The following is a 114,174-nucleotide window of genomic DNA, read 5'->3' on the forward strand; positions in this document are numbered from 1 at the left end:
ATAGTAATGGCAAACTAACAAAGCCAGAATATGCTGAAATTTATGATGAAGTAAATGCCCACAAAGGTACATTAAAATCAGAACTATTTGCAGCAGAGTGGAATATATGTGCTGGAATACTAGGAGACGTTACTGGATTTGTAGGAGGTGTTGGATTAGGTTATGCAGGATTTAAAGCAAGAGCATATCAATCAATGTTTCTATCAGCCCAGCTTGGTCAAGACGGAGCCTTGGAGGCATTAGCTGATTTATTTAAACACTCTACATATTTAGTAGGTCTAAACAAAAATTTACAAATGGCTGAAGAATTTAGAAGATTATCTAAAAATCCTCCACTAGATGAATATGGAATGATGCCTTATCTTGATGAGATAGTAGGAAGCTATTTCGTGATGGATTTTAATAGAAATGGGATAGTGATTAACCCTACTGGTTCAATGCATAGAGTTTTAAGAGAGCTTGTTGAAGATAAAGGCAAACTACTAGACCCTAGAGACCTTGACGCAAACGAGACTACAAGGGAGGAATTTATCTCTTATGTTAAAAAAGAACTGCCAGAATATGCAGAGATTTTTTCTGAAAAAGGCTATCCTGCTAATTACGAAGATAGAGATATAGATCTCTACATCGACTCCACCCTCCTAGAAGCTAAAATAATGTCCCTAACCCCACCAGAGGGATATCCAAATGCACCATACTACAACACACCAGAAGAGCTAACAAGACTATATGAGGCTGGTAAATTAGATAAAAAGCTAAATCCTCTAACACCAGTGATGTATAGAGATAGCTTCCCAGAAGATCTTAGGCAAAAGATATTAAGCTATGCCAAAGAGCATAATATAAAGGATTAAGTATAAAATCAAATAAAAAGACTCTTAATAAAAAAGAGCCTTATAAAAACTACAACGAAATAATGCACACAAGATATACATATAAATTTAATGAAGCATATGCACTAAATAATATCTCATATAAACCTATGTCTATAAAAGAAGCCTATGATAAAAATAGTACAAATAGCTATTGCTACTATCCAGTAATGATCTATCAAAACTATATAAGCCTAAATTTAAATAGACTATTTCTAGGAGCTAATATAAGTAGTGGAGGACTAGACTATAACTCATTTATATACTATGACATAGACCATAAGAAAAACAAACTATCTTTTAACCTAGCCTCTAAACTAGCACTAAATAACCTTAGTGCCTATCTATGCTTAGATGAGCTAAGAGGAGCTGGCAATGAGATAGATGCAAGGTATTTTAACTATGCTAGAAGTAGATACACTGAATCTGATGTAGAGATAAGGGAGCTAAATTTGGATGTTAGAGAGGAAGATGAGATATATAATAATTATAAGGATAATGCATTGCCAAATAAAGCAGCAGGCAAACCAAAATATCCAATAGATGCCTATCAAGAAGCTGCAAAGATTATATATATGCTTAGACTAGGAATTTTTAATACAAACTATGGCAATACTCATCACAACCTCTCAAGAGAGCTTGTAGAGGCTCTTGATATTATAGGAAACAATAACATCAAGGGTATATATGTGGGGTGTAAGATAGAACACGGAAAAAGAACTAAAGAAACGATACCCCCAAGACTTGTCGGTCGTCTAGCTACCACCATAGTAATGGAAGATGGTCTTTATATAGGATAAGATATGAAGAAGATAATATTTATAACTTTAGCTATCTTAATGGTAATAGCCTTGGCGCTGTTTATCAATAAAGAAAAAACAATGAATAAAGGAAATTTAATGAGTAATAGTAATACATATACGGTTATAGCTCCGAATGGAGAAGAGGTTTGGTTTGACAAAAATACAAATTTAATTGTGTCTAAAACTAAAGATGACAATACTACAAAGTATTTTGAAGAAAAATCTAAAATGCTCCTTGAAGCCCGCTCCATCCTAGACTCATCTCCATATAAAAACTATAAACCACTATACTATAACCCTAAACCAAACTCTCTAGGTCAAACAGATTATCTATCATTTAAACCATGGCTAGATATTAGTTATAAAGCAAGCTCAAACAAACTATCACCTTGGACTAAAACAGAAAAAGCCTACTATGAAAGTTTAAAAGATAAGAGAGATAGATATATCTATCTAGTAAAAAGAAGCAATCTAAAATGCACTATGATAGATATACCAGATGATGCCATAGGTAGAGTGGATAGCAATGGCAAACTAACAAAGCCAGAATACACTGAAATTTATGATGAAGTAAATGCCCATAAAGGGACATTAAAATCAATGCTCTTTTCAGCAGAGTGGGGAATGTGTGCTGGCATACTTGGAAATCCTATGGGGTTTTCATATGGAAATGAAGCAGGTTTTAAAGCAAGAGGATTTCAAAGAATTTTTTTAGCAGCCCAGTTAGGAGTAGTAAAAGCTTTAAAATTTTTAGGTGATTTATTTGAACGCTCTCCTTATAATGTAGGCTTAAACAAAAATTTACAAATGGCAGAAGAGTTTAGAAAACTAGCTAAAAATCCCCCACTAGATGAATATGGAATGATACCTTATCTGGATGAGATAGTAGGAAGCTATTTCGTGATGGATTTTAATAGAAACGGTGTAGTGATTAACCCTACAGGTTCAATGCATAGAGTTTTAAGAGAGCTTGTAGAAGACAAAGGCAAACTACTAGACCCTAGAGATCTTGACGCAAACGAGACTACAAGGGAGGAATTTATCTCTTATGTTAAAAAAGAACTGCCAGAATATGCAGAGATTTTTTCTGAAAAAGGCTATCCTGCTAATTACGAAGATAGAGATATAGATCTCTACATCGACTCCACCCTCCTAGAAGCTAAAATAATGTCCCTAACCCCACCAGAGGGATATCCAAATGCACCATACTACAACACACCAGAAGAGCTAACAAGACTATATGAGGCTGGTAAATTAGATAAAAAGCTAAATCCTCTAACACCAGTGATGTATAGAGATAGCTTCCCAGAAGATCTTAGGCAAAAGATATTAAGCTATGCCAAAGAGCATAATATAAAGGATTGATTAACGCTCATTAAAGTTTTATTTAAGAACATTGATTTTAAAATAAGTTTCTTCTAAAATAATTTTAGATAGAATTACATAAAAATAATATTATTAACGTGAGGTAAAGGAAACCATGAAGAAAACGTTTAAATTTCTTTGTTCTTTAATTTTTATGCTATTTATCGCAGGATGTGCAAAAGATCTTATCATAAGCAACACTCCAAATTCAAACTTAAACTACCACGGTGACAACGTGCCAGTGACTATCATTGCTTACAAGCTGAAAGATGTGGCAAAATTTCAGCAAGCTAGCATAGTTGATCTAGCTGAGAAAAATGGCGACATACTTGGTCAAGATAAGATAGACTCGATAAAAACGCAAATTCAGCCAAACACAAACAGATACGCTTTTACAAATGTCGATCCAGACGAAGTGCCATACGTAGGCATTTTGGTGCTTTATGCTGATCAAAGCAAGACAAATATCAAAGCTTACAAATCAACAAAAGAAGCAAAAGAGAAAAATATAGTTTTTGAGATAACTAAAAATGGCGTAAATACCATAGACGCTAGCAGCTCTAAGATCCAAGCAAGCAAATAAAATGTCTGATAAACTAAAAGTTGTCTGGTACAACGGGATGAACGTTGATAAGGTTCATTTCGAGCAGCAAGAGAGGTATTTTGAGAGAAATTTAAACCTAAAAACCGTCTCGTCTTTTTCAAATTTGTATGGAGTTTTGGAGCTTGAGATCTCAAGCGAGCTTTTGCTTCAAGGCAAGATAGGGCTAAATAAAATTTCTTGTATCTCGCAAGATGGTACGATATTTAACGCCCCAGATCAAGACGACCTACCAGAGCCTCTTGAGATAAGCCCTAGCGAGCTAAATTCTGCCGTCATTGTACTAAAGCTACCAGTTAGCTCAGGGCTTGTTGATGTTAGCTTGCAAAACAACCTGCCAAACCTAAAATTTACAGCTAAACAAGCGCTCATTAGCTCAAGAGTGCATGATGAAGCTAACAACGATATTTTGAACGAGCTAGATGACAAAGACGACTTTGAGCTTTCGTCTGCTTTTACGCAGGATAAAGAAAATTTGATCCTAGCAAGCCAAAGATCGGCCCTAGGAGTGCTTGGCTCAAAGACGCCTTATGAGCTTAGCGTGCCTATTTGTAGGATAAAAAACATAGATCTAAACAAGCAAATAACGCTTGATGAGAAATTTATCCCAACTTGCATCGATATCAGTAAAAATTTTTTCATCACTAGCTTTATAGATGAGTTTAGCTTTGCTACAAAGCAGCACCAAGAGAGCTATACTGGGCTTTTAGGCGGTATAGATCAGGCGAAAAATAGGCTTGATATTTCAACATATTTGACGCTAAATATGTTGAAAAAATGGCACTTGATATTCTCATATCTTTTCAAAAGAGACAAAATTCATCCAGAGTATCTATATGAAAAGCTAGTTGATTTTCAAGCTGATCTGCTAGCCCTAAGTCACGATGATAGTTTTAGCGAATTTATAGCTTATGATCACAACAACTTAAGTCAAACTTTCGTACCGTTAATAAACAATCTTAGGCTTTTGTTCTCGCATATCTTGTCGCCAAAATACGTCATGGCGCAGATTGTTAAAAACAATCACGGCTTTTTTGACTGCGTCTTTGATAACCCAAGCATCATAGAAAACTCAGAAATTTACTTTGCTATCCATAGCGATACAAAAAATGAGTACCTGCTTAAAAATTTCAAAGAGCAGTGCAAAATCCACACCCAATCAAACATCAAAAGTATCGTATCATCGCAGCTTCGCGGCATAAACGTAGAGCAAATTTCAGCTATACCTAGTACATTGCCAAAGCTAAATGACTATATCTACTACAAGATCGATAAAAAAGATGAAATTTTCAAAAGCTTCGCAAATCAAAGCGTTATTAGCGTCTATATAACAGCAAATTTATCAAACGCTGACATTAAGATGTGGGCTTTATTATAAGGATAAAAAATGAGTGAAAATCAAAATGACATTTCAGTTTTAAGCCAGACAAAGCTTCTAGGACTTGGCGCAAATCCTGCCCTAGATCATGTGCTACCACTACTTCTTTTGGCAAACAGAGTATCAAAACTGCAAAATTTTTCACAAAGTGAGATGCAAAATTTACGTGAAAAGCTGATAAATGATATATTAAGCACCACTTCAAAGATCTCAAATTTGGGCATTTATGAAGAGGATGACATCATTAGGCTTAGATATTGCCTTTGCGTTTTCATCGATGAGAGCTTGCTTAAAAATGAAATTTTTATGAACAGTTTTTGGGCGAACAACACCTTAACAACAAGATTTTTCAACGAAAATTTAGGTGGCAACAAATTCTTTGGCATCATGGATAAATGGTTTGAAAACGTTGGCAAAAACAAGGACTTTTTAGAGTTTATCTACGCTTGTTTGGTGCTTGGCTACAAGGGCAAGTACGAAGCGCAGGAAGATTGCAATGAGAAAATTTCATACCTTTGTGAAAATATAGCCTCAGCCGTTTCGCCACTTATAAAGGCTGATGAAAATGTATTTGAAAAGAGCTATTTAAAAACTAAAAAGAGAAGCTTTTTTGAGATATTTTCACTAAGACATTTGAAATTTTATTTTATCCTTATAGCGCTTATAGCGATTGCAGCTGCGTTTTTATATAGCACCTACTCGATGGATCAAAACAACGTTAAAAACGACAGTGTCTTAAATAATAAGATAGAAAATTTTATGGACAAAAAGTAAGTGCAAGATAAGTTTTTCAACAAATTTAACGAAAACTTTTCAGAAAAAGAACTCTACATCAGCCTTATAGACGAGATGTCAAAGTATAAGACTTTGACTCATGATACGATAAAATGGGACTTTGTTTATAGCTCGTCTTTAAAGGCATTAAGCGAATTTAGCCTCGATGTAAAGCTTTTGAATTTCTTAGCGATCTCTGCTATAAATTTAAACGACAAAGACGCTTTTAAAAGATTAATCAGTGCTTTTTCATTTTTCCTAACTACTATAAAACAAGAGCCAAATTTATTAGCAAAAAATGAAAAGCAAGTGCCTGCTAAAAAAAAGATATTTGCCCAAACGATAGAGCTTTTTACGCAAGCTCATAGGGACGGTATAAATTTAGACGAAGCGGACGCAAGAGCTTTTAATGAGCTTGTGCCTGAGCTCTCACGTGAGCTTAGCACGCACTTTGACACGCTTTATATAGAAGAGAAAAATGAGCAAGCTCAAAGAGTAGAGGAGCCAAAGCAGCAGCCGCAAAAGGCAGAACCAAGCTACTCACAAAGTGTCTCTTTTGGCAGTAGTGATATTAGCACATTTAGCGATAGAGAGTTTAGGGAGTATTTTGTAAATTTATCCATCTCGCTTTTAAAAAATGATATAAAAAATTTGACCGCTTACTCGCTTATTTTTGAGGCGATGTGGGGCAGGATCAAGGCTTTGCCAGTTAGCAGCGAGCAAGTGACGCAGATACGCTATCCTGATGAAAATTTGATCTTACTTTTTAAAAATATGAAAGAAGCAAACCTTGGTAATTTAGAGAAATTTATAAGAAATTTAGCTCTTAATCCATTTTGGATAGATGGCGTTAGGATATTTTGTGAGTTTTTAAGATCATCTGGACTAAGCGAGCAAAGCGAACTAGTTTCTAATATGACTTTAAATTTCATAGAAAAATTTTCAGATATGAAAAAGCTTAAATTTCAAAGTGAAGAGGCATTTTTCAGCGAAGAGAGTGCTAAATTTTTTAGTAAAAAAGAGAGTACAAATTTTATCTCTAGTGATGAAATGAAAAAAGATATGAGCTTTGAAGAGCTGATAAAAGCCCTTGATAGAAGCAAATATACAACAAATTCGCAAAGTGAGCTTAGCTTTTTGTTAGAGCTTTCCAAAATTTTTACAAGCCAAGGCATGGACAACAACGCAAAAGTTGTATATTCGCAAATAGTTAAATTTATAGAAAACACCGAGCTTAAGGATTATTTGTCAGATATTTATATAAAGGCAAAAACATTTTTGTGATAAAATATGTTTTTTTAAAACTTCTTTAATTTTATTTAATTATAATTCTTAAATCATTTACTCAAAAAAAGGATGTTATTATGGCAGAGAATTCAATCCCACCAAAAGAACGTATAAACATTGTTTATAGAACCAAAACAAACAACCAAGAAGCAGACGTTGAGCTTCCATTAAAGCTGATGGTAGTTTCAAATTTAACTGGTGAAAACCAAACTCCACTTGAAGATCGCGAAGTTGTCTCTATAAATAAGATAAATTTCGATCAAGTTATGAAAAGTTTAGACATTCATACTGAATTTTCAGTGAAAAATAGACTAAATTCTGGTAGCGAAGATCTAAATATCGATCTAAATTTTGAAAGCATTCAAGACTTCAATCCAGACAATATCATCAACCAAGTCCCTGAGCTAAAAAAGCTATTGCAGCTTAGAAAAGCTTTAGTTGCGTTAAAAGGACCTATGGGCAATATGCCTGATTTTAGAAAAGCGGTTTTAGAGGCTATTAAGGATGAAGATAGTAGAAAACAGCTTCTTTTAGAGCTTAAAGACGAAAAAGATAAGGAATAAAAATGTCTGAAACTAAAGTAAAAACTCCTATCATTGAAAGCATAATGCAAAGGAGCAAATATACAAAAGATGATGAAAGTTATAGCGTAGTAAAGCAAGGAGTTGCCGAGTTTATCTCAAATATCATCACAACAAACAATGCTGAAGAGAAGATAAACAAGCTTGCACTTGATGAGATGATAGCTCATATAGACACGCTTTTATCAGCTCAGATGGATGAAATTTTACACAACAAATCTTTCCAAGAGCTAGAGTCTACTTGGCGTGGCATTAGATTTTTGGTTGAGAGAACAAATTTCAACGAAAACGTAAAGATCGACCTTTTAGACGCTACAAAAGAAGAAATTTTAGATGACTTTGAAAACAATCTAGATATAACTCAAAGCACACTTTATAAGCAAATTTACTCAGCTGAATATGGTCAATTTGGTGGTGAGCCAGTTGGCGCGATAGTTGCTGACTACGAGCTAGATAAGTCAAATCAAGACATGACTTTCTTAAACAAAATGTCATCAATTGCAGCGATGAGCCACTCTCCGCTTCTAACTTCGCTATCTTCTAAATTCTTTGGACTTGATAACTTTGGCGAACTTGAAAACATAAAAGATCTAAAGAGCCTACTTGAAGGTCCTCAATACACAAGATGGAGAACTTTTAGAGAGAACGAAGATGCAAAATATACAGGTTGTATGGTAAATAGATTTCTTACTAGATCTCCATATATCCCAGAAGATAACCCTATAAAAAGCTTTAACTACCGCGAAAGCGTTGATAAGCACGATGATATGCTATGGGGCAACGGCGCTTATGCGTTTGCTACAAGACTTACAGAGAGTTTTGCGGACTATAGATGGTGCGGAAATATCATCGGGCCAAAAGGTGGTGGTGCTGTAAAAGACCTACCAACTTACACTTATGAAAACTACGGAAGCGTTCAGACAAAAATTCCAACCGAAGTTTTGATCACAGATAGAAGAGAATTTGAGCTTGCAGAAAATGGCTTTATCACACTTACGCTAAGACGTGATAGCAACAACGCAGCATTTTTCTCTGCAAACTCAGTGCTAAAACCTAAAGTTTTCCCAAATACTCCAGAAGGCAAAGCTGCCGAGACAAATTTCAGACTTGGCACACAGCTTCCATATGTATTTTTGATCTCTCGTTTGGCTCACTATCTAAAAGTACTTCAAAGAGAAGAGATCGGTACTTGGAAAGAGCGCAGTGACGTTGAACGTGGCTTAAATGAGTGGCTAAGACAGTACATCTCAGACCAAGAAAATCCACCAGCTGATGTAAGAAGCAGAAGGCCATTTAGAAGCGCAAAAGTTATCGTTAGCGATATAGCTGGCGAGCCAGGCTGGTACAAGATAGAGCTTCTAGCTAGACCTCACTTTAAATTTATGGGGGCAAATTTCGAGCTTTCTTTGGTTGGTAAGCTGGATAAAGAGTAAATTTAAGTATGTCGCTGATAGATAAAATTTTATATGAATTTAGTGATGAGTCAAAATTTCGTCCCTACTTCAAAGATCTAGACAGCGACATCAAAGATCACATCGATACTATCTTAAACTCAAGGCTTGGAAACTACGGCCGTTTAAATGATAGTATCATCGATCTTTGGTCGGTCGGGGTCGAGATAAACGAGCTTGGCCATAGACTTGGCATGGCGATATATGAACTAATCACCTCAAACGAAAATAGAATAGAGATAACTTCTATCGGCTATGATGACTCGCTAAAGCCTTGGCGTATCATCTTTAACATAAACTATAAGCATAAAAACGACAATTTCAAAGAGTATTTGCTAAAGGTTATTTTTAAAAACAATAGATATTGTGAGATTTTATAATGGATTATAATGAAAATAATTTAGCTTATTTTCAAAAAGAGATGGCGTATCTTGATGAAACAAGAGCACTTTTTATAAAGAATTTCCCAAAGGTTGCACCATTTTTAGATACTAAGAGCAAAGATCCTGATGTTGAGAGTATCATAGAAAATATGGCTATTTTGACATCAAGGATTAGACAAGAGCTAGATGAAAATATCCCATTAATAGCCGAGTCTTTGATAAATATCTTAATGCCAAGCTACACAAATCCTTTTCCCTCGGTTTGCATGCAAGAATTTGCTCTAAGAGATGACTTTTCAGAAAAAAAAGAATTTATACCAAAAGGCAGCATCATAGAGTCAAAGCCAATAAACGGTGTAGCTTGTAAATTCCAGACGATATATGATGTAAATTTGCTTCCATTAAAGATATCAAAAGCTTTCATGTTAAACAACAAAAGTGACTATCTTTTAAATTTAAACATATCTATCACCAAAGATGAACTTAGCGCCAAAGAGCTTGATATAGACTTTTTAAATTTATATCTTGGCGATAACATATACTTCTCTTCAACTCTTTTGATGTGGCTAAAAAACTACTTGAAATTTATAGTAATAAGCTTTGAAGATAGCGATGAGGAGATAAAACTTGGAGCTGATAAGCTTAGCTTAGACGAATTTGATGAAGCTTTGATAAATAGCGATGAGTTTGGTTTTGAGGCATTTGAGCTTATAAAAGAGCTTTCGTATTTTTCATCTAAACTAAATTTCATCCGTATAAACGGACTTGGTTTTTTAAAAAGATTTGACGCAAAAAGCTTTAACATCAAATTTGTCTTTTCAAAAGATATGCCAAATGGTTATGTGCCAAGGCTAGAGTACTTCTCTCTCTTTGCCACACCAGCGATAAATTTGTTTGCCAAAGGCGCTGAGCCTATACAAAATAACAACAAACGAAGCGAGTATAGAATTTTCATAGACCGCTCAAACATAAACGCTTACGAGATAGTCTCTATCACAAAGGTCGTCGCTCACAGCAGCAATAATGAAAAAAGGATACTTAAAAACTACAAAAGCTTTGAGAGGTTTGAGTTTCTAAATAGCCAAAGATCAAAGGATTATTACTTTGTAAGTAACAAAATAGATATGAAGCTAAACTCTTACAAAGAAATTTCATTTTTTAAAAATGACGCTAAAGAGCAGACCGTGAGCATCGAGACGCTTTGTTGCAACGGCGACCTGCCAACTAGTCTAAAACTTGGCGAGATAAACAAAATCCAAAATCACCAAGGCGTAGTGACCAAAAATTTAACTATCCCAACTAGCGTAAAACGTGTAAATGTAGATGGAAATTTACTCTGGAGGCTAGTTAGTATCTTGTCATTTAGCTATCAAAGCATACTAAACAAGGGCTCTTTTTTGGCACTGCTTAATGCCTTTATGCTACCTGATGATGAGTTTTTGAAGAAATTTTCTAGCTCGCTTCATGAGATAAAAACAAAACAGATCCACAGGGTCGATGGCGGCTTTGCAAAAAGAGGAGTGCTATGTATATTTTATATAGATGAGAGCGAATTTGAAAGTCTTGGAAATGTCTATGTTTTAGGTATAAATTTGGCTAAGTTTTTATCAAAATTTGCTTCTATTAACTCATTTTGCGAGCTTAAGATAAAGTGCGTAAAGAGTAAAATTTTATTTGATTATGGGTTTTTAAGCGGCACGAAAGAGCTAGTATGAGCGAAGAGATAAGCCAAGCTTCTTTTTTTAAGCTTATAAAAAACATCCTAAAAGATAGGGATAGGAGCGAGATATTTTTAAAAAACAGCTCGAGTTTTGCCTACCCGATCAAAGAGCTCGAGAGCTTAGATGAGCAGGAGCTTACAAAGATAATTGTAAATTTTATGGGTCTTTTAGGAAGCGGCTCGCACCTAACAAGCTACATTTTAGAGAAAATTTCAAAGACTAATGACAATAGCTATGAACTATTTTTTGATTTTTTTGACAACTACTTGCTTTGGCTATTTTTTGACAGCATTAGTCTGAAAAATTACGCAAGATCTTTTGAAGATGAGCTTGATGATAAAATTTCAAAGATCTTGCTTGATATGCTTAATATAAAAGAAAAGCAGCTGGCAAAGAAATTTCTGCCATTTTCGCCACTCGCAGTTAGCCAAAGAAGGCCAAAAAAAGAGGTTGAATTTGCGCTTCAGAGCCACTTTGGACTAAAAGATAAGCTTTTTATACTTGAAAATTTACCAAACCAAATTTTCATAGCACCATCAAATTTAAACTCTTTAGGCCATAAAAATAGGACACTTGGTAAAAATTTCATCCTTGGCAAAAAGCTTTTTGAAAAACAAACCAAGATCGCAGTATTTATAAACGGCATAGAGTACGAAGAGGCTGTGAATTTCTTCCCAAAAAAAGATAAATTTAAAGAGCTTCAAGAGACTCTTTCTTATTTTACTAATGATGAATTTGTTTCTGATTTATATTTGAAGATAAATTACTCTCACAAAATGCAGTTTAAGCTCGGGTCAAAATATACAAGTAGTCAAATTGGCTTTGGTTCAAGGCTTAAAAATGATAAAAAAATGTCAAATTTTATAAAATTTAGACTTTGTTCATAAAATTTAACTCCAAAATCAAAAAAATCTGATATAATTACATAAAAGAAATATATTTATTTGTAAAAGGATTTGCAGCTATGGCATTTATCGACTACTTACGCAGATTTTTCACATTTTTTAGGTTTAAACACAGTGTTGTTTTAGTAACTTCTATCGCACTTAGTGTTTTGTTTTGGCTCTATGCCCCGCTTGTAGCATTTAACGATATATACAGCTTTGCTAGTGTTAGCTCACGAGTTAGCGTGCTAGTTGCTTTTTGGGCAGTTATATTGTTTTTTGTTTTGCTCAGACCGCTGATGAACTATTTTGCATCGCGCAAAGATGAGAAAAACGACAAACTAAAAGAGATAAAAAAAGAGTCAATGGATAGCTTTGGCAAGGCAAAGAGAAATTTCTTACTTTCGCTAAAAGACGCCAAAACGACTTGGAAAAAAGATATAAATTTCAAAAAATTGCCATTAATAATGATAATAGGCAACGAGGGCGCTGGCAAAAGTGCTTTTATAAACTATTCAAATATCGAATTTCCTCTATCTGATAGCCTGGATACTTATAAAAAGATACACCAAAGTACGACAAATTTTAACCTTTATGTATCAAAATTTGGAGCACTATTAGATACTGAGGGCATTCACTTTGCGCAAGAGAGCCTCTATCAGCCAACTGCAACAGAGGAGCTTCCTGAAGATGATGTAGAGAAAAACAGAGACTATCTACTTAAAAAAGGCGTTTGGAACGAGTTTTTACACTTTTTAAAGAGAAATGACTTTAACTCAAGACTAAGTGGCGCCGTACTTATCATAGATACTAAAAAATTCTTAGAAGGCACTCAAGAGTATTTTGATGAGCTTATAAGATATATGGTAAAGAGGATAAATGACTGCGAGAAGCACCTTGGCATTAAATTTCCTATCTACGTGGTCTTTAGCAAGCTTGACCTTATAGATGGTATGGGTGATTATTTTAAATTATTTAATGAGGACGTGGCAAATAAAGCTCTTGGTATAAATTTAGACTCAAATTTCACTGCTCAAACACTTGAGACAGAGCTTAAGGGCTTAAGCGACTCACTATTTAAACACCTAATGAGCAAAAACTCGATCTCGCACATGCTAGAAGATAAAAAACGCTCATATTTGTTCTTAAAACAGCTTGAAAATTTCTTCGTGCTTGTAAAAGACTTTGTTACAAAGCTAAGCTCTCAAAATGATCTTAAAAACACATCTGTTATAAATGGAGTTTATTTTGTAAGTGCATATCAAGAAAACATCCCTATAAATTACCTTACAAATACAATTTGTGATAAATATAGCATCAAAAAACCACTTCTTAGAGCGGTAAATAATTACAGCAAACAAAGCTATTTTGTAAAATCATTTTTAAAAGAGATCGCTTTTAAAGCAAATGTAACGAAATTTGGCGCTCAAAATAGATTTATTAAATTTGTAAATTTCGCTCTAGTGGCTGCACTTTGTGTTGGGGTTTATTTTGGCTCTAGTTATATTTTAAATATCAAAAATACAAAAGAGCAAATTGCGGCTAACAATGTAGATAAAATTTCTAACTATCTTGATAGTAAAAAGTATAAAGATCTTACCGCTACACAAAAGATCGAGCTTTTAAATCTGCTAAAACAAAGTCTAAACGACTATCCAAGGATCTTTAGCGGTGATACTAAATTTGAGTACATCACTCTTGATACCTCTTATAAAGGTTTTGCGCCTGTTAAAGCGCTTTATTACGATCTTAGCGCTGATTTTTTCAAAAATACAGTTTTAACTGAGATGGAAAATATCCTAAAAACAGAGAGTGACCCAGATAAGCTTATAAAAGCCTTTTATATGTATGATTCACTTTTTGATAAAAACTATACAAACGTAGATCTATTTAAAATTTGGATAGCTGCAAACTGGGATAAATTTGAAAAATATGGTGTTGCTAAAAATGAGTTTTTAGCGCACATCGAAGCCATTTTAAATGCTAAAAATTTAAGCATTTCAGCAGATCAGAGCGCCCAAAGTGCTGCAAATACTAAACTAACACCTGTTCAAAGAGCAAAAAGGCTCTACTCGATACTTGAGTTTATCTCATTTAAAGATGAAAAATCATTCTATGACATCAAAAAAGAGGTTGAAAATTTAAACCAAGTAGTTCAAGAAAAAGAGGCGTTTAATCCATTTAATAAAATTTATACAAAAGAAAATTTAAGAGACTTCTTGGCAAAACTTAGCTCAAACATCGATGAGACTGCAGGCATCGAGTCATGGCTGATGGATACCAACTCATCTTTAAAAGATATCAGCTCAAATGAGAAAAAAGAGCTAAGCATCGCAGTTGTAGAGCTTTACTTGCAAAACTATGCTGATAAATGGAACCAAATTTTAAGAGCAATCGAGCCAAATGAATTTGCTACTAAAAAAGAGGTCATAGATGAGCTTGAAATTTTGTCAAAAAGAGAAAACCCACTAAATTCTCTTATAAAACTAACCAATCAAAATACAAATTTAAATGATGAAAATTTACTAAAATACATCTACTCTCTAGGGTTTGCTTCAAGCGAGATAAAACGTGTATTTACAGACTTTAGCACTAAATTTACAAACTATCATGCGCTAAATTCTGACGGATCGCTAGATCTTATCAGCAATGACGTCACAAATGTCTATAAAAAAGTTAGTGACTATAACTTTGAGATGCTTCAAAGCAGTGACGATAAGATCGTTTATGCGATAAATGGCATAAAAAATGAAAACGATCCGTTTATCGTGCTAAACAATGACGCTAAAAAGCTTCCAGATGAGCTAAATGAGTACTATCAAAAGCTATCAAAACTTGCTTGGAAACAGGTAGAAAACGGAGCTTCATCGCTTTTAGCAACAGCTTATAAAGATGATGTTCTTGATGACTTTGAAAGCCTTATAAAACCTTATTATCCATTTAATGAAAGCTCAGCAAAAGCCGTTAGTATCGAAGAATTTAAGAGATTTTTTGGCAAAGACGGAACTTGGAATAGCTTTTATGATAAATATCTAAAACAAATTTTAAGCAAAACTGGCAGTGGCTACAAAGTAAGACCAAAATATGCAAAAGAGCTAAGATTTAATAAAAGTTTCCTTGAAAATATCGCTTATATCGATAGAATTTCAAATTTGATGCTTGATTCAAATGACGAGCTAAAACTAAACTATAACTTAAAAGCGGTTGATCTATCGGCAAATTTCAGCCATATAAATATAGGCTACGGAAATAACTCTTTGGCGTATGATCATACGATCCCATCAAATTTACTTGTTTCAAGTAAAAGCTTTGATATCTCAACACAGTTTAAATTTAATGCAGTTTCAAATGCAGGCAGTGATAAAAAAGAGATCAGCTTTGATGGTGAGTGGGGCTGGTACAAGCTCTTAAAGGCTTCGAATTTCAGTAGCATTGGCGTTAGCACGCTTAACTTTGATGGTAAAAAAGAGTCATATTTTGGCTTTGAAGTTACTCCAAATGGCGGAGAGCTTTTAGAGCTTATGAATATCATACCAACTATTGATTTACCAAGAAAGATGCTTTATTAAGGAAAAAATATGCAAGAAATAGCAGCGGTTATACAAAATTTCGATAAAGCTTCGAGCTTTTTGGCACAGTATGTCATTTTTGATGAAAACGGTGGAGACATAGGCTCGCTAGATACGGTTAAATTTCCGTGTAGCGATACAAGTGGCTCTATAGCTTCAAAGCACGCTCATATAGGCTTTGAAGAGGGTGTTTTTACCATTTGTGGATACGAAGGATGCGAGATATTTTATAGTGATTCTTATTCGAAGTTACCTGATGATTATGAAAGTGTGATAAATCCAGGAGATATTTTTAGGATAGGAGAGCTTAAATTTATATTTATAGATCCTTCTAGGATAGACGAATATGTCGGCAAAGCTCACAAGATCATAGAAAATACCAAAAATTTTGATGAGCTTGATAATAAAGAATTTGAGCCAGTTGGGAAAATCTCAAATGTTGATTTTAAAGAAGAGCCAAAGATAAATTCTCTCATAGATGAAGAAAAAGATATCACTTTAAATGAAAATGTTAATGATGTGCCTTTAAATTTAAATGAGAGCGCTCAAAATTTCGATGGAGAAGATATAAATAGTCAAAGGATGCTAACAGCAAAGAGCATGGATGAGCTTTTGATGAATTTGGTTGAGAGCATAAAAGTGCAGCCAAACATGAGCCCTATAAGCGAGCAGAGCAGGACATTAAATACAAAAGATATGGAAACTATTATAAAAACGCTGCCTCTAAGCGACAACACGACACTTGTTAATGCTGTTTTGCTTAAGCTTATTTGCAAGGAGCTATATAGCCAAATGTACGATATAGTCGAGAATAATTCGTTTTTCAAATATCTCTCTGGTGCTGTAACAAAAAGCACCAGAGAAGATAAAGAGGCGTTTAATTATTTATTACATAAAGCACTTGAAAGCTATATGTTAAAAAAGTAATGTTTTTAATAAAATAGAAAGTTAATAAAAGTTAAAATAACCAAATTTTTTAATAGGAGTAAATATGTCACAACCAGTGTATATTAAAGTGAAAGGTTCTACTCAAGGACTTATTTCAAGTGGTGCTTCAACAGAAGCTAGCATAGGCAATCGCTATCAGTCAGGTCACGAAGATGAGATCATGGCACAAGAGGTTTCACACATCGTAACTGTTCCAGTAGATCCACAAAGTGGCCAACCATCAGGACAAAGAGTACATAAGCCATTTAGCTTTACAACATCTTTAAATAAAGCTGTTCCACTTCTTTACAACGCATTAACTCAAGGCGAGAGACTTCCAGAGGTTGAGGTCCACTGGTACAGAACATCAACTAGCGGTGGCGCTGAGCACTTCTTCACTACAAAACTAGAAGATGCAACTATAACAGATATCACTCTAGTAAGTCCAAATGCTCAAGACAAGCTAAACAGCGACAAAACAGAGCTTTTCAAAGTTTCAATGAACTATAGAAAGATAGTTTGGGAACACGTAGCTGCAGGCACAAGCGGAAGCGACGACTGGAGAGAAGCTACTAAAAAAGCTTAAAACCAACCTAGGGGTTACCCCTAGGGTTGATAAAATCATCTTCTAGCTAGAAGGACACAGATGAGCCCTTTTTATCTTTATCTTTTAAATTAACATGATATGTGAAATGCGATATGAAACACCTAGTTATAGTCATATTTCTCATAACATCTTTATATTCACATGAAGCAAATTGTACGGATATGTTTGGGCTCATTTATAATAAAAATTTAAGCGATATTGAAACGGCTAAGTATATAAAATACTACATAGATGATCTCGGATGTAATGCTAATGCTGGTATAAATTTACCAAATTTAACGATGAAAGCTAGCTTATTAGAATTTGCTTATAGTGCAAATAAACCAAAAAGCATTGACAAACTTTTAGAAAAAGGCGCAGTACCTAATGCATGGTTGGCTGGCTCAATAGGATTAGACTTTTTGCTTTTTTTTGAAGAAAATGGGGTTAAGTTAGAAGGGCAGTCACTAAGCCCTGAGCTATTAGAATTTATAAAAACTAAAAAATATAAAGAATTTAAAGAAGAAAAATTTAAGCTAATCAAAAAACTCCTAGAACATGGACAAGATCCAAAAGGCTATATCCTTTTACATAAAGTATTAACGCTTGTAAATGATGAAGAAGATTTAGATAATTTATTAAAGAATAGAACTCAAAAGGAATTAGTGCAATGAAGCAATTGGCAATAATCATATTTCTCATAACATCTTTATATTCACATGCAATAAATTGTGCTGATATGTTTAACATAGTAGCTGATAAAAATATAAGCGACAATGATACAAGAAAATATATTGAGAAATATATTAAAAAATATGGATGCACGACAGATATAGCTTTAAAAAATAAAAAGCTTTCTAATAGAACATATGATTTGCTCGAATTTGCACATGATTATAAAAAAAATGAGACTTTCGATCTGCTTTTAGATAATGGTGCTAAGCCAAATATGCAATTAGCTACATCTATAGGATTTGACTTTGCATTTTTCTTTAGAGAAAATGGTGTAGGTATAGACAACAAAAAAGCAAGCCCTAAGCTACTAGAATTTATAAAAACTCAAAAATATAAAGAATTTAAAGAAGAGAAATTTAAACTAATCAAAAAACTATTAGATCATGGGCAAGATCCAAAAGATTATGGCTTCTTAAAAAATATATTAATGCTCATAAATGATGAAAAAGATTTAGAGAATTTATTAAATAATGGGAATAAAAAGGAATTAGCACAATGAAGCAATTAGCTATAATCATATTTCTCATAACATCTTTATATTCGCATGAAGCAAATTGTTTAAATATGTTTGCTGTGGTATTTGACAAAAATACAACCGATGAAAATACTGCTAAATGTATAGAATATTACATAGATGAGCTTGGGTGTGATACTAATATAGTCCCAAGTTTCGCTAATGATGGCTCCAATTTACTAGATGCTGCTTATGAAAATAATAAGACTAAAACGTTTGACTTACTTTTGAATAAAGGTATTACGCCAGATAAATGGCTAACTGCAATTATAGCAACAGAATTCCTAGTCTTTTTTAGAGAAAATAGCGATGGCATAAAAGACAAAAAAGCAAGCCCTGAGCTATTAGAATTTATAAAAACACCGAAATATAAAGAATTTAAAGAAGAGAAATTTAAATTAATTAAAAAACTATTAGATCATGGGCAAGATCCTTATTATTATGGTTATTTGAGGGTTATATTAAAGATAGTAGGAGATGAAAAAGATTTAGATAAGCTTTTGGAAAGTGAGAAAAGATGATGGATTTTTTTAACACTAGCAAAAAGAAACTTGATATAAAAAATGATAATACAGAATTAAAAAATTTTGATGAAGAAAATAATAAATTTACTAACTCACAAAATGCTATTGATGTCTTTACTTATCCTTTCTCAAAAATACCAATTGTTGGAGAGATTTTTAAAGGAAATGCAGATGCCGCCAAAAATTATATAGATAAAGATGCCAATCTTAAAGAAAAAATAAACAAAGAAGCTGAACGTGGTGGCATAGAAGAAGAAGTTAATAGATTTTATAATATTAAAGAACCAGAAAAGAAATACTTTAAAAAACTTAGAGAAGAAGAAAACGAAAAAAGATTGAAAGAGCAACAAATGGACAAAAACATAACATCACCAACATCATCACTAACTAAGCCAGTCATGCTGGCATCTGGTAACTCAGTGGCAACAGACGGCTTTGTAGACTACGGCGTATCTAACGATGCCTTCTCGACTCTTCAGATAGCAAACGATAAATTTATAGTCACAAGGGCTGATATAAATGAGAGTTTAGAAGATATATTTAGCATAGAGTGCTTTGCCTATATAAATTTAGTCAAAAATCCGCTTTATGAAAATTTAGAGAGCATTTATAATGATAACGCTCAAACTGGCATATATAGGTACCTTGATAAAGGCATGAAGCTAAGCATAAAAAGACCGTCTTCTACAAACAAGAGTATCATCCCAAGCAATAATGGCAGCGACTATATCTACTTTAGCGGCATAGTAAGCGATGTCGAGTATCTAGGCGTTGATGACGATAGCAGCACAAATATAGATAAAAAATACTTCTTCAAATTTAAACTCACATCTTCGCTATATAGACTAAGTATCAATAGAGCAAATAGAATTTACACAGACCAAAGCGTGCTTGAAGTGGTAAAAGAAATTTTGTCTTTTAACAAGCAAAGGCTAACTAAAGAGCTAGACTTCTCAAATATCAAAAATAGCTACAATAAAAAAGAATTTATAGCGCAGTACAACGAAAGCGACCTGGCCTTTATAACAAGACTTTGCCATGATAGCGGTATATATTTTTACGAAGATAATGAGAAAATTTACTTTCACGATACCTTTATCTTAGCTTATAGTAACCAAGCTGAAGTCCTAACACAAAGCGAACCTAGTAAAGGAAAAGAGGCTAGAAAAGTAAGCTTTAATGTAAATTTAAATAATAATCTTGCAAGCGAACACATAAATAAAATCACAAAGAGCGAAACTCTAAAAGCAAACAGCTTTACCCACTCATTTCAAAACACAGCCTATCCAAACGTGCTAGAGAGTAAAAATGAGAAGATATTTGACGAGCAGGTAAATATCTATGATAAGCATATAAATTTAGATGAGTATTCATTTAGTGATACGAGGTTGCTTGAAGTCAGCACATATCTTAAAAAGTTAAGAAGTGATATGCTATTGAAAGAATTTATCGCTAGCTCAAATGTCTTTGCTCTAAATTTAAATGACAATATCTCAGTCGCCATAGATCAAAGCAGCGGCGAATATGAGTTTAAAATAATAGCTATAAAACACACTTATATAGACGAAAGTGTTTTAGAAAATACCCTAAATTTAGGCGACAATGTCCCCTTAAAAGATAAGAAATTTATAAGCTCATATACAAATGAGCTAAGCATCATCCCAAGCAGTGTGAAATTTGTACCAAGCTACAAGCAAAAGCCAAAAGCGCCTGACATCACTCTAGGTCTTGTTGTAGGACAAGATGGGCTAAATAGCCAAACAAACACCATCCATACGGATAGCTACGGCAGGGTAAAGGTAAGACTAAATGCCTTTAGCACACAAGAGCAGATAGATAAAGACGACACCATAAACGCAAGCTATCATAAAAGTGCCTATCTAAGAGTGATCACGCCGATAGCTAGCAACAGCTCCGGCTTCTTTGCGATACCTAGGGTCGGCGATGAGGTAATCATCTCATTTTTGCAAAACGACATAGACAACCCAGTGGTAAGTGGTAGCCTCTATAATGCCTCAAATATGCCACTAGTAAATGTAGATAACAACTACCATCAAACATCGCTTAGCTCAAAAACGATCGGTGCAAACGAGACTGGCATAAACGAGATCACTTTGTCAAACTTAAAAAACAAAGAGCAAATTTATGTAAAAGCAGAGAAAGACTACGACGAGCTAGTAAATAACGACTTTTCTCAAACGATCCTAAACGACAAAAGCTCTCAAGTGCATGGTAGCTACACCGAAAGGGTCAAAAAAGCGCACATCCAAACGATAGATCTTGCTAAAAACGTAAATGTCGGAGGCGAATATCTAACGACGGTTGGACTTTCAAAGGATACAGTAGTAGGTGTCTCAAACACACTAAATGTAGCTGTTGATGATACAACTAGAGTTGGCCAAGATAGGCATGAGTTTGTCGGCAATGATAAATTTGTCGAGATAAAATCAAACCTCAACACAACCATACACAACGACGAAACTAAAGAGATAAAAGGCACCAAAGAGCAAAACATAGATGGTAGTTACAAGCTAAATTCACAAAAAGGTATAAATGAGTTTAGTAACGAGCACATCGTGCTTCAGGCAAACAACTACATCGACATAAATGCTAAGTCAAATTTCACAACAAAAACAGCTGCGCAGCACACCGAGATGGCAGACTCTAAGTATAGCGAGATCGAGACGACATACGAGGTCAATGCTAAAAATGAGATCATCCATCAAGTTGGCAGCACCAAAGTAACCATAAATGGCGCAAGTGTCGTGATAGAAGTTGGTGGCATAAAAGCGATATTTGATAGCATGGGACTAAGAGTCATCGGCGGAGATATCAAGGCACTGTAAAAATAACTGGAGAATAATATGAAGAATGTATTTTTTATACTATTTTTAATCGTAAATTTATACTCGGATAATGAAAATTCTAAATCAAAAGAGTGGGTAGGAAATTACTCGTTTGAAGATCAGATTATGCTAGATGAAAAAAATTATCGTGGGCATATTCAGGATTTGAATATATCGATGTGTAAAAACAATATTTGTAATGTTAGGTTTGAAAGCTACCGTACATATGGTGTTAAAGGAGATGAAGATAGCGAAGGTGCAAATATTTGTCTGATAGAAGTTGAGGATAAAGCGATGAATTTGCAAATTCTTTCTTCTAAAGAAGCGGTTTTAAAATTAGCAACAAATGATAAAAGCAAAAAATGCAGTGCAAATATCATAAAGACCGATAAAGGCTTTAAATTTACTAATCCAGAAATAAATGCAAATGAGTGCGCAAATATACTTATAGATTATGGTTGTGGAGAAGGAACTGATCCGTATTGGGACGGAGAATTTATAAAGGATGAAAAGAAATGATTTTTAGAGATTTAAGCGACGATGAGTACGGTAAGCGACTGAGTGCATTTATGTGCAATATTGAAGTACATCCAGATTCTGAGCTAGTTAAGTCTGGTCGTTATTTAAAGCCATATGCAGATAACTCCAAAAATGCTGACAGTGGAAGTATTGCTATCGGGCATGGACTAGATTTAAAAAAAAATGCTACAAGCGAAATCACAAAGTTGTACCAAGGTGTTTTTGGAAATGGATGGCAACTAACAAAAGAAGAACTTTCGATTTTGAGAAACTATAAAAATGGCACTATAACCACATCAATGGCTTTGAGGAAATTTAATTCTTTATCCAATTTAAGTCTTAATCTAAAGACAAGAGATAATGCATATAAACTATACTCTTTAACTCTTAGTACTTATGAAAATAAAGTCAATAGTGACATTCCAAAATCCTACGAAAGACTAGCACTAGTCTCAAGAGCGTACAATCACTATGGCTCAGATCTTATGAAAGCTGTATCGCAAAGAGATAGATTTTTAATATGGTTTCATTTGCGTTATACCATAAATACTCAAGGAGGCAAAGAGTTAAATGGCCTAACCAAAAGAAGGTTATGGGAATCGGATATTTTTGACCTTAAATATAAAGACGATTTTGAGGCGATAATAAATATTTTTAATCACATGAATATATCAAAATACAATGATCAAACAATAGCTAAATATATACGAGCATATGAAGGAAGAAATTTTACCGAAAAAAATATCACAGATTTTAAAGCGGATGCCGAAAGTAGGAAGCTTAAAAACTACTTTTCATTTAAATATAATAAAATCAATGCTACTCTTGCTCCATTTGTGGATAAGCTCCACTCTCTTCTAAAAGAAGTTATCAATACTACATTTGATAATAAAAATATATATGTTGTATACTTAAAAAGTGATGGTACTAACAATATATCAGCTATAAATAAAGCACTACAAGAACGCGAGAAAAACTCAGAATTTAAAGAAGGTAAAAAAGAAGAAATTTTACTAATATATCCTCATCAATCTGCTCAGCCAACAGCACCATATCAACCAAAAAATACAAGGCTAACTATTATTTTAGCAAGTGGAAACTATTTAGATTGTTCTAATCTCAATCCATCAGGCAATAGCAGCGAAAGTAGACTAATACTAACCAACTATAAATTTAACTCATACAAAACAAATTACAACGCTAGTAATATAAAATTTATAAACCCTTTTACAAGTAAAGAAACTATACTTTATAAAGATGAAGTTGGAAATTTTATATCACAAGACAAAAAATATTCCTACAATAGCGCAAATAAAATAGTATTAAATTTCTTTGATAATCTAAATTTTAACCTACTAAATTTTGCCAAAGAAAATGGCTCTTTAAGAAGTGATAAGGCTTCGTCAATGTTTGATATAAAGCTTAAATTAGCAAGCAACAACAGCAGTGTCCCTACTACCAATAATGGAAATTTTAATCTAGTAGTGACAAATTTAATAATCACTGATGAAAATCAAAATAGCACTGACATAAAAGAGATATATTTGCACAACGGAGAAGATAAGAGGGTATACAAATCATATTATCTTAAGAAAAATGAAACTACCAACGATGATGAGTTAGAGAAAAACTCATATACGGCCAAATTTAATATCAATTTGATCTCAGACAAAAATCAAGGAGCATTTAAAAAGACTACAAAATTTATACTTGCCGCTCGTGATCTAAGCAAGGACTACTCTACTAGTGAAATCCACAGCATGAGCGATAACGGTGTCGTATCGCTTGAAGCCAATCAGAAACAAAGCGGACAAGCTACATACGAGCTAAAAACATCACTCATTGATATAGCAAATAATATATTCAATGTGACAATAGACATCCCAAACAAAAAAGATAGAACAACAATAACCACAAAAGATACAATAAACCTAAAGGCAAAATATAAGCCAAACAAGGGAGACGATAACTATAAAGAAATAAACTGGTCTTATAAGATAATCAAAAAAGATGAATACAATGGTGAAGTAAGAGCAAATATAGTAATAAACGACATAAAACTAGAAGGCGAGAAATTTAAAGGCAAAGAGATAAACTTCACCCCGCAAACGGATATAAAAGATCAAGAGCTACTCGAAAAACTAAAAGAAGATGATAGCACTATTGTGTTTTTTGCATGTTTGAAAGCTCCAAGATATACAACAAGATATGGAAAAACACACGGAAAAATTGATTTTAAAGTGCCTATAAAGCTTAAATATGAAAACAGCAAACTTTATATATATGAATTTGGCCATACTGACAAGAATTTAGGCTTTGACGCAAGCTTATCAGATAAATTTAGTTGCGAGATCAATGAGACAAAAAAATCAACTAACTCTGGTGGAAAATATTACATAAGTTCAAGCATAAATAGTCAAAATATAGGCATCTTTAAGGATTATAAGCTAAAAGATCCTGCTTATCAAGTAATAAGTATTAATGGTAAGTCCAGTAGAGTGTCTTTTGAAATTTATGTAGCTGATAGTAAGACCAAAAGTATAATATCGGGTAATAAAGGCGGAATAAATCTAATAAACAATGAAAATAAAAGTAAATTTATTTCTAAATTTAACGAAATAAAACAAAAAGTTAAACTAGAAGACGGAGAATCTGTTAGTATTGAAATAATTGAAGATGACGTTTGTTTTTGTTTAAGTCAAGGCTTAGTTAAAAAGAGCTGTGGTGGAAATGGTTGTAATATAAACGATAATGACTATGCAACAACTGCCAAAGAACTAGGTATTGAAAAAGAAGTATTAATGGCAATAGCAAGCCAAGAGTCTAAACATGCTTCGTTTAAAGCAGTAAAACAAGCCACTATTTTATTTGAAAGACATAAGATGTATAGGCTTCTTATTAAAAAAGGTAATACTAAAGCCAGCGTAGATGCACTATCTAAAAAATATCCAAGTATCGTAAATGAAGATAGTGGTGGTCATAATGATATGACATCATACGATAAACTTAAAACTGCAAAAAGTATAGATTATGACTGTGCTATTCAATCGTGTTCGTGGGGAAAATTTCAAGTCATGGGATTTCACTATGCTAATTTATATTCATCACCTAGGGAGTTAGAAAAAGCTATGAATATGTGTGAATTGCAACAATTCAAGTATTTTGTTTTATATCTTAAAAAAACGAACGGTATGGTTAATGCATTGAAGAGCAAGAACTGGGAAGAAATAGCGACACTATATAATGGCCCTAAATGGAAAGAGAAAAACCCAGAATACGCAAACAATATTAAGAGATATTATAATCAGTTTAAGGCATCTAAATGAAAATAGTTTATATAACAGTTTTACTAGGCTCATTTTTATTTGCTTCTGAAATTTCAGAAGCTTTTGGTGATCTAGATGGTGATAGTGTGGATGAAAGGGTAGTGGTTTGGCAAGATAGTGACTTGCATAGAGTTTTGCAAATTTTCAAAAAAGATAGTGAAAATAAATGGATAAAATGGCAAGAATTTAGTAATGTAATAATGAATTCTGATGAAGGTGGTGCCATGGGAGATCCTTTTGAAGGTTTGGAGATAAAAAATAGAGTGATCACAATAAATCATAGTGGCGGTGGCGGTAGATTTGAGTGGAGCTATATCCACAAATACAGACTTGATTTAAAAGATAAAATTTGGAAATTAATAGGCGTTACTGTAGATATGCTAGATAAAAATGTAAGAGATCAAAGCTTAGACTATAACCTACTAACAAAGAAAGCCATATATAAGGTAGAGTGCTTAACAAAAGAGGTAAGCAAATGCAAAAACATAAAAAATTTTGCGTTTGATGTAAAAAATAATAACCAAATAGATATGAATAAAATAAAACTTGGAGAAAACCAACTTATCGTGCCAAAATATAATGAGAAAATATATTATTGACGCAACAGAGATGTTAAATTTTTAATTTAGGGTATTGCTTTGTAAAGCACTCTAAATTTAACCAAAAACCGCAAGAAAACTTTATCTTTACAATATTTTGTAATGTCACACATTTTTGCTAAAATCGCCCCTTTTAATTTACCTAAAAGGGAGAAAATGAAGAGATATTTAGCTGAGTTTTTTGGCACATTTTGGTTAGTTTTTGGAGGTTGCGGTAGCGCGATATTTGCAGCAGCTTTTCCAGAGCTTGGTATCGGATTTGTAGGTGTTGCGTTTGCTTTTGGTCTTACAGTTCTTACGATGGCTTACGCAGTTGGTCACATCAGTGGCGGACACTTCAACCCTGCTGTCTCAGTTGGCCTATTAGTAGGCGGAAGATTTGATAAAAAAGACTTCGTGCCTTACGTCATCGCACAAGTTATCGGAGCGATCGCAGCTGCTGCTGTGCTATATCTTATCGCTTCAGGCAAGGCTGGATTTGACGCTACTGCAAGCGGTTTTGCTAGCAACGGATACGGCGAGCACTCACCAAATGGCTACAATCTAGTCTCAGCACTTGTTGCAGAGATAGTTCTAACTGCGTTTTTCCTTATCATTATCCTAGGTGCTACTGATGAGCGTGCACCAAAGGGCTTTGCACCGATCGCTATTGGCCTTGGTTTGACACTTATCCACCTTATCTCGATACCTATCACAAACACATCGGTTAATCCAGCTCGCTCAACTGGCGTTGCGATATTTCAAGGCACTTGGGCACTAGAGCAGCTTTGGCTTTTCTGGGTTGCGCCTATCGTTGGAGCTATCATCGGAGCTATCATTTATAGGATTTTAGGCTGCACATGCGGCTGCAAAAGCGCAAAATAATCAAATTTTATGCTTCAAGGGGCGATCTTCGCCCTTTCTACTCTTTCAAATTTAAATAAGTAAAAAGAAATTTATAAGATATTTTTGAGGGGTCATCTAAGAAATTTAATTCTTAGATGAAAAGAGGATTTAGGCCTTTTTTGTCATCGCCCTAATAGGTATAACAAATATCGCTGCGATAAGGTAAAAAACGATACCAAAGACAGCTGCCATCATAAATATCTCGCCGATATCATAAAAGCTTGACTCAAGCCTAATAGTATCCACGTAATTTATCGCAAACCATAATGCTACGCCAAGAGCGATAGCAAAAACAAAAAATCCCCAAGAAAATAAAAAATTTAAAATCTTAGTCATCAACTTTTCTCCTTTTTGAGTTTATTTATCTACCTTAAATCCGCCGCCAAGTGCTCTATAAACTTCGACTGCGCTATCTACCTCGTCAAGCTTTGCAGAGACATCTTGAAGCTTTGCTTGAAGCAAATTTCTCTCCGCATCGAGAAGCTCTAAGTGACCGATATAGCCAGCGTTATACTGATCTTTAGCAAGCGAATAAATTTTTTGCTGAGATTGTAGCAAATTTTTTACCTGATCCAAAGAGAGCTTTGCGTTTTGCCTTGAGATAAGGGCATCTCTAACCTCTCCAAGGGCCGATCTAACAGTTGCTTCGTAAGTGATAGCTGCGATTTGCTCGTTTGTCTCAGCAACGCGGACATTATTTTTTGTCCTGCCGTAGTCAAATATTTTTTGCGCTAAAGAGCCACCTATATTCCAAGTATTGGCATTTCCTACAAATATATTTTCAAAATCAATACTTGTAAAGCCCAAAAGTCCAGTAAGTGAGATTGTAGGAAAATAATCAGCCTTTGCTACGCCCACAAGGGCATTTGTAGCTTTTAGATCTGCTAGTGCCTTTGCCACGTCACTTCTTCTAAGCAAAACATCTGAGCTGATGCCAGCCTTTATCTCAGGTGAGCTTGGTAAATTTTGCGCACTAGCAACGGCTCCTTTTAAAATTTCATCATTGCTCTTGCCAGTTAGGATGGCTAGCGAAGTAAGCGCTTGCGACTTTGAGTTTAGCACTGAAGTTAGGCTAGTTTTTGCCCTTTCAACCTCAGCTTTGCTTTGTAGATAGGTCATCTCATTTATGCCACCAAGATCAAGCTGCGTCTTTCGAAGTGCCAGCGTGTCCTCATAGGTTTTTAGTGTCTCTTTTAGCACCGCTTCTTGCATGTTTAGTGACACTAGAGCAAAGTAGCTTTTTGCCACACTTGAGCTAAGGCTTAGTCTGGCGCTATCATAGTCAAATTTGCTCGCATTTAAATTTTCATTAGCTGCAAGCACGCTATTTCTTACTCTACCCCAAAGATCTATCTCATAGTTTAGCCCTAAATTTATGCTAGAGCTTCTATAGCGTGTTTGAGGCTGCCCAGTGTAAGTTTCACCGCTGGTTTTTGCTTTGGTATAACTTACATTTAAATTTACCCCAGGGAGCAAGCTAGCCTCAGCAACGCCAAGGCTCGCCTTTGCCTTCTCTAAATTTAAATAGGCAATGCGTAAATTTGTATTTTTCTCAAGCGCACTTTCAACAAGAATATTTAAATTTTCATCTTTAAATTCCTTCCACCAAAGATCTCTTATATCGCTTGTCTCGAAAGTGTATGTTGAGGTAAAATTTGTATCCACATTTGGCATATCTGGGCGAAACGAGCAACCAGCCAAAAACGCCGCTGTTATAAGTATAAACGCCTTATTTTTCATCTTTTTTTGCTCCCTTTTTCCAGTATTTTTCATTTAAATTTTCAAGCAAATAGTAAAACATAGGCACGAAAAATATCGCTATCGTAGTAGAAGCGATCATGCCGCCAACTACGCCAGTTCCTAGTGAGTGACGAGATGCAGCGCCAGCACCCGTGCTTATAGCCATTGGGAAAACGCCTAGAGTAAATGCGATCGAGGTCATTACGATAGGTCTAAAGCGAAGTTTGGCCGCATTTACAGCTGATTCAAATATGCTCTTTCCACTCTCGCGCTCTTGCATAGCAAATTCTACGATCAAAATGGCGTTTTTGGCCGCTAGGCCGATGAGTAGCAAGAGTCCGATCTCAAAGTAGATATCGTTTGTTAGCCCTCTTAACCAAACTGCTAGCAACGAGCCAAATACCGCAAACGGCACGGCTGTGATAACAGCAAGTGGGATGAGCCACCTCTCGTACTGAGCGGCAAGGATTAGGAAGACAAAGATCATACCAAAGATAAAGGCAGTTGTGCCTGTTCCTTGAGAATTTACCTCTTGATATGCCGTTCCTGCCCAGCTTATAGCGTACTCATCGCTACTTAGCGTGTCATTTACGACCTCTTGGATCGCCCTTATCGCATCACCTGATGTGTAGCCAGGTTTTGGATCGCCCATGATCATAGCCGCTGGAAAGAGGTTAAATCTATCAACGATATCAGGTCCGATCGATCTTGTAAGCGTTGCTACTGAATTTAGTGGCACCATGCCGCCATCTTTTGAGCGGACGAAAATTTTTCTTAGATCCTCGGGGTTGTTTCTAAAGTTATCGCTTGCCCTTGCATATACGCGGTATGATTTACCCGCAAGGTTGAAGTCGTTTATGTAGTAAGAGCCAAAGCTAGCTGCTATCGTGCTAAAAATTTCGCTCTCGCTTACGCCAAATAGCCTTGCCTTTTCTTTATCAACCGTTATCTTAAACTGGCGATAGTTTGTCTCAAGCGTCGTTCTTACGCCAGTTAGCTCAGGTCTTGCGTTTGCAGCTGCAGTTACCTTTCTAGCATCCGCTTCTATCTCGTTGTAGCTCTTGCCGCTCTTATTTTGTAGATACATCTCAAAGCCGCCAGTCATTGATAGACCCATGATAGGAGGTAAATTTACAACAAAGGTCATTGAGTTTTTAGAGCCCCAAAGCATGCCGTTAAACTGCCCAGCCAAAGCATCTGCGCTATCTGCAGCGCCTTTTCTCTCGCTCCAGTCTTTTAGTTTAATAAAGCTAACGGCTGAGTTTTCTCTAAGTGAGCCAGCTAGCATATCGTATCCTGCAAAACCCATGCTAAATTCAACATTTGGATTACTCAAAATAGCACCGCTGATAGAGGCTAGCTCATCTTTTGTCTTTAGCATATTTGTAGAAGGTGGAAGCGAGGTGATAACCATCAAAGCGCCCTTGTCCTCTGAAGGCACAAGTCCTTTTGGCACTTTCTGAAATAGCCCATACGTTGCAAATCCCATGATACCAATGACAATAAAGCTAATAAATACATGTTTTAAAATTTTTGCCACGCCTGCTGTGAAAATTTTAGTGCTAAAGTCAAAAAAGTCGTTAAATTTCTGAACTATCCAAAATGGCTTGCTCTCTTGCCTTTTAAGCATAACCGCGCAAAGTGCTGGCGTAAGAGTAAGAGCAACAAAGCCAGAGATACAAACAGAGACGACAAGTGTTAGCGCAAACTGCTTTTGTATAACGCCTACAAAGCCCTCCATAAAAGATACCGGCACGAAAACCGCACAAAGCACGAGCACGATAGAGATAACTGGGGTTTGTACCTCCTCCATCGCCTTAAATGTCGCGTTTTTTACGCTTATATCTTTATCTTCATGTAAAATTCTCTCAACGTTTTCTATAACGATGATCGCGTCATCCACGACGATACCGATGGCTAGGATCAGGGCAAAAAGTGTGATCAAATTTATACTAAAGCCCATCACATAAAGCCCGCCAAATGTGCCTATGATAGAGACTGGCACGGCGAGCATTGGTATGATGGTAGCTCTAAAGCTCTTTAAGAAGAAGTACATTACGATAAGAACTAGCACCATCGCCTCGATAAAAGTTTTTATGACTTCGTCTATTGAGACGGTGATAAATTCAGTTGGATTGTAGGCTATCGTGTGCTCTAGGCCAACTGGGTAGGTTTTCTTTAGCTCTTCAAGCTTTGCTTTGACCGCTTCAGCCGTTGCTAGAGCGTTTGCGTCGTTTTGCAAAAATAGCAAAAGTGGCACTGCTGGCTTGCCATTTAGCATAGCTTCAGATGCGTAGCTAGCAGCTCCGAGCTCGACTGTGGCGACCTCTTTTAGCTTGACAACTGTGCCGTCTTCACTTTTTATCAAAATTTCACCAAACTGCTTTGGATCTTTAAAACGTCCCTCAGAAACTACAGAATAAACATAAGGATTTTCACCCTTTGATGGCTGCTCGCCGATCTTGCCAGCGGCGTATTGTGAGTTTTGAATTCTTACTTGAGAGATGACGTCGCTTGGAGTTAGTTTAAACTGAGATAGTCTGTCTGGCTTTAGCCAAATTCTCATTGAGTACTCTTTGCTGCCAATGAGCGCTGTATCGCCGATGCCATTTACTCTTTTGATCTCGTCGGCGATGTTTAAATTTACATAGTTATATAGCTCCACTAGGTCCATATTTGGGTTTGAAAAGCCAACTACTTGAAGGATCGAGCCACTTCTTTCGCGCACCGTTACACCCATGTTTTGCACCTCTTGAGGCAGTCTTGAAAGGGCAGCTTGCACGCGGTTATTTACATCGATCGTAGCTTGTTTTGATGATGAGCCGATCTTAAAATATACACTTATATTCATAGTACCTGCAGAGCTTGAGGTGCTTTGCATATAAAGCATATTTTCAACGCCGTTTATCTGATCTTCGATCGCACTTGCGACTGAGTCAGCGATAGTCTGTGCATCAGCACCGCTATATGACGCACTTACTGATACTTCAGGCGGAGTAAGACTTGGATACTCCTCTATTGGAAGCCCCTTGATACCCATAAAACCTGCTATAACTATGATGATAGATATAACAGTTGCAAATATCGGGCGGTTTATGAAAAATCTTGAAAACATCTATCTGCCTTTACTTGCTACTTGTAGCGTTTGCATCTTTGCCGTTTATAAATTCTGCACTTAGGTCTTTATCAGTTTCAACTGGTGCGCCAACTCCGATTTTAAGGAAGTTACTAACTATTATCTTATCGCCCTCCTCAAGACCCTCAGTCACAACGATCATATCTTTTGTTTGGTAGCTAGTTTTTACATTTTTTTGGCCTACTTTGCCATCTTTTACGACCAAAACATAAGTGTTTGTAGCGCTTTGCTGAAGGGCGACTTGCGGGATGTTAAAGACATTTTTTTGAACAAATCCGCTCATCTTTATATGACCAAACGCACCTGGTAAAATTTTACCCTCGCTATTATCAAAGCTAGCCTTTGCTAAAACGCTACCAGTTGCGGTATTTACGACATTATCTATAAATGTCACTTTGCCAGTGAAATCTTCATTGTTTAAATTTAAGACAGCCTCGCTATTTAGTTGCTGCCAAGCGCCACTATCTAAATTTGCTTTTCTACTTAGATTATCCACGTCTGCGATGTAAAAGTCAGCTTCGATCGGATTTATCTTAGTTAGTCTTACAAGCTGGGTTTGGCTTGCTACTACAAGTGAGCCAACATCGACTTTATTATCGCCCACTACGCCGTCAAATGGAGCTACTATACTTGTGTAGCCTAGATCTATTTTTGCACTTTTTAAATTTGCTTTTGCGCTTACTAAATTTGCATTTGCGATATCGTAATCTGCAACGGCTGCGTCGTAGTCTTTTTGAGAGACTGCATTTTTCTTATAAAGGGCAGAAATTCTTTTAAACTCAGTCTCGGCATTTTTTAAATTTGCATTTGCCACGCCAACGGCTGCGTCAAGTGAGTCGTAGCTGGCTTGATATTTCTCTGGATCTATGAGAAATAGCTTCTCTCCAGCCTTGACCTTATCGCCAGGCTTAAAAAACTGCTTTATGATCGTGCCGCCAACCTTTGGATAGATGATGACATCTTGGTTGCTAGTAACTGTGGCTGTGTAGTCAAAGCTAATAGGCACATCCGCTTTTTGTGCAACAAATATATCAACATGAGATGTTGGCATTTGCTGACCTGCAGCAGCCTTTTTGTCGCCACTTTCAAAGCAGCCAGAAAGCAAAAAAACGGCAGCTGAAAGCACAAGAAAACTTTTAAATTTCAACATAAAAACCTCTCTTAATTTTAAATTTTAATCCCGAATTTAGTTTTGTAATTTTTATTACAAATTATAAAAGTCACTGACTATAACTAAATATAAATTAAAAGTCAAATCAACTTTTAACAATGCCATTTAAAAATAGCTCCACGTACAAAGCAACGTGCTCTTCACGCTCTTTTTTGCTTAGTTTTGGCTCTTCGTTCAACATAAGCGAATCAAAGTAGCAAAGCCCGATCACACTTTGTATAAAACACTTTGTGATAAATTTGGCTGGAAATTTTGGATTTAGCTGTGATTTTACCTCATCTCTTTCAAAGAAATTTATAAGCACAAGGTCGATCCTATTTAAAATTTGATCCAAAAATGCCCTGCCAAGCTTGCCGCCATTTTTAGAACCCTCACTCATCATTATCCTGCCAAGTGAGATATTTTTCTTGGTGCAGACGATGGAGAAGATGATGGTTGCAAATTTGGTTAAAAACTCCTCCAAGCTGTGAGAAATTTTAAGATCTATCTTCTCATCGATCTCTTTTATAAGAGCGTCTATCTCTTGCTCGATGATCGCTTGAAAAAGCCCCTCTTTGCTCTCAAAAAATGTATAAATGCTAGCAAGCGAGCCGCCACTTATCGCCACGATATCGCTAAGGCTCGTCTTTTCGTAGCCATTTTTTAAAAATAGCTCAAGCGCTGTTTTTACGATGAGCTCGTATCGTTTTTTGCCTTTTTCTGATATCGCCATTTCACTTCCCGCTAAATTTTTGCCATTTTATCATCTTTTAGGATAGATAAAGGTGCTAGCCCTTTGCACGCTGATAGTTGGCTCGTCAGTGGCGTAAGCTTTTATACTTATATGTTTTAAAAGATCTTTTTCGCTTGTGTTTTCATTTTTTGATTTTAGCGTGACGATGACCTTTTGTTTTGCGCCAGCTTTTAGCGTAAATGGCTTATTTGGACGAGAAATTTCTATGCTTTTATCATCTATCTCAAAGTAAAATTTATGATCCTTGCTTTGGGTATTTTGCACTAAAAATACGTAAGAATTTTCAACCTCACCTTGATCTAAAACCTTGTAAAGCTCGCTTGTTCTATTTATATTTAAAAGCATGCTCTCTTTTTTACCACTCATCAGCGCCGCAGCTACCAAAACTACGCACAAAATGACAAGATAAGCAACCGTTCTAAATCTAAAAATTTTCACCTTTTTATTTTCATTTTGAGAATTTATGCTTCTCCACTCTATAAGCGAGCTCTCGTTAAAATGCCCCATCACTTTAGCGCATGCGTCACTGCACTCAAGGCAGTTTATGCACTCAAGCTGCATGCCCTTTCTTATATCTATATGCGTCGGACATATCCTCACGCAGGCCTCGCACCCAGTACAAAGCGCGCCTTCTTCTTTTGGCTTTTTAAATTTCTCTTTGCCATCATATATGACGCCACCTCGTTTTTGATTATAGATAACTTGTATCGTGTCGCTATCAAACATAACTGACTGCACCCTCGCATACGGGCAGACATAGACGCAGAAATTCTCTTTTAAAATGACCACGTCATAGACTAGCCAAGCAGCGATGCTAAGCCAAAATGCAAGTAAAATTTTATGCTCCGCGGGGTCACTTATATAGGCTAAAAACTCAAATGGCGGCACAAAAAACCACATAAAATTTGCAGCTATTATGAGTGCTAAAACGCACCAAATTCCAACAGCTATTGCACGTTTTAAAATTTGACCTTGCGGCTCGTTTTGTTTGTTTTGGATATTTTTTCTGATCTTTAAAATTTTAGTCTGCAAAAGGTCACGAAAGACCGCTCTAAAAATGGTCTGCGGACAGCTCCAACCGCACCAGACACGCCCTGCAAGCGTCGTTAAGAAAAATATGCTTAAAAATAAAGTGATAAACAAAAATGGCATCAAATATAGCTCTTGCATATCAAATTTTGTAAAAAATAGATCAACTCTGCTCTTATCAAAACTTAGCAAAAATAGCTGCGCGTCATTTATCCTAATAAATGGCAAAATAAATACAAATAACGTGATACAGGCAAAAAAAATATAACGCCTCTTGGCGTAGCTAAGATGAATATCCTTTGACATGGTGAGCCTTTTTTGAAATTTTTAAGATTATAAATTTTGGGTTATTAAAAAAGTATTAAATATTTTAAATTTGCCTAAAAAGCTTAAATTTATAAAAAACAGACTATACTCACGGCTTATTTTAATCTGAAAGGTGGTGAGGACGTTGCCTGGTATTAAGGTACATCCTAACGAGTCATTTGACGAGGGTTACAGAAAGTTTAAAAAACAAACTGACCGTAATTTAGTCGTTACTGAAGCAAGAGCTAGACGCTTCTTTGAGCCTAAAACTGAGATCCGCAAGAAACAAAAAATTGCAGCTCGCAAGAAAATGCTTAAACGTCTTTATATGCTTAGACGCTACGAGTCAAGACTCTAAAACCAAGACAAAGAGGGCTTTGCTCTCTTTGTTTAACTCTTCTTTTAGCCTTATTTTTTTATAATCAAAGCAATTTTTTTATTTTATTTTAAACGGAAATCCGATGCAAAAGCTAGCTGTAAATGAAGCTGCAGAAATTTTAGGCATAACAAAAGAAGCAGTCTATAATAGAATCCGCCGAGGCTCGTTAAAAACGGTCATTGAAAATGGCACTAAATTTGTCATCCTTGACGAGGAGCCAAGTAGCGAAAAACCCGCAAAAACCGCTTCAAAAAGCACAAAAACTAAATCCCAAAACGACGAGTTTGTAAGCTATTTGCTAAATGAGCTAAATGAGCTTAAGAGCCTAAATTTAAATTTGCAAGCCGACAAAGATAGGCTTTTTAAAGAAAAAGAGCAGATGCTCATTGAGCGCAAAAATGAAATTTTGCAAATTTACAAGGATAGAGACGAGAAGCTCATGCAGTTTCTAAACGCCATGCAAAGGCCGCTTTTAGCACCTAAAAACGAAAGTGCCGCAAGCGAAGTGGCGATAGATGCGCAGATAGAGGATGAGTCAAAATGGATAAATTTAAGCGAATATCTAAAGGAGTTAAATTTAAAGCCAAAAGCGACAAAAAAGATCAGTGAAAAGATAATAAAAGCGATACATCACTCCAAATTTATCAAATTTAAACGCGGCGTGATACTTGTTAGAAGACATAAAAATTTAAAAGAGTTGATAGGAGAGATATGAAACACATTAAAAAGATAGCAACTTATGCTGCGGTTGGGGGATTTGGTGCCATTATCATGGCTGGACTTGCTGGTTGTGGGAGCGACGATGGCGGTAACGAAAACGCACTAAACGAAGTTGCGCAAAAAAACGGTGCCTTTGTCATCATCGAAGAGAGCGCACCTGGCGTTTATAAAATTTTAGAAGAGTATCCAAGCACTGAAACGAGGGTCGTTTTAAAAGATATGAACGGTACTGAGCGCGTGCTAAGCAAAGATGAGATCGATAAACTTCTAGCTCAAGCAAACGCAAAGATCGACAATAACACTTCAAATTTGACAAGAACGAGCGATGCACAGCTAAGTAGCGGCGGGCTAAGCCTTGGCGAGACTATCCTTGCTTCAGCAGCTGGCGCGATACTTGGTAGCTGGATAGGCAGTAAGCTCTTTGGTAACCAAAATTTCCAAGCAAATCGCCAAAGCACATATAAAAATCCAAGTGCTTACACAAGAAGCGTCGATAGCTTTAACAAGCAAAAAGCGGCAAATTCTGCTGCAAGAAGCAGCGGCGGTAAGAGTGGATTTTTTGGTGGTGGCTCAAAGTCAGGCTCTAGCTCATCAAGCTTTGGAGGCTGAAAATGATAAATTTAAGAAAAATCACCCCATTAAACAACGAATTTATGGAAAAAATCGGCTTTGCATGGCATACAGATAACGACAACAGCTCGTATATCGCTGATGAGATCGTGCAGGTAAGCGAAAAAGAGGCAAATGCCTACTACGAGGCGGCAAACGAGCTATATGATATGTATGTAAATGCCGCTCAACACGTGATCGACAACAACCTTTTTCACGAGATAGGCATACCATTTAACCTTGTTGATATCATTAAAAATAGCTGGGAAAATGACGTTCATTGGCACCTTTACGGCAGGTTTGACCTAGCTGGAGGGCTTGATGGTAAGCCTATAAAGCTCATTGAATTTAACGCTGACACGCCAACGGCAGTTTTTGAGACGGCGATCATCCAGTGGGCGATGCTAAAGCTAAATCACATGGACGAAGCAGCCCAGTTTAACGACCTTTACGAGTCGCTAAAGCAAAATTTTAAACGCCTTGTCACACTTGGCGACGAGGATGCAGACTTTGACGAGCTTTACGAGGGCTGGGGGATACTCTTTAGCAGCATCGCTGGCAGTATCGAGGACGAGCAGACCGTAAAACTACTGCAATACATCGCAAAAGAGGCTGGCTTTAAAACAGACTTTTCTTACGTTGATGAGGTCGTTTTTGACGATAATGAGGGCATTTTTAAAGGTGAAGAAAATTTCGAGTATTGGTTCAAGCTTGTCCCTTGGGAGAGCATAGCGATCGATGAGGGTGAGCTGGCTCTGATACTTTCAAACATCGTCAAAAATCAAAAAGCTATCATCATAAATCCAGCCTACACGCTGCTTTTCCAAAGCAAAGGGATCTTAAAAATCCTTTGGGATCTATATCCTAATCACCCGCTCTTGCTTGAGACCTCAAATGAGCCGCTAAAAGGCAAAAAATATGTGAAAAAGCCGGTATTTGGAAGAGAAGGTGCAAACGTCTCTATATACGATGAAAACGGCGCACAAATAGCAAGCAGTGATGGCGAATACGACTCAAACAAAGCCATCTATCAAGAATTTTACGAGTTTAACCAAGATGAGAAGGGCGAGAGCTACCAAGCAGGCGTATTTTACGCTTATGAGGCGTGCGCGCTTGGATATAGAAAGGGCGGTAAAATTTTAGATAACTACTCTAAATTTGTAGGACATTTTATTAAGGATTAAAGATGAAGATCGTTTGTTTAGACGCGGCAACTCTTGGAGAAAACGTAGATCTTAGTGTTTTTAAGAAATTTGGCGAGTTTATCAGCTACCAAAAGACTAAGAGCGATGAGGTCGTGCCTCGTCTAAAGGGCGTTGATATCGTCATCACAAACAAGGTCGTCATCGACAAAGCCGTGATGGACGCGGCAAATTTAAATCTTATCTGCATAAGCGCAACTGGGATGAATAATGTCGATCTAGAGCATGCAAAAGCTAAAAATATAGCTGTTAAAAACGTCGCTGGCTACTCAACTGCAAGCGTCGTGCAGCACACGTTTGCCTTGCTTTTTGAGCTAACAAATCGCATCAAATTTTATGATCACTACGTAAAAAGTGGCGAGTGGGTGAAAAGCGAAATTTTCACCTATCTTGGCGCAGATATCAGCGAGATCGCTGGCAAAGAGTTTGGCGTCATCGGACTTGGCGAGATAGGACGCGGCGTGGCGGCAGCGGCACGTGCATTTGGCGCAAACGTGAGCTACTACTCGACAAGCGGAGCAAATAAAAATAGTGAGTTTGCGCAAAAAAGCTTAGAGGGGCTACTAAGAAGCAGCGACATCATCAGCATCCACGCACCGCTAAATGAAAAGACTAGAAATTTACTAGGCGCAAACGAGATAACTTTGCTAAAAGATGATGCGATAGTGCTAAATTTAGGACGCGGCGGCATAGTGGATGAAGCTGCTATGGCAAGGGCGATAGATGAGAGAAATTTACGCTTTGGCACCGACGTTTTAGAAAGCGAGCCAATGAGCAAAAATAGCCCATTTTTAAATGTAAAAAACAAAGAAAATCTACTAATCACCCCGCACGTAGCATGGGGCAGCTTGGAGGCTAGAAAGACACTCATCGTAAAGATCGTCGCAAACATCGAAAATTTCATAAATGAGAACAGATAATGGGCTATGATATAAGCTATCACGCCATTAGCGAAGATGAAATTTCAAAGTGGTATTTTGAGGCACTTGAGCTTACAAGGGCCAGTAAGTTTGACGAGGTTTTAGCACTTGCTAGCAAGGCTGGCGTAGAGAAATTTTACGCCCAAAAGTACAAAGATACACTAAGCGCTGCGTTACAGTATGAAGACGATGAAATTTTTAACAAAACTCACGGCTTTTGTATCGCTGTCACGCAAGGTTTTTTTAGAAAGTATTTCTACACTCGTGGCAAATCGCTAAGCTCTTTGGCGCGGCAAAATGAGAAATTTAAAAACTACATCAGCAACTGGCGAGAAATTTTACCAAGTGAGTTTTTGGATAAATTTAGTGGCGAAATTTATAATGAGATCACCGAAAACTACTGTTGTGGCGCTTATGTAAACGCTAAAAACGTAGCTAAACTAAAGGCTGACTATGAAGCAGATGGCGAGATAAAAGAGGCGATTGATGGCTTTTACGCTCAAAATTTACCTGCATTTTTAGATGCGCTAAACTATGCATGCGAGCTAGAAATAGGCCTGCTCGAGGCCACTGAGGTCGTGGAGCCAAATCCACTTGATCTAAACAAATCAAGCTCATATTCAAATCTCTTTAACTGCGATCCAAATGGAGCTATCATCTACACACAAACTGCGATGCAGCAGATTAGCGAGACAGTAGAGCAAGAAGAGACTGGCAAAAAGTCGATTTTTGAGAAGATAAAAGGGCTATTTAAATAAATTTGAAAGGATAAAAATGGCAACCGAACATAGCTTTGATATAAGTGCCGAGGTCGATATGATGGAGGTTAAAAACGCTCTTGAGACGGCAAAAAAAGAGATCGCAGCAAGGTATGACTTTAAGGGGCTTGCGGCTGAGGTAGAGCTAAATGAAAAGGAGAAATTTATCACGCTTCTTAGCTCAAGTGACAACAAGATCGACGCGCTAAAAGATATCGTGATCTCAAAGCTCATCAAGCGTAACATCCCACCAGTAGCGATCACAGAGACAAAAAGAGAGCCAGCGAGCGGGGGAAATTTAAAGGCGACGCTAAAGCTAAATGATACGCTTGACGGCGAAAACTCAAAAAAGATCACCAAAGCGATCAAAGACTCAAAGATCAAAGTAAGCGCGCAGATCAGGGGCGAAGAGATCAGAGTGACAAGCAAAAGCATAGACGATCTGCAGGAGTGTATAAAGCTGGTTAGGGGGTTGAATCTAGAACTTCCGATAAGCTTTAAAAACCTAAAATAATGGCTTCTCGTGAGCGCCTTTAAATGAGCTAGAAAAATTCTCGCTGCGCAGGCTATATCGCATGTTTTCGCTTTATTATGCGTCGTTGATTTAAATTTTTGCTCGGTCATTACCAGCTCGGTAACTCCCGTCACAAAAATTCAAATCGCCTCGCCTAATTTTGCGAAATAATTGTGCGAATTTTGTATTTAAAATTTTGCAGGATTTTGGGCTAAATTTGCGAAATTTCGCATGATTTTGTATCTAAAATTTGGCGTATTCATGGATGAAATTTCGCCTTATCGTTTTATTTAAATTTGATCTATCTAAATTCTAAAAAGGAGTAAAAATGGGCTTTTTTGAGAAAATCCTTGGTAAGCAAATAGACCTTGGTGAGCAGATGCCGATCTATTTTGTAAGTAGAGACGAAGACTACATGCAGCGCGCATTTGAGCAAGCTCGTGAGAGCTTTAAGTATTTTTGGCGTGAGCTTTACTGGGAGCGCCGCAGGATCGCGCCAGGACTTGATTATGCGATGGTAAAAATTTGCTTTTTAGATGTTGTAAATGGCGAAGAAGTTGGCGAGCACATGTGGGTAAATGACGTTGAATTTGACGGAGATACGATATATGGCACGCTCGTAAATGAGCCAGATAGCGTGCAAAACGTCAAAGTTGGCGATCAAATAAGCGCAAAATTTACCGATATGAGCGACTGGCTTTTTGCGATAGATGGACGTGCTTATGGCGGCTTTAGCGTGCAGGCGATGCGCTCACGCATGCAAAAAGATGAACTAGCCGAGCATGACGCGGCTTGGGGGCTTGATTTTGGCGATTATAACGACATTTTGGTAGTTTTCGAGCAAAAAGAGCACCCAGAAAATTTGATAGAGCATCCGATGAGCAAAAATATGCGCGGCCAGGTGGAGCAGTATATAAAAGCGCATCCAAGCATGGTCGCAGACACTGACGAGCTTGGCTTTACACAGCTTCACCACGAGGCACTTGCTGGGAATTTAACGATCGTAAATCTTTTGCTAGAAAACGGCGCAAATAAAAACGCCCGCACAAAAAGTGGCAAAACAGCGGCAGAATTTGCTAAGCAAATAGGCTGGAGCGAAATCGAAAAGGTGCTTAAATAGCATTTCGTGTAAATTTTTAGGATTTAAATTTGAGTTATCAAGACATTTTAGATGAAAAAGATGAGAGCGTTAAAAACGCTAGAAAATTTATAAATTTCTTAAAGGCAAATTTCTCAAACTGCGAGATAAGAAGCAGCAAACAAGCGCGTTTGATCACTCTTTTAAACGAAGAAAACGACCTTTTTGACAGGCTAAATAGGACAAATTACGCTGAAATTTCAAAGGAGTTAAAGGAGCTAAAAGAGCGAATTTGCTTCGTGATCTTAGACATAAAAGATGAGATTGCAAAGGATTTTGAAGATAAAAACTATGAAATTTATAAAGGCGCAGCAAATAGCGACGAGGAGCGCCTTGAAAAGATAAAAAATGAGCTACTTTTAAACTCATTTTTTGAGAGCCGTCTTGGCGAGCATTCGGCAAATTTAAAGGCAAATTTCATAAAAGAGTGCGCTACAAATTTCTTCAAGCACTCAAATTTTATCGTCCCAGTCGTCAGCATGCTTTGCTACTTTTTGTATTTTGGCTTTGAGATCGGCTACTTTCCGAGTTTAGATAGCTCAGAGATGATATTTACAGGTATCTTGCTATTTTGCGCGACCGCGATCGTGACGGCTTTTGAGATCGCTATCTTGGTCTTTGTCTCCTACCTTTACCAAAATGACGATAAAAAGTATAAATTTAAAAAGCCGAAATTTCTATTTTTTTATAGCTCAAATTTCATCTATTTTTTAACGCTCATCTCATTTGCCATTTTGGCCTTTGCGGCCTTCAAGCTAAACTACGGCTGGGGCGCTATTTTATCGCTACTTTTGCTCTCTTATGCTGGGGTAAATTTGGCAGTTTTCTTTAAAGATAGATCAAATTTCATCATCTATCTTTTGTCATTTCTCATGCTTTTGCTCTTTATAATTTCGGTTGTCGTCTCAGAAAATGGCAGATTTTTAGCACTTTGGATACTCTTTTGCTCGTTTATGCTCTCTTTTATGCTGGGCGTTGCGAGCATCAAAGAGACAAAGGATTTTTCATTTCTTTTTTACGCTGCGCTTTCGCTTATGATCGTTTCAAACTCGCTTTTGTTTATCAAATACACAGCAAAAACCTTTAATATAGGCGATGTGGATTATAAATTTTTACTTGTGGATAAAAGTGCGTTAAAAGCGCTACCTAGCTCACTTTGTGAGGCAAAAGACAAAGAGCAAACGCCTTGCGAGATAGATGAAAAAGCGGTTAAAATTTATAATGTGAAGTCGCTTTGTAATATCGGTAAATTTTACTACTTGCAGACAAAAGACGGAGTGAAATTTGAGCTTGACTCAAGCAAGGTCATCTCAAGAGTAAAAGAGTAAGTAGGCTAAAGCTTAAATTTATAGAGCAAAAGCGAGCTAGATATGTAAAAATCGCAGGTTTGTAAAAATAGAAAATTTAAAAAATGATCGCATTTTTTACTCAAAATTTACGTTAATGCAAGGCTAAATTTATTAAAATTTGGCTATCCTAATGGACTAAATTAAAACTAACTTATTTAAGGCGATTAATTATGATTTTTAAAAATATTGTTGAGAGTTTTGCTGTAAATTACGCTCATAATTCTATACAAAAATCGCTATATAACGAATTTAACATAGACATTTTAAACACGACTTACACCAAAACTCCAAAAAAAGACAAAAAATATATGCTCTACGCTCACGTGCCATTTTGTCACACATTTTGCCCGTATTGCTCGTTTCACAAGTATCATTACGAGCAGGAGCTTGCGAAAATTTACTTTGAAAATTTACGCGAGGAGATGAGGCAGATAAAAGAGGCTGGCTTTGACTTTACGTCGCTTTATGTGGGCGGTGGCACGACGCTTATAAACGAGCCAGAGCTTGAAAAAACGCTAAAACTCGCAAAAGATCTCTTTAGCATAGAGGATGTCTCAGCAGAGAGCGACCCAAACCACATCTCGCCAGAGAGTTTGAGCCGTTTTGATGGGCTCATCAACCGCTTAAGCGTAGGCGTGCAAAGCTTTGATGACGAGACTTTAAAAAGAGTTGGCAGATACGATAAATTTGGCTCGGCTGAGGAGACAAAAAGAAAGCTTGAGCAGGCTATCGGCAAGATACCAGTCATCAGCTTAGATCTCATCTTTAACCTACCAAATCAGACAAAAGAGCAGCTAATAAACGACATAAACGTCGCAAAATCGATCTCTCCGCAGCAAATCACCTTCTATCCGCTAATGAAATCAGAACTAACAAGAGAGAACATCGCTCGCGCACTAGGTGTCTCAAACGTCGATAATGAGCGCGAATTTTACGAGATCATCGTGAGCGAATTTGATAAAGGTGGCTACAGGCAAAGTAACGCTTGGGCATTTTCAAACGAAAAAAGCGCAGACCTTCGCGACGAATATGTAGGCTCAAATTTAGAGTACGTGGGCGTTGGTAGCGGGGCATTTAGCTTCCTTGACGGCCAGCTTGTGATAAATGCCTTTAACCTACTTGACTACGGCAGAAAGGTCAAAGATAGACAAAGCCCAGTCATCGCAAAATGCGCATTTAGCAAAAAAGAGCGACTAAAATATACATTTTTAACAAGGCTTTTTGACGGTGCTGTGGATATCAAAGCCTACAACGAGCAAAACAACGCAAATATCAACAAAGACCTATTTGTCGAGCTTAGCTTGCTAAAACTTGTAAATGCGATCTATGAAGAAAATGGTGTTATCAAGCCAACATTTTTTGGCAAATATATCTGTGTCGTGCTCATGCGCGACTTCTACGCTGGCATGGACAAGGTGCGCGCGATATTTAAGGATGACGCGAAGATCAAGCGCAGCAAGGTGCTTCACATCATGAGTGAAAATACCGAGCAAAAATTTGATCAAAACATCATCCAGCCACGTGCTGCCATGTAATGCTTGCGAATTTAATAAAAAGCAATCTTTTTTCAATAATAAAAATAGTGATCCTGACGCTTGTCTTTAGTGGGCTTGGCGTCTGGACGCTCTCTTTTATCAACAACGAACTTGTAAATTTAAAAGAATTTAACGCCTTTGTAGCGGTTAAATTTATAGTTGTTTTGCTTCTCTTTTTTCTAAGCGCCATCGCTGCAAACATCTCGCTCACAAATTTCGGACATAAATTTATCTACGAGCTTAGATATCAAAGTGTAAAGCAAATTTTAGACACGCCAAATAGCGTGATAAACGAGATCGGCAAGGCAAAGATCATAGCAAGTCTAAACAATGACATAAAGACGATCACATTTGCATTTATGAGCGCTACTGGCTTCATACAAAGCCTAGTTTTCATCATCTGTGCGAGCATCTATCTTTGCGTGATCGCGCCAAAAGTTTTTATATTTAGCGCCGTTTGGATCGGTGCGACACTTTTTATAAACACGCTTTTTATGAAGAAAATTCACTTCTATTTTAAAGATTCAAGGACGCAAGATGACGCGCTGCAAAGGCACTACGACGACATCGTTGAGGGGCACAGAGAGCTTAGCCTAAACAGAGAAAGAGCGCAAATTTGCTTTGATGAGCTAAATTTGACAGGCGATAAGAAGCGACAAAGCATGGTAAAAGCCGACGTATTTCACGCACTAAGTGATAATTTCACAAACGTGATGCTCCTTGGCTCGGTTGGACTTTGCGTATTTTTGTGCGTGGCATTTGGCTGGGCGAGCCTGCAAACAGCACTTAGCATAAGCCTTACGATACTATTTTTAAGAGGCTCATTTATGAGCATGGTTGGCTCCATACCAGCCGCACTTAGCGCAAAGGTGAGCTTAGAAAAGATCATGAGTTTAAATTTAAATGAATTTAAAGAAGGCTTTAAATTTGATGATAGCCTAAGCGATGAGTGGCAAAGCATCAGGCTAAAGGATATAAATTTCAACTACGACCACGGCAAATTTAGCCTAAATGATGTAAATTTAGAGATCAAACGCGGCGAGATAACATTTATCATCGGTAAAAATGGCAGCGGCAAAAGCACGCTTATAAACATTCTTTGCGGACTTATCCGTCCAAGCAGCGGTGAAATTTACCTTGATAGCACAAAGATAGATGAGGCAAATTTACAAAGCTATCAAGCCAAGATAAGTGCCATCTTTGCTGATTTTTATCTATTTTCGCAAACACTCTCTCATGAAGGCTTTGCCAGCCAAAGCGATATAGATGAACTTTTAGCTCTGCTTGAGATCGATAAAAAGGTAAGTGTCATTGATAATAAACTTAGCACCACGCAGCTCTCAACCGGTCAGAGAAAGCGCCTAAGCCTGCTAATAGCCATATTAGAGCGCCGCTCTATCCTTATCCTCGATGAGTGGGCGGCCGATCAAGACCCGCTATTTAAACGTAAATTTTACAAAGAAATTTTGCCGTTTTTACAAAGCAAGGGTGTGAGCGTCATCGCCGTAAGCCACGATGATAGCTACTTTGACGTGGCAACTAGGATCATTTTAGTAAAAGATGGCTTTGTGCGTGAGCTTGATGAGGCTGAGCGCATAAGTGCTGCAAAAGACGCCGTTGAGAAGATAAAATAAGAGTATTTTTTACACAAAAAGAGATTTGAGTGCGCTACTCTTGAGCTATTTCAAGATCAAATAAATTTAAATTTAGTAGAATTTTCAAAAATTAAAAAAGGCGAAGTATGTCACACTCAGAGCTTGACAGCACCTATCTTGGCGCTTTTATCATACTTTTGTTAGCTACTTGTTCGTTTAGCTTGATAACATTTTTATCTTCAAAGATAAGCAAAAAGCTAGCCAACCGCAACACCGAGCGCCTAAAAGTTGGCTTTTACGAGTGCGGACCGACAACCGTAAAACAGCCAAATAAGATAAATATCCACTACTTTTTTTATGGAATTTTATTTATTTTATTTGACGTTGAGGTCATTTTTATGTATCCGTGGGCGGTGGATTTTAGGCTGCTTGGGCTATTTGGGCTAATAGAAATGCTGCTTTTTGTGGCGATCTTACTCATCGGCTTTGCCTACGCTTGGCAAAAAGGAGTCTTTAAATGGCAAAGCATCAGATAAACTACGCTGCAAATGGCGGTCTGCCAGTAGTTTTAACAACCGTTGATAAGCTCGTGCAGTGGGGCAGGAGCAACTCGCTTTGGGCGCTTAGCTACGGGCTTGCATGCTGTGCGATCGAGATGATGGCGAGTGGCGCTAGCAGATATGACTTTGATAGATTTGGTACTATATTTCGCGCTAGTCCAAGGCACTCAGAGGTGATGATCATAGCTGGCACGCTAACTAAAAAGCACGCTGAATTTACAAGGCGTTTGTATGACCAGATGCCTGAGCCAAAGTGGGTCATCTCGATGGGTAGCTGCGCAAACACTGGCGGTATGTTTAACACCTATTCAACCGTTCAAGGCGTAGACCGCATAATCCCAGTCGATATCTACATCCCAGGCTGTGCCCCGCGCCCAGAGACACTTCAGTATGCACTTATGATGCTACAAAAAAAGATAAGAAAACAAAGTGCATTTAGGGCGCAAAAGCCAAGAAAGCTTGAGATATGAGAGAGTATAAGCCAAAAAACGACCTGCAAAAAAAGCAGTACTACAGCGAGAAATTTTATATCGCCAAACAGACGCCAAAAGAAGCAGTAAGTGGCTCTAAATTTGACGAAGAGCTGGCTGTTTTAGAGCAAAGCGGAGTGCAAATTTTATCTAGCTACGTGGAGTTTGACCAACTTGTTCTCTACGTAAATTCAAGTGAAAATTTTAAAGCGCTTGAAGCGTTAAAAGGCTTTGGCTACGAGCAGCTTTGTGAGCTTGCAGCAATTGATTATATAGCGCAAAAAGGTGGATATGAGGTCTTTTATCAGCTTTTAAGTGTTAGCAAAAATAGGCGCGCACGAGTAAAGTGCTTTGTCAAAAAGGATGAAATGCTAAAAAGCGTCTGCGAGCTTTATAAAAGCGCAAACTGGGCGGAGCGTGAGATGTATGATCTAAGCGGTGTTTTAATCAAAGATCATCCAAATTTAAAGCGCCTCATCATGCCTGATGACTGGAACTCGCACCCACTACTAAAAAGCTATCCGCTAGTTGGCGACGAGGCTGCTAAATGGTACGAGGTAGATAAAATTTTTGGGCGTGAATTTAGAGAGCAGATCGGCGAAGAGAACCGCGACCCAGCCTTTGTCGATGAGAAAGATACCTTTGGATTTTCAAGAGTGTTTGACGAAAATGAAGACTACGAGTATCAAGAAGAAGGCGGCGTGAGATTTGTCAAAAAGGCTAAATTTAACCAAAGCCAGATAGTAAAGGAAAGACCTTGAGCCAGGCACCAAACCGCTTAAAACCATTTTTTGAAAATTTAGAATTTGAGCAAAATGACGGCAAGATGATACTAAATTTTGGCCCGCAGCACCCAAGCGCACACGGACAGCTAAAGCTTGTGCTTGAGCTTGACGGAGAAAAGGTCGTGCGCGCTATGCCAGAGGTTGGCTTTATGCACCGAGGCGTTGAAAAGATGGCTGAAAATATGACCTATCAGGAATTTATCCCAGTAACTGACAGGGTGGATTACATAGCATCGAGTGCCAATAACTACGCATTTTGCGCGGCCGTGGAGAAGCTTTGCGCCATAGAAGTGCCTCGCCGTGCGCAGATCATTAGAGTGATGCTTTTGGAGCTAAACCGTATCAGCTCGCACCTTTTATTTTTAGCCACGCACGCCCTTGACGTGGGGGCTATGAGTGTCTTTTTATATGCATTTAGAGAGCGCGAATACGTCCTTGATCTCATAGAAAAATACTGTGGCGCAAGGCTAACTCATAGCTCGATAAAGATCGGTGGCGTGCCGCTTGATCTACCTGATGGCTGGTGCGAGGAGCTGCTTAAATTTTGCGAGAAATTTCCAAGCGACATCACTCTTTACGAAGATCTGCTAAGTGAAAATAGAATTTGGCAAGCAAGGCTTGTTGATGTGGGCGTAGTTAGCAAAGAGTTAGCCCTTAGTAGCGGCTGCTCTGGCGTCATGCTAAGAGCAAGTGGCATCGTGCGCGACATCAGAAAAGAAGAGCCATATCTCATCTACGACGAGCTAGAATTTGACGTGCCTTACGCCACCAAGGGCGACTGCTACGCGAGATATCTGCTTTATATGAAAGAGATGCGCGAGTGCGTGAAAATTTTAAAGCAGTGCGTTAGCAAGTATCAGACAAGTAGCCCCGCCATCATCTCCGACGCGCCAGAGTATGTGAGCGCTTCAAAAGAGCAGATAATGAGCCAAAACTACTCATTAATGCAGCATTTTGTGCTGATAACTCAGGGGCTAAAGCCACCAAAGGGCGAAATTTACTTTGCTAGTGAGTCGCCAAAGGGCGAGCTTGGAATTTATATAAACTCAGACGGTAGCGCAAGCCCATATCGCCTAAAAATTCGCACACCAAGCTTTTGGCACTGCGCAATTTATGAAGATATGCTAGTTGGGCAGTATGTGGCAGATGTGGCTGCGATAATTGGCAGCACAAATATCATCTTAGGCGAGGTTGATAGATGAGAAGGGTCGATCTTAGGCATCTAAAGGGCGAGTTTTTAAGCGCTCTTGGACAGCAGATAAAGGCTAGCGAGCCAGACGAAGTTGTGATATTTTTGTTTGAGATAGGTGATTACAGCGGTGTAACAAAGGCCGTAAATTTGGCTTATAACCTAAACTGCGAGGTAATGAACTCGCTTAAATTTAACCAAGTTGATTGGGCATTAACGATAAAAAAGGGCAAGATATGAAATTTAATGATCTAGTAGCAGGCAAGAGCCTAAGTATCGCAAATTTACTAAGTTTGAGCGACAAAAATTTAGCAAAAAAGATAAAAGAGCACGAGTTTAAATACATCTCATGCTTTGAAGATAATGAGCTTGGCAGTAAAAATTTGATCCGCTGCGAGATAGGATCGATAAGCTATGTCTTAGCGCTTCTTTGTAAGTATGCAAATTTGGTGCAAAATGAGTTTTTTGACGAGCTTGATGATGGGCTGATAAGTGGTGAGTGCAACGTGGGCGAGGAGGAGTTTGAGGAGCTTGGCGAGTGGATAAAGGACGTTAAAAACGTGATCATAGATGACTCTTTTTTTACTCATCCAGACAAAGATGCGATCTTTTGGCTGCTTGAAATTTTAGGCAAAAATGTCGTCTTAGCAGGCGGCGAAGTGAGAGAATTTACAGCAGGCGGCGAAGTTGGCGAGCTAAGAGAGCTTGACAATTTTGACGGAGCGGTCATCTATCTAAACAAAAACGCAAGTGACGAGATCGTGGGCGGCGTGCAGTTTGGTATCGTGGCAAAGGCAAAGGATGGCGAAATTTTAAATTTAAAAGCAAAAGACTTTAGCGTGAGGGCTAAATTTAGGCTTGATCCAGCGCTAAAAGGCACGGTCGCCGTGCTTGGCGCAAAAGAGTTTGATGGATATGTATTTAAACAAGTAGTAGTTAGCAAATGAAAATCACCATAAACGATCAAATTTTAGAGGCAAACGAGGGCGAGAGCATCCTAAACATCGCAAGGGCAAATGGCATCTACATCCCTGCGCTTTGCTACCTTAGCGGCTGTTCGCCAACGCTTGCTTGCAGGCTTTGCATGGTCGAGGCAAACAGCAAAGTGGTCTATAGCTGCAACGCCAAAGCCAAAGAGGATATGCAAATTTACACAAATACGCCAGAGATCGCTGCTGAGCGAAATGCGATCATGCAGACCTACTGCGTCAATCACCCCCTTCAATGCGGTGTTTGCGACAAAAGCGGCGAGTGCGAGCTACAAAATTTGACAACGCATTTACGCGTAAATGATCAAAAATTTGCCATTACTGACACGCATAAACCGCACAAAAAATGGGGGCTCATAAACTACGACCCAGCCCTTTGCGTGGTCTGCGAGAGGTGCGTGACGGTTTGCAAAGATAAGATCGGCGAAAGCGCGCTAAAAACGGTGCCAAGGGGCGTTGAAGTGCCAAAAGAGCTAAAAGAGAGCATGCCAAAAGATGCCTACGCCGTCTTTAGCAAGATGCAAAAGAGCTTAATTGCCCCAAGCGTTGGCGAAAGCTTGGACTGCTCATTTTGTGGCGAGTGCATCAGCGTCTGCCCTGTTGGTGCGCTTGTAAGCTCAAATTTTCAGTATAGCTCAAACATCTGGGAGCTAAGCCGTGTCCCAGCGGCAAATCCGCACCAAAGCGACTGCGAGCTCATTTTTTATGACGTAAAAGAGAAAAGCACTAGCGATAGAAGCAAGCAAATTTACCGCGTTAGCAACGACTTTCACTTTGGCGAGATCAGCGGTGCGGCAAGGTTTGCCTACGACTTTCACAACGAAAATGCCCGCAAAAATGAGACGAAATTTAATGAGCTAGTCTTAAATTTTAAAAACGGCAACATAAAAAATATAAAATTTAATAGCTTCATAACAAACGAAGAGGCGCTTATTTTGGAGCGCTTGAGAGAGAAATTTGATCTAAATTTACTAAACGATGAGGCTTTTAAATTTCAAAATTTCTTAAATATTTTTAGCGAATTTAGCGGTCTTAGCTCATATAACGCAGACTATGAGAGCCTAAAAAATAGCGACTTTGTGATCACGGCTGGTAGCTTCTTGCGCCATGAGAGCCCAATTACAAGCTATAAGCTAAATAACGCCCTTAAGATGAATAAAGCTAGTGGAATTTACTTTCATCACATCGCTGATGAGGTGGTGAAGAAATTTTCAAAGAATTTTGCCTGTGTGAGCTATGAGGCTGGCAAATTGGAGCAAATTTTACTCTTTGTGCTTAAAAACTGGGGTGAGAATTTACCAGCAGCGCTTCAGGCTAGACTTGAAAAATTTGAAGAGAGCTTTGGCTTGGAGGTAGCTACTCTTAGCGAGGGTAAGGCTAAATTTACGCTCATTTTAGGTAGCGACTTTTACGTTCATGAAAATGCAAATTTACTTGCAGCCCTTGCTGGAGTGATCGCAAGAACTACACCGTTTCGTGTGATGCTGATACCACCTCGAACTAACTCGCTTGGCGTAGCTAAAATTTGCACGCTTTCACGCGAGAAAAAGCCCAGCAAGACGCTAGGATACAACGAAATGGGCGAGTTTAAATTTAGCATCTTTGAGGGCGATCTTGACGCTGGTGCACTAAATCAGCAAGAGGGCACATTTACAAGCATAAATAATGAAGTAGTGCCGACAAATGCGGCTTTAGCTCATAACGGCTACTTCTTAAACGATATCGCAAATGCGCTTGGACTGGTGGCTAAAAATACGATTGATTACACAGCGAAGCTACCAAAAGAGAAGGGCTACAGGGGCGTTAAATTTGATGATTTAGAAAATTTTTACGCAAATGACGGCACAAGCCACAGAGGCTACAAGCTTGAAATTTCAAATTTCACGCCAAAAGAGGACATAGAGCCACTTTTTAAAGAGCAAAGTGAGCTAAATTTAAAAGAAGACGAAGCGCTTATAAGCCTTGCAAATCCTATAAATCTGCCATCATTTTTTGCAAACTATGCTAGCCAGACAGCTAAACGCGCGAAACTTTACGCAAGTAGCGAGTTTATGGCTAAATTTGAAATTTCACAAAACGAAGCTGTCATTTTAGAAAAAAATGGGCAAAAGCTTGCCATTTGCGTGGAGCTTGATAGCGAGCTAGGAGGCGTGGCGGCCTATCTTGGCGACTACGATGATAAGCTTGATGTAAGCGCCATTTTTGAGAGCAAGAGTTTTGCTAGCGTAAAAATAATAAAGGCAGAGAATGAGTGAAATGCTATTTTTTGTTATAACAACTATTGTTAAAGCAGTCGTCATCTTGGCCGTCATGGCTAGCCTTGCAGGGCTTGCGACCTACGCCGAGAGAAAGGTGCTTGCCTATATGCAGCGCCGCGTGGGGCCTGATATGGTGGGACCTGCTGGCGTGCTTCAGATCGTGGCTGACATGATAAAGCTCTTTACAAAAGAGGATATCGTCCCAGCAAATGCAAATAAATTTATCTTTCTAATAGCCCCTCTAATCTCTGCTATCGCGGCATTTGCAGCGCTTGCGCCTGTGCCATTTTTGCCTGAGTTTGAGGTTTTTGGGCATACGATTAGACCGATACTTGCAGATATAAACGTAGGCGTTTTATATATCGCTGGCGTGGCAGCAGTTTGCGTCTTTTCGCCACTTGCAGCAGGTCTTGCAAGCTACAATAAATTTGCACTAATTAGCGCCGCTCGTGCGGTCGTGGCGCTTCTTAGCTTCGAAGTGGTCGCTGGCATGGCACTTTTAAGCGTTGTCATGGTGACTAGCTCGCTCTCGTTAGTTGATATAAACAACTACCAAAAAGGCATCTTTAACTGGCTCATATTTAAGCAGCCCCTTGCCTTCGTGCTTTTCGTGATGGCAAGCTTTGTGGAGTGCAACAGAACGCCATTTTGCCTAACAGAAAACGAGACCGAGATCGTAGCAGGATATGGCACTGAGTATAGCGGCATGAGATGGGCGATGTTTTTTATCGGCGAATACACCAACATGATCGCAGCAAGCATCATCATCACGCTCCTATTTTTGGGCGGTTTTAATGAGTTTTTATTTATCCCAGGTGCTTTGATGATCATTTTAAAATCAAGCCTAGTCTTTTTCTTTTTCCTTTGGACGAGGGCGTCGTGGCCGCATCTAAGGGTCGATCAGCTTAGCATGCTTTGCTGGAAAATTTTACTTCCGCTTGGCATCTTAAATGTCGTAATCACCGGCTTTGCACTACTTATCTAAGGCGTAAAATGAGCGAGAAAAGATATATTTTGATAGACGAAAAGATAGAGCCAAAAGGGGCATTTGATAAATTTAAGCACTTCATCGCCGCTACTTTTAAGCTTGATCTTTTGGTGGGGCTAAAGATCACGCTAAAGCAGATGCTCTTTAGCAAGTTGCACACTCTAAAATACCCTATGCAAAAGATGGAGCTAAACGCCAGATATAGGGGGATTCATAGGCTTTTAAAATTTGTTGAAAGCGAAAATGAGCGCTGCATAGGCTGTGGGCTATGCGAGAAAATTTGTGTTAGTAACTGCATCTCGATGAAAACTTCTCTTGGCGAGGATGGCCGCAAAAAGGTCGCAAGCTACACGATAAATTTAAGTAGGTGCGTCTATTGCGGATTTTGCGCTGATGTCTGCCCTGAGCTTGCTATCGTCTGCGGGCAAGAGTACGAGGTCGCAAGTGAAAATAAAATCCTCTTTGGCACAAAGGCTGAGTTTTTGACGGATAATAAATTTTTAAAAGATCAAGCTGAGTTTGAGGGCTATGGTGCACTACCTAAAAATGCTGATAGCCTAGTGAAAAAGACGCCAAATGCGCTTACAAATGAAGATAAGGCAGAAACGATGGATATAAATTTAAAAGGGTCAAGCGATGTATGAGAGCTTTGCATTTTATCTTTTTAGCGCCCTTATATTAGTTAGTTTTTCTTTTAGCGTGCTTTGCAAAAACGCCCTAAATGCGGTCTCTGCGCTAGCTGCTGGCATGGTTTTTATATCAGCTATATTTTTCTTGCTTGGGGCTGAGTTTTTAGGAGTGGTGCAAATCGTCGTCTATACAGGCGCAGTGGTCGTTTTATACGCATTTGCGATGATGTTTTTTGACACCAGCAAGGAGTGCGAGCCAAAAAGTGGCAAAAAAGCAAAGGTCATCATCTATCTTCTAAGCAGCTTCATAGCGCTTCTTTTGATATTTATCTTTTTAGCGCCGATCTATAGTGCTAAGCAAGAGGTGGTAAATTCTACTCTCGCTAATCTTGGCAACATCGAAGCGGTTGGAATTTTACTCTTTAGCAAGTATCTGCTTGCCTTTGAGATGTGCGCTATCATGCTACTTGTGGCGATGGTGGCTGGCATTATCTTGATACACAAAGACCTAGACGCGCAAAGCAAATTTGAGGAGATGCTATGATAGGCCTTACTCATTACCTCATCCTAGCAAGCCTAGTCTTTGTCATAGGGCTAGTTGGCATAATGAGAAGAAGAAATTTGATAATGCTATTTTTCTCAAGCGAAATTTTACTAAACTCAGCAAATATCGCGCTTGCAGCCATATCAAAATACTACTTTGACCTAACTGGGCAGATAATAGCATTTTTTATAGTAGCCATCGCCGCTAGCGAGGTTGCCGTGGGACTAGGTCTGCTCGTGCTTTGGTATAAAAAGACTGGCAGCATCAGTTTAGATTCGATGACAAATATGAAAGGCTAAGAGATGATTTTATTTTGTATTTCGCTATTTTTCCCGCTTCTTAGCTTCATCATAGCTGGCATCTTTTCACATAGCAGCAAGAATTTATTTATCGGTCTTTTTTGCTCGCTTCTCATGATCGTTAGCGCCACAGCTTCACTCATGCTAACGGCTAGTCTTAGCGTAGATGAGCCACTAAATTTAACCCTAAAAGAGTTTATAAGCTTAGGCTCGCTTGATCTTAGCTTTAGCTTCTACCTTGACGCGATCAGCCTTGTGATGCTTAGCACCGTGGGCGTGGTCGCTAGCATCGTACATATCTACTCCATTGGCTACATGAGAGATGACGCGAGTTTTAACCGCTTTTTTAGCTACCTTGGGCTCTTTGTCTTTTGCATGAACGTCCTTGTATCAAGCGATAACTTCATAGGGCTATTTATCGGCTGGGAGGGCGTTGGGCTTTGCTCTTGGCTGCTCATTGGCTTTTGGTATAAAAGGCCTAGCGCAAACATCGCTGCAAACGAGGCTTTCGTGATGAACAGAGTGGCTGACCTTGCCATGCTTGTTGGCATCTTTTATATATTTTATAGCTTTGGCTCGCTTAAATTTAGCGAGGTTTTTAGCGCTAGAAGCGACCTTTCAGGGCTAAATTTAGGCATCATCGCCACACTTCTTTTCATAGGCGCCATGGGCAAAAGCGCGCAGTTTCCATTTCACACTTGGCTTGCAAACGCCATGGAGGGCCCAACGCCAGTTTCAGCCCTCATCCACGCTGCGACCATGGTAACAGCTGGCGTCTATCTAGTCATACGCGCAAATTTCATCTTTGCAAACGTGCCCGAAGTCTCGCACTTTATCGCCTGCCTTGGTGCATTTGTGGCGATATTTGCCGCAAGCATCGCGCTAGTGCATAACGACCTTAAAAAGATAGTCGCTTACTCGACGCTTTCACAGCTTGGATATATGTTTGTAGCTGCTGGACTTGGGGCGTATAAGATCGCACTTTTTCACCTTGTCACGCACGCATTTTTCAAGTCACTTCTCTTTTTATGCGCTGGCAACGTTATGCACGCGATGAATGATGAGCTAAATATCAAAAAAATGGGCGGACTTTATAAATTTATGAAGCCAACCGCGTTACTTTCTATCATCGCAAGCTGCGCATTGGCTGGTTTTTATCCATTTGCTGGTTTTTTTTCAAAAGATAAAATTTTAGAGGTCGCCTTTAGCGAAGATCAAATTTTGTGGCTCGTCTTGCTCTTTGGCGCGGTGCTTACGGCATTTTATAGCTTTAGACTTGTCATGCTAGTCTTTTTTGCAAGGCCAAAGAGTGAGGAGCACGCACATGAAGCCAAAAACTACATGCTTGTTGGTATGAGTGTGCTTGGTGTTCTCTCAGTCATCAGCGGCTTTTTCTGGAGTAACTTTAGCGAGTTTTTGGGTGCTAGCCTTGGGGATTTTAAGCTAAATTTATCTCACAGCAGTGAAATTTTCTTACTCGTTTTAACGCTTACTTTAGTGCTTGCAAGCGCTGGCTTTGCTGTGTTTGCTTATAAAAAAGAAATTTTTAAAGAGAGCATTTGCGAAAGTAAAATTTACAAAATTTTGCAAAATGCCTACTTTATACCAAAATTTTATGAGAAATTTTTTATAAATGGCTACGCTTTAATCTCTAAAATTTGTAAGAAATTTGATGAGATGATAGTTGATAGAAGTGTTGATTTTGTCGCACTTTTGGTTACTAAATTTGCATATCTTGCAAACAAAATACAAAGTGGCGATCTAAGCGTCATGCTTAGGTTTATGGTCGCAGGATTTGCCTTGCTTTTAAGCTTTATATTTTTATTAAACGGAGCCAAATAATGCTAAGTGTCATCATATTTTTCCCAGCCATAAGCGCAATACTTGGCTTTTTGATAGAAAATAAAAGCATCAAATTTTATGGAGCAAGCATCGCTTTAATCGAGCTTTTGCTAGCCATTTTTATCTGCGTAAATGTCGATTTTCAGGGTTATGACTTTGTTTTAACGCATCAAGTCTCGCTCATACCAAGCCTAAATATCAGCTACTTTGTCGGCATTGACACCATCTCACTTGTGCTTATAGTCCTTAGCGCATTTATGAGCTTCATCTCTATCGCCGCACTTAGTGATGATGGAAATTTAAAGCACCTGGTTATTAGCGTGCTATTTTTAGAGAGCACGATGATGGGCGTCTTTAGCGCGCTTGATATGATCTTGTTTTACAGCTTTTGGGAGCTTAGTCTCATACCGCTGCTTTACATCATCGGCGCATTTGGCAGTAAAAATAGAATTTACGCTGCGATTAAATTTTTTATCTACACATTTTTAGGCTCTGTTTTTATGCTAGTGGCGATCATCTTTATCGGCTATTTGTGCTACCAAAAAAGCGGCGTCTTTAGCTTTAACCTGCTTGATTGGTACAAGCTTGGTATAGGAGAAAATGCTCAAATTTGGCTATTTTTAGCATTTTTCTTCGCTTTTGGCGTGAAAACTCCGCTGTTTCCATTTCACACGTGGCTACCTTACGCGCACGGACAGGCTCCGACTATCGGCTCAGTGCTACTTGCTAGCGTGCTTTTAAAGATGGGTACTTACGGCTTTGTGAGATTTTCACTACCACTTTTTCCAGATGCGAGCCTGCTTTTAAGCGGCTTTGTCTGCGTCATAGCCATCATCATGATCATTTACGCAGCCCTCGTTGCCTACGTGCAAAGCGACATGAAGCAAGTGATCGCTTATAGCTCCATTTCACACATGGGTGTCATCATGCTTGGCATTTTTTCACTAAATTTAATAGGTCTTGGCGGCTCGATATTTTTAATGATAAGCCACGGTATCGTAAGTGGCGCTTTGTTCTTGCTAGTTGGCGTCATCTATGAGAGGGCTCACACCAAAGAAATTTGCGAATTTGGCGGCCTTGCTAAGGTGATGCCAAAGTATGCGCTTGTGTTTTTTATAGCAACTCTTGCAAGCATCGGTTTGCCGCTAACCATTGGCTTTGTAGGCGAGTTTTTAAGCCTGCTTGGCGTCTTTAAGCTAAACAAGCTCTTTGCGCTACTTGGTGGCTTTAGTATCATCGTGGGCGCTGTTTATATGCTCGTACTTTATAAAAGGGTCTTTTTTGGCGAGTGCAAAGAGAAAAATTTAAGCCTAAAAGATCTAAATTTTAAAGAGTTAGCCGCTCTTGTGCCACTTTGTTTGCTTATCATCGCCCTTGGTATCGCACCAAATTTGATACTAAAACCACTTGAGCCAAGCGTGCAAAATATCATAAGCAAAATGCAAACTAGAGCTGTAAATAACGGCACAAAGGATAAAATTTCATCTTTAAATGGCGGGAGCAAACTATGAACGAAATAGCCTTTTTAGACCTAAACGAGATCTCGCTACAATCACTCTCGCCGATGCTTAGCATGATGGTTTTTGCACTTTTTATCCTCATAGTTGGAGCGATAAAAAAGGATCTCTCAAGAAATTTTTACTGCGTATTTTGCATCATCGCTATATTTGTAAATTTAGGCATTACGCTTGATTTTAACGGGCTTAGCCTAAGCTTTTGGGATATGCTCTTGGTAGATGGAATTTCTATCATCTCGCAGATCATCATCCTAATCGCCTCAGCCCTTTTCATCCCTCTTGCACTTAGCACAAAAGAGTATTTTGAGTATAAAATTTACGAGTACTACGCGCTATTTTTATTTATGATCGCTGGATTTTTGTTTATGGTGAGCTCAAACAACCTACTCATCATCTTTTTAGGGCTTGAGATCAGCTCGCTTTGCCTCTACACCCTAATCGCCCTTCATAACAAGACAAAAAGCGTCGAGGCTGCCATCAAATACTTCGCAATGGGCTCGCTCTCAGCTGGCTTTTTTGCGATGGCGATAGCGATGTTTTATCTAGCAACAAACTCAATAGACATCGCTCGTATCGGCGTTGTCATAAAAGATCTTAGCCTAAATCAAAATTTAATAATCCTTCTTGGCTGCGTTTTCATTGCTTCAGCCATTGGCTTTAAGCTCTCGCTCATACCATTTCACACATGGATACCAGACGTTTATGAGGGCTCAAATGCCCCGCTAGCTGGATATATGTCTATCGTGCCAAAGGTTGCGGGCTTTATCGTTGCGTTAAGAATTTTTGCGATGCTTGAGGGCTCTGGAATTTCATGGATAAAAGATATGCTCTACATCATCGCCGTGCTTACGATGAGCCTTGCAAACATCATGGCGCTAGTGCAAAAAGACGTTAAAAGGATGCTCGCTTTTAGCTCGATAGCTCACGCTGGTGTCGTGCTTTGCGCACTGGTGGCAAATTCTCACGAGGCAAATGTCGCCTTGTTTTTCTACTGGATCATGTTTTTGTTTGCAAATTTGGGCGCATTTTCTATGCTTTGGGTCGCAAGGTGCGACGACGTCGTCTGCTGGGACAAACGCTTTAAACATCCGTATGAGAAATTTTCAGGGCTTATTAAAATTTTGCCAAGTTACGCCGTGATAATGGGAATTTTCATGATCGCCCTTGCTGGCATACCGCCTTTTAGTGTATTTTGGGGCAAGATGGTGCTTATCTCATCGCTCATAAAGTCTGATTACATCGTGCTTAGCCTCATCATCATGATAAACTCTGCGATTGCTATTTATTACTACCTAAAGCTCATCGTCTTTATGTTTTTAAAAGAGCCTATCGTAAAAGATAAAAATATCTACATCTCAAACGTCTCGATGGCGCTAAAAGTGATCGTTGGAGTTGCCGTTGCTGGCACGGTCTTTGCCTTTTTATTTTCTGGAGCGATTTTGGAATTTATTGAGCATTTTGTCTTTGCTTCAGGATTTTAGAAAATTTAACTATAATGGCGGCATGAAAAAGCTCTTAACCATCTTATTTTTACCGCTTTATCTATCCGCATTTAGCCTTAGCCTAAACAGCGGCGCAAACGCAAATAAGCCTTATAGCGTCCTTCAGCTAAGCGACGAGAAAGAATTTGAATGTGTGGAGCAAATTTTAGCCTACGACACGAAGCGCTACGTTTGTATGCTAGATGATGGGATCTTGCCAAAGATCGAAGATACGACGCTGCCTTTAATGGACATAAAATATAAAAAGCAAGACGGCAAGCTCTTCATCGTCATCATGCCAAAAGCACCTTCAAAACTTCTAAATGTTCAAACCGAGCTTTACAGCAGTCCAAGCGTGCAAGATACGCCAAAGACGACCATTTCAAAGCACTTTAGTATCATCATCGACACTTCACTCAGTGAAAACAACAAAAGAGTATCTGGGCTAAATTTTTCGCCTGATTTTAGAGATATGCTAAGTCCAAGCATTGGAGCGCTCGATCTTAACAAAGCGCCTATAGCTGGGCTTGATAGCAATGATATAGACATCTACATAAATATAAAAAGAGCTTACGAAAAGGGCGCTTATGAAAGCGTGGTAAAAGATACGCAAACAGCGATGAAAAGGCACCCAGCCAGTCTTTTCTCAAGCGAGTTTTTGCTTTTTAGGCTAAGAGCGCTTGATAAAATTTTTGAGACAAAGAGTGAGTTTGAAGGGCTTGAGCCAAAAGATATCGTAAGCGAGGGCAGAGCCTGGATAAGAAAATTCCCTTCTGATGAGAACTATCCAGAGGTGCTATATCTCATCGCCAGAGCTTACCTCAAAGACAGCATCGCAAGTGATGCAAAATATATGCTTGATATACTAAGCGAAGAGCACGCGGAGTCAAAATTTACAAAGCTTGCCGCGCTTGATTATGCTGACTACCTATATAAAATAGGCAGGCAAAAAGAGGCGCTAAGCGACTATGAAAAGGTGCTCTACTCTACAAACGACATCGACCTTGCAAGTAGGGCAGCACTAAGCCTAGCAGACGCAAATATCGATAAAGAGAAATTTGACGAGGCAAAGAAATTTGTACTAAAGATCGCAAATGCAAATGAAAAATTTTTCATGAACGATCCTACAAAATCGATGAATTTAGCCTATACATTTGCCAGTAAAGATATGCCAGACGTGGCTGCTAAAATTTATGAAATTTTGGTAAATAATAGCGACAGGACAAAGGACTTTTACGAGGCAGCATTAAAAAATTTAGCGCTAAATTTAGCCAAAACCAAAGATGAAAAAAGGGCGTATGAGTATCTAAACAGATACGAAAAAGAGTTTAAATATGGCGATTATATCGATGAGGTCGCCAAGGCAAAGGATGGGCTATTTTTTGAAGAGGACGACAAAAACGCCACCGCACTTCACGCAAGGTATAAAGATCTCATCGAAAAATATGCCGGCACAAATATCAGCCAAAAGGCATTAATCAGCGAGCTTGAGCTTGATCTAAAAGAGCGTAAATTTGCTGATGCGCTAGCTTATAACAACCTCGCAAAAGATGAAAATTTAAGCCGGGCAATGGAGCTAGTAAATGAGGCTGCGCTTGAACTAACAAAAGAATTTTTCATCAAAGATGACTGCACGGCGGTTGTAAATTTACTCGAAAACTACGATGTGAGCAAGGTCTCTTTGCCACAGTTTAAGCTATTTAACTGCTACTTTAGAACAGCACGCTACAACGACGCGCTAGAGCTTGCAAAGGCGCATGTAAAGGATGAAAATTTAGAAGATAGAGTCGAGTGGCTGGTAAATTTGAGCAAAATTTTATATAAAAATAAAGACTACGAGCATGCGATCACTGCGGCAAATGACGCGCTCTCGCTTGGCTCAGCGGTCGAGTACTCAGACCCGACGCCTTCTCTTTTTGATAGATTTTACTCGCTACTTGCGCTAAAACGCTTTACCGAGGCGGTCTCAACGATCAGTGCGATCGAGCAGCTAAGGGGGCAGGACTTTAAGATTATCGAGGCATACGCAGCTATATGTGACTACGCGATGAAGAGCAACGACTACGCTATCGCCGCGATGTACTCTAAAAAGGCGCTTGAGTTACAAACCAAAGCCAAGATAAAGACCTTCTCACCAAAGCTAAATTTTGACTTCGCTGAGGCTTCACTAAAGATAGATAATCTTGACGAGGCGCTTGATGAGGCGAAATTTATCCTAAATATGAAGCTTGAGCCAGAAGAGCGCCTGCATGCTCTAAATTTAGCAAGCGAAATTTATATCAGACAAAAGCAGTACAAGCTGGCTAAGGGCTATTTGGACGAGTGCGTTAGCTCAAATTTCACAAGTGCTTACAAAGATGCCTGCAAAGCCAAACTTGAGGTGATAAAGTAAATAGTGCTAAGTTTAAATGATCTTGAAAAAGAATATCTGGAGTTAGAAAAAGAAAATTTTCAGGACGGCAAAAGGATCAAATTTATAGCAAATTTAGGCGCAAGTGACGAGATAGCGTATCACTATGAGCTCATTTGCAAAGAGTGGCAAGAGGGCGGGCAGCTAAATTTAGAAAGCAGTTTTGATAGGCATGGAGGCGCTGGGCTGGAGTTTTTGTTTGAGCGCTTAGCCAAAAAGAGCGATCAAAAACTAAAAATAGAAACCATCTATCTTATAGCGCAAATCCTCACTAAATCTAAGCATAGAGATTTTTACAACGCGTTTTGTGACCGCCTTATCCCTCAAATAACTTCTTTTTTGGAGACAAATGATGCCTTACGCCGCAAGCTTATAATAGCGCTTGGTTGGGTTGGCACGTTAGAGCAAATAGATATTTTAATAAGCGAGATGCTTGGTAGTAAAGATAGCCTTTGCAGGGCTTGGGCGGCAGCTAGCCTTATGCAGATGTCGTTTCACAGGGCCAGCCAAGCAATCTTGCGAGATAAAACAAAAGCCGCATTTTTGCAAGGCATCTCTAGCGAAAAAGAGCTATACGCCTGCGCAGTTATGATAGAAGCAGCTCAAAATTTATTTGGCAAAAAGTGGATATCATCTAGCGCAGTCCAAAATCAAGAGGCTGAAAAGATAGAAAAAGCAAGAAAAATGGCGGTAAGGTTTTTAGGCAGGGATTAGAATAGATCAAATTTATATAATTGGCAAATTTTAATCTTAATTTTATCAGAAGGTTAGCATTAATATTCAAAAATTTTCATGATGGATTTGTAAAAAAGGGCAAATTTGCCCTTTAAATTTAGTTTAGTAGAAGTGATTTTATATCGATTTTATGTTCAATCATCTTGCTCTCAAGCATAAATTCTTGCGTAGCCTCAAGCGCTTTTATATCATCAGCCGTGATCTTTGAGCTAAAGTCGTACTGAGGATACATGCTCTTTACCGCCTCTATGCTAAGCCCAGTCTCTTCAGCCGTAAATTTAAGCGCCTCATCCTCGTTTGCCTTGATGTAGGCCAAAATTTCATCCTGAGCCTTTTTAAATTTCTCAACTACGTCTTTGTGCTTTTTATAAAACTCCCCGCTTGTTGCCGTGACGATGACTGGTGTGATGACGCCTTTGCCAGTTGTCACTACATTTAGGCCTGATTTTTGAGCGTTGTAAGCAGCAGGTCCTGCAAGAAGCGCTGCATCGACGCTGCCATTTTCAAGTGCAGCTTGCGCAGCTGGGATACCCATAGAAATGAACTCTACGTCGTTTATGCTAAGTCCGCCAAGAGCTAGGTATCTCACCAAAAGCTCGTTTAAGATCGTGCCTTTTGGACCTGCCACTTTTTTGCCTTTTAGATCTTTTGGCGACTTGATGTTTTTATCTTTAGAAAATATAACAAAAGCCTCTGGTGCCCTTGAATAGGCGCTTATGATCTTTATGTCAGCCTTATTTGCCGCTGCAAGTATGACCGAAGTACCGCCCACGCAGTTTAAAAACTGGAGCGAATTTGAAGCGAGCGCTTGCGTTTGCTTAGCACCTGAGGTGATCTCGGAGTATTCGACTGGCACGCCAAAAGACTTTGCGTAAAAGCCTTTAAATTTATCGACGATCGATGGGACGTTTAGCGGCGATTTGACGTAGGTCATGCCGATCTTATCTAAGCCCTCGCTTGCGTTTGCGACTAGGCAAAGCAAAGAGGCCGCATACAAAACCTTAAAAAACTTTCTCATACTTACTCCTTTTAAAAATTTTCAAGATTATATAATCTTTTGCTTCATTTTGGTTTTAATTATCATTTTATTTGCCTAAATTTCACTCAAAATTTTGCGTTTTATCGCTATTAGCTCCTCGCTTAGCAGATCTCTTGGCCTTGCTAAATTTGATAGCTCGTAGTTTGACTTTATCCCACCCTTTTCAAGCAAGATGATCTCATCAGCCAAAAATAGCGCCTCGTCGATGTTGTGAGTGACAAAAAGGATGGTTTTGCCAGCTTGTATTTTTAGGATTTCAGCCTGCATGCTAGCTCTCGTAAATGCATCAAGCGCGGCAAATGGCTCGTCCATGAGGATCAAATTTGCCTCATACGCAAGCACTCTAGCAAGCGAAACGCGCGAGCTCATGCCACCAGAGAGCTGCGAAACTGCGGCAAATTTAAAGTCGCTAAGCCCTATCATCGATATCAAACTATCGATTTTTGTAGCCTCTATTTCATGCTTTTTAAGCGCAAATACAATGTTTTCATAGACGTTTAGAAACGGCATAAGACGGGGCTCTTGAAAAACGAAGCCGATCTTTGCTTGCTCTTTAAATTTTATCTCGCCCTGACTTACGCTCTCAAGGCCTGCTATAAGGCGCAAAAGCGTAGTTTTGCCACAACCGCTTCTACCAAGTATGACGGTGATCTTATCTTTTTTTATGCTCAAATTTAGCCCTCTCAAAACGTCGATACGCTTTTCGCCTATAAAAAAATGCTTAGATAAATTTGAAATTTCTATCATTTCTCACCTCGCAACAGGCTAAATTTCGCTATCAAAAGCAAAAAGAGCCTATCTATGAGCACACCGCAAATGCCGATCGTAAAAATGCCCACAAATATCCTATCCGCGCGTGAGAGCTCTTCTGCGTCAAGGATTAAGTAGCCCAGCCCACTTGAAGCCGCTATCATCTCCGCTCCGATGATCGCGCGCATGGCGTAGCCAAAGCCTATTCGCATGCCGACAAAGATATCTTTTAGTGCGCTTTTTAAGATGATCTTGTAAAAAATCTCAAATTTACTAAAGCCAAAAATTTTACCAACCTCGATGAGCTTTATATCGCAGCTTGTTAGCCCCTTTTGGATGCTTAGAAACATCGGAAAAAACGAAGCCAAGATGATAATGATGATCTTTGGTGTCTCGTTTATACCAAACCAAAGCACCAAAATGGCGATCAAACTAAGCGGCGGGATATTTCTAAAAAACTCTAGTATCCACTCGTAATAAACGCTGATCTTTGGCAAAAGTGCCGCTATACCGCCAAGCACGAGCGCTAAGGCAAACGAGAGAGCATATCCTGCAAATATGCGCTTAAAGCTGATGATCGTATGCGTAGCAAGCTCGCCGCTTAGGCTCATGCTATACATCGTCTTTATCGTAGCTAGCGGACTTGGCAAGATATATGGCGTGAAAATTTCTAGCTCGCAAACGACCTGCCAGATGGCAAAGATCGCTAAGATCAAAATGCTCTTTTTAAAAATCTCCCTCACAGCCCATCTCCGTTGTGACAGCCGTTTTCGCAGTATAAAAGCTCGATGATCTGGTAGTTTTTAAGCTCGCTAAATTTATATGAAAGGGCGTTTTCTATCTTCTCTTTGCTACTAAGACTTAGTGTTTTTACGCCCAAATTTGTAAAAAAGCCCGGCGGTATCGGACTTTGCTCGATGTTGCGCATCTTTAAATTTATGGCGTTTTGCTCCCTAAAGCTTCTCCACGTCAAAAATGTGGTTCGCGCTAAATTTAGCCCTCTGCCAAGCTCTGCCAAGTCCTCGCATGGCGTCGTCACGTAAAGCCACTCGTCCTCTTTTAGCTTTGCGCTAAGCTCAAGCGCGCTTTCTATTAAAATAGGGTTTAAATTTGATATGAGATCGGCTTGCTCTTTGAAATTTGCCCTGATGAAATTTACAGCCCTCGGACAGCGACTATCGTAAATAAGCTCACTTTGCGTAAGAGCGTTTTTGTATGCGTTTTTTACACTTTTAACGTGGTCTTTTTCGCACTCTACTACGCTAAAGCCTTTGTCTTGCAAAATTTCTTTAAGTGCGGCAAAGTCGTAGATGTTTTTTACAACAGGATTTAACCAAACCACTTTTTTCATTAGAGCTCCCGTAAAATTTAAAAGCAAAATGTAATAATTAAAATCAAAATTGTATCATTTGAAAGTAAAAGGATGGCTTTGGGGGTTAAATTTGCAGACAAATGGCTAGACTTTTACGTCTAAATTTCGCTTTTTTTGGCTTTTCTCCATCAGTTTTAGTATGTCTATGCCGCTTTTTTCAAGGCGCATTAGCTCCTTAAGATAGGCAAATTTCTCATCTTTATTGATATCGTAGGTCGCTAGTTTCTCGCTTCGGCCAATCACTGATGCATAGACCTTGTTGCCATCAAGCTTATCGGTATTTTGCACATTGTAAAGCGACAGCACGCCCTCTATCACCTCTTTAAATTTCGCGCCGCTCTTCATACCAGCCTTCATCAGCGTTAAAAATCTCTGCCTGCTCTCATCGTCAGTGAAATTTATACTTTGCATTGTCTCATATTCGATCGGTGGCTTGTTCGTGCTAGTTAGCATTGAGATGGCCTTCTTGCCTATCGTGATACTCTCCACGCCGACTCTCTCGCCAAGATATTGCCTTAGCGCATAGTCCAGCCACCTATCTTTAAATTCTTCTACGCTCATATCCTTATCAAGTATCTCAAAGCCCTCCACGTGGCTCTTGTGCCTAAGTCCGAGCAAAGTACCGCTATCATCTTTTGACGTGTACTCTTTCGCGAAGAGATCGACGTTTGTTGGATAGTATCCGATGATCGATTCGTAAAGCCTTCCAAAACCAAGCGCCTCGGTCTGACTAACAAAACTTTTAAGCTCATCTATCTCATCTTGTCTCATTTGCTTGTCGTATCCCATGAGCTTGCCCCAGATACTTATCTTGCCATTAGCGGCCATGCCTGTGAGTGAGTTATCTCTAGCAAATTTTAGTGGCTCATCATCTTTGCTAAATTTGCTCTCGCTCGTGCGACTTAAATTTATCTGCTCACTGCTTTGGTTGGTCTTTTTGGTTAAATTCTGAGATGAGAAATTTAAGGAATTTTCGTCTGAAGTTGGTTTAATATGGCTAGCGCCTTGCTCTCTAATGTTTTGAAAGCCACTGTATAAATTTACATTAGCTCCATTTACACCACCTATCATCTCAAGTCCTTTGTAAGATAGTTAAAACAAATATCGTCTCTTTCAGAGTAAAATTTAGAAATTTGTAGAGTTTGACTTGTAAATTTAGGCTGGCTTGAGACTGGATAAATTTGGATATTTTAGAAGGCTGGAATTTAGAATTTACTTTGTAGAATTTGCATCTATCGGTTTTTGATTGTATCTGGTTCATATATTTTGGTTTAGTTTTATCGTATCTAGTCTATATATTTGGTTGTTAATTTACCATATACAACTCCGCATATTTGTCATATCATAGGCTATTTCAGATCAAATTTATGTCATCTTCTTGGTCACCCTAGTTACATTGGCCAAGCCCTTTTTGTAGTCTATCAAAATTTAGAATTTTGCAACTTTTTGGATTATAAATTTTAAATTTGTTTTTTTGAATAATTTAAATTTGAGATAGTTTATCTGGATAATTTACCCTGCTTTTGGTTTTGCATCTTAAATATATAGTCCCTAATCCTAAAACATCGCAAAATAGCTTATAGATTTAACCTAGAAACACTCAAAATAGAAATAACCCGCCCAAAGCAAATATCACAAAAAATCACCGAAGTAAAATTTAAAAACTACTAGATCTAAATTTAGAAATTTATGGCGTTGGCTTTAAAATTTAATAGATAAGTTGAGCTAGAAATTTAAAACCTCATTTTGAAAGTTTTTGGCATAAATTAAAGAGTGTCTGCTTGCGTTTTTTGTGCTTACAAACCGCTATAAATTTACTTACACCAACTATTTTAACCTATCACAGCAGCTCATCTAAAAGCCACGAAATAAAAATTTATAATGCTCCGACTTGTAAATTTGCCATAGACTAAAATGGATAAATTTAAAACAAAATTTTTAAAAAATAAACGTAAAAAGAAAAATTTAGAAAGAAAAGAGAGCCAGATAGGCTCTCTGGGGATTATTCAGCTACTAGCTCTATATAAGCCATCTCAGCTGCGTCGCCTCTGCGAACGCGAGTTTTGATAATCCTTGTATAGCCACCGTTGCGCTCTTTAAATTTTGGAGCTACTTCAGTAACTAGCTTATTTGTAGTCTCTTTGTCTTGCAATGAAGCAAATACTGCTCTGTGAGCGTTAGAGTCGCCCTTTCTAGCTCTTGTGATAAGCTTTTCAACATAGCTTCTAAGCTCTTTTGCTTTTGGTAAAGTTGTCTCTATCTTTTCGCTTTTGATGATAGCTATCGCTAAATTCTTAAGCAATGCAGATCTATGAGATGACGTTCTACCAAGTTTGCGATATCCGTGTTTATGTCTCATCTATTGTCCTTTTATTCTTTTGCACTCATTTGTGATTTTAGCTCGGTTATTTTCTTTCTGAGTTGCTCTTTGCTATCTTTTAACACATCGACACCAACTGGATAGCCTATCTCTTCCATAACCGCTTTTATCTCTTCAAGAGATTTTTTACCTAAATTTTTAAGCTCTTTAAGCTCATTTTCGTCCATCAACGCAAGCTCGCCGATAAATCTAATATCGGCTTTGTCAAGGCAGTTAAAACTTCTAGCGCTTAAATTTAGATCTTCTACACTAGAAAGTAGCTTTGAGAACTCGCCACTTGCGCTTGAACTAGCAACTGGGGCACTAACATCAATATCCAAAATTCCTTTAAATACTGACATTTGTTGATACATAGCTTCTAAACAATTTTTAAAAGCTTCTACTGGACCAACTTGACCATCTGTTGTTATTGTAAATACGATCTTCTCGTAGTCTGGATCATCTTCAACCAAGACATTTTGTATCTCATAAACTGCTTTTTTAACAGGTGTAAAGAAAGCGTCTAGTGCGATGTACTCGTCTTCGATCTCTTCTCTGATCTCTTCACTAGGAACATATCCGATACCTTTTTGGATGATAACTGAGAAATTTAACTCAGCATCTTCGTTGATGGTTGCAAGATATGCGTCTGGATTAACGATCTCAACTAGGTCGTTATTTAGGTCAGCTCCAGTTATCTCTTTTGGTCCTTTAAAGCTATACTCTATAACTTCACGCTCGCTGCCACTTTTTAATTTAAATCTGATCTTCTTCAAATTTATAATAAAAAATGCCACGTCTTCAAGCATGCCACGCATACTATCAAATTCGTGACTAACGCCTTTTATCTTTACACCGATAGGAGCAAAGCCTACTGTGCTTGTGTAAAGAAGACGGCGTAGGGGGTGAGCCAAAGTAACAGCATAACCTGCTTCAAAAGGATATGCTGTAATGTTAGCGACATTTTCGCTAACACTTTTAACTTCTATTTCAGTTGGCATATAAGCTGATGTAGTAATCTTTCTCATCTTTATACCCTCTATTATTTTGAGTAAAGCTCTACTATAAATCTTTCCTCAACAGGAATGATAACCTCTTCTCTTTCTGGATTTCTAGTGAAAATTCCAAATTTTTTCTCTTTTTCCACATCTACCCAAGCAACGATGCCAGTTTGAGCTGTAAGATCGATCGCGCGAATGATTTGTGGATTGTTTTTAGATTTCTCAGCAACTTCTACTTTAGAGCCTGGCTCCACTCTGTAAGATGGGATATCCACTCTCTTGCCATTTACTAAAATATGTCCGTGAGTTACAAGCTGGCGAGCAAAACGACGAGTTGTTGCAAAGCCCATTCTGTAAACAACATTGTCTAATCTCTGCTCTAGTAGTTGAACCAAAAGAGCACCAGTATTGCCCTCGCGGCGTGCTGCTTCTTGGAACAATCTTCTAAATTGTTTCTCTGAAACACCATACATAAATTTAGCTTTTTGCTTCTCGCGAAGTTGTAAGCCATATTCGCTTATTTTTGCTCTTCTTTGTCCGTGTTGTCCTGGTGCATAAGGTCTTTTTTCTAAAGCACTTTTACCAGCAAGTCTTCTTTCGCCTTTTAACGCAAGAGACACACCAAGACGTCTTTCTAATTTTTCAACAGGTCCTGTATATCTAGCCATAATAATTTCTCCTAATTTTCTCTAATTATACGCGGCGGCGTTTTGGCGGTCTGCAACCATTGTGTGGTAAAGGTGTGATATCTTTGAAGAAAGTTACTTTTATGCCTTCAACACCACCTACACTCTTAACAGCCGTTTCACGTCCGCTACCTGGACCTTGAACCTTGATGCCAACTTCTTTAATGCCGTGTTCTTTTGCTTTGTTTAAAGCATCTTCTACAGCTTGTTGAGCTGCATAAGGAGTTGATTTTTTACTACCCTTAAAGCCTAAGCCACCTGCACTACTCCATGCAATAGCATTTCCCATTTCATCAGTTACAGTTACCATAGTGTTGTTAAATGTTGCACTGATATAAACGATACCTTTGGCTATGCTTTTTCTAACTACTTTTTTCTTAACAATTTTTCTTTTCGCCATTTATTATCCTTTAACCCTTGCCTTACTTAGTAGCCGCACCGACAGTTTTACGTCTGCCTTTTCTAGTTCTAGCATTAGTTTTAGTCTTTTGACCACGAACAGGAAGACCCTTTCTGTGGCGAAGACCTCTATAACTTCCAAGATCCATAAGAGCTTTGATATCCATAGCAACTTGTTTTCTCAAATCACCCTCAACGACGTGGTGCTCTTGAATTTCTTTACGGATAGCTGCTGCTTCGTCTTCGCTAAGCTCGTAAACTCTCTTATCATAAGAAATTCCAGCTGCGTCAAGAATTTGACGAGATTTATAAAGACCTATACCATAGATATAAGTCAAACCATACTCGATTCTCTTTTTGTTTGGTAAATCTACACCTGCAATACGTGCCATGCCTTATCCTTGTCTTTGTTTATGTTTTGGATTTTCGCAGATAACACGAATTATGCCACTACGTTTGACAATTTTACATTTGTCACACATCTTCTTTACAGAAGGACGAACTTTCATTTTAGTCTCCTAAAAATTTATTCCACTTTTTTAGGGGCTGCATCAGGTCTAAAGAAATAATTTAAACCAACTATTTTCAAAATAAGTGGGGAACTTTGAAAATAATTCTTCATACAGCTTTTCGCAAAGCTTGGATTTTACCCAAAACCAGCTTTAAATTTACTTAGCATATTTGCCACAAAATCAAATTTACTTATATCTATAAGTGATCCTGCCCTTGTCTAGGCTATATGGCGTAAGTTCTACTTTTACGCGGTCGCCAGGCATTATCTTTATATAATGCATTCTCATCTTTCCGGCGATATGACATAAAATGATATGTTTGTTGTCAAGCTCAACTTTAAAAGTTGCATTTGGCAGTGCTTCAACAACATTTCCATCAATCTCAATGACATCGTCTTTTGCCACAAACTCTCCTTTCTTTAAATTTGCTATAAATTTTACTCTTGGCTTAAAATTTCAGCTTTGCCATTAACTATCGCCATGCAATGCTCATAATGGCTAGTTCTCAAACCATCTTTTGAGGTTACTTTCCAGTTATCGCTTCCTAAAACTGGCGTGCCATCTTTTTGGCAGATCATCGGCTCTATACAAAAAACCATTCCCTCTTTTATCTTTGGCCCAGCTTTTGGGTTGTTTCCTTCAAGATAGTTTGGAATTTCTGGCTCTTCGTGTGGCCTTTTGCCTATGCCATGACCGCAATATCCGCGCAAAGGTACATAGCCTCTGCCTACTATAAATTTCTCAAGCTCGTAGCAAATTTCTTTAAAATGCATACCAGCTCTTATAAAATCAATCGCAAAATATAGCGCATCTTTTGAGCAAGCGATCAAAGCTTCGTCTTCTTTTGAAATTTTACCAACTCCAAATGTCCTAGCCGAGTCACCAAAGTAACCATCTAAATTTGAACCAATATCTACACTAACGATATCGCCCTCTTTTAGCTTGTACTCATTTGGAATTCCGTGGATTACCACTTCATTGACGCTTATGCAAGCTGCATTTGGAAAGCCGTAAAGCCCTTTAAAGGCCGGTTTTGCTCCAGCAGCTCTTATCATATCTTCGCAAATTTTATCTATCTCAAGAAGTGAAATTCCAGGTTTTATGATCGTAGAAACGTGATCAAGTGTTCGAGCGACGATCTTATTCGCCGCTCTCATTTTCTCTATCTCAGCTGGTCTTTTTAGCGTGATAGCCATTTTATAGACCTACTGCACTTAGAGTTTGGTATTTGTTTGTATAAGACTGAGCTTCTATACGTCTCATCGTATCAAGTGCTACTGAAACCACGATAAGAACTGATGTACCACCAAAATAAAATGGTACGCCCATAGTCTTTACAAGTACCCAAGGTAATGTTGAAATGATACCCAAGTACAAAGCTCCACCTAAAGTTAGCCTACCAGCTACTTCATTTAGATAGCTAGCTGTGCTCTCGCCTGGTCTAACACCTGGGATAAATCCACCTTGTTTTTTCAAATTTTCACTTATATCTTTTGTGTTAAACACGATAGATGCATAGAAAAACGCAAAGAAGATGATAAATAAAAATGTCAAAACATTAAACATATAGCCATTTGGACTTAAAAAGTCGTTGATAGCTTGAATTACTGGATTTGTGCTAGCCTGCAAAATAGTACTTGGAAACATCAAAATCGCACTAGCAAATATCGGTGGGATAACGCCACTTAAATTTACTTTGATCGGTATATAGTTCATTATACGTTTGTTTTGATTTTCCATTATCACTTTTCTTGAGTAAGAAATAGGGATACGTCTTTCGCCCATCTCGACAAAGATAATAGCACCGATGGTCGCTAAAATGATCACCAAAATAGCGATGACTGTTAAGAAATTCATTTCAGAAGTATTTACCAAATTTACAGTTCCGCCGATCGCACTTGGTATGCCAGAGACGATGCCCGCAAAGATGATAAGACTTATACCATTGCCTATACCGCGCTGCGTGATCTGCTCACCTATCCACATAAGTAGCATGGTGCCAGTTAGCATAGATACAGCAGAGATCGCGATAAATAAATTCATATCTATCATGATAGCTTGCTCGCCACCACGACCGCTTAAGCTTTGAAGTCCGATAGAGACGCCGATTGATTGTACAAGAGTGATAACGATAGTCGCATAACGTATGATTTGCATATATTTTTGCATACCGTCGCGCTCTTTTTTCATCTGACCTAACTTTGGAAATGTCGCTGCTAGAAGCTCCATGATGATCGAAGCTGTAATGTAAGGCATGATGCCTAGAGATATGATGCTTAAACGCTCAGCGGCTTTACCACTAAACATATTAAATAGACCCAAGGCGTTGCTATTGTTTGAATTGAAAAATTCTTTAATTACGTCGACATTAACACCAGGAACTGGCACATAAGCCAGTATCCTGTATGCGAACAAAAATGCCAACGTGATTAAAATCTTGTTGGTCAGTGTTTTATCCATTATTTTGTTCCGCTAACGCTAACGTTCTCGTCTTTGATCTTTGAAGCAAGAGCTTTTGCGCTTGCACCGATTAGTTTTATCTTAGTAACGCTCTTTGAAATTTTATGAACGCTAGCTATTGTTGCGATTGAAATTTCCGCAAGCTCTTTTATAGCTGCGATCTTTTCAACATTGATAACATAAGGTTTTTCAAATTTAGAAGCAAAGCCTACCTTTGGAAGACGTCTTTGAAGTGGTTGTTGTCCGCCCTCAAAACCTCTTTTTTCATTGTAGCCTTTTCTTGCTCTTTGACCTTTATTACCTTTGCCGGCAGTTTTGCCATTGCCACTGCCTTGACCACGACCTATTCTTTTAGTTGCATGAGTTGAACCTGCAGCAGGTGTTAATTTTTCTAATGCCATCTTAACTCCTTTCTCTTAGCTTTTTAGCAAACTAAGTGCTTTTATAGTAGCACGAACGACATTTGCTGAGTTGTTTGAGCCAAGTGATTTAGTAAGGATATCCTTAATACCTGCAAGCTCGATAATAGGACGTGCACTACCGCCAGCGATAACACCAGTACCCTCGCTAGCTGGGCGAAGTAGCATTCTACTTGCGTTGTATTTTACCTCTACATCGTGAGGGATAGTTGTGCCCTTGATCTTAACGTGGATAATATTTTTAAATGCGTCGTCAATCGCTTTTCTCATCGCATCTGGCACCTCTTTAGCTTTGCCATATCCAAAGCCAACTAGGCCATTTCTATTACCAACAACAACTAAAGCTGTAAATCTAAATCTACGACCACCTTTAACAACCTTTGTAACCCGACCGATATCGACGATTACTTCTTCAAATTCTTCTCTATTATATTTTTCCATCGATTTTCCTTTGGGTTATAGCTTGATGCCATTTTCTCTTAAAGCTTCAGCAAATGCTGCGATAACGCCATGGTATAAATAACCATTTCTATCAAAAATCGCAACATCTATCTTCTTAGCTTTTAAAGCCTTAGCAAATTCTTTAGCTAAAGTGACCGCACCTTCTTTATTTGCTTTTATGCCTATTTTTCTACCATCAACTGCAGCTAGTGTAGTAGCTGTAACGTCATCAATCGCTTGAACATAAAGAGTTCTGTTTGATTTGAAAATAGAAACTCTTGGGCAAGTTGCAACACCAGAAATTTTACCTCTGATTCTTCTTTTTCTCTTAATTCTAAGAGCGATTTTTCTTTTTAGTACTTTTGCTGTCATTTACCGCTCCTTACTTCTTAGATGTCTTGCCCGCTTTGCGGATGATACGTTCTTCTAGATATTTAACGCCCTTGCCTTTATATGGCTCAGGTGGTCTAAATCCTCTAACTTGAGCAGCCACTTGACCTACTACTTGTTTATCGTCACCTTTGATAGTAATAACGTTTTTATCAACACTAGCTTCAACGCCTGCTGGTAGCTCATAGTTGATAAGGTGTGAAAAACCAAGAGAAAGCTCTAAAATTTTACCTTTTGCAGCTGCTTTATAACCAACGCCGTTGATCTCAAGCTGACGAGTAAAGCCATGAGTGATACCAGTTACGATGTTGTTAGCAAGTGCTCTATATGTTCCCCAGTAAGCTCTGCTTTGGCGATCTTCGCCCTTTGGAGCAAAAACTATATGACCATTTTCTATCTTGACATCAACGTGACCTTTTGTGTCAAGCTCTTTTAAGTGATTGCCCTTTTTAAATTTTAGGACATTATTTTCAACGCTAACGTCTACACCACTTGGGATAGCGATAGGCTGTTTTCCAATACGTGACATTTTTTTCCTTTACTTGTCTAGGGTGTTCCTACATTTACGAATAAACACCACAATGCCGTAAATTTGATCGTCAAATTTGACGAAACCTTCATTTGAATTTCTAAATTTAGCTTTGGCGAAATATAAAATTTCACCTAGCTAAAAAGAAATTTTAACCTTAAGCTATAAGGTCAAAATAGCGTTTTTAACGCAGTTTATTACCAAACGGTGCAAAGAACCTCGCCGCCAACGCCAGCTTTACTTGCCTCAATACCGCTCATAACGCCTTTGCTTGTACTAACGATAACTGTTCCGTAACCATTTTTAAAACGCTTAATGTCGTCTTTGCCTTGATAAACACGGCGACCAGGTTTTGAAACCCTTTTAAGCTCGTTTATAACGCTTCTGCCGTACTCATCATACTTTAAAACTACGTTTATAAATTTCTTGTTACCTTCTTCGATAACGTTGTAGCTCTCTACATAGCCTTTTGCTGCAAGGATAGAAAGAGTAGCCTCAACAACCTTAGAATGAAGCAATTTCGCAGTCTCAAGTCTTCTCATACTTGCATTTCTAATGCGTGTTAATCCATCTGATATTAAATCGTTCAACATTTCTCTTCCTTACCAACTTGCTTTTTTAAGACCAGGTATTAGGCCTTCGTTAGCCATTTTTCTTAGGCAAACACGGCAAATTCCAAAATCTTTATAAACAGAGTGCGGACGACCGCAAATTTGGCATCTAGTATAGCCGCGAACCGCAAATTTTGGCTTGCGTGCAGCTTTTGCTATCATTGATTTCTTTGCCATTTTACTTTCCTTTTGCAAACGGCACACCAAATAGCTCTAGCAATTTGAATGCCTCTTTATCGTTTTTAGCCGTAGTAGCAATCGTAATATTCATACCATGAGTTCGTAAAATTTTATCATACTCAACCTCTGGAAACATTAGCTGCTCGCTAAGACCAAAGTTATAGTTTCCACGTCCGTCAAAGCCATTTTTTGGAAGACCACGGAAGTCTTTAACTCTTGGAAGAGCAACACTGATTAACTTATCTAAGAAAGCATACATTTGCTCTTTTCTCAAAGTTACTTTGATACCAACAGGGAAACCTTCGCGAACTTTAAAGCCAGCAACTGATTTTTTAGCATCAGTGATAACTGCTTTTTGTCCAGCGATAAGTGAAATGGTATCAGCCATATTTTGAAGCACTTTCTGATCTTTCGCAGAGTCTCCAGCACCTACACTGATCACGATTTTCTCGAGCGCAGGGATAAGCATTGGATTTTTGATGTCAAATTCTTTTACGAGAGCTGGCTTGATAGTTTCGTTAAATTTATCTTTTAATCTACTCATATCTCTTATCCTTCAACTTTCGCGACGTTTGATATGTCAATTGGCATCTCTTTATTTACGTGACCACCATTTGGAGTTTTTTCGCTTGGTTTGATAGCTTTTTTAGCTACTTTGCATCCCTCAACTATAACCTGACCTTTTTTTGCAAGAACTGCTAAAATTTTACCAGTTTTGCCTTTATCGTCACCAGCGATGATCTTTACAGTATCGCCTTTTTTGACTTTAAATTTTACATTAGCCATTATAAAACCTCCGGAGCTAGCGAAACAATCTTCATAAAGTTAGCATATCTAACTTCACGTCCAACTGGTCCAAAAATACGAGTGCCGACTGGCTCTTTTTTGCTATCAAGTATAACAGCTGCGTTCTCGTCAAAACGGATTAGCGAACCATTATCTCTTTGAACCTCTCTTTTAGTTCTTACAACAACAGCTTTTACAACCTGTCCTTTTTTGATCTTACCATTTGGAAGAGCTTTTTTAACAGAGCAAACTATGATATCGCCAAGTGTAGCGTATCTTCTTTTGCTGCCGCCAAGAACTTTTATACACATTAACTCTTTTGCACCGCTGTTATCAGCAACTGCAAGTCTTGTAAAACTTTGAATCATTACTCAACTCCCTTTGCCAATACAGCTTTTAAGCGAAAATTCTTGCGAGCTGAAAGTGGTCTGCACTCAACTGCAACAACTGTATCGCCTGCTCTTGTCTCATTCTTCTCATCATGAACTAAATACTTTTTAAAGCGTTTTACAAATTTATGGTATCTTGGGTGCATAACACGTCTTTCTACCAAAATAGTAGCTGTCTTATCTCCAGCTTTTTGTAAAACAACACCTTGAATTTCTCTTTTTAATGCCATTTTACGCCCCTTGTCTTGTTGCACTAATTGCAGTGTTGATCTGAGCTATCTCTTTGCGAACAGCACTAATCTCATTAGGGTTGCTTAACTGCATAGTTTTTAGCTTTTGTCTCAATGTAAATAAAAGCACCTTTTTCTCTTTTAGCAACGCGTTTAATTCTGCAACGCTCTTATCTTTTAACTCAGTATATTTCATTTTCACTCTCTCGCGTTACAAATTTTGATTTGAAAGGAAGTTTGTGTAGAGCCAAAGTTAAAGCTTCACGAGCCAACTCTTCGTCAACACCAGCCATTTCAAATATTATACGACCAGGTTTAATGTTCATAACCCACTCTTCAACTCCTGCCTTACCTTTACCCATACGAGTTTGTAGAGGTTTTTTAGTAAGTGGCTTGTCAGGGAAAACCCTAATCCAAATTTTAGCCTGTCTCTTTACGTGACGAGTTAGAGCTTGACGAGCAGCTTCTATTTGGCGTGAATTTACTCTACCAGCCTCAACAGCTTTAAGTGCAAATTCGCCAGTTGCTAAAGATGCTCCGCGAGTCGCATAACCACGGTTGCGACCTTTCATTTGCTTACGAAATTTCGTTCTTTTAGGCATCAACATAATTATTTACCTCTTCTTGCTCTACGTGTTTTCTTAGGTGCTTCTTCTTCAGTTTTCTCAGGTTGAACACCTTTTTGAAGAACCTCACCTTTAAAAATCCATACTTTAATACCTATGTTTCCATAAGTTGTATGAGCCTCAGCTACACCGTAATCTATCTTTGCTCTAATAGTATGAAGCGGAACGCGACCTTCTAGATACCACTCGGTTCTTGCCATCTCAGCGCCACCTAAACGACCAGCAACTGAAATTTTGATACCTTTAGCGCCTGATTTTTGAGCACCTTGGATAACTTTTTTCATAGCACGTCTAAATGCGACACGCTTTTCAAGTTGCATAGCTACGTTTTCAGCAGCAAGTTGAGCTGAAGCTTGAGCTTTTCTTTCTTCTTTGATATTTACATTTACTTCTTTGCCGATAAGTTTGCTAACTTCGTTCTTTAGGTTTTCAACATCTTGACCTTTTTTGCCAATGATGATACCAGGACGAGCTGCAACTACGGTTACACGAAGTTTTTTAGCCGTTCTTTCGATTAGAATTTGGCTAATTCCTGCATAGTAAAGTTTTTTCTTTAAAAATGCACGAATTTTGTAATCTTCACCGATATTTTCAGGAAGACTTTGTTTGGTTGGAAACCATCTAGATTCCCAGTTGCGGTTAATTCCTAGTCTAAGACCTATTGGATTTACTTTTTGTCCCATATTATGCTTCCTTCTTTTCAGGTTTAGATACTTCTACCATTACATGAGAAGTAGGTTTGCGAATTTTGCTCGCTGTTCCTCTTGCTCTTGGTCTAAATCTCTTTAATACAGGACCAGCATCAACGCGGCAACTAGTTACTACAACCTCTTCTGGCTCAAATCCGCCATTTGCTACTGCTGAGCTAATAGCGTTTGCTATAAATTTAGCACCACGATTTGGCATAAATTGCAAGCTTGCAAGTGCTAGCTCGGCATTCATACCTTGAACTTCTCTTGCTATAAGTCTTGCTTTTGTAGGAGAAAGTCTTACGAATTTTATAATTGCTTTACTCATATCATCTCCCCTTACTTGCCGATTTTCTTTTGCACTGAGCCTTTGTGACCCTTAAATGTGCGTGTTGGAGCAAATTCGCCAAGTTTATAGCCTATATGATTTTCTGTAACATATACAGGAATAAAGCTCTTGCCATTATGAACGTTAAATGTTAGTCCAATCATTTCAGGTACAATCGTGCTACGTCTTGACCAAGTCTTGATTGGTTTGTTATCGTTTGCATTTTTTGCGGCAATAACTTTTTTCATTACATGATCATCTACGAAAGGACCTTTTTTGAGTGATCTTGCCATCTCTATTTTCCTTTCCTTCTTGAAATTATAAGCTTATCGCTAGCTTTTTTACGGCGAGTCTTAGCACCTTTGGTTGGTTTACCCCATGGAGTAACTGGGTGACGGCCTGAATTTTTCTTACCTTCACCACCGCCGTGTGGGTGATCAACTGGGTTCATAGCAGAACCACGTGTTTGTGGGCGGATACCGCGGTGGCGATTACGTCCAGCTTTACCGATAGTGATGTTGGCCCAGTCTTCGTTGCCAACTACACCGATACTTGCCATACACTCAGCTAGTACTTGTCTCATCTCGCCACTTGGCATTCTTAAGATAACATACTTCTCTTCTTTACCCATTAGCTGAGCATAACCGCCAGCTGAACGAGCTATCTGAGCGCCTTTGCCAGGCTTTAGCTCTACGTTATGAACGATAGTACCAACTGGGATAAATCTTAATTTCATAGCGTTACCTGGTTTAATATCTAGTGAGCCCTCATCGATAGATGCGATAACGTCGCCAACATTTAGGCCATTTGGTCTAATGATATAGCGTTTTTCACCATCTTTGTAAGCTATAAGAGCGATACGGCAGTTTCTGTTTGGATCGTACTCGATCGCTTCAACTTTACCTTCTATACCAAATTTACGACGTTTAAAGTCGATGATACGATAAAGTTTTTTTGCACCTGCTTCTTTATGTCTTGAAGTTATACGACCATTGTTATTTCTACCGCCAGATGCAGGTAGTTTAACAAGCAAGCTTCTAACGCTTGGTTTAGCTGTTATATCTTCAGAGCTTAGTCCAGTCATATATCTACGACTAGGTGTATATGGTTTATATGATTTTATAGCCATCTTACGCCTCCGTATTTTCTAGGCTTACGCCTTCAGGTAACTTAACGTAGAATTTCTTTATCTCGTCACGTTGGCCTGCTCTTCCTCTAAAACGCTTAACCTTGCCGCTAATTCTAAGTGAATTTACGCGAACAGGCGTTACTCCAAAATACTCTTGTAAAACCGCTTTTAAGCTGTTTTTTGTAACTCTTGGTGAAGTTTGGATAACAACAACGCCTTGTTCTTGAAGGCCTAGAGTTTTTTCTGTATAAATAATTGTTTTGATATCAGTTATATCCGCCATTTTAGCCCTCTTTTGTTATAGTTTTTAGTGCAGCTTTTTCAATGATAACCGAACTAAATGTAGAGACAAGATAAGCATTTACCTCATTTGCATCTACTACATAGCAGTTTGCTAAATTTCTAAAAGCAAGTAGTGTTTTATCGTCTAGTAAATCTTTAACGATAAGTGCGTCTTTTACTTTTAAATTTTTGATGATATTAGCTGCATCTTTTGTCTTTCCAGACTCGATTGAGATGCTATCTACTGCGAAAATTTTACCATCTTGTGCTTTTACTGCCAAAGCGTACTCAAGAGCTAGTCTTTTTTGTTTTTTATTGACTTTTTGAAAATAGTTTTTCTCGTTTGTTGGACCAAATGCAACTGCACCGCCTACCCAAACGTTAGTTCTAGTTGAACCTGCTCTTGCACCACCACGTCCTTTTTGTCTCCATGGTTTTTTACCACCACCGCTTACAAAAGCACGGCTTTTAGTGTGAGCCGAATTTGCTCTTATACCAGCAAGGTAAGATTTTACATAAAGATATAGGTTGTGCGGATTTACTTCAGCGTAGCTTGCAGGAAGCTCTAACTCGCCTGAATTTTCAAATTTATCGTTTAATACGTGAATTTTACTCATTTTACAATCCTTATTTTACCCATTGCACCATTGTGACCAGGAACGCAACCTTTTACAACTACGATGCCATTTTGAGCGTCAAAGCTTATTAGCTCGTTTTTAACAGTAACTTTCTCATTGCCCATGTGTCCTGCCATTTTCATACCTGGTTGAACACGACCTGGCCATTCGCAGTTACCAATTGATCCGTGGCGTCTGTGAAAACGTGAGCCGTGGCTTTTTGGACCACCACCGAAACCATGTCTTTTTACCACACCTTGGTAGCCTCTACCTTTTGAGTTAAAGCTAACTTTTAAAATTTTAGCCTCATTTAATGGTGTAAAGTCTAGGTTTCCAACTTCGCTATTAGCTACTTCAAGCGTAGCAAATTTGTTAAATTCTGCTGTCAGATTGTATTTCTTTTGCTGACCAGCGATAGCTTTGTTGTTTGCTTTAGTGTGGGCATACGCTACGATAGCACGTTTGTTTTCGTCGATCTCACATACTTTAGCCTCAACTAGCTTAAGTAGTGTAACTGGCGTACTCTTCGTGGCAATCGTTCTACTCATGCCTATTTTTTCTACAATATATTCCATACTCTTATCCTTTTGTCCGCTTATTTCATCGCACGAACTTCGACATTAACTTCTGGAGCTAGGTCGAGTTTTGTTAGGCTATCTACAGTTTCTGGAGTAGCAGCTACGATGTCAAGCATACGAGCGTGTATTCTCATCTCAAACTGCTCACGTGAGTCTTTGTTGATGTGTGGAGATTTTAAGACTGTATAGCGTTTGATCTTTGTAGGCATTGGTACCGGGCCACGAACGTCGGCACCTGTTCGTTTGACAGCTTCTACGATTGCTGCAACAGTGCGGTCTAGAACTCTATGGTCGTAAGCTTTTAGCTTTAACCTGATTCTTTCCATGTGTTTTCCTTTAAAAAGAACTTGTCGCAAACTCGCGACCTCTTTACATCAAAATAACTCGCATAGGATCAAGCGATCGTACGAGCAAGACATAGGTCTTTCGTAAAGAGATAGGGATTTTACAAAAAAGCTATTATAGTTGTCAAGAAAAACGCTATTTTTTGTTGAATTTTGATTAATTATTTCCTTTTGATAAGGAAGGTATATTGCAAATGGAGAATTTATTTTTCAAAAATTTTATAAATTTCTAGTCTAAATTTTTATTTTTTATTTCTAAATTTTGTTCATTTTTTAAAATTTAACACAATATTTTCCTTTTTAAAAGGAAGTGGCTATAATTTCAAAAAGCCAAAAAGGTTAAATTTGAAAAGTTTAGAAACGCTCTATCAAGCACCCATTAAAAATGCTAAATTTATCCCCAGAAAATATGAGATTATCTCGCCAAAGACGCTTATCATTGGCGCTACATCAAGTGGCAAAACAGCCCTTGTTTATGAGTTTTTGAGCCATTATAAGAGCGAAGAGAGGCTTTATATAAATTTAGACGATATAAGGATAGATAGAGCCTCACTTTTAGCAAATTTAAAAGAGTTTTTAGAAAAAAATGCCCAGATAAAGGTGCTCGCAGTTGAAAATTTACAAGGCGCTGATCTTATAAATTTAGACTTTCTAAAGGACACTGCACTTGAGAATATCATCCTTACAAGCAAGGAATTTTCACTCTCGCTTGTGGGCTTTGTGCGTATAAATTTAAACTATCTCGACTACGAGGAATTTATACTATTTTTTAAGAAAAATTTAGACCAAGACCTGCTTTTTAGCTACTTTTTAGCCCATGGCAACGAGATAGCAAGCGCATTTTTGGACTCCAGCGAGGTCACAGCCCACTTGCAGCAGCTCTTAAGAGCAAATTTAAACGAGCAAGGCATCGCTATCTTAAAAGAGTGCGCGACAAAGTGCCACGACACCATAAGTGCCTTTGGGATTTATAAAAACCTAAAAGAGCAGATGAAAATTTCAAAAGATAGCGTTTATAGCGCAATAAATTTGCTAAATGAGAGCGGATACGTGGAGTTTGTGCCAAATTTAGATGAGAGTAGCACGAGCAAGAAAATTTACTTTACAAATTTCGCACTTCGCAACGCTTTATGCCTAAAAAAGGACTTTTTAGCTGTTTTTGCAAATGTTGTTTTTTGTGAGCTGCTTAAATTTAAAGATGAAATTTACTACACAAAAGAGATCGATTTTTTCCTTGTCAAAAAGAAGCTTGCGATCATCTGCGTGCCATTTTCTGCGCCTGAGATCGTCTTTTTGAAATTTAAAAAACTCCACGCGAGCCTAAAAGAGCTAGGCGTTAGCAAACTTCAAATCATCAGCGTCGCAAACCAAGCCGAGCAAAGCATGGAGGGGATAAAGTGCGAGATCTTGCCATTTTCTAGGTGGAGCCTAGGTTTATAAATTTAAACTCTTTGTTTGATTATCATTTTAAAAGTCTAGGGATAAAATAGTTATAATCAAAAAAACTATAAAGGACAGACATGAGAGCATTTTTTGGGATCTTATTCATCGCTGCAAGCCTTTTTGGCTATGAGATAAATCACGAAAACTGGGCTAAATTTTATAAATTTAGTGGTGATGCAAATGGTGTGAAATTTGAAGTTTATATGAACTACTTTAAAGATGAATTTGAAAATTTCAAACAAACCAAGAGCTTTAAAGTCCCAGCCAAGATAAGTGGCCACATCTTTTTTGACGGCGCAAAATACGACTATGAAAAGGGCTCTTTTGAGCAAAATGGCAGTGAAATTTCATCGCTAAATACAGTCTCAGATAAGATAAATTTAGACGTTAAAAACGAAAACGGCGAGCTAAAAGGCAAGATAATCGTCAAAAACAAAGCCTACAACGCCACCGTAAAAGAAGAAAAAGAGTATGAGATCCTAAATATCGGCATCCAAATGACTGAGTCAAACGGCACGAGATATGAAGCGATCACTAACGACATCTTCGCTAAAGACTCCGCTAAAAAATACAAAAACAAGCTTCTTGCAGAGTTTTACGACCTAAAAAGCGAGCGCAAAAAGTGGCCAAATAGCCAGTATGAGAGCTTAAAAGATATCTACTACATCAACGATAAGATCAAGAGCGTTTGCACCTATAAAAATGAAAAAACAAACTGCGAGGTGATCTCGCTTGCGACAAACAAAAAACTAAAGCTAAAGCAAATTTTTAAAGATATAAACGACAGCCACCTAAAAGCGATCCTTGCAAATGCTGGCGTGAGCGACAACTTCGTGCTTTCGCCACTTGGACTTACATTTTTAAACGAGGAGCAGATCAGCGTCCCTCTTGAGGAGCTAAGACCTTACTTTAGCGATGAAGTCGGACTGTAATGGCTAAAATTTGCGGTATCGACGAGGCTGGACGTGGGGCGCTGGCTGGACCTCTAAGCGTGGCTGCTTGCGTGCTAAATAGCGAAATTTCTGGACTAAACGACTCCAAAAAACTAACCGCAAAAAGGCGCGAAGAGCTCTTTAAAGAGATCACAAAAAGCTCAAATTTCCTCATCGCCTACTTCTCAAACGCCCAGATAGACGAGCTTGGGCTAAGCGAGTGCCTAAGGCGCGCGCTCAAACTTTTCAAGGCGCATTTTGAGGGCTTTGAGATCATTTATGATGGAAATTTAGACTATGGCGTTGGCATCACAACTATGATAAAGGCTGATGGCAAGGTCGCTAGCGTAAGTGCTGCTAGCATATTAGCAAAAGTAAGTCGCGACCGCTTGATGAACGGCTGGGATAAATTTTACCCAGCATACGGCTTTGCAGGGCACAAAGGATATGGCACAAAGTCGCACCTAGATGCGATAGCTAAATTTGGCTACTCAGACTTTCATAGAAAAAGCTTTGTCATAAAGCCAAAACTCACGCAGGGCTCGCTATTTTAGCTGAGCATCCTCCATATAAAAAAGCACGCTTGCGCCATAAAATTTATAAACTCCGTTTTCTTGCACGATTTCCATAGAGCGCAAAACAAAGGCTCGCTTACCAACTTCAAAGAGCAAAAGCTTCTCTTTTAGCCGCTCAAATACCTCTGAGCCAAAGTCGCCATCTGGCTTTAAATTTAAACCAGCAAGCGCCTTTTCTAGGTGCTTTTGCATATTTATGCTAACGCTTTCATTATCTAGCTGTATAACAAGATCATCGCCATTTGTGCTGCTTGTAATGGGCATTTTGATAGTCGCATCTTTCACGTTTATGCCGATGTTGCCTGAGTTAATGCTAAATATCTGCCACTTTTTCTGCTCAGCCACCTCAAGACCCGCTATAAATTTTTTATTTTCTAACGCAAATTTATCGCCGTTTTCTAAGAGATAGTTAAATTTATCTTGCAAAAAATAGAGCTTCTCTTCGCCTATCTTGCTCACGTCGCCGCTTAGCAAGCCGCTACTATCAAGCAAATTTAGTGATCTTAGCTCTCTTAGTAAAAGCTCTTTTTGAGAATTTATGGTAAGCAGCTTCGTATCAAGGACAAAATGCGTGAAAAATATGCCAAATATCATAAAAAACGCTAGAAATTTATAAGGGAAATTTCTAAGAAATATCATCACAAAATAGCTCAAATTTGCAAATATCACGCAGGCGATAAGATATATCCTGGGCTCGCTTAGGCCGTACTCGCCGACCCTATGCATGACGCCCCACCAAAGCATTATGCTAGGCAAGATGACAAAAAGTGGCAAGAGCTTAAAAATTTGATCATAAATTTGGTTTTTGATAAGTAAATTTAGCCCTCTTAAAACAAAGCCAGCGATCAAGCAGGCAAGCACGATATAGGCTACTCCACCTCGTGGCAGCTCAAGCAAAACAAGCCTATAAATGCAGTATAAATTTAAAAGCACCACATAGATGATGAGCAGGGGATTTAGGATGAAATTTATGACGATCTTGATGAAATTTAAGAGCCTGTACTCGCTAAATTTGCTCTCAAAAAAGATAAATAGACAAGGCAGACCAAAAGAGACCAGCGTCAAGTAGAGCCTTTGCGTCCTGTGGCTGGTTAAAAGCTCTAAATCAAAAAGGTAGTTAAGCCCTGCACAAACAGCCACAATGCCAAGAAAAAATAGGTGAAAAAGGACAAATGAGATGAGTAAATTTAAAAGTCTTGCCAGGCTCTGGCTTATAAATTTCTCATTATCTTTGGCAAAATTTAAAGAGAATAAAAGCACGAATGCTATGAGATAAAGTGCCACAAGATCGCTGGCGTGACCGCTTAGCTTAAGGCCAAAAAAGTAAAGGCTAGCTCCAAATATCAAAAAGTATAAAGGGAGTAAAATTTGCCTTTTATTTAGGTAGATAGCGACTAAAAGTAGCGGCTCAAGCAGCCAAAAACCTCTATACTCATCCGCTATCTGGCTTGGGTTAAGAAAAATGGTAGCTAGGCTAAATGCCAAAATGGTAAGAAACAAAATTTTTTTATCAGCAAATGCGGTTTTTAGCTCGGTGATGATGTGCAAGGTCGTCCTTTAAAGGATGAAATTTAGCCACATTACGTGGCTAAAAGTGAGGGTTTAGAAATTTGCAAGGGGCACAAATTTCTAAGTAAATTTAGATTTTTAAAAGCTCGGCTTCTTTCTCTTTTACGAGAGTGTCGATCTTTGCGGTGTAGTTGTCAGTTATCTTTTGAACCTCATCTTGACCCTTTTTGCTCTCGTCTTCAGTTATAGCTTTGTCTTTTTCAAGCTTTTTGACCTCGTCGTTTGCGTCTTTTCTTACGTTTCTGATGCTAACTTTTGCCTTTTCGCCCATAGCTTTTGCGTGTTTTGCATTTTCTTGGCGTTGCTCGACGGTCATCGGTGGGAAAAATAGCTTAACGCTCTCGCCATCGCTGTTTGGATTGACGCCGATGTTTGCAGCTTGGATGGCTGATGAGATCGCTTTTATCATGCTCTTTTCCCAAGGTGTGATAGCGATAGTAGAAGCGTCGCTTGTAAGCACGGTAGCTACTTGATTAAGCGGAGTTGGCGAGCCATAATAATCAACCATAACGTTATCTAGGATGTTGATATTTACTTTGCCAGTTCTTAGCGTTGTAAAATCGCGTTTTAAAGAAGCGATCGCCTTTTCGCAACCCTCTTTTTGGGTATCGTAAATTTTATTTAGCATTGGTGTCCTTTATTAGAAGTTTTGTGCTTCTGTGATGATCTACTTTTAGCGACATTAACACTTTGCGTTTATCAAGTGGTGGGTTAAATTTGCACTCAAAAACGCCATTTGTCATAGGTACTTTTCTAAAGCCGTCAAAGCCAGTCATGAAAAAACTGCCCTCACTTGCGTTTGTGTCGGTCTTGATGATGAGCTTGTCGATCGCATTGTTTTGCGGATAGCCCTCTGGAAATATCCACTGGGCATTTAAAAATTTGCTATTAAAAGTTAGTGCTATCTTTGTGCCATTCATCACTGGCGTTCTGTAAAGATCATAAACATCGCTTTTATCTGAAACTGCGCCTGAGTTTTGATTTAAAAGTGCTAAAAAGCCAAATTCTTTTGCCAAAGAGACGACCCTACTATCAATCTCACCGTAAGGGACTGCGAAGTATTTTGGCTTATAACCCATATGCTTTTCAAAGGTCTCAACGCCCTTTTGAAAGTCCTCTCTTAAGGCCTCATCGCTAAGTTTAGTCATCCTTGGATGAGCGTATGAGTGGTAACCGATCTCGCCGTAAGCTTCTAGCTCTTTGATCTGATCAAAGTCTAGATAATCACCATATTTGTTCGCGCTTGCCTCTACATAGACCATCAAAGCAAATGGGTAGTTATACTCTTTAAATACGCTAAGAGCGTTATTGTAAAAGCTTTTGTATCCATCATCAACGGTGATAACGATCCAGTTATCAGGGATCGGCTCGCCAGCATTTACCGCATCGACAAGCCTTGATAGCTTGACAACTTCGTAGCCATTATTTTTGAAGTATTCAAACTGAGCTCTTAAATTTTGAATAGAAATATCTGTGCTAACGTGCCTTGGATCATCAAAGCGGTGATAAACTAGGATGTGAGCGTCTGCCAAAGCAAACGTTAGCGTCAAAAGTGACGCTAAAAACGTTTTTATCATTGTTATTTTGCTGGGTTTTGTGGTGCGCTAGGAGCTGCTGGCACGTCGTTTGATTTTGGTATGACTAGAGATTTGCTATCGACACTATCAACGATAGAGCGTTTTAGATCTTTGTTGTAAAAATATCCAAGCGCAAGTGTGTTTAGGATAAACAAAACGCCTACCACAAAGGTAAATTTAGCCAAAAATCCAGCTGGTCCTTTTGCTCCAAAAAGGCTCTCGTTGCTTCCACTGTATGCTCCAAGACCGATAGATGAGCTCTTTTGGAGTAAAACTGCGATCGTGATAACGACAGCTAGAACAAATTGCAAGATTAAAAATATTAAACTCACGAAATTTCCTTTAAATTTTTTAAATAGTTTGCGATTATACAAGAAAAGATTTAAATTTTTAGTTAAAGTTCTTTTTCAAGCTCATAAAGCTCGTATCTTATACTTTTAAAAAGCTCTGCTCGCTCTAAATTTATAAGCTTGAAGCACTCTTCAAGAACGCGAGCGCTCTCCTGAGCACGCTTGAAATTTGCAGTGATTATCTCATCTAAATTTGATCTTTCTTGCTCGCTTTTTGTGCTGGTTTTTAAAACGTCGTTTTGTGAATTTCTAAATTTTAAAAATTCTTTTTGCGGGATCTTTGCCTTGTGGCGGAGGAACTTTATCTTATAGGCGAGCTTAGCATCATCAAAGACATATCTTTTTATATCTTCAACGACGCGAAGCCCTTCTTTTAGCCTATTTAGATTCGCATCTATCACTCGGTAGATGCGCTCGTCATTAGTCATTTCTATTAAAAATGCCTAAAATTTGTAGTAATGATGTAAATAAATTTACAAAATCAAGATACAAAGCAACTGCACCTTCAACCGGCGTCTCGTAGTTGCCACGGATGATATTTTGTGTATCAAAAAGTATGTAAGCACTAAATAAGATCGATGAAATACTTGCGATTACAAGTTGAAACATCGTGCTTTTAACGAAAATGTTGATGATCGCTGCTACAACGATAACTATCAAAGTTATAAATAGCATCTTGCCCATCGTTGTAAAGTCGCGTTTTGTATTCATCGCAAAGACGCTTAATGCACCAAATGCAACCGTTGTCAAACCAAATGCTTGAGCCACGATACTAGCACCACTTGGCATAGCAAGGATCGCTGAAAGTAGCGGAGTTAGCGTAAGACCGCTTACAAATGTAAATGCAAAAAGAAGTATTAAATTTAATCCCTCTTTACGTTTAGCCGCCATTAGACCAAAAAGCAACACAAACTCAAGTATCACAAGTCCCCAAAACAAAAATCTATTTGCCGCAAAAACGCCAGCAATGCTAATGCCTACATAAGCGCCAGCAGTAGCTGAAAGTAGTGATGCTGCAAAAAGTTGATAAGTTTGTTTTATAAAAGTGCTTAGTGAGCTTTGAGAATACGCAAGCTCTTCTTGATTTTGCTTAGCGTAGTTTCTATCATACAAACTCATTTTTTCTCCTTATGAATTTTTGTGGTGAGTTTAGCCTAAAATAATTAAACAATATATAAAAAGAAGTTTAATAAAAAATATTAGTTTAAAGTCCGTTTTAAAGGGCATTTTTTTGATTAAATAAAAGTTGCTATAATCGCGATAAAAATATAAAAATGGAGATAAATTTTATGGATGATTCAATACTTGAAGGTGCAGTAAAATTTATGGAAGATGGCTTTTTAGAGCATGAAGAGCTCTTTAAAAGTCTGCAACACAAGCAAGATCCTCACACGCTTTTCATATCTTGCGTGGATTCAAGAGTCGTGCCAAATTTGATAACAAACTGCCTACCAGGCGAGCTTTTTATGGTGCGTAATATCGCAAACATCGTGCCACCATATAGAGTGAGCGAAGAGTTTTTGGCGACTACTTCAGCGATCGAGTATGCGCTTGAAGTTTTAAACATAAAAAACATCATCATCTGCGGACACTCTGATTGTGGCGGATGTGCAGCACTTTATGTGGATGAAAAGAAGCTAAAAAACACCCCAAATGTTAAAAACTGGATAAAACTGATCGAGCCAATCAAGCGAGAAGTGCTTAAATTTACAAGCGACGATCCAGCCAAAATGGCATGGCTAACTGAGAGACTAAACGTGATAAACTCGATCGAAAACATAATGACCTATCCAAATGTCAAAGAGGAGTATGAAAGTGGCAAGCTTCAAATTTATGGCTGGCACTACATCATAGAAACTGGCGAAATTTTTAGCTACGATTTAAAAGAGGGCACATTTAAGCTTCTAGCGGACAAAAGAGGTGAAAATGCGTAAATTTCTAGCCATTATCCTGCTTTGCTTTACCTTTGCTTTTGCAACTGAGAGCAACAAAACTCAAGAAGAAGACGATATCGTCAGCATAACAAATCAAATTCAAACCATAAACAGCCAGATAAATATCATAAAATCTCAACAAAAAGATATAAACGCTTCAAAGGTTGATAACTCAAATTTGATCACTCTTCAAAAGAAAAAGAGCGATCTTTTAGAAAAGATACCAAACTACGTCATGCAGATCGAGGTAACACAAAGCGATATAAATAAATTCAATCTGCAAAAAGAGGCGCTAGAAAAAAAGGTCGCAAGACTTGAGAAGCAGTCAAACAAGGATGCCTACATCCAAAGTGCTATCGAGCTTGAGAAGATGAAGGTTGATTACGCTTACTACTCAGCGCTTATTAGCCTAGAAGAGGTCTTTAAAAAGGGTGCTAAGGCAAATTCTATAAGAGATGTGATAGATAATGGACTTTTAAATTTACAGACAAATTCTTATGTAAGCATAAAAGATCTAAAAGACTCACTAAATGACACTTCAGGCTCTTATGACAGCGCCTTTTTTGATCTTGAACTAAAAAAAGAGAGTGAAGAAGAAATTTTAACTTATCTTAAAAATAACGCCGATCTTCTAAGCTCAAGCATGCTCTTGTCTGAGCTAAATTTAGTCGATGCAGTCGAATACATAAACAAAGTAACTGACATAAATTCAAGTAAATTTAACATCGGTAAGATCGTTGTTATCGTTGCGATATTTTTATTTTTCGTCTCGCTAACTAGAATTCTAGCCAAACTAACCTACTGGCTAATGTCACTCATCGCTTCAGGCGAAGGGGTAAAAGAGGCTAAAAATCAGATCGTTGATATCGTGAAAAAGCCGATCTCAGCACTTCTTATCATCTATGCGCTAAATATCTGTATCGGCGTTGGATTTTACCCAGTGCCAGTGCCTCTAACGGTAGCAAATATCTTTTCTATCATATATATAGTCGCATTTTCATGGCTTGTCCTAACCATACTAAATGGCTACGGCATCGCTATAATCGATAAGATCGCGCAAAAAAGCAAGCGTAAAGAGGTGATAAACCTAGCGCTAAAAGTGATCTACGTGATCGTGTTAATTATCACACTTTTACTGATCCTTCAAAAGCTTGGCTTTGATATCTCAGCGCTCATCGCCTCACTTGGTATCGGTGGTCTTGCTGTTGCCTTCGCTGCTAAAGACATCATCGCAAACTTCTTTGCCTCTGTTATGATGCTCTTTGACAACTCATTTTCACAAGGCGACTGGATAGTTTGTGGCGACATCGAGGGCACGGTTGTTGAGATAGGCTTTAGAAAAACAACAGTTAGAAGCTTTGATAACGCCCTTATCTTCGTGCCAAACTCAAAGCTAGCAAGCGATCCTGTTAGAAACTGGAGCAGAAGAAAGGTTGGCAGACGTATAAGAATGGTTATTGGCATCGAGTATGGACCAACTACTGATGAGATCAAAAAATGTGTAAATGACATCAAAAATATGCTGATAAATCACCCAGATATCGCTAAAAGTGAAGATATCGCGGCTAATAAAAGAGGCCTAAAATATAGACAAAACATAGTCTCAGTTGATGACTACGCTGGATATAAGTCAAATTTATTTGTCGTGGTTGATGACTTTGCTGATAGCTCGATAAATATCCTAGTTTATTGCTTTGCAAAAACTATCGTTTGGGGAGATTTTCTAGACGTAAAACAAGATGTAATGTTAAAAATTATGGATATTTTAAAGCAAAATGGTCTAAATTTTGCATTCCCAAGCCAAAGCTTGTATATCGAAAATATCAAAGATAAAATTTAAGGAGAGAAAAATGAGTGATGATTTTGACTACGAAGAGGTAGAAGAAGACTACTCTGAATTTAACGACGAGGATGAGGATAGTAGCGATAGCTATGACTATAACTACGACGAAAATGACTACAACTATGAAGATAGCGATGAGGATGAGGATAGTTACGACTCGTATTAAAATGATCTAAATTAAATTTAATGGAATAAATTTACAGGAGTTTTGTTTTGACACAAGATTTTATAGAACAAGGTAGTTATAAAGCGATAGATAATATCTATAAAACGATATTAAATGCAATGATCGCTGTAAATGTAGCATCTTTGGTAATTTTTGCAATAGCAAGCTCGCCAATAATTCTTGCTTGTCTGCTATTTGCAGCAGTAGGTGTGGCACTTAGGGCAAAATTTGACATAAAACAAAGGGTGCTAATATCTATTGTATTTCACTTAAATATAATTTTGCTCGTAGTTGCTGGGGTTATAAGCATAGGTTGGAATAGTGGAATTTGGATATCGCTTGTTGGAGTGATCTTCATAAACTATTTCTTAGCTTTTGACTCAAAAAGTCTTACTTATATTGTTGCTGCTTTTGAGTTAGCCTTGCTTATACTTCTTTATTTTATATATAAAGATATACTACCTACAACTCCTAGTGTAACGCAAATTGCCACAACTATTGGAAGTATAGTATTTGCCTTTTATATTGTTTTAAAACTTTCTATTTTTGCTGATGTTATCACATCTAGTGGATATCAACAAATAAGAAAAGAGACAGAAGAGCTAGAAAAAGACTCGAAGCACGACTTTTTAACAGGTCTTTTAAATAGGCGAACTATCGAAAGAACACTTAAATACGAACTAAAAGCAACCAAAGAACGAAACAGTAATACAAACTTAGTAATAATGCTAGGAGATATTGATAACTTCAAAAAGATAAATGATACCTATGGGCACGATTGGGGTGACAAGGTTTTAAAAGATGTCGCTAACGCTTTAAAAAAATCTTTCAGAAATGAAGACTATGTCTGCCGCTGGGGTGGTGAAGAATTTTTAGTCATCTTGCCTGATACAAAGATAGATTTTATACATGAAGTGAGCAAAAGACTTAAAAAACAAATAAACAATGCAAAACTTCCAGATAAAACTCCAGTTACTATGACATTTGGCATGCTTATATGCGCAAATGGTGTTGAAGTTGGTTTTGAAGAAGCAGTAAATTTAGTAGATAAATTGCTTTATAACGGAAAACAAAACGGCAAAGATCGTATCGAGCTAGAAATTTTAAGAAAGGGCACAAATGCGTAAAATTTCACTATATTCGGCTTTGAAGATTATTCTTTGTGCAGTCTTTTCTATCCATGCTTTTTATCTTTGCATATTTTCATTAATGGGCGAAGAAATTTTAGCAGTTACAAATGTATTCTCAGTGGCAATCTATTTTTTTCTTGTAAGGCTCATTTGCGATAGCTCTGAAAATAGTAAACTTGTAATGGTTATACTTCAGTTAGAAATTTTATTTCACACATTGGTTTGTATTTTAACGCTTGGCTGGGGATATGGTTTTGAACTTCTATTTTTGGCGACTTCATTGATATTATTTTTTACTTCACTTAGTTACAGAACCTTTAACTACATAATAATTGTAATCCAAATACTTTTACTAATAGCTTGTTATTGGTATCTAGAGGGTCAACCTATAAGATATTTTGATAAGTTTAAAGATATACTTTTCATTTTTAACTTAAGCATGGTTTGTATATTTTCAGTCATTATCTCATACCTTTTAGAAAGTTCAAATTTATTTATATTTTTAAGCATTTTGGAAGAAAAAGAAATGGCTAAAAATATCCTAAATCACGATCCGCTAACCGGTCTTTTAAATCGCGCTTCGATGCAGCAAATTTTAAACCAAAAAGAACTTTATGAAAATAGAGATTTTGCAATCGTGATGTGTGATATAGACAATTTTAAAAAAATAAACGATACCTATGGCCACGGTGCAGGAGATGCTGTTTTAAAAAGTTTATCAGGCATATTTAAAAGCACCTTTAGAGATGAAGATAGGGTGGCTAGATTTGGTGGCGAAGAATTTTTAGCTGTTGTTACAGGTATCAAAAAAGATGCTGCTGTAAACGTAGTAGAGCGTGTAAGAGAGACTCTTAATAAAAACATAGTTGAGTTTGAAAATATAAAAATAAATGCAACTATGACATTTGGAGTTGTTGCGCATGATGGCACAGGTGAGTTTAGCTTAGAAAAGATGATCAAGCAAGCTGACGAGCTACTTTATGTAGGTAAGCGAAATGGTAAAAATATCGTTATGAGTGCGGATTACGATCCAAAAGGATAAATTTAGAGGCAAGAGCCTCTAAATTTTAATGTCCATACATTATGTTTGGTAGCCAAAGTGAAATTTGCGGTATATAAGTAACCAAGATAAGGCCAAAGAACAAGGTTAGCGTCCATGGCAAGCACGCCATTATGACCTCTTTTAAGTTCATATTTGTAAGACCGCTTGCGACAAATAAATTTAGTCCAACAGGCGGGGTCACCATACCTATCTCCATATTTACAACCAAGATGATACCAAAGTGAATAGGATCGACGCCAAGTTGCGTAGCTATCGGAAGCAAGAGTGGCACCATGATCATGATAACGCTTGAAGGCTCCATAAACTGACCCATGATAAAGAGCAAGATATTTACAAATATCAAGAACCCTATCATGCCGATATTTGCATCAAGTATCATCGAAGCGATCGCTTGAGGGATTTGCTCACTAGTTAGCAAATATGCAAAAACAACGGCATTTGCGATGATGAAAAATATCATAGCTGTTGTAAGGGCTGAGTCTAGGCAGATATCCCAAAGATCTCTTATCTTTATATCTCTATATATGAAAAGTGAGATAAATAGCGCATAGACCGCACTTGCTGCAGCAGCTTCAGTCGGAGTGAAAATGCCTCCATAGATTCCGCCAATAACCACAACGACGATTAGCAAAGCCCAAAAAGCTTTTGCAAATTTCTGCACTCTTACTTTAAGTGGCTCAGCCTTAGTCGCTTTAAATCCAAGTTTTTTTGCTCCAACATAAGTTTGAACTAACATAAAAGCTCCAAGCATAAGACCAGGCATGACGCCCGCCATAAAGAGCTTGCCGATACTAACCTCAGCAGTTACGCCATAAACTATCATAACAACTGAAGGTGGGATCAAAATTCCAAGCGAGCCAGCCGTAGTTATGCCGCCCACTGCGTACTCTTTTGGATAGCCAGCCTCTTTTATCGCTGCAAACATAATTGAGCCAATAGCCACAACCGTCGCAGGCGAGCTTCCAGAGACGGCTGCAAAGATGATGCAGGCAAATATCGCACTCATAGGCAAGCCACCTGGCAAGTGTCCGACCATAGACTTTGCAAAGTCGATGATACGTCTTGCTGAGCCGCCTTTGCTTAGTAAATTTCCGGCCAAGATAAACATCGGTATCGCCATTAGCGAAAATTTATTGATACCATCAAAAATTAGCTGTGGGATCGTAGCGATGTCGATATCTGTAAAAAATATCATCGTTAAAACGGTGCTTGTACCTAGCGAAACCGCGACTGGCACGCCTATTAGCATCAGTGCAAAAAGTAGGATAAATAAAAATGCTATTGTCATCTTTTTTCTCCTTAGTCTTTGACTACGCTACCATGAGCTAGCTCGTGCGCTTCGTTGCTTACGACCTTTGCTGCAGGAGTTAGAGCTACTTTGATAGCTTTTTCAGCCGAGCGGTAGCTAGCTGTGACAAAGGCTATTGGAAGCACTAGCATAGGAACCCATTGAGGTATGCCAAGGTCTATTATCATCTGCTCGATCTCGTGTAAAATTTTAAGATAATCCACCGAATAAACCGCGATAAATATCAAAAAGACAGTTGTTAAGATGTGCGAAAAGAGCAGGCACGCTTTCGCAAGCGCTGGTGGAAATTTCTCCACCAAGATAGTTACGCTCACGTGGATGCCCTTGTTAAAGCCATACGCTGCGGCAAAAAACGCCGACCAAATGAAGAGGTAGTTTGATAGCTCGCTCGCCCATGACCAGCTTTTGTCGAAAAAGTATCTGGCCACGACGTTGGCAAAGGCTAGTAGCGTTCCACTAGCTAGCCCTAAAACGGCGATAGTCTTATTGAGCGAGACTATCAATATATCAAGAGCGTTAATGAAATTTTTCATTATTTTGTCTCGATTGTTTTTTCTATAAGCTCTTTGCCGATGACGTCGTAAAATTTAGGATAGATAGCCTGCATAGTCTTCTCCCACTCAGCTTTTTGTGCATCATCGATCTTGAAAATTTCTAGCTTTTTAGTCTCTGCTATATATTTTTCAAGCTCGGCTATAACGTGAGCGTCCTCTTTAGCTGTCTCTTCTCTCTCGTAAGCTGTAGCCTCGCTTAGAGCTTGTTTTACATTTGCTTTTAGATCATCTGGTAGTTTGTTCCAAAATTTATCACTCATAATGACTAGATAGCCTAGATATCCGTGGTGTGAAAGTGTAAGCGAGCTTTGAACCTCGTGAAATTTAGAGTTATAGAAATTTGATAGTGGGTTTTCAGTCGCATCAACTACGCCTTGTTGAAGCGCAGAATAAACCTCTGAAAATGGCAGAACTTGCGGGTTGCCACCGATCGCTTTGATCTGCTCTTCAAGCACTTTTGAGCTTTGGATTCTAAATTTTTGTCCTTTTGCATCTTCTGGAACAAGGATCGGTTTTTTGCTTGAGCTAAAGTGCTTAAATCCAGCATCCCAGTAATCAAGCGCTACAAAGCCCTTCTTAGTCACAAGGCCTTTTAGCTCCTCGCCAACTGCGCCATCTTGAACCTTGTGAAGGTGATCTGCATCTTTAAAGATGAAAGGCAGGTCAAATAGCTGAAACTGCGGCACGATAGGTGTAAATTTTGAAAAACTTGGAGCTGCCATTTGAACGTTGCCAAGTTTTAACGCGCCAAAAACTCTGTCATCATCAAGAAGCTGTGCTGATGGGAAGACTTGAACTTTTATCTTGCCGCCACTTAGCTCTTCAGCACGCTTTGCAAAAAAGTCAGCTGCCTTACCCTTTGGCGTAGAAGCTGCGACAACGTGAGCAAATTTGATCGTATAGACCTTATCAGCACCAAATGCTAAGCCACTGATGGCACATGTAAAAAGTAAAGCTTGTAAGAATTTCATCTTTCATCCTTTGTAATAGTTTTGATAGGTGCATTATAAATTTCAAAAATAAAAATTTAGAAATTTTGTTTCATAAATTCACATATCTTTATTTTTATATGTGTATTTTTGTAACATTTTTGACCAGAAATAGATAGTTTTTGCTTTGTAAATTTAACGTAAAAATTTATTTATCATTTTTATAGTCTATTTTTGTTACGTTTCTACACATATTTTTATATTATTTTTTACATTTAGATAAATTTAAATTTACTTTTCTTGCTTTTGCAAAGCCAAATTTGCTCTTTTAGGATATAAATTTTCACTCTTTAACCATAAATTTTTAAAGTAAATTCACTCATCTTTTAAAAATAAAAAAATTAGCTTTTATAAAAACGCCCTATTTTTGGCTTAAATTTTAAAAGATTTTGTTTGTTAATCTTTTGTGGCTATAATGCGAAATAACAAATTTTATTATTAAGGAATTATTATGTTTGAACTAAGAAAACTTCCGTTTGACGCAAACAACAACGCAGTAGTAAGTGCTAAAACCTGTGAATACCACTACGGCAAGCACCACGCAACCTATGTTGCAAATTTAAACAATCTCATAAAAGATACAAAATTTGCTAACGCTTCATTTTACGAGATCCTAAGAAATAGCGAAGGCGGCCTTTACAACAACGTCGCTCAAGTTTATAACCACGACTTTTACTGGGACTGCATCACTAAAAAAAGCGAGATGTCAAGCGAGCTAAAAGCTGCGATCGAGGCAAATTTCGCAAATTTTAAAGAGGAGTTTTTAAAGGCAGCTACAACACTTTTTGGCTCAGGCTGGGCGTGGCTTGTATTTGACCCAAGCAGCAAAAAACTAGAGATCGTGCAAACTAGCAACGCAAAAACTCCAGTGAGCGACGGCAAAGTGCCACTTCTAGTCGTTGATGTTTGGGAGCACGCTTACTACATCGACAACTTCAACGCTCGCCCAAAATACCTAGAGACATTTTATGAGAACATAAACTGGGAATTTGTAAGCAAAGCTTACGAGTGGGCGCTAAAAGAGGGCCTTGGCTCAGTTGAGTTTTACACAAAAGAGCTACATAAATAATATCTGGCGGGACTTTCCCGCCTTTAAATTTCTGCTTTTTTTCAAATTTAAAATCATCAAAATTCTCAGCAAACTCACTTTTTGAAAGATAATGCGAGTTTAAACGGTTCAAATTCTCGTTTTACCAAGTGAGTTTTCTTAAATTTAAAGCTGGCGCAAGATATCTTACTTTCAAATTTCTATTTTTCAAATTTGAGTTGCTAAATTTAGCAAGCAATAGGCGCGATGACTATAGCTTTGAAATAACATAAAATACTCGTTTTAGCGACCGCCCTATTTTGATGCGGTGGCTTTCACTTTAAATTTAGCGCTATAAAAAGAAACCAAAACAACTATCACGCCTTTAAATTTAAAACCACCCTGATACTCAAAATGATCGCGGTATTTACTGCTTTGAAAATACATCTAAGCATTCGCATTTAGCAGCTTTTTTGCTTTAAATTTAACGCAAATCAGAACCAACGGCAACTATCTCGCTCTTAAATTTCTCTATTTCAAATTTAAACTGCTAATTTACGATCCAAAGCTACTTAAAACTTCATAGCAACTCCCAGACGCGATCAAGACACTCTTGCTGGCACTTTAGCGCATGCTAGCGAAATAATAAAATAGCAAAAAATGGCTTTACCACCTGCCCTATTGCGACCAAGTAACTCCATGCTTAAATTTAAAGCTACCAAAAACTAGCATAAGCTATCTCGCCTTTAAATTTATGAGTAATACTCACTTTGATATTTAAGAAATGGGAGCAGTATTTGTTACTTCAAAAGCTATTTTGTATCAAGCAAGGGCGGCTTAAATTTCAAAGCCACCCAGCCAAAATTTATCTCTTTGAAGTGTATAAATTTATCCCATTTTGCAAGCGTTTTAGCCCTTCAAGCACCCTTTCGCGCTGCGTTGCGATATTCATACGAAGGAAAAATCTATCTCCTCTGTAAGCGTTACCGTCATTTAGCCAAAGTCCAGCTTTGTCGCGCAAGAAATTCATAAATTCGCTCGAATCCTCGCAAAACGCACTGCAGTCAAGCCACAAAAGATAGGTCGCACTCGATGGCAAGAGCTTCACTGGTAAGCCTTGCTCTTTTATGAAGTTTGCAACGACCTTTTTGTTTTCAAAAAGATACTCTCTAAGCTCATCAAGCCACGCTTCACCCTCGTTAAATGCAGCAATAGCGGCGATGATCGCAAAGGCATTTGCCTCGCCGACCTCATCGTAGTTTATCGCCGCGTTCATCTTCGCTCTGATGTGCTCGTTTGGCGTGAGGACGGCTGAGCTTTGTAGTCCTGCTATATTAAAGGCCTTTGTTGGCGAGATACACGTGATGGAGTTGTTTTTGCACTCCTCACTCACGCTGATAAATGGCACGTAGCTGGCACCAGGATCAGTTATGTCGCAGTGAATTTCATCGCTGATAACCAAGACATCGTGCTTATAGCAAAGCTCGCCTATCTTTTTAAGCGTCTCTTTGTCCCAAATTTTGCCTATTGGATTGTGAGGATTACATAGAAGCATCATTGTAGTTAGCGGTTGAGCTAGCTTTGCCTCTAGGTCGTCAAAATCGATCTCGTAAGAGCCATTTTTATAGACGAGGTCGTTTGATAAAATTTCACGTCCGTTGTTTTTGATGCAGTTAAAAAATACGTGATAGACAGGCGCTTGCACTAAAATTTGATCTCCTGGGCTGCTAAATCTCCTAATGGCAGTTGAGATGGCCGGTATGACGCCAGTGCAAAAGCACATCCACTCGTTCTCGAAGCTCACGTTGTGACGTCTTTGCCACCAGCTCTTTATCGCCTCATTCCACTCTTTTGGGATGAAAGAGTAGCCAAAGACGCCGTTATCAAGGCGCTTTTGCAAGACGCTTAAGATCTCAGGTGCGGCCTTAAAGTCCATATCTGCAACCCACATCGGCAAAACATCGCTCTTCATACGCCATTTTGATGAGTTTGTGCCTTCTCTGCTTACTAATGTGTCAAAATCGTACTTCATAGCTTTTCCTTAAATAAAATTTTAAATCAATTATAACCCAAAAGATACTAAGATGATTTAAAAATTTAATACTAAAAAAGGAAAAATGATGAAACTAGCTCAGGCTCTCATACTAAGATCTGACACGCAAAAGCGCATCGAACAGCTAAAAGTTAGGCTACTTAGCAACGCAAAAACGCAGGAGAATGAAAGTCCAAGCGAGGATCCAGAGCTGCTTTTAAAGGAGCTTGACAAGCTAACAAGCGAGCTTTTTACGCTCATTTGCTCTATAAATTTAACAAACTCAAGTGCTAAATTTGATGGCATGAGCCTCACTGAGATGATCGCTAAAAAGGATGCTTTGGTGCTAAAAGCAAACGTACTTAGGGAGTTTGCCACGAGTGCTAGTCAAAAGGTCGATCTCTACTCAAACAGCGAGATCAAAATTTTAAGCACGGTCGATGTGAGCGCACTTCAAAAGCAAGTAGATGCGATTTCAAAAGAGATCAGAGAGCTTGAGATGAAGCTTCAGGAAGCAAACTGGTCGGTTGATCTAGTAGAGTAAAATTTATGGTAAAAATTTAGCCAAAAGCGAGTAAAAACCATACATTGGCGGCTTGCGAAGACCAGGCAAAAGCTTAAATTTAGTCTTAGCAATCTTACAAATGCAAATTTAAAAAGCACTTTTACTACCACTTACTGGTTTGGCTATATTTTGGGTGGGTTTGGGGAAAATTAAGGCATAAATTTGCTGCCTTATCAATAAAAATTATTATTTAAGTATTTACTCTGCTAAGCTAATATCATGAAAATTTATTTTAATAAGGAAAATCATGGCAACTACAAAATTTAAAGGTAGTGAGGTAAATTTAAGCGGAAATGAGCTATTTGTCGGCTCTTATGCGCCTGAAGCCAGAGTCGTAGCGCAAGATCTTAGCGAATTTAGTGTGGGCGGAAATAATGGCATAGAGGTGCTTGTCTGCTTACCATCACTTGATACTGGTGTTTGCGCGGCAGAAGCACGTAAATTTAACGAGAAAGTAGCTGGAAAACATGGCGTAAAACTTAGCATCATCTCAAACGACCTGCCATTTGCGATGGGGAGATTTTGCACGACTGAAGGCATAGCAAACCTGCGCGTGGGAAGCGACTTTAGATACGGCGAATTTGCCCAAAACTACGGTATGCTGATGAGTGATGGGGCGCTAAAAGGCTTGCTTGCAAGAGCGGTCTTTGTCATCAAAGATGGTGTCATCATCCACAAACAAATCGTCCCTGAAGTGACCCAGGAGCCAAACTACGACGTAGTTTTTGACGCGATAAAACAAAGCGGCGGATGTGGTTGTGGCTGCGGCTGCCATTAAAATTTACTATGCAAAGAGCCCAGCTATGATGGCAAAGAGCTGACTGCCAGTCACCACTAGCTCGCCAACCTCTTTTACATCTCTTAAAACTGGCCTTATAGAGGCTAGTTTTAGGCTTGATTTTTCTTTTATTTCTTCATTTTTCGGTGGCAGATCTTGCGTGATGCTTGCGTATTTTTTGATAACATCTACCACCTGTTTTATCTCATCTGGCAAATTTTCATCCAAATTTTTAGGCAGCGAGATGTATAAATTTTCACGGCTTCTAGTCAGTAAGACGTAAATTTTTCTATAAAAAAGCGCCCTTTCATTTTTATATATGGTCTGCAAAAATGGCAAAAAGTTGTGGATGATGACATTTTGCGCTTCAAGGCCTTTAATAGACTGCATCGTCAAAACCTCTACATTTTTACCCTCTGGCAAGACGCTCTCTTTTATAGCGCTCACTGAGATCTTGCTATTACTTAAAACAACACTTGTTTCGCCATTTGGCAAGGCACATTTATTGCCTTTTGCTCTTTAGTGTCAAGGTAACTTTTGTATATTTTCATCTAAGCGTTAAATTTACTTTGTTCTCACACTTTTTTGAGATTAAAATTCTGCTATTTTTAGCTTTTCCAAGAACACAGTTTTTGCCACAATTTAACATGGATCATGTTTATATTAAGTTATGTTGAGTCCAGATTCTAAAAATTAAAAATAAAAATGATTGAAAAATAAAAAGTGATTTGAAATTTGAAGTGGCCGGGAGATAGGGATTCGAACCCCAGGAGGCTTTCACACCTCAACGGTTTTCAAGACCGCCGCTTTCGACCGCTCAGCCATCTCCCGATTAAAGATTTGTGATTATAGCCAACTTTGCTTAAAATTTGCTATAACCACTTTGAATTATTCTGTTTTTTCTTTGACGTAACTAGCGCCGTCATTGATCTTCTCTTTAGTCCATTCTTTGGCGTTGTGGGTATCTTCTTTTACGCCGTGCCAAGTGTTTGAACAACCTACTGCAAAAAATGCCATACATACTATTAAAAGCAATTTTTTCATCGTTATCCCTTTATGTAGTTATTTTTGAAGTTGGAGGCGACACCCGGATTCGAACCGGGGATCAAAGCTTTGCAGGCTCATGCCTTACCACTTGGCCATGTCGCCGTTTTGGTGGTGCCCGAGACCGGACTTGAACCGGTACGGTAAAAACTACCGAGGGATTTTAAGTCCCTTGCGTCTACCATTCCGCCACTCGGGCAAAATTTAATGGAGCGGGAAACGAGATTCGAACTCGCGACCCCAACCTTGGCAAGGTTGTGCTCTACCCCTGAGCTATTCCCGCATTAAAGGTTGCAATGTTACCCAAAAGTTGCTTAAAAATTTATTTTATAAAAACGACTTTCAAAAAAATGTAAGCCATAAAAAGATAAAATACCAAATCTTTTGGGGTTATAGCTCAGCTGGGAGAGCGCTTGAATGGCATTCAAGAGGTCGGCGGTTCGATCCCGCTTAACTCCACCATGATTTTACTCTCTTTTTTTGCTCACAAATTTTTTCATTTTTCACAAAATTTTACGTCAAATATATGTAAAAATTTAGAATTCTTTCGCTACATTTACAACATGCAAAATTTAAAACAATATGTAAATGAAATCTTAAAAAACCACCATGATGAGCGTGTATTTAGCTTTGAATTTGATGGGCAAAAATTTTGGTTAAAACGCATTGAAAAGAGCATCGAAGGCAGCTTTTTAACTAAAATTTTTAAACCAAACCCTTATAGGTCATTTGCTGCTGAGATAAAAAAGCTTGAAATTTTAAACGAAGCAAATGCTCCTGCGCCAAAACTAGTGCTAAAAAGTGATGAATTTTTCGTTATAGAAGATGTTGGCGAGCCAGTTGCTAGACTATTTAAATATAGTACCGATGAAAATTTTAAGCATGAAATTTTGCTAAAAGCAGCCCGCGCATTAGCTGGACTTCACGCACTAAATTTCGCGCACGGACGCCCAGCACTTAGGGATATCGCCATAAAAAATGGCGAGATAAATTTTCTTGATTTTGAGTCAAAATTTTTTAGCGATGATCTAGAGCTTAGGAAGTGCCGTGATCTGCTAGTTTTCATCCACGAGCTCTACCGACAAAAAATTTCAAACGAGCTTGTAAAAGAGGCGATCGATGAGTACATTAAGGCTAATGGCAGCGAAATTTACGAGCACTCTTTGCGCTTAATAGTGAAATTTAAACCACTTTACTACCTGCTAAGACCGTTTAAATTTTTAGACAAAAAAGATCTAAATGCGGCTATTTCAACATTTGAGCTACTTTTGCCAGCCACAAAATCCAAAATCACTTCTTGATAACTAAAAAATAATCTTCTAAATTTTATCTCTGCTTAACAAAAAATAAATTAATATTCGTTATTAAAATTAAAAGGAGATATATGCTTTTCAAGCGTAACAAAATCATTTTCAACATCCACCTAATAATCGGTCTAATCGCGACTATACCGCTGCTTATCATGACACTTGCAGCGCCATTTGCCTCTTATAGAGAGGAGATCAAATCTGCGATAAATGAAAAATATATAAATTTAGCGCCTAGCGAAAAGCCAAATTTAAGCTTAAGCGAGATCCTCGCCAAAGCAAAAAACGAGATCAAATTTGACACGCTTGAAAACGTGCAAATCAGCGGCGAAAACAAAGCTTATAGTATCAGTGTCACTAAAGACAAAAAGCCATTAAATTTCTTCATCGATCCACGTAGCGGCGAGGTGATCAGCGAAGACTTGGGCGAGAAAACTCGCATGATAATACTAAGCCTACATAGAAATTTAGGCCTTGCCCTGCTTGATAGCAAAGTCCCAGCCAACATCGGCAAGCAAATAGTCGCCATTAGCTCCATCATCATGGCGCTTCTTGCCATCAGCGGACTCATCCTCTACGCACCAGCGATCAAGCGAAATTTACTAAATTCACTAAAGATCAAAACAAACGCAAAGGGCTACGCCTGCTTTTACAGCCTCCACACGAGCCTTGGCACCTACGTGGCGATACTGCTTGTCGTGATGTCGCTAACTGGCCTTTACTGGTCTTATGGCTGGGTCAGAAATAGCGTAAATAGCGTATTTTTCGAGCTAAAACCAAGCCAAGCGCAAAGGGCAATGCCTCAAAGAAATTTAATCCCAATAAGCGACGAGAAATTTAAAGAGATCGAGACTGCGGAGCAAATTTTTAAAGACAATGTCACGCTAGAGCTAAAATCACTCACGATAAACGTGCCTGAAAACAACCAAAGCACCTACACCATAAACTACGAAACTAGCGAGAGCCAAGTGGGCAAACTAAAGCTTGACGCGAGCGCTGGCAAGATCAAAGAAAACAAGCTTGTTAGCAAGGCTGATAGCATCCCAGAGGCTAAAAAAGCAGGCCGCAAGGTGCTTAGCCTGCACACTGGAGAGATGTTTGGCGAGGTCGGTCAGATCGTCTTTGCTATCTCTTGCGTGATCGCAGTTTTACTAATAATAACTGGCTTTTTGATGACCATAAAAAGGAGCAAAGCCGTCTAAATAAAAGTAAATTTTTACCTTGCTTTGGGTAAGATTTTAAGAAATTTTTACCACAAACAAGAGAGAAATTTATGAACAGAAAACGCATCTACAACCCAAGTTCAAATGAAAATTTGACCGACAGAAGAGTCTTTAACGGCAACCCACACGGCATTTTAAATTTCACCAAGGCAAAATACGAGTGGGCGTTAAAGCTTTGGGACCTCATGGAGGCAAACACATGGTTTCCAAAAGAGGTCGATACAACAGACGACGTGCGCGACTACGCCTACAACCTCACAGAGGCTGAAAAACGCATGTACGACCTTGTCTGGAGTCAGCTCATCTCGATGGATAGCTTCCAGACAAACAACCTAGCCGACAACATCAACCCTTACATCACCGCGCCAGAGATCAACGCCGTGCTAAGCCGCCAAGCCTACGAAGAGGCAAACCACAGCAAGTCTTACGCTGTCATGGTCGAGGCTATCTGTGACAACACCGACCTCATCTACGAGATGGAGAAGCACGACGATGTCTTACGCGAGAAAAACGACTACATCTCAAGCGTTTATGAGGAGCTTGCAGGTGAAGTGACTGATGAGAAGCTACTTCTAGCGATGGTTGCGAACCAAATTTTAGAGGGCATCTACTTTTACAGCGGCTTTACAGCGATCTACGCTCTAGCTCGCGCTGGCAAGATGCTAGGCTCAGCACAGATGATCCGCTTCATCCAACGCGACGAGATCACGCACCTGCTTTTGTTTCAAAACATGATAAATTCAGTCCGCAAAGAGAGGCCTGATCTTTTCACACCTGAGACTGAGGCAAAAATTTATGATATGTTTGAAAAAGCTGGAAATTTAGAGATCAAATGGGGCAAATACATCACCCAAAACCAAATAATGGGCTTTACAGATGATATCATCGAGCAATACATCCACTATCTCATCGACCAACGTCTAGTTGCGATCGGCCTAAAACGCAAATACAATGTCGCTCATCCGATCAAATGGGTCGATGACTTTGCTAAATTTAACGACCAAAAGTCAAATTTCTTTGAGGCAAAGGTGACAAACTACAGCAAGGGAAGTATCAGCTTTGATGACTTTTAAAAATGGCATATTAGCCCTTGCCTGCGTGCTTTTTGTGGGGTGTGCGAGTAGTAGTCAAAGGATAATTGATCAAGCAAATAAAAATAATCTCGAAAATTTCTACGCCTACAAACTTGTCAAGATAAAAGAGACAAGCCAAGCGGAGGTCTATCAAGAGATGCCAAACGGCGAAATTTCACCAAGTTTCGCGCCACTAGGATCCGTTCTGGGAAATGACGTGATGCTTGGCATAAACAAGCAGTGTGGCTTTGAAGCAAAAGACCTAAAAGAGGTAAGAGTAGTTTCACATGATGAGGCTAGAGGTCTAGGCTTTGAGGTCTGGGTCTTTAATGATCCACTCTCACAGCGCGATGATAAGATCACAGCTATAAGCGTTATTTTAAAAGCTACACCAAACATCGGTGGCACGGATATAAACTGCAAAATTCCAAAAAACTGCCATGATGAAAAGCCTATGACATTTATATTTGGAAAATAAATGAGCGAAAATTTAAACCTAATAAGCCTAACTTTAAAGGCAAAAAATGCTACCGATCGACTAGAAGAGCTTGCAAATTTAGTTGAGGCTGCACCTGAAAACTCTATCCTACTTGCAAGCGAGCTTTGCATAAGCGGCTATGACTTTGACGGCTTTTTTGCTGGGGCAAATAAAGCGATGCTTGGTGGCATGATAGGCAGCTTTGATGCGATGCTGCTTGAGCGCTTACAAGAGGCGCTTAGCCCAGATAAATTTCTTGGTTTTACGCACCTTAGTAGCCTAAACAAAAGCGCAGGGCTCGCTCAAATTTCAAATCTAAATCCGCACCAACCAAAAATTTATAACGAATTTTTACTTCTTAACTCAAACAACGTCTTTCATTCGCAGTTTAAGGCTGAGCTTTTTAGGCCAAATTTAGAGCACGAGATCTTTGCGGCTGGCGAGGTGAGCGATATAAATGCATTTATATTTAAAGGGCTAAAGCTTGGCGTGCTAATATGCTTTGAGCTGCGTGATAGCAGGCTTTGGGCAAAGCTAAGAGGATGTGACATCATCATGGTGCCAGCCATGTGGGGCAAGGCCAGAGAAGAAGCCTACCTTAGCCTTTGCAAGGCGCTTGCGATCGCAAATAACTGCTACGTCATGATCTCAAGCTCGCTTGATCTTGAGCTCGCTGGGGTCTTTTTGCCAGATGGCACGCTAGAAGCAAGCGCAGTTTTTGACGCAAATTTGATCACGCAGATAAAGAAAAATTTAGGGCTTTTATAAATTTTAAGATAAGCTTTAAATCGTATAATAACGATTTAAAATTTGTTTAGGATAGAAATTTTGACCCAATTAGAAGCGATAAAATGCCAAAATTTAGCTAGCGACATAGCCGATGAGATCACACTAAGTCCGCTTTTGTTTGACGCGATATCAACAACCGAGCGTGAAATTTTCGTGCCCATCCCTGCACATGCTTACAAGCTTGACGCGCAGCCGATACTTGGCAACCAATGGATCAGCTCGCCGCTAACTGTTGCTAAGATGACGATGGCGCTAGAGTGCGAAAATGTGGATAACATCCTAGAAATAGGCTGTGGCAGCGGCTATCAAGCAGCGATACTAAGCAAGCTCGCGCATAGAATTTTTAGCGTCGAGCGCATAGAAAAGCTAGCCATGGAGGCCAAAAAACGCTTTGAGACGCTAAAGATCAAAAACGTACATGTAAGATATGATGATGGCAACAACGGCTGGCGAAGCTACGCGCCGTTTGATAGGATTTTACTCTCGGCTGCTGCTGATGAGATCTCGCCAAATTTGTTTAGCCAGCTAAAAAATGGCGGCATCTTGGTCGCTCCGATAAAAAAAGACGGCAAGCAGTTTATCGCTAAATTTAGAAAAGACGAGAGCGGAAATTTAGAAAAAGAGTTTTTAGACGAGTGCCTTTTTGTGCCACTTCTTGAGGGCAGAGAGTAGAGGCTTTACCTCTACAACTACCACCTAACCAGCCACTCGCCGCTAGGGTACTGCGTAAATATAAGATCATCAAATTTTGTAGTTTCTTCGCCATCTGCTGTGATAAATGTAACGCTAAAGCTAAATGCGTTTTTGGCGATAAATTTCACATTTTCTATGCTCAAGATATCGACGTTATCGCTACAAGTGCCACTAACCCTTTTAAAATGGCTATCATCTCTTCGTAGCGCAGGTGCCCCTGTGCCTGCTTCCATAAATTTATCATTTTTATTAGCCTTATAGCATGCCATATTTGCTAAAAATTCCTGCATCCTAGGCTTTGCGCTGTCAAATTTCGCTTGATACTCCTTTGGCACCTTAACGCCCAAAATAGCGCCTGGCACCGTCTGACCAACTAAATTTCTACTTTTTGTTAGCGTTGGCTCGCTTTTTGGTTCGCAAAAGGCAAAGCTACCAAAAACGGCACAGAGCACAATGACAAGAAGCGATTTGGTTTTCATTTTTCTCCTTTTTAAATAAGAGCCATTCTACCTCGCGTCACTTAAAGGTTGCTTGGATAGGTTAAAATTTTAACAAATCATCTACGTGAGTAAAAGATGGCAAAGCCTAAGCCTTGCCTTGAATTAGAATTTATTAGAATTTATAAGTATATCCTGTGTAAATTCCCACGGTTGTATCCCTTAGCTGAGCGCCACTATTTTTCTTATAAAATGTCTTATCAGCTTTTAGACCAAACTCAAGCGCGTTGTGAGCGTCAAATGAGTAGATACCGCCAGCTTTTGCGCCAACTAGCAAGCCTTTGAAATTTTTCTTGCTAGTTTCGTTTTCAAAGCTTTGTCTAACACTTAGATAACCAAGACCAGCATAACCGCCAAGCACAGCTTTAAAGTTTTCAGTGATGTTTGGTGTGTAGTCAGCGCCTGCTAAAAGCTTATGTTTGCTCCATTTTGCGTCTGCTTCGCCAGCATTTTTTCTAGCTTTAAAGTCATAGTAGTAGCCACCATACGCTCTATAGCTGTCAAAATCATAACCGCCATAAAAGCCAAGTCCGTAGTGACCTTTGTTGAAGTTATTTTTTTCACTTTTTGCGATATTTTTAGTTTTGATCTTTGAGTTGAACGAATAATCGCCCTCGCCACCGACAAATGCACCTTGCGCAAGTGCAGCTGAACTAAGTAAAGCTAAAACCAAGCTTGATTTTACAAGTAAATTTTTCATACTTCTCCTTTAAAAATTTTCGTGATTTTACTATTACGCGTTTAATCTATATGAAATTTAAATTTAACAAAGCCCTATTTTTCGCTCTTTTCAGCCTTTAAAATTTAAATTTATTTATATTTACTATTAAATTTTAAAATTAGAAGAAATTTTCATCAAAGGAGAGAAAATGGCACTAGATAAAGAGCTAGTAAATTTCGGTGAAGAGCATGAGCTAAATGCGATCCTTTCAAAATTTGGCAAATCACAAAGCCAAAAAAATAGAGCAACTCTAGGCGAGCTTGGCAAAAAATGCAAGGAAAAACTTGCTAAAAGAGTGCTAACTCAAGACGAATTTGGTGAGTTTGTAAAAGCTCACTTAAAAGAGCTTGAAGACAAAAAAGCTTAAATTTCTGGGGGAGACCCCAGAATTTACTTGCAATCCTCTCTTGTCAAATTTATCACAGTAAAGTTCTTGCAGTTCTCGTAGTTGTATATCCACGAAGCTTTATCGATAAGAGGATTTTTACTACTACAAAAGTCCTCTTTTAGCATTTCAGTCTGCATCTTTTTAAACTCATCTATCTGCTCTTTAGTAAATTTATTAAATTTAATATCCTCGCTATCATTTATAACAAACGTGGTTTTTAGGGTCTCATTTTCACATGTAGCACCCATTATTACGCTATTTTCATCGACTCTTGTGGGAGCTGGCTCATCGATCATACTTACAACAGCTTTAATAAATGCATTATCACAATCAACTGCAAACGTAGCCGTTAAGAGCATAAATAAAGACAATATTATTTTATTCATTTTGTGTCCTTTTTGTAAAGTATATTAAATTTAATGGTAAAAATACTAGAGATAAATTTGCGCCCAAACTAGGACGCAAATTTCTTAAGGAGGGAATGTTTAATATTAAAATTTATAAGTGTAGCCTACGTAAAGACCGATGTTGCTCTCTCTAACTTTAACTTCTTCAATTTTTCTATAAAAAGTATAGTCAGCCTTAACACCAGCCTCTAAAATATTGTTTTGATCAAGCAGGTACTCAGCACCGAATTTTGTGCCCAACACAAAACCAGTTGAGTGTTGTGCACTATCTGAATTATCTACTTTAAATTTTATTCTTGAAACGCCAGTATAAGCACCTGCTACAAGCTTAACATCGCTAGTAATACTTGGAGTATAGTCAGCACCTACTAGAAAGCTGTGTTTATTCCACTTAATTGTATATTTTTCACCATCATCTTCTAACTCTTTTTTAGTCTGAAAATTATAAAAATAAGCACCATAAGCTCTGAAGCTGTCAAAATCATAACCAGCTTTTACACCGCTGTTAAATTGACCTTTTCTAAGTCTTGCTCCATCGTTAGCCTCAGATAACTTTACATTTGACGCAAAAGAGTATCCGCCCTCGTAACCAATAAATGCTCCCTCTGCCATAGCAAATGAGCAAACCGCACATGCAATCATGCTAGCTTTCAAAAATGAACTTTTCATTTTCAATCCTTTAAAAATATAATGTAAATGTAATTTTACGGATTTTTATTTAAAATATTATTAATTTATAATATTAAATAAGCATTGATAAATTTACTTTGTTTATAAAGTTCGTATTTTAGGGATTTATAAAGGTAAATTTATAAAATTTTTAATTATTAAAAAGTAACACCTAGTCGTTAAATTTCAAACGACTAGGCAAAATGCTATAAAATTTCTCTTATGAGAAGCTGTGGCGTAACAAGACCGCGGAACGAATTTTTAGATACGCAAAAGATGATATCTATCATTTCGCCTACTCTAACGTGCCTTGTGAAGTTGAAAAATAGCGCCTCAAGCGTTTTGTTATCTTTTTGCAAGATAAGTTTTAAGTGGTTTTGATCCCTACCTATGAGCCTTTCATTTTTTACGACAGCGTTTTCTATCTTAAAGACTGGGCGCGGATTTTTCTGTCCATACGGCTCATAAAATTCCAAAATTTCAAGTAGCTCAAAGTCGATCTCGCTTGGCATTATGTCGCCAAGTAGCTCATCTGAGCTTTTGCACTCTTGCATATTTAGGCATGAGCAGCTTTTATTTATCGCCTCTTTAAATTTTTTCAAATTTTCAGGCGCGAGTGTCAGTCCAGCTGCACCTTTGTGACCGCCGTAGCTTGTTAGCAGATCTTCGTGGCTTGCGATGAGTGATAAGATATCAAGCTTGCCAACGCTTCTAGCACTGCCTTTTGCGCGACCTTTATCGATGCTAAAGACGATAGCTGGCTTTGCAAAGTGCTTTGCAAGGCGGCTAGCCACGATGCCTATCACGCCTTCATGCCACTGCTCTCCCCAAGTGATGATGACCTCATCGTCCTCTTTTACGTCCTTTAGTGAGCACTCAAAGAGTTGGCGCTCCTCCTCTTTTCTGGAGTTGTTAAACTCAATGATCGTATCAAGGTAGTTGTAAGCCTCTTCGATGCTCTTTGCACGCAAGAAGTTAAATGAATTCATCGCATCGTCCATGCGTCCGGCTGAATTTATAAGAGGCGCTATAAGAAAGCTAATATCATCGCACTCAAATTTATCCTTGCCGTAAAACTCTTTTATGACGCAAAATGCCGAGCGCTTCGAGGCATTTAACTTGCAAATACCCATGCGAACAAGCATCCTGTTCATATCTCTTAGCTCCATCATATCAGCTATTATCGCGATGGCTAAAAGCTCTAAAAACTTGCTCATATCGTAGTTTAGCTTGCAAACATCCTTTAGCGCTCCAACCAAATACCAAGCCACTTCAGCACCGCAAATTTCGATATTTGGAAAGTTGCAGTCCTCTTGTTTTGGATTGATTATGGCGTAGGCTTCAGGCAGAACGGTTGGTGGCATGTGGTGATCTGTGATGATGAGATCGATGCCTTTTTCTTTACAGATGCTAGCTGCCTCATTGGCTGAGATGCCGTTATCGACGGTGATTATTAGACTTACATCGCTTGCCAGCTCGTCGATGATCTCAGGGTTTAAGCCATATCCGTCCTTAAAACGGTTTGGGATCTTTACTAGGTAGTTTTTTACGCCAAGATCATCAAAAAACTCGGCTAAAATCACACTTGAAACCACGCCATCAACGTCATAATCGCCAACAATAGCGATGTGTTCGTTTCTCTCGATCGCTTCTTTGATGCGATTAGCGCCTTTGTAGATATCCTTTAGAGCGCTTGGCGTTGGAATTTCACTAAGTTTTTTGTGTATGTCGTTACAAAATCTACGTGCTAGTAAATTCCTAATATCCTCTTTAGTTAACATAGCTTTGGCAAGGACTTTTTGACGCCCTGCCAACTTTTACTAATGCTATTTGCTCACTTAAATTTACGCCCAAACTGCCAAAAATTTGGCAACAAAAATGCTTTTTTTTCATCGTAATCTTTCGTCTTTATTTTGAATGCTTTGATTATATCTTTTTGAAATTTAATTTCTTATAATTTTCATTGAAAGTAAGATTTTTAGGGCAAAAAACTTTTGTTAAATTGATACTCTTTATAAATTAGCCATTGTAAATTTGAGGTAAAAAACGAGAGAAATTTTAAGTAAAAATAAGGGGTCATAAGACCCCAAAAATTAAAATTTATATGTGTAGCCTAGATAAGCGCCGATATCCGTTGATTTAAGATTATCAAGATCTTCATCAGTGCTATACCAAGATCTATCTGCTTTTATACCAAATTCAAGTGCATTATTTTTATCAAAGCTATACTCTGCACCAAGTCTTGTGCCAACTAGCCAACCAGCCTTTGTTGTATCATAAGTCGCTTTAAGTGTATTTGTATAAAGTCTTGCTTTAAAATTTACAACTGAAATACCAGTATATAAGCCTGCTATTAACTTAAAGTTATCTGTTATAGCTGGAGTATAATCACCACCTACTACAAATTTATGTGTTGTCCATTTTATACTAACATCGTGTTTTACGCCATTATCAGTATAGTTAAAGTTATCTTTTGCCTCTGTATGATAGAAGTATCCACCATAAACTCTAGCTACGTCAAAGTCATAACCGCCTTTGATGCCAAGATTTGGTCTATTATCCTTAAAACTAAGACCATCATTGTCTTTTAGCTTTGAGCTAAAATCATAGCCGCCCTCAACTCCGACAAATCCACCTTGTGCTAAAGCAAATGAGCCAGCAAGTGAAAGTGCTAAAACACTTTTTAAAACGCAATTTTTCATTTTTTCTCCTTTATAAATGATTGCGTAAGCATTGTATGTTTAGCAAGATTAAAAAATACTTAAATGATTTAAATTTTATCAATAATACGTTTACTTTTATTTTTAATATAAATTTGAGAGAAATTTAAAGAGAAAATTTGGCAAAAAAGCTTGCCAAATTTATCATTTTACGTGATTAGCTAAGCTTGCTTTTATAAAGCCTAGTATCACAGGATTTGGTCTAGTTAAGCGGCTAGTAAATTCAGGGTGACACTGCACGCCTACAAACCACGGATGGCCTTTTAGCTCGATCGCCTCTACTAGTCCGTCGCTTTCGCCACTTACTATTAGACCAGCCTTTTCAAAGACATCTTTGTATTTTGGATTTGCCTCGTAGCGGTGGCGGTGGCGCTCTTTTACACTCTTTGCGTTGCCATAAATTTCAGCCAAAAGTGTCTTTGGCTTGATGTCGCAGTTATAAGCACCTAGCCTCATAGTGCCGCCAAGTGGGCTTGTGTGCGTTCTTATTTGCTTTTTGCCGTGGGCATCGATGAAGCTATCT

The 114,174-nt window shown here is 38.4% G+C and carries 127 protein-coding genes and 5 tRNA genes (2 of these 132 cut by a window edge); 69 read left to right on the forward strand and 63 right to left on the reverse strand.

What is annotated here, in order from left to right; translation table 11 throughout:
• The 23 genes from CVS89_RS08875 to aqpZ form a co-directional block, all read left to right on the forward strand.
• Positions 1-854: the 3' portion of a thioredoxin reductase gene (locus CVS89_RS08875; protein WP_196376808.1), read on the forward strand. The gene continues 520 nt to the left of window position 1, outside the view; only the last 854 of its 1,374 coding nucleotides appear in the window; the start codon falls outside the window, past its left edge; its stop codon occupies positions 852-854.
• 62 nt (positions 855-916) lie between these two features.
• A complete protein-coding gene (locus tag CVS89_RS08880) occupies positions 917-1,672 on the forward strand; it encodes a hypothetical protein (protein ID WP_196376809.1) in 756 nt (251 codons plus the stop codon).
• A 3-nt stretch (positions 1,673-1,675) separates the two neighbouring features.
• Entirely contained in the window at positions 1,676-3,040 is a 1,365-nt protein-coding gene (locus CVS89_RS08885) for a thioredoxin reductase (protein WP_196376810.1), read from the forward strand.
• Positions 3,041-3,155: 115 nt separating this feature from the next.
• Positions 3,156-3,623 (forward strand): type VI secretion system lipoprotein TssJ, encoded by a 468-nt coding sequence (gene tssJ / locus CVS89_RS08890; protein ID WP_087583804.1) that lies wholly within the window; start codon positions 3,156-3,158, stop codon positions 3,621-3,623.
• 1 nt (position 3,624) lies between these two features.
• Entirely contained in the window at positions 3,625-5,019 is a 1,395-nt protein-coding gene (tssK, locus tag CVS89_RS08895; protein ID WP_107847919.1) for a type VI secretion system baseplate subunit TssK, read from the forward strand.
• 9 nt (positions 5,020-5,028) lie between these two features.
• Positions 5,029-5,793: a type IVB secretion system protein IcmH/DotU gene (gene icmH / locus CVS89_RS08900; RefSeq protein WP_107847920.1), complete on the forward strand. Its 765-nt coding sequence runs from the start codon at positions 5,029-5,031 to the stop codon at positions 5,791-5,793.
• Positions 5,794-7,077, forward strand: a complete 1,284-nt coding sequence (locus CVS89_RS08905; RefSeq protein ID WP_107847921.1) for a type VI secretion system domain-containing protein — start codon at positions 5,794-5,796, stop codon at positions 7,075-7,077.
• Between the two features lie 80 nt (positions 7,078-7,157).
• A complete protein-coding gene (gene tssB, locus CVS89_RS08910; RefSeq protein WP_012001089.1) occupies positions 7,158-7,643 on the forward strand; it encodes a type VI secretion system contractile sheath small subunit in 486 nt (161 codons plus the stop codon).
• A gap of 2 nt (positions 7,644-7,645) precedes the next feature.
• Positions 7,646-9,094, forward strand: coding sequence for a type VI secretion system contractile sheath large subunit (gene tssC, locus CVS89_RS08915; RefSeq protein ID WP_021086376.1), 1,449 nt, complete (start codon positions 7,646-7,648; stop codon positions 9,092-9,094).
• A gap of 8 nt (positions 9,095-9,102) precedes the next feature.
• The gene (locus CVS89_RS08920; RefSeq protein WP_012001091.1) at positions 9,103-9,492 is read left to right on the forward strand and encodes a hypothetical protein; all 390 of its coding nucleotides are present in this window, start codon (positions 9,103-9,105) and stop codon (positions 9,490-9,492) included.
• Positions 9,492-11,210 (forward strand): type VI secretion system baseplate subunit TssF, encoded by a 1,719-nt coding sequence (gene tssF, locus CVS89_RS08925; RefSeq protein WP_107847922.1) that lies wholly within the window; start codon positions 9,492-9,494, stop codon positions 11,208-11,210. Before CVS89_RS08920 ends, tssF begins: the two co-directional genes overlap by 1 nt.
• The gene (locus tag CVS89_RS08930) at positions 11,207-12,103 is read left to right on the forward strand and encodes a type VI secretion system baseplate subunit TssG (RefSeq protein ID WP_103558246.1); all 897 of its coding nucleotides are present in this window, start codon (positions 11,207-11,209) and stop codon (positions 12,101-12,103) included. The genes tssF and CVS89_RS08930 overlap by 4 nt, the downstream gene beginning before the upstream one ends.
• A 77-nt stretch (positions 12,104-12,180) precedes the next feature.
• Positions 12,181-15,669 (forward strand): type VI secretion system membrane subunit TssM, encoded by a 3,489-nt coding sequence (gene tssM / locus CVS89_RS08935; protein ID WP_107847923.1) that lies wholly within the window; start codon positions 12,181-12,183, stop codon positions 15,667-15,669.
• 9 nt (positions 15,670-15,678) lie between these two features.
• Positions 15,679-16,596 (forward strand): hypothetical protein, encoded by a 918-nt coding sequence (locus tag CVS89_RS08940; RefSeq protein WP_107847924.1) that lies wholly within the window; start codon positions 15,679-15,681, stop codon positions 16,594-16,596.
• A 64-nt stretch (positions 16,597-16,660) separates the two neighbouring features.
• Positions 16,661-17,182 carry an Hcp family type VI secretion system effector gene (locus tag CVS89_RS08945; RefSeq protein WP_107847925.1) on the forward strand — a complete coding sequence of 174 codons (522 nt, stop codon included), beginning with the start codon at positions 16,661-16,663 and terminating at the stop codon, positions 17,180-17,182.
• Between the two features lie 182 nt (positions 17,183-17,364).
• A complete protein-coding gene (locus CVS89_RS08950; RefSeq protein WP_233091253.1) occupies positions 17,365-17,856 on the forward strand; it encodes a hypothetical protein in 492 nt (163 codons plus the stop codon).
• Positions 17,853-18,416: a hypothetical protein gene (locus CVS89_RS08955; RefSeq protein ID WP_232523971.1), complete on the forward strand. Its 564-nt coding sequence runs from the start codon at positions 17,853-17,855 to the stop codon at positions 18,414-18,416. The genes CVS89_RS08950 and CVS89_RS08955 overlap by 4 nt, the downstream gene beginning before the upstream one ends.
• Positions 18,413-18,952, forward strand: coding sequence for a hypothetical protein (locus tag CVS89_RS08960; RefSeq protein WP_232523972.1), 540 nt, complete (start codon positions 18,413-18,415; stop codon positions 18,950-18,952). Before CVS89_RS08955 ends, CVS89_RS08960 begins: the two co-directional genes overlap by 4 nt.
• Positions 18,949-21,801 carry a type VI secretion system Vgr family protein gene (locus tag CVS89_RS08965; RefSeq protein ID WP_196376811.1) on the forward strand — a complete coding sequence of 951 codons (2,853 nt, stop codon included), beginning with the start codon at positions 18,949-18,951 and terminating at the stop codon, positions 21,799-21,801. The genes CVS89_RS08960 and CVS89_RS08965 overlap by 4 nt, the downstream gene beginning before the upstream one ends.
• Before the next feature lie 18 nt (positions 21,802-21,819).
• Positions 21,820-22,320: a hypothetical protein gene (locus CVS89_RS08970; protein WP_107847927.1), complete on the forward strand. Its 501-nt coding sequence runs from the start codon at positions 21,820-21,822 to the stop codon at positions 22,318-22,320.
• On the forward strand, positions 22,317-25,646 hold the full coding sequence (locus tag CVS89_RS08975; protein WP_107847928.1) for an N-acetylmuramidase domain-containing protein: 3,330 nt from the start codon (positions 22,317-22,319) through the stop codon (positions 25,644-25,646). The genes CVS89_RS08970 and CVS89_RS08975 overlap by 4 nt, the downstream gene beginning before the upstream one ends.
• Positions 25,643-26,245 (forward strand): hypothetical protein, encoded by a 603-nt coding sequence (locus CVS89_RS08980; protein ID WP_107847929.1) that lies wholly within the window; start codon positions 25,643-25,645, stop codon positions 26,243-26,245. Before CVS89_RS08975 ends, CVS89_RS08980 begins: the two co-directional genes overlap by 4 nt.
• A 156-nt stretch (positions 26,246-26,401) precedes the next feature.
• Positions 26,402-27,109 carry an aquaporin Z gene (gene aqpZ, locus CVS89_RS08985; protein WP_103597902.1) on the forward strand — a complete coding sequence of 236 codons (708 nt, stop codon included), beginning with the start codon at positions 26,402-26,404 and terminating at the stop codon, positions 27,107-27,109.
• A gap of 129 nt (positions 27,110-27,238) precedes the next feature.
• Here aqpZ and CVS89_RS08990 read toward each other — a convergent pair whose 3' ends face one another.
• The 6 genes from CVS89_RS08990 to ccoG form a co-directional block, all read right to left on the reverse strand.
• Positions 27,239-27,466: a hypothetical protein gene (locus CVS89_RS08990; protein ID WP_004318043.1), complete on the reverse strand. Its 228-nt coding sequence runs from the start codon at positions 27,464-27,466 to the stop codon at positions 27,239-27,241.
• A 21-nt stretch (positions 27,467-27,487) separates the two neighbouring features.
• The gene (locus CVS89_RS08995) at positions 27,488-28,870 is read right to left on the reverse strand and encodes an efflux transporter outer membrane subunit (RefSeq protein WP_103645815.1); all 1,383 of its coding nucleotides are present in this window, start codon (positions 28,868-28,870) and stop codon (positions 27,488-27,490) included.
• The gene (locus CVS89_RS09000; RefSeq protein ID WP_107847930.1) at positions 28,860-31,985 is read right to left on the reverse strand and encodes an efflux RND transporter permease subunit; all 3,126 of its coding nucleotides are present in this window, start codon (positions 31,983-31,985) and stop codon (positions 28,860-28,862) included. The genes CVS89_RS08995 and CVS89_RS09000 overlap by 11 nt, the downstream gene beginning before the upstream one ends.
• A gap of 10 nt (positions 31,986-31,995) precedes the next feature.
• Entirely contained in the window at positions 31,996-33,156 is a 1,161-nt protein-coding gene (locus CVS89_RS09005; RefSeq protein ID WP_107847931.1) for an efflux RND transporter periplasmic adaptor subunit, read from the reverse strand.
• A gap of 106 nt (positions 33,157-33,262) precedes the next feature.
• Positions 33,263-33,889 carry a TetR/AcrR family transcriptional regulator gene (locus tag CVS89_RS09010; RefSeq protein ID WP_107847932.1) on the reverse strand — a complete coding sequence of 209 codons (627 nt, stop codon included), beginning with the start codon at positions 33,887-33,889 and terminating at the stop codon, positions 33,263-33,265.
• Positions 33,890-33,919: 30 nt separating this feature from the next.
• The gene (ccoG, locus tag CVS89_RS09015; RefSeq protein WP_107847933.1) at positions 33,920-35,245 is read right to left on the reverse strand and encodes a cytochrome c oxidase accessory protein CcoG; all 1,326 of its coding nucleotides are present in this window, start codon (positions 35,243-35,245) and stop codon (positions 33,920-33,922) included.
• Positions 35,246-35,390: 145 nt separating this feature from the next.
• Here ccoG and rpsU point away from each other — a divergent pair, with 145 nt between their 5' ends.
• The 27 genes from rpsU to CVS89_RS09150 all read left to right on the forward strand — a co-directional run bounded on the left by rpsU (position 35,391) and on the right by CVS89_RS09150 (position 62,639).
• Entirely contained in the window at positions 35,391-35,603 is a 213-nt protein-coding gene (gene rpsU, locus CVS89_RS09020; RefSeq protein WP_009294994.1) for a 30S ribosomal protein S21, read from the forward strand.
• 103 nt (positions 35,604-35,706) lie between these two features.
• Complete coding sequence (locus CVS89_RS09025) at positions 35,707-36,339, forward strand: DNA-binding protein (RefSeq protein WP_107847934.1); 633 nt, start codon at positions 35,707-35,709, stop codon at positions 36,337-36,339.
• Positions 36,336-36,953, forward strand: a complete 618-nt coding sequence (locus CVS89_RS09030; RefSeq protein WP_004318051.1) for a UPF0323 family lipoprotein — start codon at positions 36,336-36,338, stop codon at positions 36,951-36,953. The genes CVS89_RS09025 and CVS89_RS09030 overlap by 4 nt, the downstream gene beginning before the upstream one ends.
• A gap of 2 nt (positions 36,954-36,955) precedes the next feature.
• A complete protein-coding gene (locus tag CVS89_RS09035; protein ID WP_107847935.1) occupies positions 36,956-38,137 on the forward strand; it encodes a glutathionylspermidine synthase family protein in 1,182 nt (393 codons plus the stop codon).
• Between the two features lie 2 nt (positions 38,138-38,139).
• The gene (locus CVS89_RS09040) at positions 38,140-39,075 is read left to right on the forward strand and encodes a D-2-hydroxyacid dehydrogenase (protein WP_107847936.1); all 936 of its coding nucleotides are present in this window, start codon (positions 38,140-38,142) and stop codon (positions 39,073-39,075) included.
• The gene (locus tag CVS89_RS09045; protein WP_107847937.1) at positions 39,075-39,833 is read left to right on the forward strand and encodes a hypothetical protein; all 759 of its coding nucleotides are present in this window, start codon (positions 39,075-39,077) and stop codon (positions 39,831-39,833) included. Before CVS89_RS09040 ends, CVS89_RS09045 begins: the two co-directional genes overlap by 1 nt.
• Positions 39,834-39,849: 16 nt before the next feature.
• Complete coding sequence (locus CVS89_RS09050; protein WP_021089472.1) at positions 39,850-40,347, forward strand: YajQ family cyclic di-GMP-binding protein; 498 nt, start codon at positions 39,850-39,852, stop codon at positions 40,345-40,347.
• A 328-nt stretch (positions 40,348-40,675) separates the two neighbouring features.
• A complete protein-coding gene (locus CVS89_RS09055) occupies positions 40,676-41,467 on the forward strand; it encodes a DUF2314 domain-containing protein (RefSeq protein WP_107847938.1) in 792 nt (263 codons plus the stop codon).
• Positions 41,468-41,496: 29 nt separating this feature from the next.
• Positions 41,497-42,813: a hypothetical protein gene (locus tag CVS89_RS09060; protein ID WP_107847939.1), complete on the forward strand. Its 1,317-nt coding sequence runs from the start codon at positions 41,497-41,499 to the stop codon at positions 42,811-42,813.
• 191 nt (positions 42,814-43,004) lie between these two features.
• Positions 43,005-44,369, forward strand: a complete 1,365-nt coding sequence (locus tag CVS89_RS09065) for a coproporphyrinogen III oxidase family protein (RefSeq protein ID WP_107847940.1) — start codon at positions 43,005-43,007, stop codon at positions 44,367-44,369.
• The gene (locus CVS89_RS09070; protein WP_107847941.1) at positions 44,369-46,003 is read left to right on the forward strand and encodes a multidrug ABC transporter permease/ATP-binding protein; all 1,635 of its coding nucleotides are present in this window, start codon (positions 44,369-44,371) and stop codon (positions 46,001-46,003) included. Before CVS89_RS09065 ends, CVS89_RS09070 begins: the two co-directional genes overlap by 1 nt.
• A 107-nt stretch (positions 46,004-46,110) precedes the next feature.
• Positions 46,111-46,500: an NAD(P)H-quinone oxidoreductase subunit 3 gene (locus CVS89_RS09075; RefSeq protein ID WP_012001119.1), complete on the forward strand. Its 390-nt coding sequence runs from the start codon at positions 46,111-46,113 to the stop codon at positions 46,498-46,500.
• Positions 46,482-46,994 carry a NuoB/complex I 20 kDa subunit family protein gene (locus tag CVS89_RS09080; RefSeq protein ID WP_012001120.1) on the forward strand — a complete coding sequence of 171 codons (513 nt, stop codon included), beginning with the start codon at positions 46,482-46,484 and terminating at the stop codon, positions 46,992-46,994. The genes CVS89_RS09075 and CVS89_RS09080 overlap by 19 nt, the downstream gene beginning before the upstream one ends.
• Positions 46,991-47,755 (forward strand): NADH-quinone oxidoreductase subunit C, encoded by a 765-nt coding sequence (locus tag CVS89_RS09085; RefSeq protein WP_107847942.1) that lies wholly within the window; start codon positions 46,991-46,993, stop codon positions 47,753-47,755. The genes CVS89_RS09080 and CVS89_RS09085 overlap by 4 nt, the downstream gene beginning before the upstream one ends.
• Entirely contained in the window at positions 47,752-48,981 is a 1,230-nt protein-coding gene (gene nuoD, locus CVS89_RS09090; protein WP_107847943.1) for an NADH dehydrogenase (quinone) subunit D, read from the forward strand. Before CVS89_RS09085 ends, nuoD begins: the two co-directional genes overlap by 4 nt.
• A complete protein-coding gene (locus tag CVS89_RS09095; RefSeq protein WP_004317978.1) occupies positions 48,978-49,208 on the forward strand; it encodes an NADH-ubiquinone oxidoreductase subunit E family protein in 231 nt (76 codons plus the stop codon). Before nuoD ends, CVS89_RS09095 begins: the two co-directional genes overlap by 4 nt.
• Positions 49,205-49,915, forward strand: a complete 711-nt coding sequence (locus CVS89_RS09100; protein ID WP_107847944.1) for a hypothetical protein — start codon at positions 49,205-49,207, stop codon at positions 49,913-49,915. Before CVS89_RS09095 ends, CVS89_RS09100 begins: the two co-directional genes overlap by 4 nt.
• Entirely contained in the window at positions 49,912-52,212 is a 2,301-nt protein-coding gene (locus CVS89_RS09105; RefSeq protein WP_107847945.1) for an NADH-quinone oxidoreductase subunit G, read from the forward strand. The genes CVS89_RS09100 and CVS89_RS09105 overlap by 4 nt, the downstream gene beginning before the upstream one ends.
• Complete coding sequence (gene nuoH / locus CVS89_RS09110) at positions 52,205-53,200, forward strand: NADH-quinone oxidoreductase subunit NuoH (RefSeq protein WP_004318044.1); 996 nt, start codon at positions 52,205-52,207, stop codon at positions 53,198-53,200. The genes CVS89_RS09105 and nuoH overlap by 8 nt, the downstream gene beginning before the upstream one ends.
• An 8-nt stretch (positions 53,201-53,208) precedes the next feature.
• Complete coding sequence (nuoI, locus tag CVS89_RS09115) at positions 53,209-53,847, forward strand: NADH-quinone oxidoreductase subunit NuoI (protein ID WP_107847946.1); 639 nt, start codon at positions 53,209-53,211, stop codon at positions 53,845-53,847.
• A complete protein-coding gene (locus CVS89_RS09120; protein ID WP_103594769.1) occupies positions 53,840-54,376 on the forward strand; it encodes an NADH-quinone oxidoreductase subunit J in 537 nt (178 codons plus the stop codon). The genes nuoI and CVS89_RS09120 overlap by 8 nt, the downstream gene beginning before the upstream one ends.
• Positions 54,373-54,675: an NADH-quinone oxidoreductase subunit NuoK gene (gene nuoK / locus CVS89_RS09125; protein ID WP_004317991.1), complete on the forward strand. Its 303-nt coding sequence runs from the start codon at positions 54,373-54,375 to the stop codon at positions 54,673-54,675. Before CVS89_RS09120 ends, nuoK begins: the two co-directional genes overlap by 4 nt.
• Positions 54,676-54,678: 3 nt before the next feature.
• Positions 54,679-56,517: an NADH-quinone oxidoreductase subunit L gene (gene nuoL / locus CVS89_RS09130; protein WP_107847947.1), complete on the forward strand. Its 1,839-nt coding sequence runs from the start codon at positions 54,679-54,681 to the stop codon at positions 56,515-56,517.
• Complete coding sequence (locus tag CVS89_RS09135) at positions 56,517-58,028, forward strand: NADH-quinone oxidoreductase subunit M (protein ID WP_107847948.1); 1,512 nt, start codon at positions 56,517-56,519, stop codon at positions 58,026-58,028. Before nuoL ends, CVS89_RS09135 begins: the two co-directional genes overlap by 1 nt.
• Complete coding sequence (gene nuoN, locus CVS89_RS09140; protein WP_107847949.1) at positions 58,025-59,515, forward strand: NADH-quinone oxidoreductase subunit NuoN; 1,491 nt, start codon at positions 58,025-58,027, stop codon at positions 59,513-59,515. The genes CVS89_RS09135 and nuoN overlap by 4 nt, the downstream gene beginning before the upstream one ends.
• A 22-nt stretch (positions 59,516-59,537) precedes the next feature.
• Positions 59,538-61,907 carry a tetratricopeptide repeat protein gene (locus CVS89_RS09145; protein ID WP_107848043.1) on the forward strand — a complete coding sequence of 790 codons (2,370 nt, stop codon included), beginning with the start codon at positions 59,538-59,540 and terminating at the stop codon, positions 61,905-61,907.
• A 3-nt stretch (positions 61,908-61,910) separates the two neighbouring features.
• Complete coding sequence (locus tag CVS89_RS09150) at positions 61,911-62,639, forward strand: HEAT repeat domain-containing protein (protein WP_107847950.1); 729 nt, start codon at positions 61,911-61,913, stop codon at positions 62,637-62,639.
• A 118-nt stretch (positions 62,640-62,757) separates the two neighbouring features.
• Here CVS89_RS09150 and CVS89_RS09155 read toward each other — a convergent pair whose 3' ends face one another.
• The 34 genes from CVS89_RS09155 to rpsJ all read right to left on the reverse strand — a co-directional run bounded on the left by CVS89_RS09155 (position 62,758) and on the right by rpsJ (position 81,788).
• A complete protein-coding gene (locus CVS89_RS09155; RefSeq protein ID WP_107847951.1) occupies positions 62,758-63,678 on the reverse strand; it encodes an ABC transporter substrate-binding protein in 921 nt (306 codons plus the stop codon).
• A 75-nt stretch (positions 63,679-63,753) separates the two neighbouring features.
• The gene (locus tag CVS89_RS09160; RefSeq protein ID WP_107847952.1) at positions 63,754-64,446 is read right to left on the reverse strand and encodes an ABC transporter ATP-binding protein; all 693 of its coding nucleotides are present in this window, start codon (positions 64,444-64,446) and stop codon (positions 63,754-63,756) included.
• Entirely contained in the window at positions 64,443-65,192 is a 750-nt protein-coding gene (locus tag CVS89_RS09165) for an ABC transporter permease (RefSeq protein WP_103571560.1), read from the reverse strand. The genes CVS89_RS09160 and CVS89_RS09165 overlap by 4 nt, the downstream gene beginning before the upstream one ends.
• On the reverse strand, positions 65,189-65,800 hold the full coding sequence (locus CVS89_RS09170; RefSeq protein WP_107847953.1) for a hypothetical protein: 612 nt from the start codon (positions 65,798-65,800) through the stop codon (positions 65,189-65,191). The genes CVS89_RS09165 and CVS89_RS09170 overlap by 4 nt, the downstream gene beginning before the upstream one ends.
• A 105-nt stretch (positions 65,801-65,905) precedes the next feature.
• Positions 65,906-66,892, reverse strand: a complete 987-nt coding sequence (locus tag CVS89_RS09175) for a hypothetical protein (protein ID WP_107847954.1) — start codon at positions 66,890-66,892, stop codon at positions 65,906-65,908.
• A gap of 931 nt (positions 66,893-67,823) precedes the next feature.
• On the reverse strand, positions 67,824-68,180 hold the full coding sequence (gene rplQ / locus CVS89_RS09180) for a 50S ribosomal protein L17 (protein ID WP_002941584.1): 357 nt from the start codon (positions 68,178-68,180) through the stop codon (positions 67,824-67,826).
• 11 nt (positions 68,181-68,191) lie between these two features.
• A complete protein-coding gene (locus CVS89_RS09185; RefSeq protein WP_002941564.1) occupies positions 68,192-69,208 on the reverse strand; it encodes a DNA-directed RNA polymerase subunit alpha in 1,017 nt (338 codons plus the stop codon).
• A 14-nt stretch (positions 69,209-69,222) separates the two neighbouring features.
• Entirely contained in the window at positions 69,223-69,849 is a 627-nt protein-coding gene (gene rpsD, locus CVS89_RS09190; protein ID WP_021084023.1) for a 30S ribosomal protein S4, read from the reverse strand.
• A 25-nt stretch (positions 69,850-69,874) separates the two neighbouring features.
• Complete coding sequence (gene rpsK, locus CVS89_RS09195) at positions 69,875-70,267, reverse strand: 30S ribosomal protein S11 (protein WP_002941551.1); 393 nt, start codon at positions 70,265-70,267, stop codon at positions 69,875-69,877.
• Positions 70,268-70,289: 22 nt separating this feature from the next.
• Entirely contained in the window at positions 70,290-70,658 is a 369-nt protein-coding gene (rpsM, locus tag CVS89_RS09200; protein ID WP_012140556.1) for a 30S ribosomal protein S13, read from the reverse strand.
• Positions 70,659-70,661: 3 nt separating this feature from the next.
• Positions 70,662-70,775 (reverse strand): 50S ribosomal protein L36, encoded by a 114-nt coding sequence (rpmJ, locus tag CVS89_RS09205; protein ID WP_002941545.1) that lies wholly within the window; start codon positions 70,773-70,775, stop codon positions 70,662-70,664.
• Between the two features lie 189 nt (positions 70,776-70,964).
• The gene (gene infA / locus CVS89_RS09210; protein ID WP_002848031.1) at positions 70,965-71,183 is read right to left on the reverse strand and encodes a translation initiation factor IF-1; all 219 of its coding nucleotides are present in this window, start codon (positions 71,181-71,183) and stop codon (positions 70,965-70,967) included.
• 32 nt (positions 71,184-71,215) lie between these two features.
• Entirely contained in the window at positions 71,216-71,974 is a 759-nt protein-coding gene (gene map / locus CVS89_RS09215) for a type I methionyl aminopeptidase (protein ID WP_103603141.1), read from the reverse strand.
• Position 71,975: 1 nt separating this feature from the next.
• Positions 71,976-73,238, reverse strand: coding sequence for a preprotein translocase subunit SecY (secY, locus tag CVS89_RS09220; protein ID WP_009295263.1), 1,263 nt, complete (start codon positions 73,236-73,238; stop codon positions 71,976-71,978).
• On the reverse strand, positions 73,238-73,639 hold the full coding sequence (gene rplO / locus CVS89_RS09225; protein ID WP_002941506.1) for a 50S ribosomal protein L15: 402 nt from the start codon (positions 73,637-73,639) through the stop codon (positions 73,238-73,240). Before rplO ends, secY begins: the two co-directional genes overlap by 1 nt.
• A 15-nt stretch (positions 73,640-73,654) precedes the next feature.
• Positions 73,655-74,098, reverse strand: a complete 444-nt coding sequence (gene rpsE, locus CVS89_RS09230; protein ID WP_002941646.1) for a 30S ribosomal protein S5 — start codon at positions 74,096-74,098, stop codon at positions 73,655-73,657.
• 15 nt (positions 74,099-74,113) lie between these two features.
• Positions 74,114-74,470: a 50S ribosomal protein L18 gene (rplR, locus tag CVS89_RS09235; RefSeq protein ID WP_002941658.1), complete on the reverse strand. Its 357-nt coding sequence runs from the start codon at positions 74,468-74,470 to the stop codon at positions 74,114-74,116.
• 10 nt (positions 74,471-74,480) lie between these two features.
• Positions 74,481-75,017, reverse strand: a complete 537-nt coding sequence (gene rplF, locus CVS89_RS09240) for a 50S ribosomal protein L6 (protein WP_002941606.1) — start codon at positions 75,015-75,017, stop codon at positions 74,481-74,483.
• Positions 75,018-75,214: 197 nt separating this feature from the next.
• Positions 75,215-75,610, reverse strand: coding sequence for a 30S ribosomal protein S8 (gene rpsH, locus CVS89_RS09245; RefSeq protein WP_009295261.1), 396 nt, complete (start codon positions 75,608-75,610; stop codon positions 75,215-75,217).
• A 9-nt stretch (positions 75,611-75,619) separates the two neighbouring features.
• Entirely contained in the window at positions 75,620-75,805 is a 186-nt protein-coding gene (locus CVS89_RS09250; RefSeq protein ID WP_002941532.1) for a type Z 30S ribosomal protein S14, read from the reverse strand.
• A 1-nt stretch (position 75,806) separates the two neighbouring features.
• Positions 75,807-76,352, reverse strand: coding sequence for a 50S ribosomal protein L5 (gene rplE, locus CVS89_RS09255; RefSeq protein WP_002941643.1), 546 nt, complete (start codon positions 76,350-76,352; stop codon positions 75,807-75,809).
• Between the two features lie 5 nt (positions 76,353-76,357).
• Positions 76,358-76,594, reverse strand: a complete 237-nt coding sequence (gene rplX, locus CVS89_RS09260; RefSeq protein ID WP_009295260.1) for a 50S ribosomal protein L24 — start codon at positions 76,592-76,594, stop codon at positions 76,358-76,360.
• The gene (gene rplN / locus CVS89_RS09265) at positions 76,594-76,962 is read right to left on the reverse strand and encodes a 50S ribosomal protein L14 (RefSeq protein WP_002941516.1); all 369 of its coding nucleotides are present in this window, start codon (positions 76,960-76,962) and stop codon (positions 76,594-76,596) included. Before rplN ends, rplX begins: the two co-directional genes overlap by 1 nt.
• Positions 76,962-77,213 carry a 30S ribosomal protein S17 gene (rpsQ, locus tag CVS89_RS09270; RefSeq protein WP_002941511.1) on the reverse strand — a complete coding sequence of 84 codons (252 nt, stop codon included), beginning with the start codon at positions 77,211-77,213 and terminating at the stop codon, positions 76,962-76,964. The genes rplN and rpsQ overlap by 1 nt, the downstream gene beginning before the upstream one ends.
• 1 nt (position 77,214) lies before the next feature.
• Positions 77,215-77,409, reverse strand: coding sequence for a 50S ribosomal protein L29 (gene rpmC / locus CVS89_RS09275; protein ID WP_002941625.1), 195 nt, complete (start codon positions 77,407-77,409; stop codon positions 77,215-77,217).
• Entirely contained in the window at positions 77,396-77,821 is a 426-nt protein-coding gene (rplP, locus tag CVS89_RS09280; RefSeq protein WP_002941572.1) for a 50S ribosomal protein L16, read from the reverse strand. The genes rpmC and rplP overlap by 14 nt, the downstream gene beginning before the upstream one ends.
• A 2-nt stretch (positions 77,822-77,823) precedes the next feature.
• On the reverse strand, positions 77,824-78,522 hold the full coding sequence (rpsC, locus tag CVS89_RS09285; RefSeq protein ID WP_107847955.1) for a 30S ribosomal protein S3: 699 nt from the start codon (positions 78,520-78,522) through the stop codon (positions 77,824-77,826).
• Between the two features lies 1 nt (position 78,523).
• Complete coding sequence (gene rplV / locus CVS89_RS09290) at positions 78,524-78,856, reverse strand: 50S ribosomal protein L22 (protein WP_009295259.1); 333 nt, start codon at positions 78,854-78,856, stop codon at positions 78,524-78,526.
• 11 nt (positions 78,857-78,867) lie between these two features.
• Positions 78,868-79,149, reverse strand: coding sequence for a 30S ribosomal protein S19 (rpsS, locus tag CVS89_RS09295; protein WP_002941639.1), 282 nt, complete (start codon positions 79,147-79,149; stop codon positions 78,868-78,870).
• Between the two features lie 2 nt (positions 79,150-79,151).
• The gene (gene rplB, locus CVS89_RS09300; RefSeq protein WP_103599323.1) at positions 79,152-79,985 is read right to left on the reverse strand and encodes a 50S ribosomal protein L2; all 834 of its coding nucleotides are present in this window, start codon (positions 79,983-79,985) and stop codon (positions 79,152-79,154) included.
• A 1-nt stretch (position 79,986) separates the two neighbouring features.
• Entirely contained in the window at positions 79,987-80,268 is a 282-nt protein-coding gene (locus tag CVS89_RS09305) for a 50S ribosomal protein L23 (RefSeq protein ID WP_002941535.1), read from the reverse strand.
• A 1-nt stretch (position 80,269) separates the two neighbouring features.
• Positions 80,270-80,884, reverse strand: coding sequence for a 50S ribosomal protein L4 (gene rplD, locus CVS89_RS09310; protein ID WP_012140561.1), 615 nt, complete (start codon positions 80,882-80,884; stop codon positions 80,270-80,272).
• Entirely contained in the window at positions 80,881-81,459 is a 579-nt protein-coding gene (gene rplC / locus CVS89_RS09315) for a 50S ribosomal protein L3 (RefSeq protein WP_002941563.1), read from the reverse strand. The genes rplD and rplC overlap by 4 nt, the downstream gene beginning before the upstream one ends.
• 20 nt (positions 81,460-81,479) lie before the next feature.
• Positions 81,480-81,788, reverse strand: a complete 309-nt coding sequence (rpsJ, locus tag CVS89_RS09320; protein WP_009295257.1) for a 30S ribosomal protein S10 — start codon at positions 81,786-81,788, stop codon at positions 81,480-81,482.
• Between the two features lie 363 nt (positions 81,789-82,151).
• Between rpsJ and CVS89_RS09325 the strand changes: the two genes are divergently transcribed.
• The 3 genes from CVS89_RS09325 to CVS89_RS09335 all read left to right on the forward strand — a co-directional run bounded on the left by CVS89_RS09325 (position 82,152) and on the right by CVS89_RS09335 (position 84,735).
• The gene (locus tag CVS89_RS09325; protein ID WP_107847956.1) at positions 82,152-83,246 is read left to right on the forward strand and encodes an AAA family ATPase; all 1,095 of its coding nucleotides are present in this window, start codon (positions 82,152-82,154) and stop codon (positions 83,244-83,246) included.
• An 80-nt stretch (positions 83,247-83,326) separates the two neighbouring features.
• Positions 83,327-84,181 carry an S-adenosylmethionine tRNA ribosyltransferase gene (locus CVS89_RS09330; protein WP_107847957.1) on the forward strand — a complete coding sequence of 285 codons (855 nt, stop codon included), beginning with the start codon at positions 83,327-83,329 and terminating at the stop codon, positions 84,179-84,181.
• Positions 84,181-84,735, forward strand: coding sequence for a ribonuclease HII (locus CVS89_RS09335; RefSeq protein WP_103568890.1), 555 nt, complete (start codon positions 84,181-84,183; stop codon positions 84,733-84,735). Before CVS89_RS09330 ends, CVS89_RS09335 begins: the two co-directional genes overlap by 1 nt.
• Here CVS89_RS09335 and CVS89_RS09340 read toward each other — a convergent pair.
• From CVS89_RS09340 to CVS89_RS09365, 6 genes are all read right to left on the reverse strand, one after another.
• Positions 84,727-86,304 (reverse strand): DUF4153 domain-containing protein, encoded by a 1,578-nt coding sequence (locus CVS89_RS09340; protein WP_107847958.1) that lies wholly within the window; start codon positions 86,302-86,304, stop codon positions 84,727-84,729. The two genes, CVS89_RS09335 and CVS89_RS09340, sit on opposite strands and share 9 nt — an antisense overlap.
• A 91-nt stretch (positions 86,305-86,395) precedes the next feature.
• Positions 86,396-86,953 (reverse strand): ribosome recycling factor, encoded by a 558-nt coding sequence (frr, locus tag CVS89_RS09345; RefSeq protein ID WP_107847959.1) that lies wholly within the window; start codon positions 86,951-86,953, stop codon positions 86,396-86,398.
• Positions 86,943-87,902: a polysaccharide deacetylase family protein gene (locus tag CVS89_RS09350; RefSeq protein WP_103568888.1), complete on the reverse strand. Its 960-nt coding sequence runs from the start codon at positions 87,900-87,902 to the stop codon at positions 86,943-86,945. Before CVS89_RS09350 ends, frr begins: the two co-directional genes overlap by 11 nt.
• 2 nt (positions 87,903-87,904) lie before the next feature.
• Entirely contained in the window at positions 87,905-88,234 is a 330-nt protein-coding gene (gene secG / locus CVS89_RS09355) for a preprotein translocase subunit SecG (RefSeq protein WP_002941549.1), read from the reverse strand.
• Positions 88,235-88,296: 62 nt separating this feature from the next.
• Positions 88,297-88,680, reverse strand: coding sequence for a hypothetical protein (locus CVS89_RS09360; protein ID WP_021086341.1), 384 nt, complete (start codon positions 88,678-88,680; stop codon positions 88,297-88,299).
• Positions 88,673-89,371, reverse strand: coding sequence for a Bax inhibitor-1/YccA family protein (locus tag CVS89_RS09365; RefSeq protein WP_002941542.1), 699 nt, complete (start codon positions 89,369-89,371; stop codon positions 88,673-88,675). The genes CVS89_RS09360 and CVS89_RS09365 overlap by 8 nt, the downstream gene beginning before the upstream one ends.
• 170 nt (positions 89,372-89,541) lie before the next feature.
• Between CVS89_RS09365 and CVS89_RS09370 the strand changes: the two genes are divergently transcribed.
• From CVS89_RS09370 to CVS89_RS09390, 5 genes are read left to right on the forward strand one after another with little or no spacing between them, the layout of a single operon-like run.
• On the forward strand, positions 89,542-90,186 hold the full coding sequence (locus CVS89_RS09370) for a carbonic anhydrase (protein WP_103579107.1): 645 nt from the start codon (positions 89,542-89,544) through the stop codon (positions 90,184-90,186).
• The gene (locus tag CVS89_RS09375; protein WP_107847960.1) at positions 90,179-92,026 is read left to right on the forward strand and encodes a mechanosensitive ion channel family protein; all 1,848 of its coding nucleotides are present in this window, start codon (positions 90,179-90,181) and stop codon (positions 92,024-92,026) included. The genes CVS89_RS09370 and CVS89_RS09375 overlap by 8 nt, the downstream gene beginning before the upstream one ends.
• 10 nt (positions 92,027-92,036) lie before the next feature.
• Positions 92,037-92,195 carry a hypothetical protein gene (locus tag CVS89_RS09380; RefSeq protein ID WP_002941615.1) on the forward strand — a complete coding sequence of 53 codons (159 nt, stop codon included), beginning with the start codon at positions 92,037-92,039 and terminating at the stop codon, positions 92,193-92,195.
• Positions 92,196-92,242: 47 nt separating this feature from the next.
• Complete coding sequence (locus tag CVS89_RS09385; protein ID WP_223229347.1) at positions 92,243-93,322, forward strand: GGDEF domain-containing protein; 1,080 nt, start codon at positions 92,243-92,245, stop codon at positions 93,320-93,322.
• Entirely contained in the window at positions 93,315-94,367 is a 1,053-nt protein-coding gene (locus tag CVS89_RS09390) for a GGDEF domain-containing protein (protein ID WP_103571350.1), read from the forward strand. The genes CVS89_RS09385 and CVS89_RS09390 overlap by 8 nt, the downstream gene beginning before the upstream one ends.
• 25 nt (positions 94,368-94,392) lie before the next feature.
• Here the strand turns inward: CVS89_RS09390 and CVS89_RS09395 are convergent, their stop codons facing one another.
• Genes CVS89_RS09395 through CVS89_RS09405 form a run of 3 tightly spaced genes read right to left on the reverse strand, consistent with a single transcriptional unit; the run spans position 94,393 to position 97,222 of the window.
• Complete coding sequence (locus tag CVS89_RS09395; RefSeq protein ID WP_107847961.1) at positions 94,393-95,676, reverse strand: TRAP transporter large permease; 1,284 nt, start codon at positions 95,674-95,676, stop codon at positions 94,393-94,395.
• A gap of 11 nt (positions 95,677-95,687) precedes the next feature.
• Entirely contained in the window at positions 95,688-96,230 is a 543-nt protein-coding gene (locus tag CVS89_RS09400) for a TRAP transporter small permease (protein WP_021084026.1), read from the reverse strand.
• Positions 96,230-97,222 (reverse strand): DctP family TRAP transporter solute-binding subunit, encoded by a 993-nt coding sequence (locus tag CVS89_RS09405; protein WP_107847962.1) that lies wholly within the window; start codon positions 97,220-97,222, stop codon positions 96,230-96,232. Before CVS89_RS09405 ends, CVS89_RS09400 begins: the two co-directional genes overlap by 1 nt.
• 469 nt (positions 97,223-97,691) lie before the next feature.
• On the opposite strand from CVS89_RS09405, the gene sodB reads away from it, so the two are divergent.
• Positions 97,692-98,309, forward strand: a complete 618-nt coding sequence (gene sodB, locus CVS89_RS09410) for a superoxide dismutase [Fe] (protein ID WP_107847963.1) — start codon at positions 97,692-97,694, stop codon at positions 98,307-98,309.
• A gap of 823 nt (positions 98,310-99,132) precedes the next feature.
• Here sodB and CVS89_RS09415 read toward each other — a convergent pair.
• The gene (locus tag CVS89_RS09415) at positions 99,133-100,299 is read right to left on the reverse strand and encodes a MalY/PatB family protein (protein ID WP_107847964.1); all 1,167 of its coding nucleotides are present in this window, start codon (positions 100,297-100,299) and stop codon (positions 99,133-99,135) included.
• Positions 100,300-100,387: 88 nt separating this feature from the next.
• On the opposite strand from CVS89_RS09415, the gene CVS89_RS09420 reads away from it, so the two are divergent.
• Together CVS89_RS09420 and tpx are read left to right on the forward strand one after the other, a co-directional pair.
• Positions 100,388-100,843 carry a DIP1984 family protein gene (locus CVS89_RS09420; protein ID WP_107847965.1) on the forward strand — a complete coding sequence of 152 codons (456 nt, stop codon included), beginning with the start codon at positions 100,388-100,390 and terminating at the stop codon, positions 100,841-100,843.
• 268 nt (positions 100,844-101,111) lie between these two features.
• Positions 101,112-101,642, forward strand: a complete 531-nt coding sequence (tpx, locus tag CVS89_RS09425; protein WP_107847966.1) for a thiol peroxidase — start codon at positions 101,112-101,114, stop codon at positions 101,640-101,642.
• 6 nt (positions 101,643-101,648) lie between these two features.
• Here tpx and CVS89_RS09430 read toward each other — a convergent pair whose 3' ends face one another.
• From CVS89_RS09430 to CVS89_RS09455, 6 genes are all read right to left on the reverse strand, one after another.
• A complete protein-coding gene (locus tag CVS89_RS09430) occupies positions 101,649-102,137 on the reverse strand; it encodes a hypothetical protein (protein ID WP_196376812.1) in 489 nt (162 codons plus the stop codon).
• A gap of 246 nt (positions 102,138-102,383) precedes the next feature.
• Positions 102,384-102,473, reverse strand: a tRNA-Ser gene (locus tag CVS89_RS09435).
• Between the two features lie 57 nt (positions 102,474-102,530).
• The gene (locus CVS89_RS09440; protein WP_002942983.1) at positions 102,531-102,686 is read right to left on the reverse strand and encodes a hypothetical protein; all 156 of its coding nucleotides are present in this window, start codon (positions 102,684-102,686) and stop codon (positions 102,531-102,533) included.
• A 31-nt stretch (positions 102,687-102,717) separates the two neighbouring features.
• A tRNA-Cys gene (locus CVS89_RS09445) sits at positions 102,718-102,791 on the reverse strand.
• Between the two features lie 7 nt (positions 102,792-102,798).
• Positions 102,799-102,885 (reverse strand) — tRNA-Leu (locus CVS89_RS09450).
• A 9-nt stretch (positions 102,886-102,894) separates the two neighbouring features.
• Positions 102,895-102,969: transfer RNA gene (locus CVS89_RS09455), tRNA-Gly, on the reverse strand.
• 103 nt (positions 102,970-103,072) lie between these two features.
• Here CVS89_RS09455 and CVS89_RS09460 point away from each other — a divergent pair.
• The 7 genes from CVS89_RS09460 to CVS89_RS09490 all read left to right on the forward strand — a co-directional run bounded on the left by CVS89_RS09460 (position 103,073) and on the right by CVS89_RS09490 (position 108,228).
• Positions 103,073-103,148 (forward strand) — tRNA-Ala (locus CVS89_RS09460).
• Between the two features lie 101 nt (positions 103,149-103,249).
• Positions 103,250-103,987 carry a phosphotransferase gene (locus CVS89_RS09465; protein WP_107848045.1) on the forward strand — a complete coding sequence of 246 codons (738 nt, stop codon included), beginning with the start codon at positions 103,250-103,252 and terminating at the stop codon, positions 103,985-103,987.
• An 83-nt stretch (positions 103,988-104,070) separates the two neighbouring features.
• Complete coding sequence (locus CVS89_RS09470) at positions 104,071-105,195, forward strand: PepSY-associated TM helix domain-containing protein (RefSeq protein ID WP_107847967.1); 1,125 nt, start codon at positions 104,071-104,073, stop codon at positions 105,193-105,195.
• A gap of 71 nt (positions 105,196-105,266) precedes the next feature.
• Positions 105,267-106,289 (forward strand): ribonucleotide-diphosphate reductase subunit beta, encoded by a 1,023-nt coding sequence (locus CVS89_RS09475; protein ID WP_009494790.1) that lies wholly within the window; start codon positions 105,267-105,269, stop codon positions 106,287-106,289.
• Complete coding sequence (locus tag CVS89_RS09480) at positions 106,279-106,767, forward strand: hypothetical protein (RefSeq protein ID WP_107847968.1); 489 nt, start codon at positions 106,279-106,281, stop codon at positions 106,765-106,767. The genes CVS89_RS09475 and CVS89_RS09480 overlap by 11 nt, the downstream gene beginning before the upstream one ends.
• On the forward strand, positions 106,768-107,535 hold the full coding sequence (locus CVS89_RS09485) for a carbon-nitrogen hydrolase family protein (RefSeq protein ID WP_107847969.1): 768 nt from the start codon (positions 106,768-106,770) through the stop codon (positions 107,533-107,535).
• A 60-nt stretch (positions 107,536-107,595) separates the two neighbouring features.
• Positions 107,596-108,228: a protein-L-isoaspartate(D-aspartate) O-methyltransferase gene (locus CVS89_RS09490; protein ID WP_107847970.1), complete on the forward strand. Its 633-nt coding sequence runs from the start codon at positions 107,596-107,598 to the stop codon at positions 108,226-108,228.
• A gap of 17 nt (positions 108,229-108,245) precedes the next feature.
• Here CVS89_RS09490 and CVS89_RS09495 read toward each other — a convergent pair whose 3' ends face one another.
• On the reverse strand, positions 108,246-108,728 hold the full coding sequence (locus CVS89_RS09495) for a hypothetical protein (protein ID WP_107847971.1): 483 nt from the start codon (positions 108,726-108,728) through the stop codon (positions 108,246-108,248).
• 133 nt (positions 108,729-108,861) lie between these two features.
• Positions 108,862-109,446 carry a hypothetical protein gene (locus CVS89_RS09500; RefSeq protein WP_107847972.1) on the reverse strand — a complete coding sequence of 195 codons (585 nt, stop codon included), beginning with the start codon at positions 109,444-109,446 and terminating at the stop codon, positions 108,862-108,864.
• A gap of 169 nt (positions 109,447-109,615) precedes the next feature.
• On the opposite strand from CVS89_RS09500, the gene CVS89_RS09505 reads away from it, so the two are divergent.
• Entirely contained in the window at positions 109,616-109,834 is a 219-nt protein-coding gene (locus tag CVS89_RS09505) for a hypothetical protein (protein ID WP_012140605.1), read from the forward strand.
• Positions 109,835-109,857: 23 nt separating this feature from the next.
• On the opposite strand, the gene CVS89_RS09510 is transcribed toward CVS89_RS09505, so the two are convergent.
• The 5 genes from CVS89_RS09510 to CVS89_RS09530 form a co-directional block, all read right to left on the reverse strand.
• Positions 109,858-110,241 carry a hypothetical protein gene (locus CVS89_RS09510; RefSeq protein ID WP_107847973.1) on the reverse strand — a complete coding sequence of 128 codons (384 nt, stop codon included), beginning with the start codon at positions 110,239-110,241 and terminating at the stop codon, positions 109,858-109,860.
• 105 nt (positions 110,242-110,346) lie between these two features.
• Positions 110,347-110,931 (reverse strand): outer membrane beta-barrel protein, encoded by a 585-nt coding sequence (locus tag CVS89_RS09515; protein WP_232523975.1) that lies wholly within the window; start codon positions 110,929-110,931, stop codon positions 110,347-110,349.
• Positions 110,932-111,137: 206 nt separating this feature from the next.
• Entirely contained in the window at positions 111,138-112,712 is a 1,575-nt protein-coding gene (gene recJ / locus CVS89_RS09520; protein WP_107847974.1) for a single-stranded-DNA-specific exonuclease RecJ, read from the reverse strand.
• A 312-nt stretch (positions 112,713-113,024) separates the two neighbouring features.
• Positions 113,025-113,633, reverse strand: coding sequence for an outer membrane beta-barrel protein (locus CVS89_RS09525; RefSeq protein WP_107847975.1), 609 nt, complete (start codon positions 113,631-113,633; stop codon positions 113,025-113,027).
• Positions 113,634-113,795: 162 nt separating this feature from the next.
• Positions 113,796-114,174 carry the final stretch of a CTP synthase gene (locus CVS89_RS09530; protein WP_107847976.1) on the reverse strand. Its footprint extends 1,256 nt past the window's final position, so only the last 379 of its 1,635 coding nucleotides appear in the window; the start codon falls outside the window, past its right edge; it ends in the stop codon at positions 113,796-113,798.

The organism is Campylobacter concisus (assembly GCF_003048615.2).
GTDB lineage: Bacteria > Campylobacterota > Campylobacteria > Campylobacterales > Campylobacteraceae > Campylobacter_A > Campylobacter_A concisus_C.

Bases quoted from the DNA above. Each gene is read 5' to 3' on its own strand.
- CVS89_RS08880 (WP_196376809.1), top strand. From the start codon at position 917: ATGCACACAAGATATACATATAAATTTAATGAAGCATATGCACTAAAT.
- CVS89_RS08885 (WP_196376810.1), top strand. From the start codon at position 1,676: ATGAAGAAGATAATATTTATAACTTTAGCTATCTTAATGGTAATAGCC.
- tssJ (WP_087583804.1), top strand. From the start codon at position 3,156: ATGAAGAAAACGTTTAAATTTCTTTGTTCTTTAATTTTTATGCTATTT.
- tssK (WP_107847919.1), top strand. From the start codon at position 3,625: ATGTCTGATAAACTAAAAGTTGTCTGGTACAACGGGATGAACGTTGAT.
- icmH (WP_107847920.1), top strand. From the start codon at position 5,029: ATGAGTGAAAATCAAAATGACATTTCAGTTTTAAGCCAGACAAAGCTT.
- tssB (WP_012001089.1), top strand. From the start codon at position 7,158: ATGGCAGAGAATTCAATCCCACCAAAAGAACGTATAAACATTGTTTAT.
- tssC (WP_021086376.1), top strand. From the start codon at position 7,646: ATGTCTGAAACTAAAGTAAAAACTCCTATCATTGAAAGCATAATGCAA.
- CVS89_RS08920 (WP_012001091.1), top strand. From the start codon at position 9,103: ATGTCGCTGATAGATAAAATTTTATATGAATTTAGTGATGAGTCAAAA.
- tssF (WP_107847922.1), top strand. From the start codon at position 9,492: ATGGATTATAATGAAAATAATTTAGCTTATTTTCAAAAAGAGATGGCG.
- CVS89_RS08930 (WP_103558246.1), top strand. From the start codon at position 11,207: ATGAGCGAAGAGATAAGCCAAGCTTCTTTTTTTAAGCTTATAAAAAAC.
- tssM (WP_107847923.1), top strand. From the start codon at position 12,181: ATGGCATTTATCGACTACTTACGCAGATTTTTCACATTTTTTAGGTTT.
- CVS89_RS08940 (WP_107847924.1), top strand. From the start codon at position 15,679: ATGCAAGAAATAGCAGCGGTTATACAAAATTTCGATAAAGCTTCGAGC.
- CVS89_RS08945 (WP_107847925.1), top strand. From the start codon at position 16,661: ATGTCACAACCAGTGTATATTAAAGTGAAAGGTTCTACTCAAGGACTT.
- CVS89_RS08950 (WP_233091253.1), top strand. From the start codon at position 17,365: ATGTTTGGGCTCATTTATAATAAAAATTTAAGCGATATTGAAACGGCT.
- CVS89_RS08955 (WP_232523971.1), top strand. From the start codon at position 17,853: ATGAAGCAATTGGCAATAATCATATTTCTCATAACATCTTTATATTCA.
- CVS89_RS08960 (WP_232523972.1), top strand. From the start codon at position 18,413: ATGAAGCAATTAGCTATAATCATATTTCTCATAACATCTTTATATTCG.
- CVS89_RS08965 (WP_196376811.1), top strand. From the start codon at position 18,949: ATGATGGATTTTTTTAACACTAGCAAAAAGAAACTTGATATAAAAAAT.
- CVS89_RS08970 (WP_107847927.1), top strand. From the start codon at position 21,820: ATGAAGAATGTATTTTTTATACTATTTTTAATCGTAAATTTATACTCG.
- CVS89_RS08975 (WP_107847928.1), top strand. From the start codon at position 22,317: ATGATTTTTAGAGATTTAAGCGACGATGAGTACGGTAAGCGACTGAGT.
- CVS89_RS08980 (WP_107847929.1), top strand. From the start codon at position 25,643: ATGAAAATAGTTTATATAACAGTTTTACTAGGCTCATTTTTATTTGCT.
- aqpZ (WP_103597902.1), top strand. From the start codon at position 26,402: ATGAAGAGATATTTAGCTGAGTTTTTTGGCACATTTTGGTTAGTTTTT.
- CVS89_RS08990 (WP_004318043.1), bottom strand. From the start codon at position 27,466: ATGACTAAGATTTTAAATTTTTTATTTTCTTGGGGATTTTTTGTTTTT.
- CVS89_RS08995 (WP_103645815.1), bottom strand. From the start codon at position 28,870: ATGAAAAATAAGGCGTTTATACTTATAACAGCGGCGTTTTTGGCTGGT.
- CVS89_RS09000 (WP_107847930.1), bottom strand. From the start codon at position 31,985: ATGTTTTCAAGATTTTTCATAAACCGCCCGATATTTGCAACTGTTATA.
- CVS89_RS09005 (WP_107847931.1), bottom strand. From the start codon at position 33,156: ATGTTGAAATTTAAAAGTTTTCTTGTGCTTTCAGCTGCCGTTTTTTTG.
- CVS89_RS09010 (WP_107847932.1), bottom strand. From the start codon at position 33,889: ATGGCGATATCAGAAAAAGGCAAAAAACGATACGAGCTCATCGTAAAA.
- ccoG (WP_107847933.1), bottom strand. From the start codon at position 35,245: ATGTCAAAGGATATTCATCTTAGCTACGCCAAGAGGCGTTATATTTTT.
- CVS89_RS09025 (WP_107847934.1), top strand. From the start codon at position 35,707: ATGCAAAAGCTAGCTGTAAATGAAGCTGCAGAAATTTTAGGCATAACA.
- CVS89_RS09030 (WP_004318051.1), top strand. From the start codon at position 36,336: ATGAAACACATTAAAAAGATAGCAACTTATGCTGCGGTTGGGGGATTT.
- CVS89_RS09035 (WP_107847935.1), top strand. From the start codon at position 36,956: ATGATAAATTTAAGAAAAATCACCCCATTAAACAACGAATTTATGGAA.
- CVS89_RS09040 (WP_107847936.1), top strand. From the start codon at position 38,140: ATGAAGATCGTTTGTTTAGACGCGGCAACTCTTGGAGAAAACGTAGAT.
- CVS89_RS09045 (WP_107847937.1), top strand. From the start codon at position 39,075: ATGGGCTATGATATAAGCTATCACGCCATTAGCGAAGATGAAATTTCA.
- CVS89_RS09050 (WP_021089472.1), top strand. From the start codon at position 39,850: ATGGCAACCGAACATAGCTTTGATATAAGTGCCGAGGTCGATATGATG.
- CVS89_RS09055 (WP_107847938.1), top strand. From the start codon at position 40,676: ATGGGCTTTTTTGAGAAAATCCTTGGTAAGCAAATAGACCTTGGTGAG.
- CVS89_RS09065 (WP_107847940.1), top strand. From the start codon at position 43,005: ATGATTTTTAAAAATATTGTTGAGAGTTTTGCTGTAAATTACGCTCAT.
- CVS89_RS09070 (WP_107847941.1), top strand. From the start codon at position 44,369: ATGCTTGCGAATTTAATAAAAAGCAATCTTTTTTCAATAATAAAAATA.
- CVS89_RS09075 (WP_012001119.1), top strand. From the start codon at position 46,111: ATGTCACACTCAGAGCTTGACAGCACCTATCTTGGCGCTTTTATCATA.
- CVS89_RS09080 (WP_012001120.1), top strand. From the start codon at position 46,482: ATGGCAAAGCATCAGATAAACTACGCTGCAAATGGCGGTCTGCCAGTA.
- CVS89_RS09085 (WP_107847942.1), top strand. From the start codon at position 46,991: ATGAGAGAGTATAAGCCAAAAAACGACCTGCAAAAAAAGCAGTACTAC.
- CVS89_RS09095 (WP_004317978.1), top strand. From the start codon at position 48,978: ATGAGAAGGGTCGATCTTAGGCATCTAAAGGGCGAGTTTTTAAGCGCT.
- CVS89_RS09100 (WP_107847944.1), top strand. From the start codon at position 49,205: ATGAAATTTAATGATCTAGTAGCAGGCAAGAGCCTAAGTATCGCAAAT.
- CVS89_RS09105 (WP_107847945.1), top strand. From the start codon at position 49,912: ATGAAAATCACCATAAACGATCAAATTTTAGAGGCAAACGAGGGCGAG.
- nuoH (WP_004318044.1), top strand. From the start codon at position 52,205: ATGAGTGAAATGCTATTTTTTGTTATAACAACTATTGTTAAAGCAGTC.
- nuoI (WP_107847946.1), top strand. From the start codon at position 53,209: ATGAGCGAGAAAAGATATATTTTGATAGACGAAAAGATAGAGCCAAAA.
- CVS89_RS09120 (WP_103594769.1), top strand. From the start codon at position 53,840: ATGTATGAGAGCTTTGCATTTTATCTTTTTAGCGCCCTTATATTAGTT.
- nuoK (WP_004317991.1), top strand. From the start codon at position 54,373: ATGATAGGCCTTACTCATTACCTCATCCTAGCAAGCCTAGTCTTTGTC.
- nuoL (WP_107847947.1), top strand. From the start codon at position 54,679: ATGATTTTATTTTGTATTTCGCTATTTTTCCCGCTTCTTAGCTTCATC.
- CVS89_RS09135 (WP_107847948.1), top strand. From the start codon at position 56,517: ATGCTAAGTGTCATCATATTTTTCCCAGCCATAAGCGCAATACTTGGC.
- nuoN (WP_107847949.1), top strand. From the start codon at position 58,025: ATGAACGAAATAGCCTTTTTAGACCTAAACGAGATCTCGCTACAATCA.
- CVS89_RS09145 (WP_107848043.1), top strand. From the start codon at position 59,538: ATGAAAAAGCTCTTAACCATCTTATTTTTACCGCTTTATCTATCCGCA.
- CVS89_RS09155 (WP_107847951.1), bottom strand. From the start codon at position 63,678: ATGAGAAAGTTTTTTAAGGTTTTGTATGCGGCCTCTTTGCTTTGCCTA.
- CVS89_RS09160 (WP_107847952.1), bottom strand. From the start codon at position 64,446: ATGATAGAAATTTCAAATTTATCTAAGCATTTTTTTATAGGCGAAAAG.
- CVS89_RS09170 (WP_107847953.1), bottom strand. From the start codon at position 65,800: ATGAAAAAAGTGGTTTGGTTAAATCCTGTTGTAAAAAACATCTACGAC.
- CVS89_RS09175 (WP_107847954.1), bottom strand. From the start codon at position 66,892: ATGATAGGTGGTGTAAATGGAGCTAATGTAAATTTATACAGTGGCTTT.
- rplQ (WP_002941584.1), bottom strand. From the start codon at position 68,180: ATGAGACATAAACACGGATATCGCAAACTTGGTAGAACGTCATCTCAT.
- CVS89_RS09185 (WP_002941564.1), bottom strand. From the start codon at position 69,208: ATGAGAAAGATTACTACATCAGCTTATATGCCAACTGAAATAGAAGTT.
- rpsD (WP_021084023.1), bottom strand. From the start codon at position 69,849: ATGGCTAGATATACAGGACCTGTTGAAAAATTAGAAAGACGTCTTGGT.
- rpsK (WP_002941551.1), bottom strand. From the start codon at position 70,267: ATGGCGAAAAGAAAAATTGTTAAGAAAAAAGTAGTTAGAAAAAGCATA.
- rpsM (WP_012140556.1), bottom strand. From the start codon at position 70,658: ATGGCACGTATTGCAGGTGTAGATTTACCAAACAAAAAGAGAATCGAG.
- rpmJ (WP_002941545.1), bottom strand. From the start codon at position 70,775: ATGAAAGTTCGTCCTTCTGTAAAGAAGATGTGTGACAAATGTAAAATT.
- map (WP_103603141.1), bottom strand. From the start codon at position 71,974: ATGGCTATCACGCTAAAAAGACCAGCTGAGATAGAGAAAATGAGAGCG.
- secY (WP_009295263.1), bottom strand. From the start codon at position 73,238: ATGGATAAAACACTGACCAACAAGATTTTAATCACGTTGGCATTTTTG.
- rplO (WP_002941506.1), bottom strand. From the start codon at position 73,639: ATGGCATTAGAAAAATTAACACCTGCTGCAGGTTCAACTCATGCAACT.
- rpsE (WP_002941646.1), bottom strand. From the start codon at position 74,098: ATGGAAAAATATAATAGAGAAGAATTTGAAGAAGTAATCGTCGATATC.
- rplR (WP_002941658.1), bottom strand. From the start codon at position 74,470: ATGACAGCAAAAGTACTAAAAAGAAAAATCGCTCTTAGAATTAAGAGA.
- rplF (WP_002941606.1), bottom strand. From the start codon at position 75,017: ATGTCACGTATTGGAAAACAGCCTATCGCTATCCCAAGTGGTGTAGAC.
- rpsH (WP_009295261.1), bottom strand. From the start codon at position 75,610: ATGTTGAACGATTTAATATCAGATGGATTAACACGCATTAGAAATGCA.
- CVS89_RS09250 (WP_002941532.1), bottom strand. From the start codon at position 75,805: ATGGCAAAGAAATCAATGATAGCAAAAGCTGCACGCAAGCCAAAATTT.
- rplE (WP_002941643.1), bottom strand. From the start codon at position 76,352: ATGAGTAGATTAAAAGATAAATTTAACGAAACTATCAAGCCAGCTCTC.
- rplX (WP_009295260.1), bottom strand. From the start codon at position 76,594: ATGGCTAATGTAAAATTTAAAGTCAAAAAAGGCGATACTGTAAAGATC.
- rplN (WP_002941516.1), bottom strand. From the start codon at position 76,962: ATGATTCAAAGTTTTACAAGACTTGCAGTTGCTGATAACAGCGGTGCA.
- rpsQ (WP_002941511.1), bottom strand. From the start codon at position 77,213: ATGGCATTAAAAAGAGAAATTCAAGGTGTTGTTTTACAAAAAGCTGGA.
- rpmC (WP_002941625.1), bottom strand. From the start codon at position 77,409: ATGAAATATACTGAGTTAAAAGATAAGAGCGTTGCAGAATTAAACGCG.
- rplP (WP_002941572.1), bottom strand. From the start codon at position 77,821: ATGTTGATGCCTAAAAGAACGAAATTTCGTAAGCAAATGAAAGGTCGC.
- rpsC (WP_107847955.1), bottom strand. From the start codon at position 78,522: ATGGGACAAAAAGTAAATCCAATAGGTCTTAGACTAGGAATTAACCGC.
- rplV (WP_009295259.1), bottom strand. From the start codon at position 78,856: ATGAGTAAAGCAATTATAAAATTCGTAAGACTTTCTCCTACAAAAGCA.
- rpsS (WP_002941639.1), bottom strand. From the start codon at position 79,149: ATGGCAAGATCACTCAAAAAAGGTCCTTTCGTAGATGATCATGTAATG.
- rplB (WP_103599323.1), bottom strand. From the start codon at position 79,985: ATGGCTATAAAATCATATAAACCATATACACCTAGTCGTAGATATATG.
- CVS89_RS09305 (WP_002941535.1), bottom strand. From the start codon at position 80,268: ATGGCGGATATAACTGATATCAAAACAATTATTTATACAGAAAAAACT.
- rplD (WP_012140561.1), bottom strand. From the start codon at position 80,884: ATGAGTAAAATTCACGTATTAAACGATAAATTTGAAAATTCAGGCGAG.
- rplC (WP_002941563.1), bottom strand. From the start codon at position 81,459: ATGGAATATATTGTAGAAAAAATAGGCATGAGTAGAACGATTGCCACG.
- rpsJ (WP_009295257.1), bottom strand. From the start codon at position 81,788: ATGGAAAGAATCAGGTTAAAGCTAAAAGCTTACGACCATAGAGTTCTA.
- CVS89_RS09330 (WP_107847957.1), top strand. From the start codon at position 83,327: ATGAGAGCATTTTTTGGGATCTTATTCATCGCTGCAAGCCTTTTTGGC.
- CVS89_RS09335 (WP_103568890.1), top strand. From the start codon at position 84,181: ATGGCTAAAATTTGCGGTATCGACGAGGCTGGACGTGGGGCGCTGGCT.
- frr (WP_107847959.1), bottom strand. From the start codon at position 86,953: ATGCTAAATAAAATTTACGATACCCAAAAAGAGGGTTGCGAAAAGGCG.
- CVS89_RS09350 (WP_103568888.1), bottom strand. From the start codon at position 87,902: ATGATAAAAACGTTTTTAGCGTCACTTTTGACGCTAACGTTTGCTTTG.
- CVS89_RS09360 (WP_021086341.1), bottom strand. From the start codon at position 88,680: ATGACTAATGACGAGCGCATCTACCGAGTGATAGATGCGAATCTAAAT.
- CVS89_RS09365 (WP_002941542.1), bottom strand. From the start codon at position 89,371: ATGAGTTTGTATGATAGAAACTACGCTAAGCAAAATCAAGAAGAGCTT.
- CVS89_RS09370 (WP_103579107.1), top strand. From the start codon at position 89,542: ATGGATGATTCAATACTTGAAGGTGCAGTAAAATTTATGGAAGATGGC.
- CVS89_RS09375 (WP_107847960.1), top strand. From the start codon at position 90,179: ATGCGTAAATTTCTAGCCATTATCCTGCTTTGCTTTACCTTTGCTTTT.
- CVS89_RS09380 (WP_002941615.1), top strand. From the start codon at position 92,037: ATGAGTGATGATTTTGACTACGAAGAGGTAGAAGAAGACTACTCTGAA.
- CVS89_RS09390 (WP_103571350.1), top strand. From the start codon at position 93,315: ATGCGTAAAATTTCACTATATTCGGCTTTGAAGATTATTCTTTGTGCA.
- CVS89_RS09395 (WP_107847961.1), bottom strand. From the start codon at position 95,676: ATGACAATAGCATTTTTATTTATCCTACTTTTTGCACTGATGCTAATA.
- CVS89_RS09400 (WP_021084026.1), bottom strand. From the start codon at position 96,230: ATGAAAAATTTCATTAACGCTCTTGATATATTGATAGTCTCGCTCAAT.
- CVS89_RS09405 (WP_107847962.1), bottom strand. From the start codon at position 97,222: ATGAAATTCTTACAAGCTTTACTTTTTACATGTGCCATCAGTGGCTTA.
- sodB (WP_107847963.1), top strand. From the start codon at position 97,692: ATGTTTGAACTAAGAAAACTTCCGTTTGACGCAAACAACAACGCAGTA.
- CVS89_RS09415 (WP_107847964.1), bottom strand. From the start codon at position 100,299: ATGAAGTACGATTTTGACACATTAGTAAGCAGAGAAGGCACAAACTCA.
- CVS89_RS09420 (WP_107847965.1), top strand. From the start codon at position 100,388: ATGAAACTAGCTCAGGCTCTCATACTAAGATCTGACACGCAAAAGCGC.
- tpx (WP_107847966.1), top strand. From the start codon at position 101,112: ATGGCAACTACAAAATTTAAAGGTAGTGAGGTAAATTTAAGCGGAAAT.
- CVS89_RS09440 (WP_002942983.1), bottom strand. From the start codon at position 102,686: ATGAAAAAATTGCTTTTAATAGTATGTATGGCATTTTTTGCAGTAGGT.
- CVS89_RS09465 (WP_107848045.1), top strand. From the start codon at position 103,250: ATGCAAAATTTAAAACAATATGTAAATGAAATCTTAAAAAACCACCAT.
- CVS89_RS09470 (WP_107847967.1), top strand. From the start codon at position 104,071: ATGCTTTTCAAGCGTAACAAAATCATTTTCAACATCCACCTAATAATC.
- CVS89_RS09475 (WP_009494790.1), top strand. From the start codon at position 105,267: ATGAACAGAAAACGCATCTACAACCCAAGTTCAAATGAAAATTTGACC.
- CVS89_RS09480 (WP_107847968.1), top strand. From the start codon at position 106,279: ATGACTTTTAAAAATGGCATATTAGCCCTTGCCTGCGTGCTTTTTGTG.
- CVS89_RS09485 (WP_107847969.1), top strand. From the start codon at position 106,768: ATGAGCGAAAATTTAAACCTAATAAGCCTAACTTTAAAGGCAAAAAAT.
- CVS89_RS09495 (WP_107847971.1), bottom strand. From the start codon at position 108,728: ATGAAAACCAAATCGCTTCTTGTCATTGTGCTCTGTGCCGTTTTTGGT.
- CVS89_RS09500 (WP_107847972.1), bottom strand. From the start codon at position 109,446: ATGAAAAATTTACTTGTAAAATCAAGCTTGGTTTTAGCTTTACTTAGT.
- CVS89_RS09505 (WP_012140605.1), top strand. From the start codon at position 109,616: ATGGCACTAGATAAAGAGCTAGTAAATTTCGGTGAAGAGCATGAGCTA.
- CVS89_RS09510 (WP_107847973.1), bottom strand. From the start codon at position 110,241: ATGAATAAAATAATATTGTCTTTATTTATGCTCTTAACGGCTACGTTT.
- CVS89_RS09515 (WP_232523975.1), bottom strand. From the start codon at position 110,931: ATGAAAAGTTCATTTTTGAAAGCTAGCATGATTGCATGTGCGGTTTGC.
- recJ (WP_107847974.1), bottom strand. From the start codon at position 112,712: ATGTTAACTAAAGAGGATATTAGGAATTTACTAGCACGTAGATTTTGT.
- CVS89_RS09525 (WP_107847975.1), bottom strand. From the start codon at position 113,633: ATGAAAAATTGCGTTTTAAAAAGTGTTTTAGCACTTTCACTTGCTGGC.